Source organism: Rathayibacter sp. AY1C2 (assembly GCF_002931195.1).
In the GTDB taxonomy this organism is placed as follows: domain Bacteria; phylum Actinomycetota; class Actinomycetes; order Actinomycetales; family Microbacteriaceae; genus Rathayibacter.
The window spans coordinates 54,552-168,022 of record NZ_PSWG01000003.1 but is presented as its reverse complement, the minus strand read 5'-3'; the positions used below and the strand labels follow the sequence as shown (position 1 = coordinate 168,022).

The following is a 113,471-nucleotide window of genomic DNA, read 5'->3' as shown; positions in this document are numbered from 1 at the left end:
TCTTGGCGCGGTACACGCGGCCGGTGTTCGTGAAGAACAGCAGCCAGTGGTGCGTGGTGGTGACGAAGAAGTGCTCGACGATGTCGTCGGCCTTCAGCTGCGCGCCGCGCACGCCGCGGCCGCCGCGGTGCTGGGCCCGGTAGGAGTCGCTCCGGGTGCGCTTGAGGTAACCGCCTCGGGTGACGGTGACGACCATCTCCTCCTCGGGGATCAGGTCCTCGACGCTCATGTCGCCGTCGAATCCGAAGAGGATCTCGGTGCGGCGGTCGTCGCCGAAGCGGTCGACGATCTCGTCGAGCTCGTCCGAGATGATCGTGCGCTGGCGCTCCGGGCTCGCGAGGATCGACTTGTAGTCCTCGATCTCGGCCTGGATCCGGTCGTGCTCGTCGATGATCTTCTGGCGCTCGAGGGCCGCGAGGCGGCGCAGCTGCATGTCGAGGATGGCGCGGGACTGCACCTCGTCGATGTCGAGCAGCTCCATCAGACCGTCGCGCGCCTCCTCCACGGTGGGGGAGCGGCGGATGAGGGCGATGACCTCGTCGAGCGCGTCGAGCGCCTTGAGGTAGCCGCGCAGGATGTGGATCCGCGCCTCCGCCTCGTCGAGGAGGTACTGGGTGCGGCGCACGATGACCTCGACCTGGTGGTCGACCCACGCGCGGATGAAGCCGTCGAGCGAGAGCGTGCGCGGGATGCCGTCGACGATCGCGAGCATGTTCGCGCCGAAGTTCTCCTGCAGCGGGGTGTGCTTGTAGAGGTTGTTCAGCACCACCTTCGCCACGGCGTCGCGCTTGAGGACGACGACGAGGCGCTGGCCGGTGCGACCGGAGGTCTCGTCGCGGATGTCGGCGATGCCCGAGACGCGCCCGTCCTTGACCAGCTCGGCGATCTTGATCGCCAGGTTGTCCGGGTTCACCTGGTACGGCAGCTCGGTGACGACGAGGCAGGTGCGGCCCTGGATCTCCTCGATGGAGACGACGGCGCGCATCGTGATCGAGCCGCGGCCGGTGCGGTACGCGTCCTGGATGCCGCGGACGCCGAGGATCTGCGCACCGGTGGGGAAGTCGGGTCCCTTGATCCGCTGCAGCAGCGCCTCGAGGAGATCCTCGCGCGTGGCGTCCGGGTTCTCGAGCGCCCACTTGGCGCCGGCGGCGACCTCGCGCAGGTTGTGCGGCGGGATGTTGGTCGCCATGCCGACCGCGATGCCGACGGAGCCGTTGACGAGCAGGTTCGGGAACCGGGCCGGCAGGATCGCCGGCTCGCGCGTGCGGCCGTCGTAGTTGTCCTGGAAGTCGACGGTGTTCTTGTCGATGTCGCGGACCATCTCGAGCGCGAGCGGCGCCATCTTGGTCTCGGTGTACCGGGGGGCGGCGGCGCCGTCGTTGCCGGGGGAGCCGAAGTTTCCCTGACCGAGCGCGAGCGGGTAGCGGAGGCTCCACGGCTGCACCAGGCGGACCAGCGCGTCGTAGATCGCGGAGTCGCCGTGCGGGTGGAACTGGCCCATCACGTCGCCGACGACGCGCGAGCACTTCGAGAACGCCTTGTCGGGGCGGTAGCCGCCGTCGTACATGGCGTAGATCACGCGCCGGTGCACGGGCTTCAGGCCGTCGCGCACCTCCGGCAGGGCGCGCCCGACGATGACGCTCATCGCGTAGTCGAGGTAGGAGCGCTGCATCTCGAGCTGCAGGTCGACCGGCTCGATCTTGTCGTGACCGTGGATCACCACACCGGTCTCGGTGACGATGTCGTCGCTCTCGTCCGGGCCGGTGGGGGTGGTGGGTTCTTCTGCCATGGTCTCTGGTCTCTCAGGTGGGTCCGTGCCCCGGAGGAGCGGGGGCGGCGGTCGCGCTGGGTGTCAGGTGTGTCGTCGGTGTGCGGGCCGGTGAGGGCCTCTGTCGCGTTCTGGTCGAGGATGCGGCCCATCGAGGGCCGCCGTCACGTGTTCGAGATGGTCGCGAGGGAGGTCCACTGGACCGCCCGGCCGCCGCCTCTCGAAGGACGTCCGTTTCCTCGACAGCTAGATGTCGAGGAAGCGCACGTCCTTCGCATTCTTCTGGATGAAGGAGCGGCGGGACTCGACGTCCTCGCCCATGAGGGTGGAGAAGATCTCGTCGGCCGCGGCCGCGTCGTCGAGCGTGACCTGGAGGAGGGTCCGCGTGGCGGGGTCCATCGTGGTCTCCCACAGCTCCTTGTAGTCCATCTCGCCGAGGCCCTTGTAGCGCTGGATGCCGTTCTCCTTGGGCATGCGCTTGTTGGTCGCCGAGCCGTGCGCGATCAGGGCGTCGCGCTCGCGGTCGCTGTAGACGTACTCGTGCGGGGAGTTCGACCACTTGAGGCGGTACAGCGGCGGCTGCGCGAGGTAGACGTAGCCGAGGTCGATCAGCGGGCGCATGTAGCGGAAGAGGAGCGTCAGCAGCAGCGTCGTGATGTGCTGGCCGTCGACGTCGGCGTCGGCCATCAGGATGATCTTGTGGTACCGCGCCTTGTCGGGGTTGAAGTCCTCGCCGATGCCGGCGCCGAACGCCGTGATCATCGCCTGGACCTCGTTGTTGCCGAGAGCGCGGTCGAGCCGCGCCTTCTCGACGTTGAGGATCTTGCCGCGGAGGGGGAGGATCGCCTGCGTCTCCGGGTTGCGGCCCTGCACCGCGGATCCGCCCGCCGAGTCGCCCTCGACGATGAAGATCTCGGAGATCGACGGGTCCTTGGACTGGCAGTCCTTGAGCTTGCCCGGCATGCCGCCGCCCTCGAGCAGGCCCTTGCGGCGGGCGGTCTCGCGCGCCTTCCGCGCCGCCATGCGGGCCGAGGCCGCCTGGATCGCCTTGCGGATGATGTCCTTGGCCTGGCTCGGGTTGCGGTCGAACCAGTCGGCCAGCTGCTCGCCGGCCACGCGCTGCACGAACGCCTTCGCCTCGGTGTTGCCGAGCTTCGTCTTGGTCTGGCCCTCGAACTGCGGCTCGCCGAGCTTGATCGACACGACGGCGGTGAGGCCCTCGCGGATGTCGTCGCCCGAGAGGTTCTCGTCCTTCTCCTTGAGCAGGTTGTTCGCGCGCGCGTAGCGGTTGACCAGAGTGGTCAGCGCGGCGCGGAAGCCCTCCTCGTGGGTGCCGCCCTCGTGGGTGTTGATGGTGTTCGCGTAGGTGTGGACGCTCTCGGTGTAGGCCGTGGTCCACTGCATCGCGACCTCGAGCGAGATGCGACGCTCGGTGTCCTCGGACTCGAAGTCGATGATCTCGGAGTGCACGAGGTCCGACTTCTTCAGCGAGTTGATGTACTCGACGTAGTCGACGAGGCCCTTCTCGTAGTGGAAGACGTCGGTCCGGTCGCCCTCGGTCTCGTTCTCGCCCTCCCCCTCGAACTCGACCTCGTTCTGGTCGGTCAGCGCGATGCGCAGGCCCTTGTTGAGGAACGCCATCTGCTGGAAGCGCGCGCGCAGGGTCTCGTAGTCGAACTCGACCGTCTCGAAGATGCCGGCGTTGGGCCAGAAGGTGATCGTCGTGCCGGTCTCGTCGCTGGCCTCGCCCTTCTCGAGCGGGGCGTCCGGCACTCCGTCGGTGAAGCTCATCCGGTACACGGCGCCCTGGCGCTTGACCTCGACGTCGAGGCGCGTCGAGAGCGCGTTGACCACGGAGGAGCCGACGCCGTGCAGGCCACCGGAGACCGCGTAGCCGCCTCCGCCGAACTTGCCGCCGGCGTGGAGCACGGTGAGGACCAGCTCGACCGTGGAGATGCCCTCGGTCGGGTGCATGTCGACCGGGATGCCGCGGCCGTTGTCGGAGACGGTGACGCCTCCGTCGGCGCGCATCAGGATCTCGATGTTGTCGCAGTAGCCCGCGAGCGCCTCGTCGACGGCGTTGTCGACGATCTCGTAGACCAGGTGGTGCAGACCGCGCGGACCCGTGGATCCGATGTACATGCCGGGGCGCTTGCGGACCGCCTCGAGGCCCTCGAGGACCTGGATCTGGTTCGCGCCGTAGTCGCCGGACGACTTGGTCGACATGCTCTCGTGCGGAGCGGAGGGGGCTGCTGAGCCGTTCGCGTCCAGGTCGTTCGCTGCGGGTGACGTGGAGTCGTTCGGCTCGTGAGTCATAGCTGTGGAGTTCTCCTCTGACGGTCCGTCGCGACGCGCACGGTGATCTGGAGATCGCCCGCGCGGCGGCGTCACTGCGGTTCGGCGGCCCTCCATTCTACCGCGTGCCGGGTCGATCCGAAGCGCTGGACGGCGATCTGAGGCGCGAAAGATCGGCGGTCGACCGAAAATGCGTCCTCAGCCGTAGGTGTCGCGCGGACCACGCCCTGGAATCGACCTGGGACCCTTTTTCCAGTTCGGGACGTCCGGGCCCTGGAAACGGATCGACGCGATGCCCGCGTCGGGGAAGTTCACGGCGATGTGGTTCATGATCTCGATCCGCATCAGCCGGAGCTGCGTCGACCACGCCGTGGACTCGCACGCGACCGTCAGCACGCCGTCGACGACGCCCACCGGAGTCGAGTGCTTCGCGGTCTCCTCGCCGGCGATCGCCGTCCACGACGACATCAGGTCGCCCTGCGCCAGCGGCGCCGTCCAGCCGAGCTTCACGGTGAGGGAGTCGAGGACGTCGCCGAGGTCGTGCGGGTCGCGGCCCTTGCCGAACGGGATCGCGTCGCCCTTGGGCTCGGCGCGCTCGACGGTCTTCCGGATGCGGCGCGGGCCGTCGGCGCCGAACACCTCCTTGAGGTGCCGGTAGACGCGGGCGGCTCCGGGGACGCGGGATCCGTGGACGCCGGCGCTGGGGACGCGGGCTCCGAGGAGGAGGCCGCGGCGGAGGAGACGGCACCAGGAGAAGGGGAATCGGCCGAGACCGGATCGGGAGAAGAGGAGCGGGAGGACTCGGAACCGGGAGGAGGGGAGTCGGAGGACACCGGATCGGACGAGGCGGAGTCGGGTGCGGTCGGCTCCGGCACGGCGATCGGCGCGGCGGCGGCGCCCGTGCCGACGATCCGGCCGGCCTCGATCCGCACGGTGTGCGCGGCCAGCGCCTCCGGGACGTCGTCGAAGACGGCCGCGGTGATCAGGACCTGCTCGTAGTCGGCGACCACCGAGGCGAGCCGCTCGCGCCGGCGCGCGTCCAGCTCAGCGAAGACGTCGTCGAGCATCAGCACCGGATCGCCCATGGGGGAGTCGCGCCGGAGCAGCTCCGCGGCGCCCAGCTTCAGCGCCAGCGCGAACGACCAGCTCTCGCCGTGGCTGGCGTAGCCCTTGGCCGGCAGCGCGTTCAGCTCGAACTGCACGTCGTCGCGGTGCGGGCCGACGAGGGAGACGCCCCGGTCGAGCTCGCGGCGGCGCACCCCGGCCAGGGCGGACGCGAACGCCTCCGCCAGTCCCTCGCCCGCCGCCGGTGACGCGGCGCCCGGCTGCTCCACGGGCTCGCCGTCGTCGTCGACCGCGCCCTCGATGCTCAGGCGGGAGCGGAGCACCGGACGCTGGTCGGCACCGGCGACCGCCTCGTACGCGGCGCGCACCGGTCCGCTCAGCTCCTCCACCAGGGTGAGGCGCGACTGCATGATCTCGGTCCCGAGCGCGATCAGGCGCTCGTCCCAGATGTCGAGGGTCCCGAGCTTCGAGGGGTCGCGGACGCCGCTCGCCCGTGCGGACTTGAGCAGCGAGTTGCGCTGGCGCAGCACCCGCTCGTAGTCGGCCTGGACGGCGCTCATCCGCGGGGAGCGGAGGATCACCAGCTGGTCGAGGAAGCGGCGGCGGGCCGACGGGTCGCCGCGGATGAGGAGGAGGTCCTCCGGCGCGAAGAGGACGCTGGAGAAGAAGCGGGGGAGCTCGCGCGGCTTGATCCCGCCGCGGTTGATCTGCGCGCGGTTGGGGGAGGAGCGGTTGATCTGCACCTCGGCCAGCAGGTCGCGCTCGCCGTTGCGGAGGCGGGCGCGCACCACGGCGCTGTCCCGGCCGGCGCGGATGAGCGCCTGGTCGCTCGACACGCGGTGCGAGCCCAGGGTGGAGAGGTAGCCGAGCGATTCGACGAGGTTCGTCTTGCCCTGGCCGTTGCGGCCGACGAAGAGGTTCGGTCCGGGCACGAGCTCGACATCGACCGACTCGTAGTTCCGGAAGTCGCTGAGCGCCAGCTGCGTCACCTGCACGTCGCGCTCCTCTCCTCCACCCGTCGTCGCGGGCCTTCACTGCACCCCTGCGGGCTCCTCGCCCGTCTCGCTCGGCCGGTCCACCCGCCCCGGCGCCTGCGGTCCGCTCTCCCCCTGCCGGCCAGGCCTGCGCCCCCGGTCTCGACACACCCCTGCGGGCTACTCGACCGGCACGGCGGCGGAACCGTCCGGGACGCGGATCCCGATACGCCCCTCCGGGGCCACTACTCGCTCACCATGATCGGCGGCGCCCCGTCCCCGCCCGTGAAGGCGGCCGCAGGCTCGCCGCCCGACGCCGGTAGCAAGGTGGAGGCGGCCGGAGGCCCGCCGCCTCCGTGAGAGCATCCCTGCCTCACGGGGGCGGCGGGCCGCAGTCCACCGTCCGTCACCGGCCCTGCGGAACGCGCCCCCCTCCGGAAGCCGACCGCCGTGAGGACTGCCGGAGGCAGTCCTCACCAGCCGACTCAGTCGACGGCCTTGACGGAGTGCCCGCCGAACTGGTTGCGGAGCGCTGCGACGGCCTTCATCGCGGGGGAGTCCTCCTGGCGGGAGACGAAGCGGGCGAAGATCGAGGCGCTGATCGTGGGCACCGGGACGGCGTTGTTGATGGCCTCCTCGATGGTCCAGCGGCCCTCGCCCGAGTCCTGCACGTAGCCCTCGATGTTCTTGAAGTCCGGGTCCTGCTCGAGGGCGCGGACGAGGAGCTCGAGCAGCCAGGAGCGCACGACCGTGCCGCGCTGCCAGGCCTTGAAGGTGCCGGTGACGTCCTTGATGATGTCGCTGCGGGTCTCGAGCAGCTCGTAGCCCTCGGCGAACGCCTGCATCAGGGCGTACTCGATGCCGTTGTGGACCATCTTCGCGTAGTGGCCGGCGCCGACCTCGCCGACGTGGACGAAGCCCTCCTCGCGGGGGCCCTCGGGGCGCAGCGCGTCGAAGACGGGCATGGCGTACTCGACGAGCTCCTTCGGGCCGCCGACCATCAGGCCGTAGCCGTTCTGGAGTCCCCAGACGCCGCCGGAGACGCCCGCGTCGATGTAGTGGATGCCCTTGGGCTTCAGCAGCGCGTCGTGCTTGAAGTCCTCGGTGAAGCGGGAGTTGCCGCCGTCGATGACGAGGTCGCCCTCGCTGAGCTTCTCCGACAGGTCCTTGACGACCGCGTCGGTGATCTCGCCGGCCGGCACCATCACCCAGACGATGCGGGGCGAGGGGAGTGCGGCGATCATCTCGTCGAGAGAGGCCGCGTCCGAGACGTCGGGATTGCGGTCGTAGCCGGTGACCTCGAGCCCCTTGGAGCGGAGGCGGGAGCGCATGTTGTCGCCCATCTTGCCGAGGCCGACGAGTCCGATGTGCATGGTGAACCTTCCTGGATTCGTTGTCCGGCGGGCGGGCGCTCGTCGGGAGCGGGGCGGTCGCGGCTCTGCGATCCGGGGAGTGGTCAGCGCAGCAGCAGGTTGGGCTGGAGCAGGTAGCGGTAGCTGTCGCTGCCGGGCTGCTCCCGCGAGGTCTGCGCGGTGATCAGGACGGGGCCGGGCTTGTTGGGGTTCTCGGTCTTCGTGAACGCGATGCGCACGAACTCCGAGTGGACGGCGGCGAGGCCGTCGAGCAGGAACTGCGGCTTGAGCGAGACGACCACGTCGTCGCCGGTCACGATCGCGTCGATGCTCTCGGACGCCTGCGCCTGCTCGGAGCCGATGGCCTCGAGGGTGAGGCCGTCGCTGCTGAAGCTGAAGCGGAGGGCCGCCTCGCGCTCGAGCACGAGCGAGACGCGGCGGGTGGCCTCGATGAGGTCGCTGGTCGACATGACCGCGTAGTTCTCGACGGAGGCGGGGAAGAGGCGCTTCACGGGCGGGAAGTTGCCCTTGATCAGCAGCGAGGTGACGGTCTTGCGGTCCGCGGTGAAGGCGATCAGCTCGCGCTCGTCGCGGTTGGTGATCGCGACGGAGACGGTGCCGGAGTGGCCGAAGGTCTTGCCGACCTCCTGCAGCGTGCGTGCGGGCACGAGGGCGGTGAGCGGCTGGGTGGGCGCGGGGTTGTCCCCGTTGTCCCAGTCGATCTCGCGGACGGCGACGCGGTAGCGGTCCGTCGCGACGAGGCCGATCGTGTTCTCGGTGATCTCGAGCTGCACGCCGGTGATGACGGGGGTCACGTCGTCGCGGGAGGCGGCGACCGCCACCTGCGAGACGGCGGCTGCGAAGGCGTCGGCCGGGACGAGGCCGGTGGAGGCGTCGATCTCGGGGATGCTCGGGTACTCCTCCACGGGCATCTGCAGGAGCGTGAAGTGCGCCGAGCCGGCCGAGACCGAGACGCGCGACTCCTCCGTGGCGATGCGCACGGGAGCGTTGGGGAGGCGGTTCGCGATGTCGGCGAGCAGACGGCCCGAGACGAGCACGGTCCCCGTCTCCTCCACGTCGGCCGCGATCTGCGTCTGCGCGGACACCTCGTAGTCGAAGGAGGACAGCGTCAGACCCTCGGCGGTCGCCTCGATGAGGACTCCGGAGAGGATCGGCAGGGTCGTGCGCTGCGGAAGCAGCTTGACCGCGAAGGACACCGCCTCGCTGAAGACATCGCGGTTGGCTTGGAACCTCACGAGTACACCCCTGACGAGTCGCGGACGAAGACCGTCGCCCATCGTACCCGCCGGGCTCGACGAGCTCGGAAGGGGGTGGACCGCCGAGCACTCCCGAGCCGCTGTGGAGAGGTTGCCGGTCGAGGCTTCATTAAAGAGAGAACTGCGTTAACAGTGTTAACACGTGTGGAAACTGTGGAAAACGCTTCGGACCCCTACTCCTGGGTGGGATCGGAGGGACCCGCCCCTGTGGAGGGAGTGTGAGCGGGCACGTGGACGCGCTGTGGAGGGATCCGAGCCGACCGGTCGCCCTCCACAGGCGGGCTCTCCCGGCGCACAGTCCCGAGGCGGTTGTCCACAGTTATCCACAGGTTCCTCACACTGTGGAAATCGGCCCTCCGAGGCGCGCGAGGCGGCGTGTCCGAGGTGCGTGCGGCAGGTCCGAGGAGTCCGTCGACGACTTCTCCGGTCACGATGGAGACCGTCGAGGGCAGCTGCCGCCGTCCGAGCGGCCCGGAAGACAGTGCGCGCTCCTTCTCCCCCGCGCTGCTCTCCGGGCCGTCGCACGGCGGATCGACACCGTCCGATCGCGCGCCGGCCGCTCCGCCGCTCACCCGGACCCCCTGAGCACGTCCGGTTCGTGCTGGTCAAGTAGCCACAGTGCGGCGTATCGAGACCTTCGCCGGCGCCTTCGCCTGATCTCGACGCGCGCCGACACCGACGCCCTGCTACTCGCGCCGCGATCCCCGTCGCTCCCTCCCCTCACACGAGGAGAGGGGAGCGACTACCCGACCACCGCGCACGGACGCCGATGGACCCCGGGGCACGCCACCCGCGACAGGCGGTCCCGGGGACCGTACGACTGCCGGCTAGCGGTTCGTCTTGATGCGGGTGGTCAGCTCGGTGACCTGGTTGTAGATGCTGCGGCGCTCCTTCATGAGCTCCGAGATCTTCTTGTTCGCGTACATGACCGTGGTGTGGTCGCGGTTCCCGAACAGCTGGCCGATCTTGGGCAGCGAGAGGTTCGTCAGCTCGCGGCACAGGTACATGGCGATCTGGCGCGCGGTGGCGACGGCCTGCGAGCGCGACGAGCCGTAGAGGTCGTCGACCGTGAGCTTGAAGTAGTCCGCGGTGTGGTTGATGATGTCGACCGGCGAGATGACGTTGTCCTCGTCGAGCGTGATCAGGTCCTTCAGCACGGTCTGCACGAGCGACATGTCGACCGGCGTCCGGTTCAGGCTCGCGAACGCGGTGACGCGGATGAGCGTCCCCTCGAGCTCGCGGATGTTGCTCGACACCTTCGACGCCATGAACTCGAGGATGTCGTCGGGCACGAGCAGCTTCTCGCTGACCGCCTTCTTGCGGAGGATCGCGATGCGGGTCTCGAGGTCGGGAGCCTGCACATCGGTGATGAGGCCCCACTCGAAGCGCGAGCGCATCCGGTCCTCGAAGCCCGTCAGTGCCTTCGGCGGCAGATCGGACGTGATCACGACCTGCTTGTTGTGGTCGTGCAGCTGGTTGAAGGTGTGGAAGAACGCCTCCTGCGTCTCCGCCTTCCCCTGCAGGAACTGGATGTCGTCGATCAGGAGGATGTCGACGTTGCGGTAGCGGCCGTGGAAGGCGTTGCCCCGGTTGTTCGCGATCGAGTTGATGAAGTCGTTCGTGAACTCCTCGCTCGAGACGTACCGCACGCGGATCCCCGGGTAGAGGCTCATCGCGTAGTGGCCGATGGCGTGGAGGAGGTGCGTCTTGCCGAGCCCGGAGTCGCCGTAGACGAAGAGCGGGTTGTAGGCCTTGGCGGGAGCCTCGGCGACGGCGACGGCCGCGGCGTGCGCGAACCGGTTGGAGCCTCCGATGACGAAGTTGTCGAAGCTGTACTTCGGGTTCAGCCGGGTGTCGGTCGCCGGCACGGTCCGCAGCTCCTCGACCCCGCGGGTCGGCGCGACCGTCGCCGAGGAGGCGGTGATCGGCTCGAACGGGTTCATCGACTCCTGCGACGACGGGGAGCTGAGGGGCTCGTGCTCGATGTCGGGGTTCACCACGAAGGCGAACGTCGTGACGCCGAAGGAGTCGTCGAGCGTCCCGATCGCGCTGAGCAGGGGCACGCGCACGCGCTGCTCGAGCATCCCGCGGGTGAACTCGTTCGGGACCTCCAGGTAGAAGGTGCCCGCCATGATGCCCTTGGGCTCCACGAGCGAGACGAACCCGTAGAGGGGAGCGGTGATCCGCTCGTCCTGTGACAGTGCGCGGAGGATCACGTTCCACGCGTCGACCATCGACGTGTCGTCTGCCATCTGTCTCCGGTCCTGGGTGCTGTCGCTGTGAAGTCGCTGCGGGATCGCCGTCTCCGCCGGACCCGTCGCCGCCCGCTGCAGGGGCGTCGCGGACCGGGCGCGGAGCCGGGTCTCGAGTGCCGCTCTCTCCACAGGGTTGTCCACCGGCCTCGAGCGATGCCTGTGCGGGCGCGGGAGGACGCGGATCCCACCTGTGGATAACTGCGGCTCAACACCGTAACGAACGGAGCCGACGGGAGACAAATCCACCACAGCGACACCCGCGTGTCAATGCGCGGAACCCCGTGTCCCGTGTGCATGATCGAGGTTTCGCGCCGTCCACATTTGACCGGTGGCGGAACAGGCCGTAGTTTAAGTCAGTTGACGCCTGCCCGGTGTCGTCCGTGCGGCCCTCGCAGGCCGAGCGGATTCCGCAGCCGGGCACCCCTTCTTCCCGGAGGATCCGAGTCTCCGCCCGAGCGGGTGGTGCCGGTTCGCGCCGCGGAACACGTACGTGGAGATCTGATTATGAGCAAGCGAACCTTCCAGCCGAACAACCGTCGTCGCGCCAAGGTGCACGGCTTCCGTCTGCGCATGCGCACCCGTGCCGGCCGCGGCATCCTCAGCGCGCGCCGCGCCAAGGGGCGCACCGAGCTCTCCGCCTAGCAGCGAGCGGTACCGACCAGCGGTGCTGGCCAGAGCCAATCGCATCGTCCACGGAGGCGAGTACCGGACAGTCGTCCGTCGCGGTGTGCGGTCCACAGGACCGCACACCGTCACGTATGTCCGCCGGTCCTCTGCGGGCGATCCGGCGCGGTTCGGGTTCATCGTCGCCAAGACGGTCGGCACCGCGGTGACGCGCAACACCGTCCGCCGCCGGCTCAAGGCCGTGGCGTTCGAGCTCGTCCCCGAGATCGACCCCGGCACCCAGGTCGTCGTCCGCGCGCTGCCCGGCAGCGCCGACGCCCCCTGGTCGGAGCTGCGCTCCGAGGTGTGGTCCGCGATGGCGCGAGCCGCGCGGAAGAGCGGGGCGTCCTCGTGACCGCAGTGCTCCCCCGCCGTGGGGCGCCGCTCGCCCGGCTCGGGTGGGCGATCCTCCTGCTGCCGCGGAACATCGGCGTCCTGCTCCTGATCGTCTACCGGGCGGTCGTGTCCCCTCTCTACGGGGACGTCTGCCGTTACTACCCCTCGTGCTCCGCGTACGCGCTCCAGGCGGTCCAGCTCCACGGGCTCGTCCTCGGCTCCGTCCTCGCGGCCCGCCGTCTGCTCCGCTGCCACCCGTGGGCGGCCGGCGGCATCGACGACGTCCCGACCTCGATCCCCCTGCACCGACCGGCTTCCGGCCGGACCCGCTTCGCCGTGACGCGAGCCGGGTTCGTCGTGGGCCCTCGAAAGGACTGACCCCACTCCATGGACCTCCTCGGCACGATCCTCTGGCCCCTCAAGTGGGTGGTCGAGCTGCTCCTCGTCGCCTTCCACCAGCTGCTGACCTTCACCGGCATGGAGGCGGCCGCGGGAATCACCTGGGTCCTCTCGATCGTCGGCCTGGTCATCGTCATCCGCGCCGCGCTCATCCCGATCTTCGTCAAGCAGATCAAGAGCCAGCGCCGGATGCTCGAGGTCGCACCCCAGCTCAAGAAGATCCAGGACAAGTACAAGGGCAAGCGCGACCAGCTGTCCCGCGAGGCGATGTCCCGCGAGACCATGGAGCTCTACAAGAAGACGGGCACCAACCCGCTCGCCTCCTGCCTGCCCCTGCTGATCCAGATGCCGATCTTCTTCAGCCTGTTCTCGGTGCTGAACGCGGCGCAGCACAGCCAGAAGGGCGTGGGCCCGCTCGACGAGACGCTCGCCCGCCAGTTCGGCGAGGCGAACCTCTTCGGCGTCGCACCGCTGCACCAGTCGATCCAGGGCGCACTCGCCGAGGGCGGCCAGGAGCCGGTCATCATCATCGCGGTGATCATGGTCGTCCTGATGACCGCGTCGCAGTTCATCACGCAGCTGCAGATCGTGTCGAAGAACATGTCGCCCGAGGCGAAGGCCTCGCCGACGTTCAAGCAGCAGCGGATCCTGCTCTACATCCTCCCCCTCGTCTTCGCCTTCTCGGGCTTCGCGTTCCCCCTCGGCGTCATGTTCTACTGGCTGACCTCGAACATCTGGACGATGATCCAGCAGTTCATCGTCATCCGGAACATGCCGACCCCGGGCAGCGAGGCCGCCAAGGCCCGCGAGGAGCGCCTGCGCCGCAAGGGCAAGCTGGTCGAGGAGACCACGGCCGCCGGCGACGTCACCCTCGTCGAGAAGAAGGCCGTGCAGCGCACGCAGCCCGTGAGCAAGAACCGCTCCAAGAAGCAAGCCGGAAAGAAGTAGAGCCGCCATGACCGATCCGATGCAGACCATCACCGACGACGAGTCCGCACCCGTGGACGTGGACGCGTCCGCCGTCGACGAGGCGCCCGAGTCCACGCTCTCTCAGCTCGAGGACGAGGGCGACGTCGCCGCCGACTACATCGAGGAGTTCCTCGACATCTGCGATCTCGACGGCGACATCGACATCGAGGTCCGCAACGGCCGCGCCTACCTCTCGGTCACCGCCTCCGGCGACACGAACCTCCGGGTGCTCTCCCGTCCCGACGCCGTCCAGGCGCTGCAGGAGCTGACGCGACTGGCGGTCCAGACGAAGACCGGCGCGTTCTCCCGCCTCATCCTCGACATCGGCGGCTCCCGCGACGCCCGCGAGGCGGAGCTGGCCCAGCTGGTCGACCGCGCGATCGAGCGGATCGAGGACGGCGCGACGTCGGCCTCCCTCCCGCCCATGTCGTCGTACGAGCGCAAGCTGGTCCACGACATGGTGGGCGAGCGCGGCTTCGTGTCGGAGTCGCGCGGCGAGGCGCGCGAGCGCCACACCGTCATCACCCGCGGCTGAGCGGCGTGGAGTCGACCCTCGAGGCCGAGCCGTCAGCCGCTGCGGCGATCGCCGGCGACCGCCTGCCCCTCCTGCGGCGCTTCACCGAGGCTCTCGCCGATCAGGGTGAGGAGCGCGGCCTGATCGGGCCCCTGGAGCTCCCCCGGCTCTGGACGCGGCACATGCTCAACAGCGCCCTGGTGGCCCCTCTCCTGCGTCCGGGACTGGTGGGTGATGTCGGCAGTGGCGCGGGCCTTCCCGGGCTCGTCCTGGCCATCGTGCGGCCCGACGTCCGCTTCGTGCTCATCGAGCCGATGGAGCGTCGCGTCGTCTGGCTTCAGGAGCAGGTGGACGGACTCGGACTCGAGAATGTCTCAGTTCTTCGAGCCCGTGCTGAAGAGGCGGAGCTCGCGGAGCCGCTCGACCAGGTGACCGCTCGGGCGGTCAGCGCCCTCTCGAAGCTGATCCCGCTGACCGCGCCGCTGCTGCGGCCCGGAGGCGAGCTGGTCCTGCTGAAGGGCATCAACGCCGAGAAGGAGATCGAGGCGGCGGCCAAACAGATCCGTCGTTTCCGGCTCTCCCCGCCCGAGGTCGTCGTGCTCGGCGACGGCGTGCTCTCCGAGGTGACGAGGGTCGTCCGGGCTACAGTGGGTTGATCGCCACGACGCCGCAGTGAGCCCCCGACTCCTCGTCCGTCGACTCCTCGGTGCTGATGTCCGTCCCACTCGCTGAGCGAAGGTTTCACGTGAAACAAACCGATTCCGCCGGTCTGACCGGAGGCTTCGATTCCTCGACTCCCCTGGCCCGGGAGATCGCGGACATGACCCGTCGGCGCGCACTGCTGAACGCGCAGCCGCTGCCCAAGCCCGAGTCGACGCGCGTCATCACGATCTCGAACCAGAAGGGCGGCGTCGGCAAGACGACGACGACCGTCAACCTCGCCGCCGGGCTCGCCCGCGGTGAGGCGAAGGTGCTCGTCATCGACCTCGATCCGCAGGGCAACGCGTCGACGGCCCTGGGCATCGAGCACCGCGCCGAGACGGCCAGCGTGTACGACGTGATCGTCAACGACACTCCCCTCGCGGACGTCGTGCAGAAGAGCCCGGAGTTCGCCTCGCTCTACGGTGTGCCGGCGACCATCCACCTGGCCGGCGCCGAGATCGAGCTGGTCTCGCTCGTCGCACGCGAACAGCGTCTCCGCCGTGCGCTCGACCGCATGCTCGACACCATGGACGAGCCGTTCGACTACGTCTTCATCGACTGCCCTCCTTCGCTCGGGCTGCTGACGATCAACGCGTTCGTCGCCGCTCGCGAGGTGCTCATCCCGATCCAGTGCGAGTACTACGCCCTCGAGGGGCTCAGCCAGCTGCTCAAGAACATCGACCTTATCGAGCGGCACCTCAATCCGAACCTCGGTGTCTCGACGATCCTCCTGACGATGTACGACGGCCGCACGAACCTCTCCCAGCAGGTGGCAGCGGATGTCCGAGAGCACTTCCCGAAGGAGGTGCTGCGCGCGGTGATCCCGCGCAACGTGAGGATCTCGGAGGCGCCGAGCTACGGACAGAGCGTGATCAGCTACGACCCGCAGTCGTCCGGTTCGCTGGCGTATCTGGAGGCGGCCGCGGAGATCGCACGACGCGGAGCGCGGAAGACACCCGAGACGTCACACGAAGGAGAGGCACGCTGATGGCGACCAAGCGCACGGGACTCGGCCGGGGGATCGGCTCGCTCATCCCGACCAGCGACGAGTCGCGCTCCCGACCTGTCGACGTCTTCTTCCCTGATCAGGTCGGCGATTCGGCCCGTGCCGAGGAGCTCCTCGAGGTCCCCGGAGCGCGCTTGGCGCGACTCCCCCTCGCCGACATCACCCCCAACACGGCGCAGCCGCGGTCGGTGTTCGACGAGGACGACCTCGCGGAACTCGTCCACAGCATCCGCGAGTTCGGAGTGCTGCAGCCGATCGTCGTCCGGCCCGTGACGGCTCGCGGCGGAGCGAAGTACGAGCTCGTCATGGGTGAGCGCCGGTTCCGCGCCTCGAAGGCTGCGGGACTGACCACCATCCCCGCGGTCGTCAAGGACACGGCCGACGAGAACATGCTCCGCGACGCGCTGCTGGAGAACCTGCACCGCGCCGACCTCAACCCGCTCGAGGAGGCGTCCGCCTACCAGCAGCTCCTCAGCGACTTCGGGATCACCCAGGAGGCCCTGGCGACGCGGCTCGGACGTTCGCGGCCGCAGATCTCGAACACGCTCCGTCTCCTGCGGCTCCCGGCCGATGTGCAGGCCCGCGTCGCTGCCGGCGTCCTGACCGCAGGACACGCGCGTGCGGTTCTGTCCCTCGACGACGTCGAGATGATGCGCCGCCTGGCCGACAAGATCGTCAACGAGGACCTGTCCGTCCGTGCCGCCGAGGCTGCCGCCGCGCAGATGAAGGCGCCGCGGACGACCACGCGTCCCGTGGTGGAGGAGCAGGGCGGGCACTCCGGACACCTCTCGTCGATCGCGGATCACCTCGGCGACCGGTTGAACACGCGCGTCAAGGTCACCCTGGGCGCACGTAAGGGCCAGATGGTCATCGACTTCGCCACCATCCAGGACTTGAACCGCATCCTCGCCGAGATCGGGGAGCCGACTGAGGTGTCGCTCGCTCCGTAGAGGGTCGGCCTAGTGGCCGCCACTGATTCGCCGTGCGGCTGGCGTGCGCGGCCTCGCGCTGCGTTCTTGGCCGCAATCGCCGATGTGGCGGTATCCGCTCCCCTCGTCGGCACCGCGATCGCAGATCAGCACGCTTGGGGCGATCTTCGAGATGCCTTGTGAGCTGAGGATTCTCGGTTGTCGTCCTCTCTCGGATTGATAGGCCCTTCTGACCGGTACAGTCCGATGAAGTGGTTCCGGGTTCTGCGGGGCGCTGCTGACTCCGGTCCTGGTCGAGAATACGGCTGGTATTGCGGATCGGTGACGATCGCCGGGTATCTGGGGCATTGATCTCTGGATAGAGCAGCTCACGATGCGCCTATATGGCGGTTGAGTAGGCGTGGAGCGCCGGATCTAGGGTTGGCTGAGTTCAGACCTCGTTGACCTCCGGAGTTCATGTCGCTTTCGGTGACTCGCTGGCGGGCGCAGGACGGGTTCCTGGGCGGGTCGTACTCGGTGGCGCTCTCCGCTGCCCAGGGCGACGTCATGGTCGCCGATATTCGCGTGCGCAATGTTTCACGTGAAACATTCCTACGTTGGCCGCCGAGATGAGGATCACCTCGGCTGTCCGTGCATCGCAAGTAGCCGGTGAGGAGTGCTTCCTGAGCCTCCAGAAATTGGCCGGCCGGGGGGGCACGTTTAGACGAAATGCAGTATCGCTTCGTTTTCGCGGATCATGCAGATGTGATGAGTGGGTTCGCCGAGGTTTGACGGGGACCCCGTCGGCGGTCGCCCGCAGAGAGCACTGAAGGAGACGATGGAAGGGCCGTTTCACGTGAAACGGTCCGATCTAGGGCGGCCTATCCATTGAAGAGCTACGAGCTTGTCATGTAGGAGAGTAGGCCCTCGTCGGCTCGACTCGCTCCAACGGGCGCAGCATTTCGGTTCGAAGTTGCTCAACGGCTGCGGAAGCGTTTCACGTGAAACGCCCCTGCCGAGAACATTGGACGCCCATGCGGATCATCGTGAGACCGACTTCGACCGCAATGCTCGAAAGAGATTGCTCGCCTGACCAGCGGAATAGAGACACCACCCCCCAAGGCAAAGTTGAGGTCGGAGAACCAAGCTAAAGGGGTCCCTTCGGGCCGTGGGTCTCGGTACGTCCCGTTGTGGCTACTCGACCAGCATGGCGACGGGTGCCTGGTGTCGATCAGCGTCGATCGACCATGTTGTGTCTCCCCAGAGATGGCGCGGGTGGCGATCGTGGTGAGCCTCGATTCGACGCACTACTGCTCTTCACCGGTATGTCTGCGGATATAGCCAGACAGTGGGCGTGGATACATCGCTCCAGGCAACGCCCGCCAGGTACCCATTGGGGGTGGCCGGGTCTCGATACGCGGCAATGCGTCTACTCGACCAGCATGACGACGAGGACCAGGTGGCGATGGATGCCCGTGGGCCTGGTGAAAAGGTGGCGGCGGGGGCGGGATGTACCACGCTGATCTGCGGATAATCGGCCGGCGCGGCGACAGATGTCTAACGTTGGTGGGAGTCGATACGCGGCCTCGGGTTCTTCCCCGAGTTGGCACTACTGGTCTGCTGATGAAGACGTGGACCCGTTATTGAGCGGCTACTCGACCCGCATTTAGGGAGAAGGCGGCGATAGAGGGTCCTAATCGGCCGCGACGCAACTACTCGTCTGGCATGGATTCGAGCACTCGTTCAGAACTCAGCAGCCATGTGATCAGGAGCGTACGCGCAGCGGACCGTTTCACGTGAAACGGCATCGAGTCAGGAGGCGGCGAGCTTCGCGAGGGTGGAGTAGACGTCGCCGAGGTAGCGGCCGGATGCCTCAATGGCCTGGGGAACGAGTGAGGTCTCGGTCATTCCGGGAAGGACGTTCGCGTCGAAGAACCAGGGGAGTCCGGCGTCGTCGATGATGAAGTCGAGCCGCGACAGGTGGCGGAGTCCCAGCAGTTCGTGGATCGCAACGGCCACGCGGGACACCTCCTCCGTGATCTCCGGCGAGATCCGTGCCGGCGTGTAGAAGTGCGTCTCCCCCGCGTTGTAGCGCGCCTCGAAGGTGTACTGGCCCGCGACGGGTGCGATCTCGACAGGCGGCAGGGCGAGAGGACCGTCACCGAGGTCGAGAACACCGACGGAGACCTCGGTCCCCTGGATCTGCTGTTCGATGAGCACGACGTCGCCGTAGGTGTACGCCTCGACCATCGCTCGCGGGAGCTGCGACGACTCCGTCACGATGCTGACGCCCTGGGCTGAACCGCCCTGAGCGGGCTTCACCACGAGGGAGCCCGGCAGGTGTGCCTCGACCTGCTCCAGGATTCCGGCGGCTCCGAGCTCGCGGAAGGTCTCGCGGGGGAGGGTGACGGAGCGCGGAGTCGAGAAGCCGGCGCGAGCGACGAGCGTCTTCGCGGTCGGCTTGAACCAGGCCAGGCGCGCCGCGTCCGTCTGCGAGCCGACGTAGGCGAAGCCCGCCGCCTCGAGGAGCCCGAGGAGTGCACCGTCCTCGCCGCTCGCTCCGTGCACCGCGGGCCAGACGACGTCGGGACGCTTCTGCAGGAGCGTCGAGAGGAGGCCGGCGTCCGGTTCGTGCAGGGAGACGCGGTGGCCCATGGCGGACAGACGGTCCGCCACGCGACGGCCCGACCGCAGGGAGACGTCGCGCTCGTGGCTGATGCCACCGCTGATGACGACGATGTCGAGTGTACGGTCGAGCACAGAGAAATCGGTCATGACCAGGGCTTTCTTATTGAAGGAGCGGTGTCAGGAGACGTTCGGCGGCAGGACGGCGTCACGCTTGCTCGCGTCGGCGTTGCTCAGTCGGCCCGTGCCCGCGAAGGTCGACAGCAGATCGAGCTCTCCGTTGATGACCGTGGCGAGGCGGCGGATGCCGTCACCGATGCGCTCCGGCGTCGGGTAGCAGAACGAGAGGCGGATGTTCTGACGTCCGTCTCCGTTGCCGTAGAACGCGGTACCCGGCGTGTACGCGACGAGCTCCTTCACTGCGCGCGGCAGCATCGCCTTGGAGTCGAGCTCCTCGGGCAGCGTGACCCAGACGTAGAAGCCGCCGTTCGGGTTCGTCCAGCTGAGGCCGGGCAGATGGGTCTGCAGGCCCTTCAGCATCGCCTCTTTCCGCTCGCGGTAGACGCCCCGGAAGGTGTCGATCTGTCCGCGCCAGTCGGCTGTCTCGAGGTACTTCGAGATGACCAGCTGGCTGAAGGACGACGGACTGAGGACGGCCGCCTCGTTGGCGAGGATCAGCCGCTCGCGGATCGCATGCGGAGCGAGAGCCCAGCCCACTCGGAAGCCGGGAGCGAGCGTCTTCGAGAACGTGCCGAGGTAGATCACCCCGTCCTCCTCCAGCGAGCGCATCGCCTTCGGTGGGACGTCCTCGAAGTAGAGGAGGCCGTACGGGTTGTCCTCGAGCACGAGGATTCCCTCGGACTTGCAGATCTCGAGGATCTCGACGCGGCGCTCCCAGCTGAGGGTCACGCCCGCGGGGTTGTGGAAGGTGGGGATCGTGTACAGGAACTTGATCGTCTTGCCGGCGGCGCGCACGCGGGCGATGTGCTCGCGGAGGGCGGCGGGGATGAGCCCGTGCTCGTCCATCGGGACGTGCTCGACCTCGGCCTGGTACGACCGGAAGATGACCATCGCCGTGACGTAGCTGGGGCCCTCGGAGAGGACGACGTCCCCCGGGTCCAGGAACAGCTTCGAGACGAGCTCCAGGGCGTGCTGAGAGCCCGTGGTGACCACGATGTCGTCCGCGCTGGCGGAGATGCCCTCGAGGGCCATGACGTCGAGGATCTGCTCGCGCAGGACGGGGACGCCCTGGCCCGACCCGTACTGCAGCGCGACGGGTCCCTGCTCCCGCATCACGGTGTCGATGGCGCCGGTCACCAGGTCCTGGGGGAGCGCGGACACGAACGGCATGCCGCCGGCGAGCGAGACCACTTCGGGGCGTGACGCGACGGCGAACAGGGCTCGGACCTCGCTGGCGGCCAGACCGGCCGTGCGCTCCGCATAGGAGTTGTACCAGGGGTCGAGGTTGGTGCCGCGGTTGGTCACGATGGTTCCGCTTCGCTCGGTGGACAGGGTCTCTCCGGCCGGAGCCGGGTGGATCCACAGTACCGGCCGGTCCTGTGCTGCGGCGGGGCGGTCGGTCGCCACCGCAGGGATCGTGGCCTGCGCCCCGGCAGGGCTGTTTCACGTGAAACAGCCCCGGGAACGAGGAGAGCCCCCGTCACGACGTGACAGGGGCTCTCGGAGACCGCAGAGGGCGGTCAGGGGTGCGAACTCAGAGGAACGCGGCCAGGTCGGCCTCGAGGGCCGGCTTCGGCTTGGCGCCGATGACGGTCTTCACGACCTCGCCCTTCTGGTAGACCTTCATCGCCGGGATCGACGTGATCTGGTACTTCGCAGCGGTCTGCGGGTTCTCGTCGACGTTCAGCTTGACGATCTCGATCTTGTCGCCGTGCTCGGCCGAGATCTGGTCGAGGATCGGTGCGACCATGCGGCAGGGACCGCACCACTCGGCCCAGAAGTCGACCAGGACGGTCTTCTCGGAGTCGAGGACGTCGGACTGGAACGATGCGTCGGTGACGCTCTTCGCGGTGGACATGGTGTTCTCTCCTTCACGAGTCGGCGGGCTGCCGGCTCCGATGTGCGATGACCGGACGGTCAGCGGGTGATGAGCTCGGCCCGGGGTGAGCCTTCGGTGTGGGCGGTGCCATCGGCGAGCGAAGCGAGGTAGTGCTCCGCGTCGAGGGCGGCGACCGTTCCGGATGCCGCGGCGGTGACGGCCTGACGATAGGTCGGGTCGATCACGTCGCCGGCGGCGAAGACGCCGGGAACGGAGGTCTGGGAGGAGCGGCCGAGCACCGAGATGGTGCCCTCGGTCGTGAGGTCGAGCTTGCCGTGCACGACGTGCGTGCGCGGGTCGTTGCCGATCGCGATGAACAGGCCGTCGAGGTCGAGGTGGGACTCGGTGCCGTCGACCGTGTCGCGCAGCTTCACGCCGTCGACGTGGTTCTCACCGGTGATGCCGGTGACCTCGGCGTTCCAGATGAACTCGATCCTCTCGTTGTCGAAGGCGCGCTTCTGCATGACCTTCGAGGCGCGGAGAGAGTCCTTGCGGTGGATCACGTAGACCTTCGCGGCGTGCTTGGTGAGGAAGGTCGCCTCCTCCATGGCGGAGTCGCCCCCGCCGACGACGGCGATGGTCTTCCCCTTGAAGAAGAAGCCGTCGCAGGTGGCACACCACGAGACACCGTGTCCCGACAGGCGGTCCTCATCGTGGAGGCCCAGCTTGCGGTAGGCGGATCCGGTCGCGACGACGACGGTCTTCGCCTCGATGCTCTCGCCGGAGCCGAGGTGGACGGTCTTGACCTCGCCCTCGAGATCGAGGGAGGTGACGTCGTCGTAGAAGGTCTCGGCGCCGAACTTCTCGGCCTGCGCCTGCATCGAGGTCATCAGCTCGGGGCCGAGGACGCCGTCGGGGAAGCCGGGGAAGTTCTCGACGTCCGTCGTGTTCATCAGGTCGCCGCCGATCTCGACCGACGAGGCCACGACCACCGGGTGCAGCTCGGCGCGCGCCGCGTAGATGGCGGCGGTCCAGCCGGCGGGGCCGGATCCGATGATGACGATGTCGCGCACGGCAACTCCTCGGGTTCTGTACGAGCGGTGACGGGTGGGGCGGGAGCCGAGCACCCGGAGCCGGTCGCTCGAATCGTTCCGCGGCTCCGTGGGCTACAACACATCCTAGGCGGGCACTATTCCGCGGGCCCGGGAGTGCCGGTGGTGCCACGCGCCGCTCTATGCAGCAGCCCTGAAAATGCGATCTGACCAGGCTTTTACCGGAGCCGCATCAGCGGCCCAGTCGGCGGAGCACCGGAGCCAGGACGGCGCGCAGCTCCGGCACCCGGAGGAACCAGAGGACCGCGAAGTAGACGAGCGCCATCACGGTGCCGATCGCGGCCATCGAGAGCAGCGGCTCCACGTAGTTCGAGACGGCGAAACCGCCCGCGCGCGTGCCGCCGAGGGCGACCAGGACGCCGTAGCCGGCGGCGGCGGAGGGCAGCGCGGCGAGGACGAACTGCGCGAGCCTGACGAGGATCCGCCTGCCTCCGCGGCCGCCGAGCCGGCGGCGCAGGAGGAGGGCCGCCACGAGGGCCTGCACGCAGATGCCGAGCGAGGTCGCAGCGGCGATGCCGACGGCGGTGCGGTCGGCGGGGAGCCGGAGCACGATCAGGTACCCGGCGACCGCCACGACGACCTGCACCAGGGTGAACAGGAACGGCCGCGCTCCGTCGCTCAGGGCGTAGAACGCGCGCTGCATGATGGCGATCGAGGAGAACAGCGGCAGGGCGATCACGTAGGCCATGGCGATCGCTCCGATGGCCTGCGCGTCCGCGAACGAGTCGGTGAAGACGGAGCCGAACGGCACCGCGACCACGACGATCGCGGCGGCGGCGAAGACGAGCATCATCAGCACCAGGCGGAGCGAGGTGGAGACGTCCGAGCGGAACTCCTTCATCTCCCCCCGTGCGGTGTGGCCGCTCATCTTGGTGAAGTACGCCATGGCGATCGAGATCGCGATGACCGAGTGGGGCAGCATGAAGATCAGCCACGCCTTCTGCAGCGCCGCGGCCGAGGGCCCCTCGCCGGACGCGGTGGAGGAGACCTGGCTCTCGACGATGCCGGCGACGATGGTCAGCAGCACCGTGGCGAAGGACCACAGCGACATCCGCCCGGCCGTGCCGAGGCCGACGCCCCGGAAGCGGAAGTCGGGGCGGTAGCTGACGCCGACCCTCCGCCAGAAGAGCATCAGGAACAGCGACTGGACGACGATGCCCAGCGTCGCGCTCCCGCCGAGGAGGGTGACCATCGCCGGGGACCACGAGTCGACCGGACGGTTCCCCTCCGGATCGGCGCCGAACAGCACCATGAAGGCGACGAGCCCGGCGATCACCACGACATTGTTCAGCACGGGCGCCCAGGTGAAGGGGCCGAACGAGCCGCGGGCGTTGAGCACCTCGCCGAGGATCGTGAACAGGCCGTAGAAGAAGACCTGCGGCAGGCACCAGAACGCGAAGGCGACGGCCAGCTGGTACTGCTCCGGTCCGTAGCCGGGCGCGTAGAGGCGCACGAGCAGGGGAGCGAGGACCGTGGCGGCGATCGTGGTCACCAGGAGCAGGCCGAGCGCCAGGGTCAGCAGGCGGTTGATGTAGCCGCGGCCGCCGTCGGCGTCGAGGCCCGCCCGCACGATCTGCGGGACGAGGACGGCGTTCAGAGCGCCGCCCGCGATGATCGAGTAGATCGTGTTGGGGAGCAGGTTCGCCGTCGTGAAGGCGTCCGCGCCCGGCGCGACCGCGGCTCCGATCGTGTTCGCCATGACGATCGACATGATGAAGCCGAGGATCCGCGAGACCATCGTGCCGGAGGCGAGGACGGCGCTCGCGCGTCCGAGGGAGAAGCTAGCCACGCGGGTCCGATCGCTGGTCGTCGAGATCGGGCTGGACCTCGAGCACGGCGTTCGGGTCCTCCTCGTCCTCAGGGGTGTCGCCTCGACGGCGACGGCGGATGTTGCGGAGGATGCCGGCTCCGAAGACGACGACGAGCGCGATCCCGATGACCAGAGTGCCGACGGTCTCCCAGTCGGCGCGGACGCTGGTCGTCATGCCCGTGGGGGTGCCGATGGGGACGCCCTGCGCCGAGGTCAGCTGCAGGCCGAGGCTCGTCTCGCCGTTGCCGACCCGGGCCTTCACGGGGATGAGGACGCGGCCCTGCGAGCGGGCGTCGATCTCGGTGGTCTCGATCGCCTCCTCGTCGATGTCGAGGACGGCGTTCGAGGTCGAGGCCTGGATGCGGACGGCGATCGGCCAGGGGAGCTCGTTGCGGACGTACACGGGGATGCTCGAGTCGCGGGAGACCTGCAGGATGCTGCCGGTCGCGTCGATCGACACCAGCGAGAGCGTCCGGTCGGCCTCGGTCATGGCCGCGCCGACGGCGTCGCCCCAGCCGCTGCCGTCTCCGCGCCAGGTCACCGAGAGCAGCGCCAGCACGTCGTTGCGGCTCTTGCCCGAGAGCAGCTCCGGCTCCTGCAGCACGGAGGAGAACGCCTCGACCTCGGAGCCGGCGTCGAGCAGGTCGCGCACCCGGTCGAGCCGCGACTCCGACTCCGGCGAGTCGACGACGCTCGCGCCCTCGGTCGCGGGGACGGCGAGGGCGGTGGAGAGGGCGACTCCGCGGGCCCAGGGCAGCGACTCGATCGCGTCGAGGGTCTCGGAGAGGCGCGCGGCGCCGATCGCCGAGCCGCGGCCGAGGGTGAGGACGACGTCCGGCGCGGTCCCCTCCTCCTGCACCTCGGCGAGATCGGTGGCGATCTCGGACATGCGGGCGCGCCACTCGGTGTCGTCGGTGGCGGTGGCGGCCGCGTCGAACGCCTCGGTGAGGCGCGAGTCGGCCACGACCAGGTCCGAGTCGCCGACGGTGGCGCGCGAGGTCGTGGTCACCTCCTCCGGCAGCAGGAGACCCGAGGAGGGGACGACCGTGCGGTGCACTCCGCTGGCCGCGTAGACGTCGAGGTCCGACCCCCGGAGGGTGCCCTCGTCGGGCCACGCGACGCTGCCGAGGGAGGTGCTCCAGTCGGAGGCGAGCAGCGACTCGGTGCTCGGACGCGCCGGCAGGTCCTCGGCCGGCTGGTCGGAGTCGACGGCGACCGTGGGCGCCGGGCTGGCGGTGCCGGGGACCGCGGCGAAGCGGGTGTCGTCGATCGCGTACTCGAAGGAGGTGGGAGAGAGGAGTGCGGAGAGCCCGGCCTGCGCCTGGGCCGAGACGTCGGCGTCGGCGTACGGCAGGGCGAAGCGCTCGTTCGGCACGGACTGCAGCCGGTCGAGCCAGTCGAGGGCGGACTCCGGAGCGGCGCTGCCGAGAATGCGGATCGAGGCGAGGATGCGCGGGTCGACCCCGATCGTGACGCCCTTCCCCGCGACCGCGTCGAGCTGCCGGGTGAGGGTCCCCGTGCCGTCGGTGTAGTCGGCGAGGGCCTCGGCCGAGAGCAGGCCGTCGGCCGTGTCCGGGACGGTGAGCGGGACGAGGACGCTGACGCCGGTCTCGGGCTCCGGGGCCGCCGCGTCGTCGGTCAGCTCGACGGCCGTGCGGGCGGTCGAGACGACACCACCCGGACCGGTGACCGTGACGAGGACGGCGTGGGTGCCGAGCGCGGTCCGGTCGTTGGAGAAGGGGATCTGGTCGACCGGCACGGTGAGGCCGGCCTCGGCGGTGCTGGAGGGCAGCAGGCGCAGCTGGGCGGTCGCACGGACCGGGTCGGTGTCGTTGTCGGCCTCGGCGTCGAGCCAGTCGTGCAGCTCCGCGCGGGTGTCGAGGGTGGCGTAGGAGAGGGCGACCGTCACGCCGGCGCTGTCGATCGCCTCGGTGGTGCCGTTGCGCACGGCGATCGAGAGCTCGAGGTTTTGGCCGGGCCGCAGGACGCCGTCACTGCCGGCCCCGGCGGTCGTGGTGACGGTGCCGGGAGCGGGCGTCGAGGTCGCCGTCGCGGCGGTGACCGGGGCCGCGAGGGCGGGGGAGGCCACGCCGGTCAGGCCGAGCGCGAGGGCGGCAGCACCTGCCGAGCGGAGCAGGAGGAGGGCCGCCCGCGAGCGGCGGGAGCGGAGGGAGGGGTCGCGCCGATGCATCGGACTCACTCGGCCTCCATGCGGGTGATTCTACGGGCAGCCCTCCTCGGGGCAGGCGGTGCGTCCGCTGTGCAGGCGGTTCCCCCGCGTAACCCCCTGGCACGGTCACCCGCTGCCGGGACACCCCCCGCCACTAGGATCGTGCGAATGCACAGCGTCCAGACCGCTCTCGAGACCCTCCGCGCGCTCGCGGGGACGCCCACGGTGGCGCGGCTGGCGGAGGCGTTCGCAGCCCAGGGCCACGAGCTCGCGCTGGTCGGCGGCCCGGTCCGCGACGCCTTCCTCGGCCACGGCGTGCACGACCTCGACTTCACCACCTCCGCGCGCCCCGACGACATCGTGCGGATCGTCGCTCCGATCGCCGAGGCGCACTGGGACATCGGCCGGGCCTTCGGCACGATCGGCGCCCGCGTCGCCGGCGAGACGGTCGAGATCACGACCTACCGCAGCGACAGCTACGACGGGGTGAGCCGCAAGCCCGAGGTCGAGTTCGGCGACTCGCTCGAGGGCGACCTGGTGCGGCGCGACTTCACGGTCAACGCGATGGCGCTGCGGCTCCCGGAGGTCGTCCTCGTCGATCCCTCGGGAGGAGTGGAGGACCTGCTCGCCGGCCGGCTGCGCACCCCCTCCCCCGCCGACCTCTCCTTCGGCGACGATCCGCTCCGGATGCTCCGCGGCGCGCGCTTCACCTCGCAGCTCGGCTTCCGCACCACCGACGAGGTCGAGTGGGCGATGGCCGAGCTCGCCGGCCGGATCGACGACGTCTCGGCGGAGCGCGTGCAGGAGGAGCTGCGGAAGCTCCTCGCGACCGCCTCGCCCCGAGCCGGCCTGGAGCTGCTCGTCGACACCGGTCTGGCCGGTCGCTTCCTCCCGGAGCTGCCCGCGCTGCGCCTGGAGCAGGACGAGCACCACCACCACAAGGACGTCTACACCCACAGCCTCACCGTGCTGGAGCAGGCGATCGCGCTGGAGGAGTCGCGGCACCCCGGAGCCGCGCCCGACGTCGTGCTGCGGCTCGCCGCCCTCCTGCACGACATCGGCAAGCCGGCCACGCGGCGGCTCGAGCCGGCCGGAGCGGTGAGCTTCCACCACCACGACCTGGTCGGCTCCAAGCTCGCGATCAAGCGGATGCGCGCCCTGAAGTTCGACAACCAGACGACGAAGGACGTGGCCCGCCTCATCGAGCTGCACCTGCGCTTCTTCGGGTACACGGACGGCGCGTGGACCGACTCCGCGGTGCGCCGCTACGTGACCGACGCCGGGCCCCTGCTCGAGCGGCTGCACATCCTCACCCGGGCCGACGTGACCACGCGCAACCGTCGCAAAGCCGACCGGCTCGCGCACGCCTACGACGACCTCGAGGCGCGCATAGCCGAGCTCGCCGAGAAGGAGGAGCTCGCCTCCAAGCGCCCCGACCTCGACGGCACGCGGATCATGGAGATCCTCGGCCTCGCCCCGGGCCCCGAGGTCGGACAGGCGTACCGGTTCCTGCTGGAGCTGCGGCTCGAGGAGGGGCCGCTCGGCGAGGAGGTCGCGACGCAGCGGCTCCGCGAGTGGTGGGCGTCTCGCTGAGGCGCTGAGCCGGGCCGCGTGCCCGCCCCGCCCTGCACCCGGGGTGGTGCGCCTCGAGCGGATCCGTCCGGCGCGTCGCGGCGGTCCTGTTGTAGTCTGTACAGGTTGTCCACGACCAGACGCACTCGCGTCCGCGGGAGTGGGCAGATGCTACATACCCTCCTGTCACGGAAATACCGTGGCCGTTCAGTCCGAAGGAGGTGGGTTAGTGACGCATCAGTACGAGATCATGGTCATCCTGGACCCCGAGATCGATGAGCGCACCGTCGCTCCGAGTCTCGACAAGTTCCTCAACGTCATCCGCACCGATGGTGGATCCATCGACAAGGTCGACGTCTGGGGCCGCCGTCGTCTGGCGTACGAGATCAACAAGAAGTCCGAGGGCATCTACGCCGTCGTCGACTTCACGTCGACCTCCGCCGCAGCGAACGAGCTCGACCGTCAGCTGAAGCTGTCCGAGGCCGTCATGCGCACCAAGGTGCTGCGGGCCGAAGAGGGCATCGCCCAGGTCGCGGCCGCCGCGAAGCTCGCCGACGAGAAGGCCGCCCGCAAGGCTGCCAAGGCCTCGGCCGCTCCCAAGGCGTAGCGCTCATGGCCGGCGAGACGATCATCACCGTGGTGGGGAACCTCACCGCCGACCCCGAGCTGCGCTACACGCAGGGCGGGCTCGCGGTCGCGAACTTCACCATCGCCTCCACGCCGCGCACCTTCGACCGTCAGGCGAACGACTGGAAGGACGGCGAAGCGCTGTTCCTCCGCGCCTCCGTCTGGCGCGAGTTCGCCGAGAACGTCGCAGGGACGCTGACCAAGGGCAGCCGCGTCATCGCGACCGGCCGCCTGAAGCAGCGCTCCTACGAGACGAAGGAAGGCGAGAAGCGCACCAGCATCGAGCTCGAGATCGACGAGATCGGGCCCTCGCTGCGCTACGCGACCGCACAGGTCACGCGCGCCTCCGGTGGAGGCGGACGCGGCCAGGCCGGTGGCGGCCAGGGCAACGGCGGTCAGATCGGCGGCGGCCAGGGCGGCTTCGGCGGCGGCGGTCAGGGGGGCTCCGGCAACGCCGGCGGCAACCGTGGCGGTCAGGCCGAGGAGCCGTGGGCGCCGAGCGCTCCCGCCGGTGGCGACGTGTGGAGCACGCCGGGCAGCTACAACGACGAGACGCCGTTCTGAGCCTCGGCTCGGACGCTCTCCTCACCTGAATCACGCCTCCCCCGCACCGCGATCGCTCGCGGCGGGGCAGGGGCGAACCAGAATCTAAGGAAACCACTATGGCTGGAAAGAGCAGCGGCGACCGCCGCAAGCCGATCCGCGGCAAGGGCGCGAAGAACGCGGCCCCCGCGAAGTCGGTCCGCGTGGGTGTCATCGACTACAAGGACGTCGCGACCCTCCGCAAGTTCATCTCGGAGCGCGGGAAGATCCGCGCCCGTCGTATCACCGGCGTCTCCGTTCAGGAGCAGCGCCTCATCGCCCGTGCCGTCAAGAACGCCCGCGAGATGGCGCTCCTGCCCTACGCCGGCAGCGGAAGGTAGGTAACGGTATGTCCAAGGTCATCCTGACCCACGAGGTCGACGGACTCGGCTCGGCCGGCGACGTCGTCGACGTGAAGAACGGGTTCGCCCGCAACTACCTCATCCCGCAGGGCTTCGGCGTCGCGTGGACCCGCGGTGGCGAGAAGCAGGTCGAGCAGATCAAGTCGGCGCGAGCCGCTCGTGAGCACAAGACCATCGAAGAGGCCCAGCACACCAAGCAGGTCCTCGAGGCCAACCGCGTGAAGCTGACGGTCAAGGCCGGCAAGGACGGCCGCCTGTTCGGCTCGGTGAAGACCTCCGACATCGCGAACGCGGTGGCGGCGGCCGGATTCGGTGAGCTCGACAAGCGCAAGATCGTCATCTCGAACGCGATCAAGCACGTCGGCGAGCACGAGGCCGTGGTGCGTCTGCGCGACGACATCCAGGCCACTGTGAAGCTGCAGGTGGTCGCGGCCAAGTAAGGCCGCGAGAACGCCGCGGAGGGCGGTGCGACGGGACTTCCGAGTCCCCTCGCACCGCCCTTCGTCGTTCCCGTTCTCCACAGCTCCATCCACATACACCCTCCGGCGGGACCAACCTTCACTGTGGTCTTGAGACTCTTTTCCCCACACACCTGTGGAAAGCGGTGAATGCCTGGTCAGGGCCCAGAAAAAACTTGCCGACGACCGCTGTTCCCACAGGGTTGTGCACATGTTGCCCACAGTGGGCCCGGCGTTTCCCCTCGGTTCTGCACAGCTCTCTCCACAGGGCGGTTTGCGTGCCGCGGGCGGCGGTCCGTAGGGTGGCGCAGCGCCCCGCGAGGGGTGCGGGCAGGCGCCCGTGCGCCGCTGTCGGAGGTCGCTGGTAGACCGGATCCCGGCACCGGATCGACCGGACGCGCAGCACCCGACAGGAGGAGGCGAAGGCATGACGATCGCGCACCTGGCGGTACCCGGCTCGGACGGACGGGACGGTCGCGGAGACCGCGGCGAGTCGCGCGGGAACGAGCGGACCCCTCCGCACGACCTCCTCGCCGAGCAGTCGGCGCTGGGCGGCATGCTGCTCTCGAAGGACGCGGTCGCCGACGTCGTCGAGAGCGTCAAGGGCACCGACTTCTACATCCCCAAGCACGAGATCGTCTTCGACGCGATCCTCGCCCTCTACTCGCACGGCGAGCCGACCGACGTCATCGCGGTCACCGACGAGCTCACGAAGCAGGGCGAGCTGCAGCGGGCCGGCGGCGCCGACTACCTGCACACGCTCACCTCGATGGTCCCCACCGCGGCCAACGCCGGCTACTACGCCTCCATCGTCGCCGAGCGCGCTCTGCTGCGCCGCCTCGTCGAGGCGGGCACCCGCATCGCGCAGATGGGCTACCAGGGCGAGGGCGAGGTGCTCGACCTGGTCAACACGGCGCAGGCCGAGATCTACAACGTCACCGGCTCCGAGACGGCGGAGGACTACGTCCCGCTGACCGACGCGGTGACCGTCGCGATCGACGAGATCGAGGCGGCCGCTCACAAGGACGGCAGCTTCACCGGCGTCCCCACCGGCTTCGCCGACCTCGACGACCTGACCAACGGCTTCCACGCCGGGCAGATGATCATCGTCGCCGCGCGCCCCGCGCTCGGAAAGTCGACGCTGGCGCTCGACTTCGCCCGCGCCGCCGCGATCAAGCACAACATGGCCACGATCTTCTTCTCCCTCGAGATGGGGCGCAGCGAGATCGCGATGCGCCTTCTCTCGGCCGAGGCGTCCGTGCCGCTGCAGCACATGCGCAAGGGCACGGTCGACCAGCGCGACTGGACGACCATCGCCTCCACCCGCGGCCGGATCAACGACGCGCCGCTCTACATCGACGACTCGCCCAACATGACCCTCGTCGAGATCCGGGCGAAGTGCCGCCGGCTCAAGCAGCGGGTCGGGCTCAAGATGGTCGTCATCGACTACCTGCAGCTGATGACCTCCGGCAAGAAGGTCGAGAGCCGCCAGCAGGAGGTCTCGGAGTTCTCGCGTGCCCTCAAGCTCCTCGCGAAGGAGCTGCAGGTGCCGGTCATCGCGCTCTCGCAGCTGAACCGAGGCCCCGAGCAGCGCGCCGACAAGCTCCCCGCCATCTCGGACCTCCGCGAGTCCGGCTCGATCGAGCAGGACGCCGACATGGTGATCCTCCTGCACCGCGAGAGCGCCTACGAGAAGGACAACCCGCGCGCGGGCGAGGCCGACCTCATCGTCGCCAAGCACCGCAACGGCCCGACCCGCACGGTGACCGTGGGCTTCCACGGCCACTTCTCGCGTTTCGCCGACATCCCGGCGGTCTGACGTGTGCTACCGACAGGGGCGAATCCCGGTCATGATCTTCCCAATTTGACCTACTCAGTGCGAGGTGCATGTAAGGGCACCGAGGCAAGACCGAACTGCGGCTGGAACCGTATTGTTCAGCGTGCCGTGCAATAGCATCGATGACGGCAGACTGCTTCCGATCGCGTCCGAATACAATCGGCGTCGGATCGATCTCGGCCACTCCCCACACTTGCCGGTGAGCCAATTGCCGAAGCGCTCTCCTTGCATCGAAATTGTCGGCGCTCCTCAGCGGGAATGCTATCATCGGACACGCCGCCTCACCGGAACAGCAGGTGAACGCCAGCCGCGCCGTGCTCTGAACGGATCCGAACCGGTTGTCGAGAATCCGAGATGTCGCGTCACTCGATCAATAGGTCAAGGGCGCTCCTGGCAACATCGATGAACTTCGATCGATAGAGCTCCAGTGGGTCACCGGGTTGTTCGGATACGCCCAGGGCAACCACGGAATAGACGGCACCGTCGCTCCCCACGGCAACCAGCGTGACCGCCACGACGCCTGGCGAGCTTCCGATCTTCTCCGAGAGTGTCACCAACCCGCGTTCTACAAACGGCGAAGAAGACGCGATCTCGGGTGACCGGAGGATCTGCGACATGCGCGGATCGTCGCGTCCCAGCTCCACGACCGCCCGGTGCGCACTCGCCACGTCTTCAGCGTTCGCGAACCAATCGATGTCGCGTGGCCAGAACGGCGCGCGCTCGATCCATGCCGGGTCCACGGTCAGCGGCTGACTGCTCAACTTCTCAAGAATGCCATGGCGAGCCTCGCTGGATGCCTCGTTCCAGTCGTTCGCGAGCGACGTGTCGCCGCCGAGCGTCAACTGGAACATTTTCCTCGTCGTCGGGAACGGTTCGAGGAGGTCAGGTTGGTGATGCCCGAGATCGCGCACCGCGGCCGACAACCGCTGGGCTCCGACAGCGTCCATGAGAACATCGGCTGCTGTGTTGTCGCTGATCTGCATCATCAAACGTGAGAGCTCGAACACGCTAATTTCTGTTCCGTCCGGCTCGAGGTGCAGCCGACCGGTTGGGAGACTCTTCTTCCCATCGTCGATCATGAGCACGTCCTCCCAGGAGAGATCCCCTTCTTTGATCGCTTCCACTACAGCTGCCAGAACGTACAGCTTCATCACCGATCCAACCGGACGGAGAACGTCGTGCGCCCGCTCGTGAACCGACTCCGTGTGCGATCCGCGTGTCACCTGCATGAGCAGTGATGACGCAGGAACGAGCGCTTCGAGACGAGCCGCTGCTTCGGCAAAGGATGCAATCGATGGTGATGCAGTGGCAACCGCCGCGTTCACGACGAGCGAGCTGAGCTCTCCGTTCGCGTTCGCGGTGATCTGCAGATCGAGGAGAATGCCAAGCCGATTGCGGACGACAGCAAGAGCTCCCTCGGGTCGAAGTTCGAAGGACTTCACCGTGTATGGGCCCAGGGGCCGAAGGCTCGAATTCACCATGGTGACCAGATGCGCGGTGGACTCCGAGTCGAACGCACCCGCGTCCGATTTCGACTCGACAGCCTCAGTGGTCAAGTCCTCCTCTGCGTTCAGCCGTTCGACCGCCCACAGCATCAGATCTTGGGTCCGGAGTTCCTCAGCGGTCAGGTCTGTGCCCGCTGTCGGAACAGTTTCTCCCAGATTCAGGCTGCATCCGACCAGCACCGAGCACAGGAGGAGCGGAACGGCGAGCTTGCGCCAGTAGGCGTGATCCGTGCGGACTGCGCGCCGGACGCAACCACCCGTGCTCGGCGCCTCACGCCTTTGCCGCGGCCTGGCCGACCGGAGGAATCGCAGCATCACAACACCTCCGATCGCCGAACGGCATCGTCGTCTCCGAGGATCGATGGAGAGTCGTCCTCGTCACTCGCAGAACCGGGCGAAGCGGAGGACGGGACGAGCTTCATCGTCGCGATCCCGACGGTTGCGATCATGATGATCCCGAAACTCCACAGCCCGATGCTGAGGATGATCCCGACGTGCAATGCGACCGCCATAATGAACGCGATCCGTCGACCGAAGTCAATGGTCACAACGAGAATTCCGATGCAGATCTCTGCGACGATGACACCCCAGGTGATGACGGCTAAGAGGAGCGGGACTGACGTCGCCCAGTGCAGCACATCTGCGATGAGGCCGCTTGCGCCGAACATGTACCCGCGAGAGATGTAGTACTCGGCCGATCCGTTGGACCAGTCATCGACGTTGAACTTCTCAAATGCACTATTGAGATAGATCAAGGTCACCTGGAGTCGCAGGGCATAGATCCCAGCGAGTGCAACACCTCGACCGACTGGTCCGACGGGCCGGCGCTCCTTGGACCATGCCCATCTCCGATCATCCGCAGCCATGATGAAGATGATGATCACCGAGACGATCGCGGCCACAGAATCGCCGCCATCGGGCAATGAGATTCCGGTGGAGATGGAGATGGCGATCCAGGCATGAACGAACGCCATCACCCTCGGCAGGAACCCGACGAGCACGAGGCCCAGCAAAACAATCATGACGATGACCCGCACGATCGAGGGCACCTCTGGACCACCGATGCAGAAGGCGGAGATGATCCGCGCCCCAGCACAGTAAGGCGCCGGTTCGGCTCCTCCGACCGTTTGCATCAGTGCGCTGAACGGCGTGAAAACGAGGATGGAGATCTGGGCGGCCGCCAGAGCGCCGCGGCCGAGCGTGAAGGCACGCTGCCGAACCTCCAACGATTGCAAGGCGATCTGGAGCCGTAGCGCTGGCCCGGGTCGCTCGTGCATCAGCACACCGCGTCCACGGTCGTGAAGGTCTCGATGGAGTGCATGGGGAGATCGAATTCTCGGTATTCGAAGGGCGTGAACGTCTCTGTGGTCAGAATGATCGGGCCGCAAAGCGTACGGTGAGCGAGGTTCACGGTGATCTTCTGTGGCTGCAATGAACTGGCCTCGGCGAGGCAGTGTTCGCGGGTCTGGCCAGTTTCACACTCGTGCCACTGCCCGACGGCTTCGGAGAGCTGTGCGAGCTCGGGCCCCTGCGCCCGCTGCGCCCTGCTGAGGCCGAAGAGATTCTCCACCCGCCCTTGAGGTGCAAGCATCAACGACGCCATCGTCTCCGCGTCATATGCGGCGATCTCAGTCGCCTGTGGTGCGTTCGTGAAGAACCCCCACCCCTGTGGGGAGACCGTTGTGAATGCCAGCTGCAGGTTCTTGTGCACGTCCGACTCACTTGACAGGACATTGGGCGGGAGCACGAAGTACACGCTTGCCCCGATCCAAACAGCGAGCACGGCCAAGGCTGCCCCGAAGAACCAGACAGCCTTGTCCGCGATCACTCCCCTCTCCCTCGAGCGCGGAGGCAGCCTCACCTACTTGCCGAGAGCCGCAGCGAACTGGGCCGCGCGCTTCTCATGCGAGATCGGGCTCTGCTCAGTGCTCGTCCCCCAGAAATCGATGGTGTTCCAGACCCATCGCACGTTCCCCGCCCCGGCGACCGTCGCCACGGCCGCTCCGGCGACAGCAGCCACGACGACGACGAAGACGATCGATCGCGCCGAGACGAACTCCTCCTTGTCGGGCACGTTGAGCCCCATGACCTCCGCTACGCCGTAGGAGATCTCGGAGAAGTTCTCGAGTGCAACGTCGACGAGACGAGGATCACCGGACTGCAGCGGCACGGTAACGAGCTCGTTGAAGTTCGGTTCGACACCCATGAACAGGGCGTACATCTCGTCTCGTGCTTCGACGGTGACGCTATCCACTTCCGGCGCATACGGCGAGAGTGCCTTGTGGTCCTCGTAGACCGGACCCGAGCCGAGCACCAGGAAGCTGATGATGTCGTGGTCCGTGTACGACGTCGTCGTCGCCGCCTCGTGCTGTGCAACAAGGCTCGCGCCGGAGGGCGCCGCAACCGCAGGCAGGTTCCCCGCGAGTACCAACGCTGCCGCACACAGCACCGAGACAGCCGACTTCATCCTGATAGCCAATGTTCCCCCAAGAGTGATGGCCTCGAGCGCCAGGGACGGGCTCGTGGACCAGTGGAGCGGAGGCGAGTTGCCAGCGCCACATCGCGAGCTGCACTTCGCAGACTCGTCGAATCAAACCAAACATGTACGGTGCTTTGTTTCTGGGCGCGAAAATTGGCGCGACGACCGACGGCGCGAACGACGACATACAACCGTGCATGTATGTTTGGTTCATGGTCTTCGGAGTGCTCGTCCTCGTGTTCGCTGCTGCTGCCGTCGTCGCAGCCGTCGAATGCGCCGCCCGAGGGCGACTCGGCCCGAACAACCTGGTCGGGATCAGAGCAGCCTCGGTCATGGCTTCCGATGAAGCCTGGCAGCGGGGCCATCAGGCAGCCCGACCCTGCGTGTGGATCGGCGCATTCTTGGCAGTCACGGGGGGCTCGCTCAGCCTCGTGGTCGACCCCACGCACTCGAACGCGTTCGTGCTCGCAGGCCTGTCGGCGTTTCTGATCTTCGTGCTGCTCGGAAGCGCGATCGCCGTGCGCGCGGCACGCCAGGTCCCCCCGCCGGGCGTCGACGACGACCGGCGAGCAGCGCCCCTCCCCTAGCGTCCAGCACGATGCACTCCGGGAGAGCACCATCCCTGTCGATCCGGTGACACCTTGGCTGATCTACGGCACGGGCTCGGTTGCAGCGGAACTCGCGATGCAGGCAAGGCGCCGGGGCATGCCGTTCCTCCTCGCCGGGCGCGACGGCGCGAGTCTCGACATGCTGGCTGACCGGTACGGCGTCGCGAGGATGCAGCTCGACCTCCGGCAGCGTGCGAGCTCCCTGACGCAACACCTCGACGGCGTCAGCGGGATGATCAACGCAGCCGGACCATGGTCCTCCACCGCGAAGCCGCTCATGGAGGCCAGCGCGGAAGGTTGCGTCTCCTACGCTGACCTGTCGAATGAGGGCCGCACACACGAGTACGCGTGGAAACGGGATGCCCACTGGCGAGAATGCGGCATCGCCGTGGTACCCGGCGCGGGGTTCGGCACGTATCTGGCCGAAGTGCTCGCCGAGCATGCGCTCCGAACGATAGACCAGCCGCAGAAGGTCAGCCTGACGAGCCTCGCGAGTGGCAGGACTTCGAAGTCACCAGGCGTCACAGCTTCGTCGCAGGCAGTTCTCGCTTCAGGAAGCTGGCGCTTCCGGTCCGGGACGCTGGTCAGGCTGAGAGGTGGAAGAGCAGTTGAGACCTCTGAGACGAGCTCTCACCTGACACTGCACACCGGCGACCTGTTCGCTCTGCGGAGGACGACGGCGGCGACCGACATCCAGGTGTTCGCCGAGCTCGGGTTGCCTCGCGGCCAGCTCCTTCTGCTACTCCCGCTCCTGCGAGTGCTGGCTTCGCTGCACGGAGTTCGCCCTCTCAGGCTTCCATCACATCGGCGAACGCGGCCTCGGATGCTCACGTCGACCGCGAGCACCATCATCAAGCCTCGTCTCCGAGTCACCGTGGAAGGCAGCGCCGGCGATCGTGCATCGTTCGTTCTGACTGCTGGGTCTGGAACAGCCTTTGCGGCTGCGATCTACCTGGAAGTACCGGCAGCCCTCGCAGCCGAGGCACGGTCCGGGTGCATGACGCCGCTCGAGATCCTGGGATCGAATCCGGCGAGACACCTTCCAGGCGTGCACATATCACCAGACCGATCAGAAGATCCGAAGGGACGAGATGCACCACTTTGATGGGCGGCCATTAAAGGAGATACTCGGCAAGGAGTCCGGCCGATACTTCGGTTCGGGTCATCGACACATCAGGCATACCGTCAGCCAGGTGGCCGAACACGTCGACGGTGACAGGATCCGACTTTCGGCGGTTAAGCAGGCGATCTATCCGCCCCGCTGGTCGCTGGACGCGGCAGGAGATCCCCGCGAGGTGCATCTCAGTTCTATCGATGCGATCAGCCTGGCGCTGAAGACCATCAGCCTGTGTGAGAACACGAATCGCGGCGCTTGGTGGGAAGGGCCGTTCGATGTCACAGGGTTCTCAGTCGTCGCCGGACGTGTGGCGACGACTGATGTGGGCTCTGTCCCCATCGGCATCACGACCGATCACGGCGGACCGCTCGTCAGCACCAAGTCATTGCGGGCTTGTATCGGCGGACTGGACGTCGACTTGGAGTGCGCCCCGAGCCGAGCCCGACCGGGCGCAGCCGAGGCGGCACCCGGCCTCACCCATGCGGCAGCAGGCGACTCGAACCAGATGTCGTCCCACGTCGATCGCGTGGACCTCGTCGATGGACACCTCGAGACGTCCCATTCCGTCACATCATCCCAGGCAGGGTACTCAGCCGCCCCGCCCCGCCTTGACGCCGTCGATGAACTCGTCATGTTCGGTCAGTTGGCGCAAGTCCTCATCTACGCCGTCAATGACACCAGCCGCTCCGCTGTACCGAACCTCTGGCTCAGGCGCGCCTCCGTCTCTCGGACGCCCGCTCCGTCCGGCGGCCAGGCTCGATTCTCCGCTCGCACGTCCGTGCGCAGGAACGCCGAGGTCGTCATCGGCGGCCGAACCCTCCGCGACGTGAGGTTGGTCTCGACATCCGAGCACGGTGCGAGCGCCAGCGCGGCGTTCGGCTACTCAGCGTGAACCCTCCCGAACGGGGACCAGACGGCAGAGACGCTGAACCATGGGCCGATAGAGTGGCTTTGGGATCAGTCGGAGGTGCGCGTGGCACAACAGGAACGCGGGATCGCCACACGAGAGGCGATTATTCTCGGTGGGGCGAAGGTGTTTGCGCGCCTGCACTACTCGACCGCTCGCGTCGCCGATATCCTAGAAGCAGCATCCGTCACGCAGGGTGGTTTCTACTTTCATTTCCGCAGGGGCAAGATCGAGGTGGCGGAGGAGATCATCCGCCGCCAGGACCAGGGCTTCATCCTCCTCCGGGATTCGATTCTGGAGTCGGGCGACGACGGCCTCGCTTCACTGCTCACGCTGTCCCGGTCCCTCGCGAGAGCAGTGCAGCACGATCCAACGGCGCAAGCAGGCCTGCGTCTCGTCGCACAAGCCTCATCTGAATTTCCCGGCGTTGCGAAGTTGCCGGATCCAGTCTGGCTCGACGCGATAGCGTTGTTTCTCGAACAGGCACGAGCTGAAGGCAATCTTCGCGCCGAGGTCGATATCCCGACTGCCGCTCGAGCCGTCGTCTATATGTTCACCGGCGCGCAGACGAGCTCGTTCGTCTCGAACGGTTGGCGACACCTGGAGGCGAGCCTCGAGGCGACACATTGGTTCTCCATGCAAGCGCTCGCCACGCCGGAGTACCTGGCGACCACGAAGAACGCCCTCTAGTGCTTCGCCCGCAGGCATGCATGCGAAACAGCCGCACCGACATCGCCCTGACGCCTCGCTTGTTGCGGCTTTTCCGGCAGCCAGCCCGTTCGAGCAGGCCGCGCAGGGCGGCAGCTCCGACGCCGACCGCGACGCCGAGGAAGGCTTCGTGGAGACTGAACCCGAAGTCTGTGCCAACCCGACCTCGTATGGCCGCCGGGCACTTCCTGCGCGGCGAGGGGCCACCGAATGACCCCATCGAGGCCTCAGATCCGCGGAATCACGCGGGCATGTTCGGAGCGACACGTTGTGCTGGAAACTGCGGCGACACTTACGTGGGAAACCCGCTGATCCAGGGGGCCTGCGGCGACATTTCGCGGGCGCGTTCACAGACGTGAAGGGCGCCGCTGCCGTCCCCGAGCCCGTCGACGTCCCGCTGGGCGGCGGGTCGATCCGCCTGGGCCAGTTCCTCAAGTTCGCGGGGATCCTCTCGGGCGGCGAGGCCAAGGAGGCGGTCGCCGAGGGGATGGTGACCGTCAACGGCGAAGTCGATCTGCGCCGCGGGCGCCAGCTCGTCGTCGGCGACGTCATCGGGTTCGACCGGAACCGCTTCCGCGTCTGCGAGTGAGCGCGGCCGCGCCTCGACGGGTGCGATCGGCCGAGACGCCGCGGAACGGATGAGACGCCGCTCAGAGGCGGGCGCGTCGGCGTGTTGAGCGGTGGCTCGGCGCACACTGGCTCCTGGACATCCCGGGACGACAGGAGACGCGCGTGCAGCTCGGCATTCACTTCATGAACTTCACTCTGACCGGGGGGAGTGCGCAGATCGCGCCGATCCTCGGAGCGACCGCGCGGACGGCCGAGGACGTCGGCTGCGCCTGGTTCACGCTGATGGACCACTACTTCCAGATGGAGCACTTCGCGACGAGCGAGGATCCGATGCTCGAGGGCTACACCTCGCTCGGCTTCGTCGCCGGCCGGACGGAGCGGATGCGGCTGGGGCTCCTCGTCACCGGCGTGACGTACCGCCATCCGGGACTGCTCGCGAAGATCGTCACCACCCTCGACGTGCTCTCCGGCGGACGCGCGATGCTTGGCATCGGCGCCGCCTGGTACGAGCGCGAGCACCTCGGGCTCGGCGTGCCGTACCCGCCGCTGAAGGAGCGGTTCGAGCGGCTGGAGGAGACGCTGCGGATCTGCCGTCAGATGTGGAGCGACGACGACGGGCCGTTCGAGGGGACGCACTACCGGCTCGCCGAGACGCTGAACCACCCGGCGCCGATCCAGCAGCCCGGCCCGCCCATCCTCATCGGCGGCGGCGGCGAGAGGAAGACGCTGCGGCTGGTCGCGCAGTACGGCGACGCCTGCAACCTGTTCGGCACCGGCGCGGACGACGTGGCGCACAAGCTCGACGTGCTGAAGCGGCACTGCGACGACCTCGGGCGCGACTACGCGACGATCACGAAGACCATCACCGGGGGCGGCGATCCGATCGGCGACCCCGACGGCTTCGTCCGCGCGATGGAGGAGTACGCGGCGCTGGGGATCGACCACGTGCAGCTGGCGCCGGCCGGGCCGGATCCGGAGGGGTACGTCGCCCGGCTGGGCGAGGGCGTGATCGAGCGGGTGGCGGCTCTCGGCTGAGGGCTTCGGGACGCACAGCACTCCGACCGGTTCGGGTGCCGCGGGCGTCACCGCTGATCCGCTCCGCCGGCCGGGTCCGCCGTCACCGGCGCGAGGACTCCTGTGGCGGCCATGTCCCGGGTCGGGGGACGCCGTCGGCGGATCCTGCCCCCCGTCAGGGTCGCGGCGTAGACGCGGGCGAGGAGCGCGACCCACGGTTCGAGCCTCCCACCTCGGGTTATTGAGCTCACGCTGACGTGGGCAGATCGCTGGCCTCATGCCGCACGTGTCCTCTCGTACCTCGCTCCGCCGTCATCGGCAGAACCGCAGAAGAGGGGCGATCGGGACGGGTGTCGTCCTCGCCGTCGTCGGCGCCGCGCTCTTCGCCGGCGTCTCGGCGCAGGCGGCCACTGCTTCCGACCTCGGCACGGCGGAGGACTACTCGGTCCTGGCCGCGTCGACCGTGACGAACACGGGGTCGAGCGTCCTGGACCAGAGCGTCGGGGTCAGCCCGCTGACCGCCGTCACCGGGTTCCCGCCCGGACGGACGGACGGAGTGATCCACCGCGGAGACGCGGAGGCGGCTCAGGCCCAGGCCGACGTGGGCACCGCCTACGGACAGCTCGCCTCGCAGGCGACGACCGCGCAGGTCGACGCCGAGATCGGCGGCAGCACGCTGAAGCCCGGGGTGTACACCGCGGCCGGACCGGTCGGAGCGACGGGGACGCTCACGCTCGACGCCGAGGGCGTCAACGAGGCGGTCTTCGTGATCCGCGCCGCGTCGACGCTGACGACGGCGTCGTCGAGCACGGTGGCCCTGATCAACGGAGCGCAGGCCTGCAACGTCTACTGGCAGATCGGCAGCTCCGCGACGCTCGGCACCGACTCGGACTTCGTGGGCTCCGTGCTCGCCTCGGTCTCGATCACGGTGACGACGGGCGTCTCCGTCGAGGGCCGCGCACTGGCCCGCACGGGAGCGGTCACGCTCGATTCCAACGACTTCACCGAGCCGGGCTGCGAGCCCACCGACGGCGGATCGTCGCCGACGGCGACTCCGACCGTGACTCCGACGGTCACGCCGACCGTGACGCCGACGGTCACTCCGACGGTGACCCCGACCGTCACGCCGACCGTGACTCCCACCGTCACCCCGACGGTGACTCCCACCGTCGTGCCGACTGTGACGCCGACGGTGACTCCCACCGTCACTCCGACGGTGACTCCGACTGTCACGCCCACCGTCACTCCGACGGTGACTCCGACTGTCACGCCCACCGTCACTCCGACGGTGACTCCGACGATCGCGCCCACCGTGGCTCCGACGGTCACGCCGACGACCACGCCGACGGCGACCCCGACCGTGGCTCCGACGGCGACCCCCACCCCCACGCCGACCGCGACGCCCACGGCCTCGCCCACTCCGACCGCGACCACAGCGCCGCGACCGGCGCCCTCCCACGCCGCGGTCGTTCCCGTGTCCGGGTCGAACGGTCCCCGCGGTCCGGCTCTCGCCTCGACCGGAGTGGACGCCGCAGCGACGGCGACCGCCGGAGTGCTGGGCCTGCTCGCCCTGCTCGGCGGCGGTCTGATGCTCCTCACCCTCCGACGCCGCGGTGAGCGCACCGGGAGCTGATCCCGGCTGATCACCGGAAGCTGATCACCGCCAGGCCGTGCGCCGGACTCCCGAGGGGTCCGGCGCACGTCTGCGCCCTCGGTCGCGCTCCGCCCGTCCCTCCGGTGTCCTCGCCGATGCGCGCTGGCCCGCTCGTGCGTCGAGACGCCGCTCCGAGCGTCGGGACACCGCTGAGCAGGCGGTGTCTTCCGCGTTCTCGCGGAGGGTGGGGGCGTCAGCCGGAGGACTCCCGCGGCACGAGGCGGACGGGCATGGCCTGCACGCCCGCGGTCGGACGTCCGTGGATCGCGTTCGAGAGCTCCTCCGCGGCGGCACGGCCGAGCGTGTCGAGCATCATGTCGATGCTCGAGAGCGGCGGGCGGGCGGCCTCGACGAGGAGGTCCCAGTTGTCGAAGCCGACGACGGCCACGTCCTGCGGCACCCGCCGGCCGGTCTCGCGCAGGTGGTCGAGCGTGCCGCGGGCGATCTGGTCGCTCGCGCAGATGATCGCGTCGAGGTCCGGATGCGCGCGCAGCAGCGTCTCGGCGCACTGGCGCCCCCAGCTCTCGGACCACTGCCCGAAGAGGACGCCGCCGCCGACCAGCGGCAGCCCCGCCTCCGTCAGCGCCTGCTCGACGCCCCGGGCGCGGTCGTGTGCGGCGGTGTAGCTCGGCTCGCCGTTGACGAGGGCGATCCTCGTCCGTCCGCGCTCGATCAGGTGGCGGGCGGCGAGGACGCCGGCCTGCACGTTGTCGGGCGTGAAGGAGGAGTCGCGTGGATCCTCCGAGGGCGCATAGGCGTAGACGACCGGCACCGGAATGGTGCGCGTGATCGAGGGGCGCGGGTTCGTCGTCCGGCCGAGCACCACGATCCCGTCGACGCGCTTGGCGAGCAGGTTCTTGATGTGGTGCTGCTCGCGGATCGAGTCGCCGCGGGCGTCGCAGAGGAGCACCGACGTCGATCCTGCGCCGAACGCGTCCTCGGCGCCGAGCAGCACGGGGAGCACGAAGCGGTTGTCGAGATCGTTGGTGAGCATCCCGATGGTGCCCGTGCGCCGGGAGTTGAGGGCCTGCGCGAACGGGTTCGGGGTGAAGGAGAGGGCTTCGGCGGCGTCCAGCACGCGCTGGCGGGTCTCGGCGCGCACCTGGTCGCGGCCGTTGAGCGCCTTGGAGGCGGTGGCGATCGAGACGCCGGCGGCGGCCGCCACGTCGGTGAGCGTGATGGTGCCGGTGGGCTTGCGTGGTGGCACCGCGCCTCCGTTCCGGGCCCGGCGGGCCGCCGCGTCGATCCTCGCACGACTCCGGCGAAAAACCGAAAAGACCGAAAAGGACGCATCTCTTGACGCGCTGACCGCCCCTGCCTAGGTTTACCCGACAGAAAGTAGTTTCGGCCCGGCGTAGACGATCGGGACGACTGCCGAGGAATCCATCAACGACGAAGGGATCATCCGTGAAGACGAGGAAGCACGCTCGGGGCCTCGCCGCCGCCGTCCTGCTGGGGACGGCCGCCGCCGCACTGACCGGCTGCGCGAGCGGCTCCGGGGGAGACTCCGGCTCCGCCGCGGGAGGCAGCTACACGTTCTGGGACCCGTACCCCCAGTTCGACGAGTCGTCCGACTGGGCGAAGCTCATCGACTCCTGCGGGACCGAGGCCGGCGTCACCGTCGAGCGCACCGGCTACGACACCACCGACCTGACCAACAAGGCGCTGCTCGCCGGCCAGCAGGGCAACTCGCCCGACCTCCTGCTCGTCGACAACCCCGTGGTCTCGACGCTCGCGGAGTCGGGCATCCTGACCACGACCGCCGAGTCCGGGCTCTCCACCGAGGGTATCGACGCGAACATCCTCGCGGCCGGCCAGACCGGCAGCGACACCTTCGGCGTGCCGATCGGTGCCAACACGCTCGCGCTGTACTACAACAAGGCCGTGCTCGAGAAGGCCGGCGTGGACGCCGCCTCCATCACCGACTGGGCCGGGCTGACCGACGCGCTCGAGAAGGTCACCGCCTCCGGCGGCAAGGGCATCACGTTCTCCGGCATCGGCACGGAGGAGGGGACCTTCCAGTTCCTGCCGTGGTTCTGGGGCTCCGGCGCCGAGCTGACCGACCTCGACTCGCCCGCCGCGGTCGACGCCGTCTCGCTCTGGAGCGACTGGCTGGAGAAGGGCTACGCGCCCAACTCCGTGATCGGCAACACGCAGACCACGAGCTGGCAGGAGTTCGAGACCGGCGAGTACGCGTTCGGCGAGAACGGCACCTGGCAGCTGGCCAACGCGAAGGCCTCGGGCATCGACTACGGCGTCCTGACCATCCCGTCGAAGGACGGCGGAGCGGCCCCCGCACCGACCGGAGGCGAGTTCCTCACCCTCCCGGTGCAGTCGGACACGGCGCGCTACGAGACCTCGAAGAAGATCGCCGAGTGCCTGACCTCGACGGAGAGCCTGGTCACGACCGACAACACGCTCTCGTACATCGCGCCGACGGCCGAGGCGCAGCAGGAGCAGGTCGCAGGCAACGCCGACCTCGAGCCGTGGGTCACCGCCGTGCAGGCCGCGAAGGGCCGCACCTCGGACGACCTCGGCACGAAGTACCCGAAGATCTCGGAGCAGCTGTGGGGCGCGGTGCAGACCGTGCTCAGCGGCTCGCAGTCTCCCGAGGACGCCCTGAAGGCCGCCCAGTCGGCCGCCGAATCCGCCACGAAGTAGGACGACCGGGGGCTCCCGCTCCCCGAACGAGGTCCCCCCGGCCGGTGCTCCGCGCACCGGCCGGGGGGACGGGAGAGACCATGACCACTGCCACCGAGACCGCCCGCCTCCTGCGGCGCGGCACCGAGCCGCCGGCCCCGCCCGCCCCGGCCGCTGAGAGCCGTCGGCGCCGCCGGCGCCCCGAGGGCGGCCGCCTGGTCGCGTGGGCGTTCCTCGCCCCGCTCGTCGCCTACCTGCTCGTCTTCTACGCGTTCCCGCTCTACCGCAACCTCGAGCTGAGCCTGAAGGACTACACGGTCCGCTCGTTCGTGCAGGGGAACGCGCCCTTCGTCTGGTTCGACAACTACGTCCAGGTGTTCCAGGACGCGACCTTCGGCCCGGCGCTGCTGCACACGGCGGTCTTCACCGGGGTCTCGCTCCTCTTCCAGTTCACGCTGGGGCTGGCGCTCGCCGTGTTCTTCTACCGCCGCTTCCCGCTGGCGAGCACGCTCCGGGCGCTGTTCCTGGTGCCGTGGCTCCTGCCGCTGATCGTCTCGGCGTCGACCTGGTCGTGGATGCTCAACAGCGACTCCGGCATCGTGAACGCGTTCCTGGAGTCGTTCGGGATCGGCCAGATCAACTGGCTCACCTCGCCGACCACCTCGCTGATCGCGGTCCTGATCGCGAACATCTGGATCGGCGTCCCGTTCAACCTGGTGATCCTCTACTCCGGCCTGCAGAACATCTCGCAGGACCTCTACGAGGCGGCCTCGCTCGACGGCGCGACCGGCGCTCAGCAGTTCTGGCGGATCACGCTGCCGCTGCTGCGGCCGGTGTCGGCGATCACGATCCTGCTCGGCCTCGTCTACACGCTGAAGGTGTTCGACATCATCTGGATCATGACGAAGGGCGGCCCCGCCGACTCCTCGACCACGCTCGCCACCTGGACGTACCAGCTCGGCTTCGGCTCGATGCTGCCCGACTTCGGACCGGCCGCGGCCGTCGGCAACCTGCTGATCATCCTGGCCCTCGTCTTCGGCCTCGTGTACATCCGGGTCCAGCGGAAGCAGGCCGACTCGTGACCGCCCGCCGCCCCTGGTACCTGACGGTGGTCGGGATCGCCCTCACGGCGGTCATGCTGTTCCCCGTCTACTGGATGATCAACGTCTCCCTCACTCCGACCGGCTCGATGCGGAAGGATCCGCCGGACTGGTTCCCGTTCTCGCCCACGTTCACCGGCTACCAGGCGGTGCTGAGCGAGCAGCTGCCCTACCTGGGCACCAGCCTCGTCGTCGGCCTCGGCACGGTGCTGCTGACCGTGGCGATCGCCGCTCCCGCCGCCTACTCGCTGGCGAAGCTGCGGCCCCGCGGCGGGCAGGCCCTCTCGTTCGTGCTGCTGATCGCGCAGATGATCCCGGCGATCATCATGGCGATGGGCTTCTACGCCATCTACCTCAACCTGGGGCTGCTCAACTCGATCCCGGGCCTTATCGTGGCCGACTCCACCATCGCGGTGCCGTTCGGCGTGCTGATCTTCACGGCCTTCATGTCGGGGATCCCCGACGAGCTCACCCAGGCGGCCCGGATGGACGGAGCGAGCGCCTGGCGCACCTTCACCTCGGTGATCATGCCGATCAGCCGCAACTCCGTCGTCACCGTCTCGCTGTTCGCGTTCCTCTGGGCCTGGTCGGACTTCATCTTCGCCTCGACGCTCGACAGCGGCGGGAAGCTCCAGCCGATCACCCTCGGCATCTACAAGTACATCGGCAACAACAACCAGGAGTGGAACTCGATCATGGCGACCGCCGTGGTCGCCTCGCTCCCGGCCGCCGTCCTCCTCGTCGTCGCCCAGCGGTACGTCTCGGCGGGAGTCACCGCCGGCGCCGTCAAGGACTGACCCGTCCCTCCAAGGAGACACCGTGACCCTCACCGCCCCCACCGCCACCGCCCTCGGCGGCCCGGTCGCCCCCTCGCGGAGCGTGCTCCGGCCGCTCCGCCAGGACGAGATCCGCCTCACCGGCGGCTTCTGGAAGCACTACCAGGACCTCAACTCCTCCGCCGTCATCGAGCACTGCCGCTCGTGGATCGAGCGCGTCGGCTGGGCCGGCAACTTCGACCGCGCGGCCGACGGCTCGATCTCGTCCGCCGAGAGCGGCGACGCGCACGCGGGCATCGAGTTCGTGGACTCCGAGGTCTACAAGCTCCTCGAGGCCATGGCCTGGGAGCTCGGCCGGAGCGACGACGCCGGGCTGCAGGAGCGGTACGACGACCTCGTCTCGCGGGTCGCCTCCGCCCAGGACCCGGACGGCTACCTGCACACGAGCTTCGGCCGGCCCGGCCAGCGTGCGCGCTACTCCGACCTGGAGTGGGGCCACGAGCTGTACAGCTTCGGGCACCTGATCCAGGCCGCCGTGGCGCGGCTCCGCACCGGGCACGACGACCTCCTGCCGCAGGTCGCCCGACGGCTGGCCGACCACGTGCACCGCGAGTTCGGGCCCGAGGGGAGGGTCGCCGTGTGCGGCCACCCCGAGATCGAGCCGGCGCTCGCCGAGCTGGCGCGGGCGACGGGGGAGGAGCGCTACCTCGAGCTGGCCCGCCTCTTCGTGGAGCGGCGCGGGACGGGGACGCTGAAGCCGATCGCGTTCGGCGCCGAGTACTTCCAGGACGACGTGCCCGTGCGCGACGCGGAGGTGCTGCGCGGCCACGCGGTGCGGGCCCTCTACCTCGCCTCCGGGGCTCTCGATGTCGCGGTCGAGACCGGCGACGCCGAGCTGGAGGAGGCGGTCCGCCGCCAGTGGGAGGCGACCGTCGAGCGGCGCACCTACGTCACGGGCGGGATGGGCTCGCACCACCAGGACGAGGCGTTCGGCGCCGACTACGAGCTGCCGCCGGATCGCGCCTATGCCGAGACCTGCGCGGCGATCGGCTCCACGATGCTCAGCTGGCGGCTCCTGCTCGGCTCGAACGAGCACCGCTACGCGGACCTGATGGAGCGGACGCTGCTGAACGCGGTGCTCCCCGCCACCCGCGACGACGGCCGCGCCTTCTTCTACACGAACACGCTGCAGCAGCGCGTCGACGGAGTGGCGCCGGACGAGTCGCGCGAGACCGACCGCGCGCAGTCCAGCCTCCGCGCGCCCTGGTTCTGGGTCTCGTGCTGCCCGACCAACACCGCCCGCACCCTCGCGAGCGTCGAGCTCGGCTTCGCGACCGCCACCGACGACGGGGTGCAGCTCCACCAGTACGGCGCGTACGAGGTGCGCACCGGAGGCGTCGCGCTGCGCGTCGAGACGGAGTACCCGGCCGACGGCGAGATCGTCGTGCGGATCCTCGAGGACGCGGAGTTCGCGCTGACGCTGCGGGTGCCGCCGTTCGCGCGGGGCTCGGCGCTGCTCGACGGCGAGCCGGTCTCGACGCCGACCGTCACCGTCCGCCGGGCGTTCTCCGCCGGCGACACCGTGCGGCTCTCGCTGCCGATGACGGCCCGCTTCGTCGCCCCGCACCCCCGGATCGACGCGGTGCGCGGCCAGGTCGCCCTCGAGCGCGGGCCGTTCGTGCTGGCGATCGAGTCGCTCGACCTGCCCGAGGGCCTGGACACCGAGCACATCGCGGTCGACGCCTCGGTGCCGCCCGTCGTGACGGCGGAGGGAGCGCGCGTGTCCCTGGTGGCGCGGGAGGCGGCTCCCGGCTGGCCCTACGGCTCCGTGCCGGTGGAGGAGGGGCGCCGCTTCGAGGCGGAGTTCCGGCCGTACCACCGCTGGGCGAACCGGGGACCGTCGACGATGCGGATCTGGACGCCGACGGCCTGACGGGCACCGCTCGCGAGAACGCAGGAGTCGTCGCACTCGAGCGCGAGTGCGACGACTCCTGCGTAGTGGCTGCCGTCGCGGCGCCTCGCTCAGATCCAGCCGCGCTCGCGGGCCTCGATGACCGCGCGCTGGCGGGTGTCGACGTCGAGCTTGCGCAGGATCGACGAGACGTGGTTGCGGACGGTGCCCGAGGAGAGGTGCAGCGCCGCGCCGATCTCGCCGATCGTCTCGCCGCGGGAGCCGGCGCTGAGCACGTCGAGCTCGCGGTCGGTCAGCGGGCTGCGCGTGCTCGCCAGGGCGTCGGCGGCGATCTCCGGATCGACGTAGCGGCGTCCGCTCGCGACCTGGCGGATCACCTCGGCGACGTCCTCGACCCGGCGCGACTTCGGCAGGAAGCCGCTGACGCCCGCTCCGAGCGCTCGCCGCAGGACCCCCGGCCGCGCATGGCGGGTGACGACCACGACCCGCGTCGCCGAGACCCGGCGCAGCCGCTCCGCCGCCTCGATCCCGTCGAGCCCGGGCATCTCGACGTCGAAGAGGCACACGTCGGGCTGCAGGCGCAGCGCCTCCGCGACCGCCTGCTCGCCGTCGCGGCACTCGCCCACGATCTCGAGGTCCTCCTCGAGGCGGAGGAGCGCGGCCAGCGCCGTGCGGATCATGTCCTCGTCGTCGGCGATCAGCACCCGGATCACGAGTCGCTCCCCACCGGCAGGCGCGCGTCCAGCTCGAAGGAGCGGCGGACCGCCCCGGCGCGCAGCGTCCCCCCTGCCCGCTCGACCCGCTCCGCCATGCCGAGGACGCCCGAGCCGGTCCCGTCCGCCTCCTCCGCGTCCGGTGCCAGGTCGTTCACCGCCTCGAACCGCCACTCGTCCCGCTCCCGCGCGAGCCGCAGCCGCGCGCTGGAGCCGCCGCCGTGCTTGAGGATGTTCGTCGTCGTCTCGCGGACCACCGGCCCGAGCGTCTCGGCAGGCGCGTGAGCCGCCGCCGGGTCGACCTCGAGCTCGACGCGGAGCCCGGCCGAGCGGAGCAGGTCGGCGGCGTTGGCCAGCTCGTCGACGAGCGGAACGCTGCGGAAGCGCGTCGCCAGCTCGCGGGTGCCGGTGCGGGCGCCGTCGACCGAGCGCTGGGCGGCGCGCAGCTGCTCGAGAGCGGCCTCCGGATCGCTGCCGAGGAGGCGCTCGGCGAGCTCGAGCTGCAGCGCGATCACCTGGAGGTGGTGGCCCTGGAGGTCGTGCACGTCGCCGGCGAGCAGCAGGCGCTCCTGCGCGGCGGCGAGCCGGCCCTCGGCGGCGCGCGCCCGGTCGAGCTCGCGGACGATGTCCCACCACCACAGCGCGCTGACGACCGTCAGGGGCAGCAGCGTCGCGAACAGCAGGAGGGTCGAGAGCGCGGCCGATGCGTCCGGCGCCGCGCGCGTCTGCTCGAGCACCGCCGCGACCGCGAGGACGATCGTGCAGAGCACCATCACCCGGAGCCGCACCCCGCTCTGCCAGGGCAGCACGGCGACCAGGGTCGCGGCGAGCGAGAGCCCGAGCGCGAGGCTCCCGGCGGCCGTGCCGGTGAGCGCCGCGGCCGCCACTCCGAGGCAGAAGACCAGGGTCGGCGCGGCCCGGAGGCGTACCGGGCCCTCGCGGTCGGCGCGCCGGTACGCGAGCGCGGTCGGCGAGAACACCGCGACCCAGGCGGCCGCGCCCAGGAAGTAGGCGGCCTTCCGCCACTCCTCGGCCTCGGCGCTCAGCACCGCCACGGACCAGACGGCCAGGACGACCACCACGAAGGAGGCGGCTGACGCGAGGGTGTACCACCAGGTCACTGCGACGCCGCGGCCTGCGCGCACGGGCGGATCCGCCTCGGTCGTGTTCACCATGCGGCCCAGGCTACGACCATGACACTTGTCACCCCTCGGACCGTCGATCGTCCCGGACAGCGGTGACCCGGCGGCACTGCCGCGGCGCTCCCGGACACGGTCGGATGGAGGAGTCCCGAGAGCCGGGGCCCCGCATCGGAAGGCACGACCATGACGATCATCAGCGACGCGATCCTCGGATTCCAGGACCTGATCGGCCGCGTTCCGGAACTCGTACAGCCCCTCGTCGTCGCGGCGGCCGGGGCCGTCCCCTTCATCGAGGGCGAGGGGGCGGCGTCGATCGGCATCATCGGCGGCATCCACCCGGTGGTCGCCGGGCTCGCCGGGGCGATCGGCAACTTCGTCTGCGTGGCGCTGCTCGTGCTGCTGGGCACCGGCGTCCGCTCGGCGATCACGGGCCGCTCGGAGGCGAAGCGGACGACTCCGCGGCGCGAGAAGTTCCAGCGGGCCTTCACCCGCTACGGCGTCCCGGGCGTGAGCCTGCTGGGGCCGCTGCTGCTCCCGACGCACTTCACCGCGGTGATGCTGGCGGGCGCCGGAGTCGGCCGCGGGCGGATCCTGCTCTGGCAGGGCGTCGCGATCGCACTGTGGACGACGGTGCTGACGGTGATCGTCGGGCTCGCGGTCTCGAGCGCGACGCAGGCGGGCTGAGCGGGCCGGACTCGGTCCTGAGGCGTGCGACCCCGGTGGCGCAGAGGCGTCCGCGCCACCGGTCAGTGCCGGATGCGCCGTCCCGGTCCGCCGTCCGGGTCCGTCGGCCCGGCGGACTGCAGGTGGGAGTGCAGGCGGATGAGGGTGTCGCGCAGCCGGGTCTTGACGGTGCCGAGCGGGATCGACAGCTCCTCCGCGATCTCGGAGTGGCTGTACCCGCGGACGTAGGCGAGGTAGAGGACGTCGTGGTGGATGGCGGCGAGCTGCCGGATCGCGCCGGCCGCGGGCGCCAGGGCCAGCCGGACGTCCGAGCGCTCCCACTCGTGATCGCGCGGCCGGTCGAGGACCGTGTACTGCAGCTCCCGGCGCCGCGCCGACCGGTCCGCCCGGGCGCGGTCCACGGCACGGCGGTGCGCGACCTGGGCCAGGAAGGCGAGCACGTGACGGCCCGGGTCGAGCGAGCGCGCGGTGCGCCAGAGCTCGAGGTAGACCTCCTGCGCGACCTCCTCGGCTGCGGCGCGGTCGTCGAGCACGGCGTCCGCGACGGAGACGACCCTGCCCGCGGTGAGCGAGTAGAGCTGTCGGAAGGCGGTCCGGTCGCCCGCGCAGACCCTCAGCAGCAGGGCCGCCGACCCCGCAGGGCCGTCCCCGGGCTCACGCCGCTCGCCCGTCATCGTCGACACAGGGCTCAGCCTGGCACCGCGGACGCGCTCCTCCCGGGGTCGTGCCCCGAGAGGTGGCCCCCATTAGAGGCTCACTTCTGCTCGCGTCCGCTGATGTGCGCCGCCCGACCCCCACTCTGCCCAGGGCCGGCCGTTCGCAACCGAGGCCCGGAGCGTCCGACAGTGGCCATCAGGCCGGTGCCGGGCCGCTCGACCTCGGTTGCGGACGGGCTCAGGCGGCGACGCGCGCGTTCGACTGCGCGAGGAGCGCGACCGAGCGCAGGCGGGCCTCCGTCTGCAGCGACGCGTGGGCGACGATGACCTCGTCGGCGTCGGCGGAGCGCGCGAAGTCGGCGGCGTAGTCGGCCACCTGGTCGCCGGTGCCGACACCGGTGTAGGTGGTCATGCTCGCGACGTGGGCGCCGATCGGGGCGCTGAGCAGGGCGTCGAGCTCCTCGTCGTCGAAGGTCTGGCCGACGGGGATCTGCCCGCTCTGGCGCAGCAGCATCATCAGGCGGGCGCGCTTCATCTGCGCGAACTGCTCCTGCGCGTCCTCCTCGGTGTCGGCGGCGATGGCGTTCATCCCGGCGATCACGTAGGGGGCGTCGAGCTGCTCGGAGGGGCGGAAGCCACGGCGGTACTCCGCGACGGCCTGGTGCAGCGCGTCCGGAGCGAAGTGCGAGGCGAACGCGTACGGCAGGCCCAGCGCGGCGGCCAGCTGCGCGCCGAAGAGCGAGGAGCCGAGGATGTAGAGGGGGACGCGGGTGCCGGCACCGGGCGTCGCGCTCACTCCGGGGATGCGGGACTCGCCGGCGAGGAACGCCTGCAGCTCCAGCACGTCCTGCGGGAAGCGCTCGGAGGAGTCGGGGTCGCGGCGGAGCGCGCGGAAGGTCGCCTGGTCGCTGCCGGGGGCGCGGCCGAGCCCGAGGTCGATCCGGCCCGGGTGCAGCGTCTCGAGGGTGCCGAACTGCTCGGCGATGGTGAGCGGGGAGTGGTTCGGCAGCATGACGCCGCCGGAGCCGAGGCGGATCGTGGAGGTCTGCGAGGCGACGTGCGCGATGAGCACCGAGGTCGCGCTGGAGGCGATGCTCGCCATGTTGTGGTGCTCGGCGTACCAGACGCGGCGGTAGCCGTTCCGCTCGGCCTCCTGGGCCAGGGCGACGGAGGCGGCGAAGCTGTCGCGAGCGGTCTCACCGGGGGCGATGGGGGCGAGGTCGAGGATGGAGAGGGGAACGCTCATGGTGAGGGCAACGCCCGCGACCGCTCCGGTGTTCCCGTCGCGAGCGCCGTCCTCACGCCTCGGGGATGTCGCGGCCGTACGCCTCCAGCGTCACGGCCTCGGGCTCCGGTCCGCCGCGCACGCCGGCCTCGAGGGCGTCGATCCGGGCGAGCTCCGAGCCGGAGAGCGCGAAGTCGAACACGTCGATGTTCTCGGCGATGCGCTCGGGGCGGGTCGACTTCGGGATGACCTGGCGGCCCTCCTGCAGGTGCCAGCGCAGCATCACCTGCGCGGCCGTCTTCCCGTACTTGGCGCCGAGCTCGAGGAGCACCGGGTCGTCGAAGCTGCGGCGCGGGGAGTCGCGGTAGGCGGTGATGCCGCCGATCGGCGACCAGGCCTGGGTGAGGATGTCGTTCTCGCAGCCGAAGCGCTCGACCCGCCGCTGCTGGAAGTACGGGTGCACCTCGAGCTGGTTCACCGCGGGGACGACGTCGGTCTCGGCGAGCAGGCGGGTGAGGTGCTCGACCATGAAGTTGCTCACGCCGATCGCCCGCACCCTCCCGTCGGCGAGCAGCCGCTCGAGCGCCCGGTAGGCGTCGAGGGTGCGGTCGAAGGCCTCGGGCAGGGCCTGGTGCAGGATCAGCAGGTCGATCCGCTCGACGCCGAGCTTGCCCGCGCTCTTGTCGAAGGCGTGCAGCGTCTCGTCGTAGCCGTAGTCGCTGATCCACACCTTCGTCTCGAGGAAGACGTCGTCGCGGCCGGCGATCGCCTCGCCCACCTCGCGCTCGTTGCCGTAGGCCGCCGCCGTGTCGATGTGCCGGTACCCCGCGTCGAGCGCGGCGGCGACGGCGGCGCGGGTCTCGTCGGGCGGAGTCTGGAAGACGCCGAGTCCGAGGGCGGGGATCTCGACACCGTTGTGGAGAGTGAACGTGTTCATGAGCCCACGCTACGTCCGCAGACGCCGAGTCGCCCGAGAAGCCGCGCGCGACTCCTCAGGCGACCCCGTCGCTCCGGCCCTGCTCAGCCGTCGATCGGCAGCAGGATCCCCTTCACCGTCTCGTCCGTGGCGAGGAACTCCTGCACGGCCGGGTCCTGGAAGGCCTGGACGAGCTTCCTCACGTTCTCGGTGTCGCGGTACTTCGAGCCGATGGTGAGCTGCCCGGCGAAGTCGTCGGGGGCCTGCGGGGCGAAGATCTGCTGCTCGATCGGGATGCCGGCGGCGAGGTAGTACTCGGTGTAGCCGACGGCCGCGTCGAGGTCCGGCAGCGCGCGCGACTGGGCGGCGAAGTCGAGCAGGGTGAACTGCAGGTTCTTCGGGTTCTCGGCGATGTCGTCCTGGGTCGCGGTGCCCGGCTCCGTGCCCGGCTTCAGCGTGATCAGGCCGGCGTTCTGCAGCAGCCAGAGGCCCTGCGCCTCGTTGGCGGGGTCGGAGTAGAGCGAGACCGTGCCGCCGTCGGGGATCTGGGAGACGTCGGAGTACTTGTCGCTCCAGAGCCCGAAGCCCCAGCGGAAGACGGGGGTGGCCGCCTCCTCCTCGAAGTCGGGGTTGGCCTCGAGCACCTGTCCCAGCCAGAGCTTGTGCTGGTAGACCGTGGCCGCGACCTCGCCCTCGCTCACCGCGCGGTTGATGGTGTTGCTGTCCGAGAGCCCCTTGAAGGCGACGGTGATGCCGTAGCGCGGCGCCACCTCCTTCGCGACGAAGTCGACCAGGGCCTGCTCGGAGGCATTGCCCTCGGCGGTCGCGACGTAGAGCGTCGCTCCCTCCTGCTCGTTGGCCGAGACGGCGGGGGAGAGGAGCGGGACGGCGATCGCGGAGGCGACGCCGACCACGACGACGGCCGCTCCGGCGATCCAGGGCCAGCGGCGCTTCTTCTTGAGATCGAATCCGAGGTCGTCGGGAGTGGACATGGCGGTGCCTTTCGAAGAGGGGGTGCGCGGGCGCGCGGGAGGGGCGCCCGAGGGCGCAGGAGGAGGAGTGGTGGTTCTAGACGGCGGCCGCGACCCGGGGCGCTCGCCGCGAGCGGGAGGCGCCGGGCGTGGTCGCGCGGACGAGGGCGTCGCCGGTGAGCTGCACGGTCGCGACGGTGGCGACCAGGATCACGATGGTGGCGAGCATGACGGTGGTGTCGAAGCGCTGGTAGCCGTAGGTCACCGCGACGTAGCCGATGCCGCCGGCGCCGATCGTGCCGGCGATCGCCGAGTACTCGATCATCGCGATCGTGTTGATCGTCAGGCCGCCGATGATCTGCGGCACCGCCTCGCTCAGCTGGGCGGTCCGCACCACCTGCAGCCGCGACGCTCCGGAGGCGCGGGCGACGCGGGTGAGCGAGAGCGGCACGCTGCGCAGCGCGTTCTCGACGATCCGGGTGAAGAAGGCGATCCCCGCGATCGACATCGGCACGACGGCGGCCGCGATCCCGATGTTGGTGCCGGTGATCAGGCGCGTGAACGGCATGATCGACGCCATCAGGATGAGGAACGGCAGCGAGCGGCCGACGCTGATGACGGCGCTGAGCACCTGGTGGGCGGCCCGGTTCTCGGCCAGGCCGCCCGGAGCGAGGTTGTGCACGAGAGCGCCCAGCGGCACGCCGACCAGCACCACGATCGCCATGACGATGCCGACCATGATCAGCGTCTCGCCGAGCGCCGGCAGCACCAGCGCGGGGATCTGCTCGAGCGGGACCTTGTTGTCGAGGTGGAGGATCACGCCGCCACCTCCTCGGCGAGGACGCGCACGCCGGCGGGCCGGACCGACAGGCCGAGCTCGGCCGCCGCACGGGTGAGCCGCGCCTCGTCGACCGGGCCGAGCCCGATCGTCGCGTGGCCGACCGCCTGCCCGTCCACCGTCTCGATCGCCGCGCCGAGCAGCGAGACGGGGCCGACCGCCTCCGCGAGCCGGGTGACCCAGTCGGTCGGCACTCCGGAGCGGGAGTAGCCCACCACCCATTCGCCGAGGCCCGGGCCGGGCGCGACGGCGGGGCGCACCGGGTTGAGGGCGAGGCCGAGCGGGGACGCGGGGTCGCGCAGCAGGTCGACGAGACGGCCCGACTCCACGATGCGGCCGTGGTCGAGGCGGGCGACGGAGTCGGCCACCTGGCGCACCGTCTCCATCTCGTGGGTGATGAAGAGGATCGAGAGGCCCAGGTCGTCGCGCAGCTCCTTCAGGAGCGTGGTGATCGCGGTGGTCGAGGCGGGGTCGAGGCCCGAGGTGGCCTCGTCCGAGAGCAGCACCGAGGGGCGGAGGGCGAGCGCGCGGGCGATGCCGACGCGCTGGCGCTGACCACCGGAGAGCTGGTGCGGGTAGTAGCGGGCGCGGTCCGAGAGGCCGACGCGCTCGAGCAGCTCCGCGACGCGGTGCTTCGTCTCGGCGGCGGTGACGCCGAGGTACTCCAACGGCAGGGCCACGTTCTGCTCGGCCGTGCGGCGGCTGAAGAGTCCGTCGGACTGGAAGACCGTGCCGATGCGACGGCGGGCGACGCGCAGCCGCTCCTCCGAGAGCTGCGAGAGCGCCTCCCCGTTGACGACGACCGTGCCCGAGGTGGGCCGCTCCAGGAGGTTCACGCAGGCGGCGAGCGTGCTCTTGCCCGCGCCGCTCGGGCCGACGACGGCGAAGATCTCGCCGGTCGCGACCGAGAAGTCGAGGCGGTCGAGCACGGTCGCCGGACCGTACGACTTGCTGAGCTGCTCGAGCCGGATCATCGCGTTCCTTCGGACGGGTCGGGCGGCCGCGGCCTCTCCGCGTCGTCCCGGACACGATGATGGAGCACCGCGGGCCCGCCCGTCCCGGCCCGCGTCGCCCGGCGTAACCCTTCGTCGCCGGGCGTAACAGTGCGCGGGGCGGAGGGGGTCGCTCACGCCGGTCCCGCCGCTGCCGGGCGCGGCAGGGCGCTCCCGCTCAGCTCGCGGCGGCCGCCGCGCGGGGGCTCTCGGCGCTCGCCTCGCGGTCGAAGCGCTCGCGGCTGAAGACCTGGTCGGCGGTCGTCAGGGCGAGGCCGATCACGCCGGCCAGCTCGCCCAGGTCCGACGTGTGGATGGTCAGGTGCCGCGTGGCGAGCGGGTGGGTGCGCAGGTAGACGCGCTCGCGCAGGCCCGACATCAGCACCTCGCCGCAGTCGCCGAGCTGGCCCGAGATCACGATGGTCCGCGGGTTGAGGATGTTGACGAGGTCGGCGACCGCCTCGCCGAGGACGCGGCCGGCCTGGCGCACCGCCTGGGTGGCGCGCATGTCGCCGCGGAGCACGCGGGCCGTGACGTCGGCGACGTGCTTGATCGAGGGGTCGTCGGCCGAGAGGTCGCGGACGAGGGCCCAGCCGCTCGCGTACGCCTCCACGCAGCCGGCGTTGCCGCAGCGGCAGGGCAGCGGATCCGCGTCGACCGTGCCCGTGACCGCGCGGGTGTGGCCGATGTCGCCGGCCGCGCCGACGGCTCCGCGGATCGTCGCTCCGTTGAAGACGAGGCCCGAGCCGATGCCGGTGCCGAGCTTCAGGCTGATCAGGTTGTCGGAGCCGTGGTGGCGCGACTCGGCGAGGGCGCGGGCGTTCGCGTCGTTCTCGATGACGACCTGCACGCCCTCGTACGGCTCGGCGAAGTAGCCGGCGATGTCGAAGTCGTCCCAGCCGGTCATGATCGGCGGATTGCGCACGCGCCCGGCGGCGAACTCGACCGGCCCCGGGACTCCGACGCCGATGCCGGCGACCGCGTCGCCCTGCTGCAGCCGCTCGAACGCGGCGAGCACCAGCGAGAGCACGGCGTCCGGTCCCTCCCAGACGTCGACGACGCCGCTCTCGTGCCGGAGGGGGGTGCCGCGCAGGTCGCAGGCGGCGGCGACGAATCCGCTCGCCCCGATGTCGGCGGTGAGGAAGACCGTGCCGACCAGGTTCATCGCGAACATGCTCGAGGGGCGCCCGCCGGTCGACTCGCCGCCGGTGGTGGGGGCGATCAGGCCGAGCTCCACGAGGGTCGCGAGGCGCTGGTTGACGGTGGAGCGGGAGAGCCCCGTCTGCTCCATCACCGCGTTGCGCGAGACCTCGCCCTGCTCGCGGAACAGCGCGAGGACGTCGGCCACGTGCGAACCGGCCTCGCCGGTGGAGTACCCCGTCATCGCTCCCCCTCTTGTCACGGTCAGCGTACATGCCTGCCGACGGGAAACCTGAAGTTCCCCAACTTTCGTATTGCGGTAACGCGAAAGCCCCGGTAGTTTTCACACACCGGCACGCAGTGGTGCCACTGATCCTCAAGGATGACGATGAACCGCACAGCACGCCGCCTCCTCCCGGTTCTCGCACCGGTCGGCGCCCTCGCACTCCTCCTCACCGGCTGCGCCTCGGGTGGCGACACGGCCGCCGGCGGCTCCGGATCGACCAAGGTCGCCGCGGTCATCAAGGGCCTCGACAACCCCTTCTTCCAGGCGATGGAGAACGGCATCGAGGACACCGCGAAGGACGACTCCGTGGACGTCTCGGTGCAGGCCGCCGCCGACATCGGCGACACCACCGGCCAGGCCGACAAGCTCACCACGGTCGCCGGCCAGGACTTCGGCTGCCTGATCGTCAACCCGATCAGCGGCACGAACCTGGTGCAGGCCCTCGCCTCCGCCACCGGCAAGACGATCGTCAACATCGACAGCCCGCTCGACCCCGACGCGGTCGAGGCCGCGAACCTCGACGTCACCGCCTACATCGGCACCGACAACGAGGCCGCGGGCGGCAAGGCCGGCGACTTCCTCCTGCAGCAGCTGCCCGCCGGCTCCGAGGTCGCCGTCATCGGCGGAGTCTCGGGAGACGTCACCAGCGCCGCCCGCGTCGACGGCTTCACCGCCGCGATCGGCTCCGACCTCACCGTCGTCCAGGAGGCCGCGGCCGACTGGAAGCGCGAGGTCGCGCTGACCAAGGCGACCGACATCCTCGCCGCGAACCCCGACGTGAAGGCGTTCTTCGCCGCGAACGACGACATGGGCCTCGGCATCGTCAAGGCCGTCGAGAACGCGGGCCTCACCGGCTCCGTCCAGGTGGTCAGCGTCGACGGCAACGAGGACGCGCTGCAGTCGGTGAAGGACGGCGGCCTCACCGCCACCGTCGCCCAGTACCCCTACGCGATCGGCCAGCTCGGCGTGCAGGCGTGCGAGGCCGTCGGCGCCGGCGAGGAGATCCCCGCCGAGATCGAGTCGCCCACCGCACTCGTGACCTCCGAGACCGCGGAGCAGGCCCTCGGCGCCTTCCCCCAGCCGTTCGAGGAGTTCGACAACCCGCTCGCCGCGCTCGTCCCCAGCAAGTAGGACCTCCCGCCCATGGCAACCCAGGAAGCGACCATGACCTCAGTCACCGCCCGACCCCCGGCCAGCGCCTCCCCGCTGCTGGCGAACCTCCGTCAGCTCAGCTTCTGGGCCGAGAACGCCGCACCGATCGGGCTCGTCGCCCTGGTGATCGTGTTCTCGATCGCGACGCCGACGTTCCTCAGCCTCGGCAACATCAAGGCGATGCTCGTCGCCGCCGCGATCCTGGTCATCCTCTCGATCGGCCAGTCCTTCGTCATCACCACCGGCGGCATCGACCTCTCGATCTCGGCGACGATGACCGTCGGAGCGGTCGGCTTCGGCATCGGCTGGAGCGCCGGCTGGGGCTTCTGGCTCTCGGCGCTCGCGGCCCTGCTCTTCGCGGGGCTGATCGGAGTGATCAACGGCTTCCTGATCGCGAAGGGCAAGGTCACCGACTTCATCGCGACACTGGGCACGCTCTCGGTGGCGACCGGCCTCGCGCTGATCGTCTCCGACGGCAAGCCGATCACGGTCGGCAGCCCCGAGCTGCTCCGCCTCACCACCGGCTCGATCGGGATCATCGGCTACCCGATCATCCTGGCCGCGGTCATCGGAGTCGTCGCCTGGGTCGTCATGTTCCGCACCCGCTTCGGCCTGCACGTGCAGGCGGTCGGCGGCAACGAGGAGAGCGCGGTCGCCAACGGCATCAAGGCCGGACGCGTGCGCATCGCGGTGTACATCATCGCCGCCGTCCTCGCCGGAGTCGGCTCGCTCCTCCTCGTCGCCCGCGTCGGCGCCGCGGAGCCGGCCATCAACACGCAGTACCTGCTCAACTCCATCGCGGCCGTCGTGCTCGGCGGAGTGAGCCTCACCGGCGGCAAGGCCAAGATCGTCGGCCCGATCATCGGAGCGTTCCTCCTGACCGCGCTGACCAACGGCCTGACCCTGCTCGGCGTCTCGCAGTTCTACCAGCCCCTCGCCGTCGGCCTGGTGGTCGTGCTCGCCGCCCTCATCACCCGCTACCAGAAGAAGTGAGCCCAGCCATGACCAGCGACATCCTGCTCGAAGCGCGGGACATCAAGAAGTCCTTCGGCGGCGTCCACGCTCTCAAGGGAGCGTCGATGTCGATGCGCCGCGGCGAGATCACCGCCCTGATCGGCGACAACGGCGCGGGCAAGTCCACCCTCGTCCGCTGCCTCTCCGGGGTGCACCCCGCCGACTCCGGCACCATCACCCTCGACGGCGACGTGGTGCACTTCACCACTCCGCTCGGCGCGCGGGACGGCGGCATCGAGACGGTGCACCAGACCCTCGCCCTGGTCGAGGACCTGACCGTGTGGCAGAACTTCTTCCTCGGCCGCGAGCTCACCAAGGGCGTGCCCGGGGTGCGGTTCCTGGACCGGACGCAGATGAAGAAGACGGCCCAGGAGCTGCTCGGCGACCTCGCCGTGAACGTCCCGCCGGTCACCAGCAAGGTCCGCCGCCTCTCGGGCGGCCAGCGCCAGGCGGTCGCGATCGCCCGGGCCGCGGGCTGGGGCAGCAAGATCGTGATCATGGACGAGCCGACCGCGGCGCTCGGCGTCCAGGAGACGGCGCGCGTCGAGAAGATCATCCTCAAGCTGCGCGACGCCGGAGTGGCCGTGCTGCTGATCAGCCACAACTTCGACCAGGTGATGCGCCTGAGCGACCAGGTGTGGGTGATGCGCGCGGGCCTCGCCGTCGCCGGCCGCCGCACCGCCGAGACCAGCGGCGACGAGCTCGTCTCGCTGATCACGGGCGCGAAGGCCGCCTGATGCACCCCGAGTTCCTGCACCGCGGGAGCACGGAGCGCTCGTCGCCGATCGGGGTCCACGCGGGCCTGCTCGTCGGCGACTGGACGCCGGAGTCGGGACGCCGCGCGATCGGCGCCGCCGCCTCGATCGGCTTCGACCTGATCGAGATCCCGGCGCCCGACGACCCCGACGCCTCCGCGTGGACCGCCGACCTGCTCGACGAGCACAGGATCGACGCGGTCGTCTCGCTCGCGCTGGACGCCGACTCCGACATCACCGACCAGGCCACGGCCGGCCGCGGCGAGGAGCGGCTGCTGGCGGCCGTGCGGTTCGCCGAGGCGATCGGCGCGCGGTACGTCGGCGGAGTCACCTACTCGGCCATGCGCAAGTACGAGCACGCGGCCGACGCGGCTGCCCGCTCGCGCTCGCTCGACGTGCTGCGGAGGGTCGCCGCGGCCGCCGCTCCCGCCGGCGTCGTCGTCGGAGCGGAGTACGTGAACCGCTACGAGAGCAACCTGCTGAACACGGCCGCCCAGACCGCCGCGTTCCTCCGCGAGCTCGACGCGCCGAACGTGCTCCTGCACCTCGACACCTTCCACGCCCACCTCGAGGAGGTCGACCTCGCGAGCGCCGTCCGCGACGCCGGCGACCTGCTCGGCTACGTCCACGCCTCCGAGAACCACCGCGGAGAGCCGGGCACCGGGAGCACCGACTGGACCGGGCTCGCGGCGGCGCTCGCCGACTCCGGCTACCGCGGTCCGCTGACCCTCGAGAGCTTCTCGCCCGCCGTCCAGCCCCCGGCCTCGGCCGAGGGCATGGGCCTCTGGCGCGAGCTCTGGCACGACCCCGTCGCCCTCGCGACCTCCGGCCACGCGTTCCTCGCGGACCTGCTCGACACCGACCCCGCGGCCCGACGCCGCCCCTGAACCTCTCGAACCAAGGAGCACCACCATGACCACGAACCCTCTCGGAGTGCACGCCCTCGTCTTCGCCGGCGGCACCACCCCCGACGAAGTGACCGCGACGATCGAGCAGACCAAGGCGGCCGGATTCGACCTGCTGGAGCTCTCGCTGCACGACGTGCAGAACCTCGACACCGCCTCCGCCCGCGCCGCACTCGAGGCGAACGACCTCGGCATCGTCTGCTCGCGCGGCCTCGCCTTCTCGGCCGACGTCTCCAGCGACGACCCGGAGGTGGTGGCCCGCGGCGCGAAGCTGCTCGCCGACTCCCTCGAGACCACCCACGCGCTCGGCGGCACCCACTTCACCGGCGCCCTCTACAGCGCGCTCGGGAAGTACAGCGCGCCCCTCTCGGCCGCGGGCCGCGCGAACGTCGTCTCGGTGCTGACCGACCTCGCCGCGGAGGCCGCGACGAAGGGCATGACCCTCGGCCTCGAGATCTGCAACCGCTACGAGACCAACGTCATCAACACCGCCGCGGACGCCCTGCGCCTCGCCGACGACATCGGCGCCGACAACGTCCTGATCCACCTGGACACGTACCACATGAACATCGAGGAGGACGACTTCTTCCGCCCGGTGCTGCTGGTCGGGGATCGTCTCGGGTATGTCCACATCGGCGAGAACCACCGCGGCTACCTCGGCAGCGGCCACCTCGACTTCACGACGTTCTTCCACGCCCTCGCCGCGATCGACTACCGCGGACCCATCACCTTCGAGTCCTTCTCGTCGGCCGTCGTCTCGCCGACCCTCTCGAACGACCTGGCCGTGTGGCGGAACCTCTGGAACGACGGCCCCGCGCTCGCCCGCCACGCCCACGGCTTCCTGGTGAACGCGCTGGAGAGCAGCCGTGGCGAGGCCTGAGACCGAGGTCGCGCCCGACGCGGTGCGGCCCGGCCTCGACGAGCTGGCCGGGCGCGCGCTCGCGCTGACCTCGCCGGGCCGCCGCGCGATCGTCGCGATCGCCGGCAGCCCCGGGGCCGGCAAGACCACGCTCGCCCGGGCGGTGGTCGCCCGCGCGAACGAGCTCGCAGGGGAGGGGACCGCCGCCTTCGTGCCGATGGACGGCTTCCACCTCGCCAACGCCACGCTCGACGAGCTCGGCCGCCACGACCGCAAGGGCGCCCTCGACACGTTCGACGGCTGGGGCTTCCTCGCCCTGGTGCGGAGGCTGCGCGCCGAGACCGACCACGTCGTCTACGCGCCCACCTTCGAGCGCACCGTCGACGAGGGAGTGGCCGGCGCGCTGGCCGTGCACCCCTCCGCTTCGCTCGTCGTGCTGGAGGGCAACTACCTCCTCGTCGATGAGGGCCCGTGGGCGCTGCTGAGCGCCGAGTTCGACGAGGCCTGGTTCTGCGCGACTCCCGAGACCGAGCGCTTCGAGCGCCTGGTCGACCGCCACGTCTCCTTCGGCCGCGCCCCCGAGGCGGCCTCCGCCTGGGCCTCGGAGGTCGACGGGCGGAACGCGCTGCTGATCGAGGCCACTCGCGACCGCGCCGACCTGATCGTGTCGGGGACGGCGGCGGGGGTGGTCTGACGCCGGACGGGCCGAGGGGCTGTCCGCTTCGGGGCGCGACGTGGGCTCTCGGGCGTGTCCGGCCGGTCGGCCGGTCGGACGACGGAGGACCCGTCGCCCGGCGGATGCGGTCTCGACGGGTCGGGTGTCAGGCTCGAGGGATGGACGACTCGACACGGAACTCCTCGGAACAGCCCGCTCCCACCACCCCGCCGGCCGCTGCGCCCCCCGGAGCCGGGCAGCCGCCCCTCCCCGTCGCTCTCCTCCTCCTGCTGCGGCGGAGCGACGGGCGGCCCGCGGCTTCGTCGGGCGCTCTCGACACCGTCCTGGCCGCCTCCGTCCTCGCGGAGCTCTCCCTCCAGCGGCGCGTCGAGGTGGACGCCGGAGCCGTCGCCCTCGGGCCGGAGCGGTCGGCGCTCGGGGACGCCGTGCTCGACGGGGCACTCGGGTGGATCGCAGCGGAGCGAGCATCGCGCAGCGTCTCCTGGTGGATCGCCCGCCTCACTCGGAGGGAGCTGCATGCCGCCCTCCTCGAGCGGGTCGCCGCCGTGGAGCCGGCGGAGGACGAGCGGCTGCGGATCCGGGTCGCCGAGGTCCTCGCGGCTCGGACGGCGCCCCTTCCGTCGGACGCGGCGCTCATCGGCCTGCTCGACGCGGCCGGAGCGCTCTCGCCGAGGCCCGGCATCCCGGACCGGCAGGCGATCCGGTCGCTCGCGGCGCAGCACTGGGCAGGGCCGGCGGCCGCCGCCGTCCTCGCGGGAACCGCCGCGAGCGTCACGGGAGCCGCGGTGATCGCCGCGACGACGACGGTCACGATCACCGGCATGTGATCCGACGCGTGCGACTCGCTGAAGCCGCGCGCCCCTATTCCGCCGGGTAGTCGGGCGCGACGAAGACGCAGAACGGGTGGCCGGCCGGATCGGCGAGGACGTGGAGCGCCTCCTCCGGGTCCTCGCTCCTGTCCTCGATCAGCTCGGCGCCGAGGGTGAGCGCCCGGGTCTTCTGCCGGTCGAGCTCGTCGGCGTCCGCGACCATGAAGTCGAGGTGCAGCTGCTGCGGGACGGGCCCCTCCGGCCAGGTCGCGCGCGGCAGGGCGGCCACCCGCTGGAACGTGAGCTTCGCGCCGTCGGCGGTGACGATCGCGACCCACTCCGCCCCGTCGTCCGAGCCGTCCGCGGGCGGCTCGTCGCCGGGGCGGTACTCGCCGCCGAGCAGGGCGAGGTAGAAGGCGGAGAGGGCGCGGGCGTCCTCCGTGTCGAGGACGACCTGGCGCAGGCGCATGCGGGCAGGGTACCGCCGGACGAGCACCGGAGGGGGGGATCACGTGCTGTGCGGAACGGCTGCGGCGGGCCGGGCGTCCGCGGGTCGCGCGCCGACGTCGGCTGAGAAGGGGCTCCCCGCCCCGACACGGCGGGCCGCCTCTCAGCGGAGGTCGTGCAGCTCTCTCGCTCCCGACCGCGCCGCCCTGCCACTCCGCGCCCGCTTCCTCAACCCCTCCCGGCTCCCGGCCTCGCGCCAGGGCCCGGCGCGTACTGTGGCCGCTGACTCACGACGGCTACGAGGGAGACACCATGACGGAGCAGATCGGAATCCCCGAGGCCGCGGCACTGGGGAGCGAGCGGCGGAGCATCGCGATCCTCGGAGCGGGCGGCGACCTCACCGAGCGGCTGCTGCTGCCGGGCCTGGGCCGGGTGGCCGAGCTCGCGCGCGACCTCGAGCTCACGCTGATCGGCGCGGCGCGCACGCCCCAGACCGACGAGGAGTGGCAGGGCCTCGTCCGCCGCAGCCTCGAGGCGGCCGGAGTCGCCGCGCACACGGTCGAGGCCCTCGCGTCGCGCGCGCGCTTCGTCGCCACCGACGCCTCCGACCCGGAGCAGCTGAAGGCCCTCCTCGACGCCTGCCCGTCGACTCCGGTGCTCTACGTCGCCCTGCCGCCGGCGATGGGGCACAAGGTCGCCGCCTCGCTCGCCGAGCTCGACCTGCCCGAGGAGCTGGTCGTCGCCATCGAGAAGCCGTTCGGCGAGGACCTCGACGACGCGATCGCCCTCAACGCGGCGTTCGCGAAGGTCCTCCCCGAGAGCCGCCTCTGGCGCATCGACCACTTCCTCGGCAACGCGACCGTGCTGGGGATGCTGGGCCTGCGCTTCGGCAACAGCCTGCTCGAGGCGAGCTGGAGCGCCGAGTGGATCGAGAAGGTCGAGATCGTCTACGACGAGACGCTCGGCATCGAGGGCCGCGCGGCCTTCTACGAGAAGACCGGCGCGCTGCGCGACATGCTGCAGAGCCACCTCCTGATGGTGCTCGCGCTGACCACGATGGAGCGCCCCGACGAGGTCGCGCCCGACGAGGTCCACGCGCGCATGGCCGAGGTGCTCGGCGCCGTGCGGCTCTGGCGCGACGACCCCTCCTCCGCCCGCCGCGCCCGCTACACCGAGGGCCGCGTCGACGGCCGCTTCTTCCCCTCCTACGTCGACGAGCCCGACGTCGACCCCGAGATCGGCACCGAGACCCTCGCGCAGCTGCTGCTCCAGGTCGACACCCCGCGCTGGGCGGGCGTCCCCTTCGTCCTCCGCTCCGGCAAGGCGATCGGCGACCCGCGCCGAGAGGTGGCGATCCACTTCCGCGCCGCCACGCCCCCGCGCGGCCTGCAGGCGGCCGAGGGCGACGCCGGGACGGTCCTCCGGATCGGCCTCAAGGGCGGCGACGTCAGCCTCGACCTGGTCGTGAACAGCGCCGACGAGCTGACCGATCTCGAGCGCACCACCCTGACGGCGCAGCCCGGCGCGGCCACGCTCGACCCCTACGCGCAGGTCCTCGCCGGGATCCTGCAGGGCGACACCCTGCTCTCGGTCCCGGGCGACGTGGCCGAGCAGTGCTGGCGCATCATCACTCCGGTGCTCTCCGCCTGGGCCGCGGGCGACGCTCCGCTGGACGAGTACGAGGCGGGGAGCGCGGGGCCCGAGGGCTGGTGAGCGCGCGGTGCGGCGGGCGGGCTGAGGCGTCGGCGCGTGGCGTGATGCGGGGTCGGGTCCGCCGACGCCGGTCGCGTCGCCTCCGGCCCGGCTCCGCTGCTGGCCGTCCCGCTGGTCGACCCGTCCCGCTGGTCGACCGGCCGGTCGGTTGACCCTCCCGCCCGTTGACCCTCCCGCCTGTTGACCCTCCCGCCGGGGGAGACGGGATGCTGGAGGCATGTTGGGCATCGGGGAGTACGCAGGCATCACGGGTCTGAGCGTGAAGGCGCTCCGGCACTACGACGAGAAGGGCGTGCTGGTCCCGGCGGAGGTCGACGAGCGGTCGTCGTACCGCCGGTACGCCGACGCCCAGGTCCGGGCCGGAGTCGTGATCAGCGCCCTCCGGAGCGCGGGGGTCCCGCTGCCCGAGGTCGCGGCGGCGACTCGAGCCGGCACCGCGGCGGAGGCGCTGCAGGCGCATCGGGAGCGCGTGCTCGCGGAGCGGGAGCAGGAGGACCGGGCGTTCGAGGCCGCCGAGGTGACGCTGCGGGCGCTCGCCGTGCCGGTCGAGGTCGCCGAGCGGACGATGCCGGCGCAGCCGTACGTCGGCCAGGTCCTCACGATCGCCCTGGACGAGGCCAACGGGCCGGGCGACGACGAGGCGAACGAGATCTTCGGCGCACTCGCTACCCGAGTGCACGCGGCAGGGATCGGGCCGACGGGACGTTTCTGGACGGCGCTCCGGGCGGGCGAGCGGGGTTCGGCGGAGCTCGTCTGCTGCTGGCCGACGTCGGCGGAGGCGGAGGGCGACCTCGCCGATCTCGCCGCGATCCTCCCCACGCGCACCGAGCTGGTCGCCACCTGGCGGCCTCGCGACGGGGAGGAACTGCCCGAGGGGACCCTGCATCCGGCGATCGTCGCGCTCTTCGACGCCGCCGGAGACCGCGGCCTCCGGCTCGACGCGGTCGAGGTGAGGCAGACGGTACTGGGGGAGGGGCCGGAGGACGTGGCGGTCGAGGTGTCGCTGACCGTCGCGGGGTGAGGGAGGCCGGGGCGTGCCTCAGGTGGGCCGAGTGTCAGCGCTCGAGGACCGGCTCGGCAGGACCGGCTCCTCAGCACCGAGCGGAGGAGGGAGTGGCGCCGTCCGGCTGATCCCGCGCCACTCCGTCGCATGGTGCCACCCGTCTCCGTAGGCTCCGATGCATGACGAGCGGAGTCGAGGCCGGAGTCCATCGCGGTGACGAGCGGACGGTCCTCCACCGTCGGTGGTTCGCGGTCGTGGCCTCCCTGGTCTTCGCCTTCGGCTGGCTGCTGATCCCCGGCGTCGGCTGGCTGATCGGCGCCGTCGCCGTTCTCTGCAGCTCGGCGTGGACGCGGTCGGAGAAGGGATCGGCGCTGGCGATCCCGCTGGTCGCGGCCGCTCTGGTCGGCAGCGGGGTCGGGCTCTTCTACGGTCTGCTCGGCGCGCCGAGCTCCAGCCTGACGACGTGGACGGTGGTGGGGGCCGGGATGCTGGCGGGAGGCGCGGCGACTGCGCTTCTGGGGGTCCGGCTGTGCGCTCGGGCACTCCGCCGGCCGGAGGAGTCCGCTGGAGGCTCGCTCTCACCAGCTGCCCCGGCCTCGGGCGCGCACGACGTCAGCTGAGAGGAGGGGCGTGGGCTCCTGAGGGAGGACGCCCTGTCTCAGCGGAGGTTGTGCGGCCGCTCGCCGGCCCCGCTCGCGTCGCAGCGGAGCCGCACCAGCTCCGAGCCCGGCAGAACCGTCGCGTCGAGGAGGCGCAGCCCGTGCTGCGGCGCCCCGGAGTAGAGCGGCGTCCCGCCGCCCGCGAGGCCGGCGCCGACGAGGACGATCAGCTCATCCACCAGACCCTGCTCGAGGAGCGGATTCCAGGTCGTGCCGCTGCCGAACATCAGCAGGTCGCCCCCGTCACCCTGCTTGAGCCGTCTGATCTCGGCCGGACCCTGCTCCCGTGGCACGATCCGCGTCGTGGCTGCCCACGGCGCCTCCGGGTCGGGAGCCAGGGAGTCGCTGAGCACCAGCGCGTCGAGCGACGTGACCAGCCGCGCCGTCTCGTGCTCCCGCTCGCCCGCCGTCCCGTCCGCGGCGACGGCGCTCCAGCTGTCCCAGTTGTCGCGGAACCAGCGGCCGCCGTAGACGAGCGTGCCCGCGCGGCGCAGCAGCTCGAGGTTGTGGTCGTTGAACGCGTCCTCGAACGGCAGCGCCGAGAGGTCGTGCCCGGGCCCCTCGAAGCGGCCGTCGAGCGACGTGAGGACGGAGACGACGAGCCTGCTCATGCGGGGGATGCTACTCAGGCGGGGGTGCCGGGTGGAGGGTCGCGGCCGCCCTCCTCACATCGCCGCCCCCAGCGCGTCCCGCAGCGTCGCCCGCGCCCGCGCGTGCCGGCTCCGCACGGTCGCGGCGCGGAGGGACAGGATCTCGGCCGCCTCGGCGAGGGAGAAGCCGTCCCAGTAGACGAGGGTGATGATCTCCTGGTCGACGGGCTTCAGCTGCGCGATCGCGGCGCGGACGTCCTCCGCCGCGTCGTCGGCGGGTGCGGGCGGAGTGATGCGGAGCTCCTCCGCCAGCCGCTCGACCAGCGCGCTCCTCCGGGTCGCGGTGCGGCGCTGGCCCGAGAGCACCCGCCGGGCGACGCCGAACGCCCACATCCGCGCGCGCGTCTCGTCCTCGGGGATCGACCGCTCCTTCCGCCAGAGGATCAGGAGGGTGTCGCTGAGGAGGTCCGCGGCGTCCTCGGGGCTCGCCGTCCGCCGCGCGAAGTAGCGGAGCAGGTCCGGCGCCTCCCGCTCGACCAGGGCCGTGATCTCGGCCTCCCGGTCGCGCGCGGGGGAGCGGACGACGCTGCGCGCCATGGACGGCGCCGCCTCGCCGGCGCTCATCACAGCTCTCCCGTGCAGTCGGTGCTGCCGCCCAGGCCGCCGTCGCCCTCGACGATCACGCCCTCGGGGATCGTGTCGAGGATGTGGTCGTCCGCGGCGGTGATCCAGGCGCGCCAGCGGATCGTCTCGTCCGAGAGTGCGGGGCCGTCGCTGTTCATGTCCGAGGCCAGCCAGATGGGGTCGGTCGTGTAGGCGACCGCGTCGTCGTGGATCCGCTGGCCGACGCCGCTCCAGTCCTGCGCGCGGAGGTAGTCGGTCGCGGAGGTGGTGACCTCGCGGTAGTCGATCTCTCCGTTGAAGTAGTCGATCGAGCACGACACCGCTGCGCCGGAGTCGGTGGTGTAGCTGATCGGGATCGTGAAGTCGGGGACCGAGCGGACGTCGGTGCCGGCGCTGGTCGCCAGCACGAGACCCGGGACGAGGAGGACGGGAGCCGCCAGCCACCACGCCCTCGACCGCGCGGGACGGCGGGGCGCGCGTTCGCGGGTCTCGGCGATCACGCTGTGCAGGGCGGTGCGGACGCCGGGCGCCCGGTCGTCGGTCGCGGGGTCGCTGCGGGAGAGCAGGTCGTCGAGTGTGCGTCGCGTCATCGGGTCCATCCTTCGTCGGTCGGGCGTGTACCGAGTACGTGGCCGGGTGGGGCCCGAGCGTTGCACGGGACCTGACGGGAGGAGTGAGCCGAGCCGGTCGCGCGCGCTCACTTCTTAGAACTCCTTCGCGAGGACCCGTCAAAAGGCGCCATATTCGGCTTCACCCGGTCCTTTTCTCATCGGTTATGGCCCCGACAAGGGGGGCTCACTTCTCTATGGCGAGAGGGAGGCCGACCTATACGTTCATCTTCGGAAGCCCGCGGGGAATGCGTGCTCCCCTCCGGAGTCTGGGGCCTCCGCACTCGCTGCGACATCCGTGTCGTTCGTCGTGTCGACGTTTCGCTCATCTCCACGATCGACAACACGATTGAGAAGCAGAACCATGGCTTTCACGACCCGGCGGCGCCGTCCCTCACGGCACCGAGCGCCGTCGCGCCTCGGAATGCGGGCCGTCGTCTTCGCGACGATCGGCGCTCTCCTCGTCGGCTCGTGGGGGCTCGGCGACGTCTCCGCCTCGTCTCCCGCTCAGGCCGCGAACCAGGCGGATCCGGTCGCCGGCGACGCCCCAGCTCCTCTCCCGACGCCCGTCGCACCGACACCGCCGGCAGCCCCCGAGGCCGATCCGGCACCCGCCCCCTCCGCATCTGCCACCTCGGCACCCACTCCGTCAGCGTCCGCCCCGTCGGCACCCGCCGAGGCCGCGGAGTCGCCGAGTGCGACGGCGGAGGAGCCCGCTCAGGACGAGCCCGATCCCGCAGCACCCCGCGGCGCCGCAGAGACGGAGCAGCCCGTCGAGACGGCGCCCGCCGGATCGGCGCCCGCTCCCACGGCGGCCTCGGACGACGATCAGGAGTCGGACCGCGGACCACCCGCGACGGCGCGAGCAGCGGGAGGCTTCTCCACACTCGCCGCCGGCGTCGCCGAGGCCCCGCGACAGGTGTGGACGGAGACCTTCGAGCAGGGTCTGACGACCGCACCGAGCGCGCTCACCGCCTACGCGAACGGCCGCTACACGGCAGCCACCGGCTGGTCGACCGCCACGAACTGCACCGGCGTCCTGGTCAACTACACGGCGCCCTACCCCAACTCCGCCTTCTGCCCGACCCGGCCCCTCCTCACCGTCGGCACGGGATCGTCGGCCGCACGCGAGACCCGCCGCATGGCGGACGTCCTCGGCCAGGTGGCGGCCGGAGTGCCGGGGTCCACCTCCAGTACCGCGCCGGCCAACGGCTCGAACACCGGCACGCAGGCGAACCACGCCCTGGTCGAGTACCCGTACGCCGCCATCACCGGCGGCGCGACCGTCGCCCAGAGCGCCGCGGGGATCGGCGTCTCCGCGCCCGCCGCCCGCTACTACGCCGTCGGCATGAACGCCGCCGGCGGGCAGTGCGGGACGAACAACGCGTCCCTCTCCCTCAACCTGGTCTCGGGCGGGTCCACCGTCCTCACCGGATTCGCGGCACCGGTCGTGCCCTGCGCCGCGACCGGCGGCGTGTTCTACACGTCCCCGACCCTCCCGCTGGTCGGCGGCCTCGGCGCGCTCGTCGATCCCGCGCTCCCCGCCTCCGCCCGCGCCGCCGCCTACACCGGCACGGGCACCGCACTCCTCACTCCGGCGCAGATCGCCGCGGCCCAGGTGCAGCTCGTGAACACGGTCACCGGCACGGGAAGCGCCTTCGCCGTCGACGACCTCCGCGTGCTCGACGTCACCCCCGCGCTCGACGCGGCCTTCACGCAGGCGGTGCCGACCGCGACGGTGCCGACCACGCTGACCTACACGGTCACCAACACCAGCGACCTCCTCGCGAAGGCGGACTGGCGCTTCTCGACCGCTCTCCCGGCCGGCCTCGTCGTGGCCCCGACGCCTGCCGTCGGCGGGTCCTGCACCGACGTCACCGGAACGGCGTTCGCCGTGACCGCGGCCGCCGGGTCCTCCACCGTCTCGACGGTCGGCGGCGACCTCGCCGCGGGCGCGACCTCCTGCACGATCTCGGTGGACGTGGTGGCCGCCGCCGCCGGGACGTACAGCACCGGGACCACGACTCCCACCGGCCTCATCGCCTCCGCCCCCACCTCGGTGACGATCCAGGCCGCGACGACCCTCACCGTCCGGAAGAACCTGCCGGTGCGCAGCGCCACGGGCGACCAGTTCACGCTCTCGGTGCGCAGCGGCACGACCGTCCTCGCGTCGGCGACCACCACGGGCACCGCCACCGGGATCCAGGCCGCGCAGATCAGCCGCCTCACCGTGCAGTCCGGAGCGACGTACACGATCGCCGAGGCGCAGACCGCGGGCGCGGGCCTGGGGTACTCCAACAGCTACGAGTGCTCGCGCGGCGGCACGGTCATCGCCTCCGGAGCATCCGCCGCCGGGTCGATCACGATCCCCAGCGAGGCGGGAGCGGAGGTGCTCTGCACCTTCACGAACACCGTGCAGACGCCGCGCCTGTTCTGCGACACCGGCCGCTTCTACTCCCTCACGGCGGCCGGCGCCCTGCAGCAGGCCGACATCGTCACGGGATCCCTGACCTCGATCGGCAGCTGGTCGGGGACCGCCGAGGCCAACGCGCTCGGCGTCGGCGCGAACGGTGCCTTCGCCTACGCGCTGGACCGCTCGTCCGACGCGACGGACGTCGACGCCGTCCTCAAGTGGACGCCGGAGGCGGGCTTCCAGAGGATCGCGAACAGCGCGTACACGACCGTGGCCGGCGGAGCGCAGGTGACCGGCAGCATCGTCGCCGGCGCGGTCGACCTCCGGACGGGCCGGTACCTGTTCGGCAGCTTCGCGAGCGGCCAGTTCTACATCTGGAGCTTCACCGAGGCCAACCCCGTCGCCACCCGGTTCGCCCTCGTCGGCTCCTTCCCCACCTCCGGAACCCCCAACGGCAACGGCGACATGGCGTTCGACGCTCGCGGCAACCTCTACGTCGTCGGCGCGGGCTCGGTCAACAACGCCAGCAGCGCCGCGATCTTCACCGTGCCGGCCGACGCCCTGGCCGCGGCGACCGGCGGCACCCTCCCGGTGAACACGTCGATCGCGAAGGCCGTGACGGGGACCGACGCCGCCTTCGCCAACATCAACGGCATCGCCTTCTCGCCGCGCGGAACCGTCTACCTCGCCAACGGCGACGTCGCCGCCGCGAACGGCGTTCCCGCCATCCCCGGCAGCGCCTACGAGTTCGACGCCACCACGTGGACCCGTGTCAGCGGCACGCCGCGCGTGAGCGTCAACGCCGTCGACCTCTCCGGCTGCTCCTCGCCGGCCACGATCACCGTGCAGAAGAGCGTGGTCGGGCGCCTGGCCGCGGCGGACCAGTTCCAGCTCACGGCCGCCGCCGGCTCTCCGGCGTCGCCGTTCGCCACGGCCACCACCACCGGCGCCACCACCGGCCGCCAGACCGCGCAGATCGGCCCCTTCCCCACTCCGATCAACAGCACGGTGACGGTCTCGGAGGCGATGGCCGCGGGCTCCGCCTCCCCGATCACCGCCTACACGAGCATCTACGAGTGCTACGCGGACGGCGTGCGGGTGAGCACGGGCTCGAACCCGACCGGGACGGTCACCCTCCCGAACCGGCTCGGCGTCAACGTCACCTGCACCTTCTTCAACTCCCCGCGCCCCGCCTCCACCGTGCGGATCACCAAGACGATCCGGGACGCCTCCGGCACGACCCGCCCCGGCGTGGACTGGACCGTGGGCACGACGGCGACGGCCACCGCGGGCACCGTCGCCCTGCTGCCGGAGCAGTCGCCCCGCCAGCAGACGGACGCCGCGGGCCAGGCCGCCTGGACCGTCCTGTTCGGCACGGAGGCGTCGCGGGCGACGCTCACCGTCTCGGAGGTGCAGCAGACAGGCTTCGCGTTCGTCAGCGGCGCCTGCACGGTCAACGGCACCGCGCGGGCGACCACGTTCTCGCAGTCGGGGACCGTCATCAGCGCGAGCCTCACCGGCATCGCCTCCGCGGCGGTGGTCGAGTGCTCGATCGTGAACCGGCCCACGGCCTCGCTCACGCTCGTGAAGACGGTGAGCTCCGGCAGTGCGCTGCCCAGCGACTTCACGCTCAGCGCCACCGGCCCGACCGGCGCCCTGCCCGGCCCGACCGGCCGCGCGGGCTCGGCGGGCGTGTCGGCTATCCCCGTCACCCCGGGTGTGGCCTACCGGCTCGCCGAGACCGGGGGCCCCGCCACCTCCGTGCAGACCGGACCCTGGCAGTGCCGCACCGACACCGGCGCCGCCCTCACCGTGAGCGCGGCCGGAGACGTGACCCCGACCAACGGAGCCGCCGTCACCTGCACCGTGGACAACGCCAGCGCGACCATCACGCTGGTCAAGCAGGTCCTGCGCCCCCAGACCGGCTTCCGGGCACCCGACTGGCGCGTCACCGCGACGCCCGCCGCACTGGCCGGGGCGACGCTCCCGACCGAGACCCGGGCCGGCGCGGAGTACGTGGCCACGGGCAACCCCGCGAGCACCTTCGAGGTGCGACCGGGCCACGGCTACACGCTGTCGGAGGCGGCGACGGACCCGACCCGTCGCCTCGCCTACCAGGAGCTGCGTCTCGAGCGCCTGACCGGGACGACGTGGTCCCCGGTGGCCTCGCGGACCATCACGGCCCCCACGGCCGGGCAGACAGCGGTCTACCGCTTCGTCAACGCCCCCGTGGACCCCACACGCCTGCCACTGACCGGTGGCGCCAGCACCGACGCGTTTCTCCTGGGCGGGGGGTCGGTGCTCACTCTCGCACTCGGCCTCCTCCTCTGGGAGCGGCGCCGAAGGCTGCGAGGCCCTTCCCGGTGACGCCCCGACCGAGAGCCCCGGCGCTCTCCCGCAGACCCTATCCCGCACACCCTCGACTCCACGACACCAGCACTCACGACCTCAGTAGGAGAGATCACATGTCCCGCACACTCACCAGGCGGCTCGCCGCCGCAGCCGGCGTCCTCGCGCTGAGCGCTGCGGCGGTGTTCACCGCCATCGCGCCGGCGTCAGCGGTCACGCTGCCCGGCAACATCGACACGAGCATCGACCGCACCCTCACCGTGCACAAGCTCGCGCTGAGCTCCAACAACGGCCAGGCGATCGGCACCGGCCAGGAGATCTCGGTCCCCGGTGACCCGCTGCCCGGAGCCGTGTTCACCGCCGCGCGCGTCCAGGGCGTCGACCTCACCACGCCCGACGGCTGGAACCAGGTCGCGAACCTGACCCCGGGCACCGCGGCGACCCGCGTCACCGCCGCCGACACCTTCACCGCCACCAGCGGCACGGACGGCGAGGCCGTGTTCAACAACGGCGCGAGCATGCCGATCGGCCTCTACCTCGTGACCGAGACCCAGCTCCCCGCCGGAGCGACCAACGGCGCGGCGCCGTTCCTTGTCACCCTGCCGTTCCCGACGGGTCCGACCGGTGCGCCGGCGAACCAGTGGATCTACGACGTCCACGTCTACCCCAAGAACGCGGTCACGGAGCTCACCAAGACGCGCGTCCCCGCGGCGGCGAACTCGGTCGAGGCGCGCAACCCCGACCTCATCCGCTGGGCCATCGCCTCGGACGTCCCGGTGCTCGCCGCCGGTGACACGCTGGAGGCGTTCTCCCTCACCGACACGCTGCCCGCCGAGCTGACCTACCTGCCGACCGGCCCGGCCGGCGTCGCGCCCACCGGCATCACGGTGACCAGCGCCGCGGGCACCGCGCCCGCACCTGCGTTCATCGCGAACACCGACTACACGCTCGGCTACGACGCCGCGACCCGGAACGTCACGCTGAACTTCCTGCAGCCCGGCCTCACGAAGCTCCAGGGTCTGCAGGGCGGCGACGTCACGCTCACGGTGCTCACCCGCGCCAACGCCATCCCGGCCAGCGGCATCATCATCAACTCGGCGACGAGCGTCGTGAACGGGGCCACGGAGACGGTCACCGGCAGCACCCCGATCGGTCAGCTGACCGTGTTCGCCTACCAGAACAACGGCGCCAACCGCGTGCCGCTCGCGGGTGCGGTCTACCAGGTGTTCCTCACCGAGAACGACGCCAACCTCGGCCAGAACCCGGTGTTCATCAACGGCAACCAGAACTGGACCACCGGAGCGAACGGCATCGTCGAGATCCCGATCATCACGCCGGGCAACTACTACGTCCGCGAGCTCACCCCGCCCGCCGGATTCCGTCTGCCCACCCCGGCCCAGGTGCTGACCCAGGTCGTCGCCGGACCGAGCTCGGCCACCGCGCCGGTCCAGAACTACGTCGAGTTCCTCCACAACCAGGTGCCGGCGTTCGCCCTGCCCCTCACCGGTGGCGGCGCGCAGTGGTTCACCCTCGGTGGAGGCGCGCTCCTCGCCCTCGCGCTCGGCTCGGGCCTGATCGCCTCGCGCCGCCGCACCACGCTGGCTGCTCAGACCGCCGAGTAACGTCAGACCATGACGAAGTCGAATGCGGGGCACCCGTCGGGTGCCCCGCATTCCTCTGTCTCCAGCCCTTTTCCTCCGCGGAGGCGGATCCACCGCCGGCCGCGCTGGCGGCTGCCGATCGCCCCGCTGGTCATCGCGCTCATCAGCCTCTCGGGGGTGGCGCTGCTGCTGTACCCCGTCGCCGCCAGCTGGCTGAGCGCCGTCGAGCAGGCGCGCGAGATCGACTCGCTCACGCAGGACATCACCGACCTCGGCGCCGAGACCCTCCGGCAGAACCTCGTCGAGGCCCGCGCCTACAACCAGAGCCTCAGCGGTGGCGGCGCGGCCGTCGCCGCGAACGAGCGCCTCCCCCTCGCCGACGACGAGCAGGTCGCCGACCGCGAGCGCTACTCCTCCCTCCTGCGCGGCGACGCCGAGGGACTGATGGCCCGGATCCGGATCCCCGCGATCGACGTGGACCTGCCGATCTTCCACGGCACGAGCGACGCCGTCCTCGAGCGGGGCGTCGGCCACCTCGAGGGCACCGCCCTGCCGGTCGGCGGCCCCTCCACCCACTCGGTGCTCACCGGCCACCGCGGCCTCGCCTCGGCCGAGCTCTTCACCCACCTCGATCGCGTCGACGTCGGCGACACCTTCACCATCGAGGTCTACGGCGAGGTGGTCACCTACCGCGTGCGCGAGACGCTCGTCGTCGAGCCGGAGGACACGCAGAGCCTCCTCGTGCAGCCCGGCCAGGACCTCCTGACCCTCGTCACCTGCACGCCGCTCGGGATCAACACCCACCGCATCCTCGTCACCGGCGAACGCGTGATCCCGACGCCGCAGTCGGATGTGGACGCGGCGGGGGAGTCGCCCGACGTCGCCGGGTTCCCGTGGTGGGCGATCGGAGCCGGAGGCGCTGTGGTGGCAGCCGGGGTGTACGTGTGGTGGGCGGGGCGGCCGGCGCGCGGCGCGTGGGTGCCGGTAGTGGCCGCCGACGAGGAGCGCGACAGAGTTCCTGCGGATCTGTGAGGCGAGGGGGCGCGGATCTCCGCCGTCCTGCTCCGGTCGCCTCGGCCCCGTCCCGTCACCGGGATCGCGGCTGTGCCGGCCTGGTCAGGCGGGCCGCCACTCCTCGAGGAACTCGGCGACCGTCTTCGTCTCGAGGTCGAGCTCGACCTGCCCGAGGAGATAGTGGGGATCGGTGAGATCGGCCTTCACGCGGATGATCTCCGCGCCGGTGTCGAGGCGGAGGACGACGAGATCGTAGGGAGCGAGGAATCCGCTGCCCAGCGCCATGTCAATCGTGAGGCGGAGCCGCCCGAAGCGCCGCAGCTGCAGCTCGGCACGGAGGTGCTCGGCGGCGACCTCGGGGGTGTTGGAGGTGGGGTCGGGCATGGGGGAGACGGTACCGAAGCGGGGGGCCAGACTCCTGGTCACCCACGGCATGGCGGAGTCGCGTCGTAAGGCGCCGTGATGCGGTCAGTCTCGCAGGCCGACCGTCACCGCTCGGCTCTCCGGCGCCTCGATCAGGTTCTTCGCCACCGCAGCGGAGAGGTAGGACGTCGCGACGTGCCGGCGCAGAGTGACGACCGAGGCGAGGGCTCGCACCGCTAGGACGATCGGAGGGAAGCTCGGCCCTGAGGTCAACGAGTCTCCGCCGGCGACGCCGACCTCGGTCATCGGGATCAGCAGAGTCATCGGATCGAGTCGCCCGCCGCCCTGGCCCTTCAGGGGGCCGGACGCTTGATGGAGTTCCGAGACACGCGCCTCGTAGGTGAGGAGCGCGTCCTCGAGCTGCCTGCTGTCGTCCGCCTCGGCGACGGCGAGCCGCACGTCTCGGAGGCCGACGAGGTACCGGGCGAGCGTTTCTGCTTGCTCTGACGGAAGGCCACGATGTCGTCGAAGGTCGCCTCCGGGTGTGGCTCGGGGATGTCGTAGAGCGTGAGGGCGAGAGCACGCTGGTCGGTGGTGTCGTCGATCGCGAACAGCGCCTGCCGGGCCGTCGCGGTCGTGGCCACGCCGTACTGCCAGCCCTTCGCCTGGCAGAGGCGCCGGCCGCAGATCGCGAGGAGCGCGGGGACCAGGTTCTGTCTGGTCGCTCGGAACTGCGAGCTGCTTTCCGTGGCCGGCAGGAGATAGTCGTGCTTGACGAGCCAGCTCTCCAGTTCGTAAGGCAGTTTTCCCGCGAGCAGCCTGTCGGACTTCGCCCAGTCGTCCGTCTTGTAGGTGTAGTAATCCGCGGCGTCCATGCATTCGAGAACGGCGAGGTCTCGATCGAGGTCATCGAGATCGTCGAGGTGAGCGGGGACCCACCATCCCCTGTCTTCCATCTCGATCAGAGTCTCTGTGGGCTCGAATCCATGGGGAGCGATCGTCGAGAACCGCTCGCTCAACAGCAGCGCCTTCTTCATCTCGGTTTCGGGCGGAGCGATCAGCGGGGACAGCAGAAGCGTGTCGCCGAGAGTCCGGTCCATGGGTTCTCCGATCCTTTGCTGGGGCCGACACGAGACCGCTACGCATCCGACGACGGCCGGGAGTGCTCGCACCCGGTTCCGCCCCCGGGTCGCGAGAGTCGATGAACCGCGCCCTCTGACTCCGGGCCGTAGTAGCCCTGAGAGTAGGGGCGATCCGTCGATCGGGAAAGGGCCGATGCCGCCCAGGAGGGTCGCCACTTTAGGAGGAGGGAGACGGAACCCAGCTCGCCAGCGGTGAGTCTTGGACAGCAATCAGAGATCGTCACCTCAGGGAGGTTCTACCCACTCCGCTCGACCCGGTGTGGTCACCTCGACTCGTGCAGAGAAGGTGACCGCACTGGCCCTCGGGTCGCTACCGGACCACCGCACCTGTGGCAGCCGAGGTGCGGACGACGGTGGTGTAGCCCGTCTTCTTGCCGGTGACGGTCACGGTGATCTTCTTGCCGACGGTCGCGCTGGTCAGCTTGTAGGTGGCGGCGGTCGCGCCGCTGATGGCGGTCCCGTTGGCCTTCCACTGGTAGGTCAGCGCGACCGGGGCAGGGCCCCACGCCCCGACATTCGCGGTGAGGGTGGCGGCGACCTTCGCGGTGCCGGTGATGGTCGGAATCGGCGCGGTGAGAGTGCCGAGAACGACCGTTGCTGTGGCGGCCGAGGTGCGGGTCGCACTGGTGTAGCCGGCGCTCGTGCCCACGACCGTCACAGTGATGGTCTTGCCCACGGTGGCGCTCGACGGGCTGTAGGTTCTGCTCGTCGCGCCGGACAGCGCGGTGCCGTTCGCCTTCCACTGGTAGGCGAGGGCCACTGATGACGGACCCCAGGTGCCGGGGTTCGCCGTCAGAGTGGAACCGACTTTGGCGGTCCCGGTGACGGTCGGTGTCGAGGTGGTTAAGGTGCTTGAGCTGACGGCTGCGGTCGCCGCCGAGGTGCGAGCCGTGGTCGTGTATCCGGTCTTGGTCCCGGTCACGGTCACAGTGATCGTCTTTCCGACGGTGCCGCTCGTGGGCGTGTAGGTGCTCGCCGTCGCTCCGGAGAGCGCGGTGCCGTTCGCCTTCCATTGGTAGGCGAGGGCCACGGGAGCGGGACCCCACGTGCCGGTGGTCGCCGTGAGGACCGACCCCACCTTCGCGCTGCCGGTGATCGCCGGGGTGCTGGAGGTGAGGCTGTAGGTCGGCGAGATGCGGACGGAAGCGCTCGATGCCGCTCCGGTCCCGATCGCGGAGATCGCCTTCACGGTGAAGGTGTAGGTCGAGCCGATGGCCAGGTTGGTGAACTCCTGCGACCGGGAGGAGGAGGGCACCACGGTCGTCCAGGAGCCGTTGCCGGCAGCGTCCGTGCCATCACGCGAGACGCGGTAGCCCGTGATCGCCGAGCCGCCGTCGGAGAGGGGAGGCGACCAGCTGAAGGTGGCCGATCGGGCTGAGTCGTTCTTCACGGCCGTGGCGTCGGTCGGCGCCCCCGGTGTCGTAACGCCAGTGACCAGGACGGTGGTGGAAGCAGTCGTGCCGCTGGCAGACGCGGTGATCGCTGGAACACTCAGAGTGTGTCGAACCGGCAGCGAGGTTCGATGCCGATGTCCTTGGCGACTCCGCAGGTGGCTCCACCAATGGTTCCAGCGACATGCGTACCGTGACCAGTGCAGTTCGACTGTGCGTCGTCATCCCCGTCGACGAAGTCCCATCCGCCGTGCACACGCCCGCCGAACTCGATGTGGCTGGCCCGCACCCTTGACGCTGCCCCAGACGTTCCACTGAGGCTCCAACATCACTCCGCAGAAGGGCGAGGCGAAGCCTTCATATTCGTAGACGGGTTGAGAACTACCCCGGCATGGGGCATTCTGCGATATCGAGGTACACGACTTCCGACGCATCCACCGGAGCTCCCGAGCTCGCTCACCGCCGCTGGTGGTGTCTGCGTGGCGCTGCGCTTGGAGCCTCCCGGCTCGGCACGGTCAGCTTAGGTAACGGATGAGGAGAGTGATGGAGTTCACGGAGCGGTTGATCGCGTTGGCGACGAAGGTGCGTCAGCAGAGGGAGATCATCCAGACGGAGGAGGCGACGAAGAACGCGTTCGTGATGCCGTTCATCTCGACGATCCTCGGCTACGACGTGTTTAACCCGCTCGAGGTGGTCCCGGAGTTCATCGCGGACGTGGGGGTGAAGAAGGGCGAGAAGATCGACTACGCGATCGTGCACAACGGTGAGGTGCAGATCTTGATCGAGTGCAAGAAGTCCAGCGAGCCGATCAAGATCGAGCACGCGTCGCAGCTGTACCGGTACTTCGCCGTCACCAACGCGCGCATCGCGATCCTCACCAACGGTGAGCAGTACCAGTTCTTCACCGACCTGGACGCCCCGAATCGGATGGACGCGAAGCCGTTCCTCGTGCTGGATCTGAACGACATCGACGAGACCCTGATCCCGGAGCTGACGAAGCTCACCAAGGACGTGTTCGATCTCGACTCGATCATCAGCGCGGCGGGGGAGCTGAAATACATCGGTCAGATCAAGCGTGCCCTGGCCGGCCAGTTCAGCCAGCCCAGCGACGACTGGGTCAAGTTCTTCACCACCCGGGTTTACGAGGGCGCGTACACGCAAAAGGTGCGGGACCAGTTCACGGCGCTCGTCACGAAGGCGTCCAAGCAGTTCCTCAACGAGCAGGTCAATGAACGCCTCAAAACCGCACTCGGCGCGCCGAACTTCCCCCGCACCGAGGTGATTGCGGCAGAGCAGTCGATCACCAGCCAGGAGGTCGTCGAGGAGGAGCTCGAGGAGCAGAGCGACATCGAGACCACCCTCGAGGAACTCGAGGGGTTCCAGATCATCAAGGCCATCGCGTGCAGTGAGGTGAAGACGCACCGCATCGCGCAACGTGATGCGAAGTCCTACTTCGCGGTGATCCTCGACGACAACAACCGCAAGCCCGTCGCTCGTCTGCACTTCAACCGCAAGCAGAAATACCTGGGCACCTTCGACGATGCGAAAGTCGAGACCCGTCACCCGATTACCACCCTCGACGAGATCTACGACCACGCCCAGACCATCCGAGACACCGTCCGCGGCTACGCCTGACCGATCACCAGCCATGCAGTGTGGTGACGAGTGGTGGCAGTGTTTACGACGAAGGGGTGTCGTTGTTAGGGGCGCTTGGTCAAGATCTGAGTGACGTCCTCCAGGTCGCGCACCCGGGCTGCAGTGGGCTGGCTGCGTAGGTCGATCAACTCGAAAATGCGGGTGAGGTCATCACCGAGATGCCGGTTGACGATCGGCTCATGATGAGCAATGCGGTTGCGCAACTGCCGGATGGCGTCTAGAACGGTATACACACGTTCGCGCACGCTTGCCGCCGCTGAGGAGTCGGCGTGCGGGAGAGCTGCCGTGATGTGGGGACTCCACAGGCGGGTGTCGTGCCGGGCCGTGAACAGGTTCGGTCAGAACGCGAACTTCAGCTCTGCGATGACCTTCCCGATGTTCCGCAGTCTCGGGCGCGTCTGAACGAGCTCCTCTCGAGCGCGCGGAAGTTGCGTTGCGGGGCGGCAAGACTTCCTGTGAAGGACGTGTCCCAGTGCCAGTCAGGACCGTAGACGGGCTCGAGGCCGTCGGCAACCGTGTTCCGGGTCGTCACCTCGGCGAAGTGCGCCGGCAGCATAGACGCTACGGAAATGCGGGCGTTCCAACCGTACAGCTGCACGGCCCGCACGGTGTCGCCATCCGTGGTTGCCAATCAGGTCGCTGAACGAGCGGTGCTAAGCGCCGCGCGCACAGCCGGTTCATCGGATTGACTGGCCACAGGCATCGTGCCGAAGCTCCACTGCTAGTACGAGCCGTGGGACTCGCGGGCTTCCGAGCCTCCCCTCGCGGACAGACGATGTTGAGGGTCTCATCCTGCGGGGTGAGATCCTCTTCTTCGTCCAGGGACTACTCTTTTTCGTTCGTCTGGGGCGCGATCATCGCGCGATGCATCTTAAGCGCCGATCGAGATCGAGCCGACCACGCGTGATCGTGGCGGCATCATTCGTTCAACGAACTGATAGCCCATTCGACTAGTGCAAGAGCGCGTCCTCGCGTCAAGTTGTCGCTGACCACATCGTGGTAGCGAAGTTGTCGCAGGCTGTAAGCCGCGACAACGGCAGCCAGCTCACGCGGCGATCGTTGCCGATCAGCCAACCATTCGGCCACTGTCTCAAAATAGCCGAGAGCGTCACAATCTACCCAAAATTCAGCGGTTAAGAACAAACGACACTGATCGACCGAGGGCCACGTTGCTTTTGACCGAACTGAATCGCGATGAAAAATCGGACCGAGAAGTAATGATATCCCGTCTACAAGTTCGCTTCCTGTTGTTTGACTATCGAAATCGATGATCACAGGATGGCCGTCTTGGACAAGTACGTTTCCCGGATGAAGATCGCCATGTTGCGCGGAGCGCGTTGTAAGAGCAATTTTAGAACCTAGAGGCAGGGTCAAGCCGAAGGAGGCCGCTCGATTCCGAGCGCCATCCCACGCTAGATAGGCTTCCCCGACTTCCTGCACGGGAATGTTCACTGGCTGACCGCCGACCATTTCGCTTAACCCGCGGGTCACTACGCCCACTACTGCACTTGCAGACTCCGGGTCACTTGCCAGCAAATCGAGTAACGAGATGGGATCGCCGCCCGCAAGCTGTTGGGCGGTTGCAATTCGCCCTCCGCAGAAGCCTTGCACTATTACCATGGTGCCAGCGGTCAGATGCGCGGGGCACAGCGCTTGGAAGCCTCCCGCCGCTGGCAATTTTGATTGTTCTTTTGCGACGACTCGTGCAGACGGACCTTCAGGTCCTTCAATATTACATAGCCATACTTTCGCCTCCGTAAGACCTCCCTTGAGCGGCGTCACGCCAACAGATAATCCAGCAAATTCAACAGCAACCCTCCGCACTAAGCGCTTCTCAAATTCATTAAGCGAGGTTTCAGTCAAAATCTGAATATCATCGAGCGTGGATACGATTTGGTATACCTTTCGGGCGTATTCATCGAACTCGATCGACTGCGCCTTGCCGAAAAGACGAACTCGATCCAGCTGAATGGACCCATTGGCCATAGCAATATTTCCGCGATCGGCATACACAAATTGGGAATGCTCGAATCCAGTATGTCCGCTAAACACAATTGATACTAAATCAGGATGCTGCAAAAGCATTGAGTCTAGTAACTCGTCACCGACCGAGTCGCTCGGTTCGTCCCCGACGACCTTTGGTAAACGCCTGTCAAGAACGAGTAGATCGACTAGGGTACCGGACGTGGCGTCGCCGGCGAGCGCTGACACTGCGTCTTCGTAGTGAAAGACCTGAAAGCCTATCTCCTCGAGCGCAGAGCGAGTGGCGTCGGCCGTCGCAAGCTCGTCTTCAACCAAAATTGCCTTCAGTCTAACCATGGTAGCGAGCACCTCGAATGGCAAACATCGCAGTCCCGCCCGATGCATTGAGTGTCACGGAATATTCGAGACGCTTAGCTGCGAGGTGCATAGCAGTCACTCCAAGTCCCTTGTGTTTCGGCTTCGAGGACAAACCGGAACGCGCAACCACTTCGGAGTCGAACGTTTGTCCCGCAAAGTTGTTGCGTATCGCGACGGAGAAGTCTCGATCGGTAACGCTGCTAGATACCCAAACTGAACCGTTTGGAACTTGATCAGCGGCTTCGCGCGCGTTGAGGAGCGCGTTACCCAGGATTATCGAAAGCAGTCCAGGGTCGGTGTCTATTTGGTCCGAATCGGACGACAGCTCGAAGTCATCCTGCCGGAATGCCTCTGGTGTTGATTGGCGGATTACGGCATTAAGAGACACGCGCTCCCATTTTGGAAATCGATGAGCTGACGTAAGTGTCTCAAGGCCTCGCAACCTCAGGCGCAAAAGTTCAATATACCTGAACGTTTCGCTTTCCGCATAGTTGATACCAAGATCTCGAGCCGCACTTCGCCGAAGAAAACCTATCGACGGCTCAGTTTCGTGTCGAATAAGCCCTGCGAGCGAATCCAGTATAGCCAGTAGCTCAGGCTGTGGGTCGTTTATCTGACTCCCCTGCCGCGATATCTCCGCATTAGGACTAATGTGCTCGCACGCGTCTACTAGCATCCGACGCACCAGAGGAACGCTTTCGGAGTTTATAGCCTGCATTAGTGTGTGTCGATGATTTTCTGTAGCAAACTCCAGGAACCACTGTGCTGCCCGGGTTCGATCGTAAGGTGCCGAGCTTAGAAGGAGTTCAGTTGCACGCTGCTCAGAAAGATTCTTCATGCTCACCATAGAAACTTGCCCGCTTCTGGAAGGCGTCGCGCCCGCCCTCCATCAACCGAGTGATTGTGCTTACGATCGCAGCTGTGTCAAAGCTGCCTTCGGTTTCAATAAATCCCCTCACGCCATCGCTTTCCATAGATAGAACTTGATCAGCTGATCCCAAGACAGGAATGTTTGCGTTATGTGTCGCCACAATTGTTTGAGCTCCTGATGCACGCCGACGAGTCAGCGCGCTGACAACGTTGCCGACTAGGTAAGCATTGTCGAGGTGGTCTTCGGGCTGGTCCAAGATCAGAATGCGTGATAGTTCTGTTAACACGATCGGTAGGGTTACTGCGCACTTTTGTCCTGTCGATAGCTCGTCTACGCTTTTGTCAACGGTGCCATCATGAAGCCTGAAGTCAACCTTATCTTCTAGGGTCGCAGATGCGATCTCATTTATGAGATCTGCGTTGCCGAGATGCGCGATCACGCGGACGGCTCTGTCCTCGGGCATTCCGGTGGCCAGAGCGAGCGATTTGCTATCCGAAGACTCTACATAGTTGAGAAGCTGACGCGGCAAAAGCGCACGCGACATGACATCAGCAATCGCTCGATATTGTAAACCTGAGCCCTGGAGTGTGCCGAGTAGAATATCTCGAAAGCTCGTGTTGTCCGCGAGATGCTCGACCTGAACGATGACGCGGCTTCTCAAGTCGGATGACACTTGGCTTGCAATTTGCTGACGAGCTTGAAACAAACCTTCCTGCCAGTCGCTAAATTCGTCGAAAATCTCGTCGCGCGCCGATTCCGAAATCTGAACCTGGCGAGTTAGAACCTCGCGTTGAGCGGCTAGACGCCTAAGTTCTGCGAGTTCAGAATCGATATTGCGGATTCGTGCTGTCACCTGACCGAGACCGGTCTCGGCGGCTTCTAGTCCGCTTCGAAGCGGCTCGGCTTGTAGTTGCAGCGCTACTTGGCGTTCTTCTAAAGTGTTTTCGAAAATCGAAAGGTCGTCTAACAGCCCAGACATACTTTCCTGAATCTGTGCAAGATGTGGGCGCATGTCTGCCAGTCGAGGTTCGATAATTGCAGATAGTGCTACTCCACCTTCGACTTCCGAAAGAGTCATAAGCGCTTCTTGAAGTGTTATCGAGGTTTGAATGACTCGAGTTGATACCCCAGATGTCGCTTTAGCGGATTCTAATTGTGTTGACAGGCGAATGACTTCGTTTTCGATGACCCGCAGTGTGTCTCGCTGATTTGTAAGTTGCTGATCAACTTGTGCGAGAAATTCTGCTTCGCGGAGTATCGCCGCCTCACGTTCTTCCTGCAGAATCGGTAGTCGCGCCTGACTTGCCGCGAGGCCGTCGGCTTCGGTGCGCGCCCTTGCAATCTCTCGGGTAAGAGAGACGGCATTGAGCATCGACGGTGCGTCGGCATCAACCGAAGCGCGGAGATCGATGAGGTGTAATCTGCTAGCAGAATTAGACGCAATCTGCTCTAGTTCGTTCTGCCCCAACGCAAGTGCGGCAGTTGACGTCTGTGGGGATCTTCCTTTACCTCGTGCGTCGACTACTATGTGCCGAGATTCTAAGCCGTTCTGCATTTCTAGGATGACTTCGCCTGCGCCGAGTAGATTAGTGATCAGTGCTTGATGCCGTTTGGCCGCAGCCGCATCTGCGTGTTCAATGCCGAGTGCGTGCCTGATGAGTTCGAGGAGGGTCGTTTTCCCAGCGCCTCGTGGCCCGATGACAACGTTCAGTCCTTCGCGGAGTTCCACGTCGAGGCCTGCCAGGAACCCGCCGTTGACTCGTACCCTAGATATCCACATAGCACCATCTTGGCCCTTTTGCGCGGGTTGCGCGTTCCAAGATCAGAGATCGCTGGGGACCAGGGCAGCGGACGCATGGTCGTCCGAATCCTAGCCTCCGAGGCGACGCGGGCGCTGGAGGACGTGGGCAGCCGTCGGGACGGAGCAGGTCGGCCGACTCCTGTGGTGTCATTCGTGCGTGGGGACCCTCTGAGAGGCGGGCGGGCGTGTTGCCCCGGGCTTTGAACATCGGCACGCCTAGGTCGTGCCGTGATCTACCTGCTCACTCCCATATTCATCGAGGGGTGCTCAGGTTTGAAGTCCTGCCTCCACAGCTGTGTCTGGCGCGACCGGAGCAACGGTTGTGCTGACAATCTTGGGGTTTCTGGGGCACGCCGTCGCCTCGCAGGCAGAGCTCCGACGCTCGCCCGATTCCGGGCGCGAGTTCGTCTCGGGAAGGTGTCTCGGTGCAAAATGTCTCGCTCTGCGTCCGTGCAGGCGTTCCGAGGTGGAGCGGTGCCACAACGGGTTGGTCCTGACGCACGAATGGCCGTTCGTTGCGGTCAGCTCTAGCCCACCGCGCTGGGCTCTACAGGCTGCGCGAACGGCACGTCTCCGGCGACCTCACGGCGGGGAAACAGTTTTCGATGCATCGATTCGGGATGATGATGCTCCTCGAGTGCCCGAGGGCGGAGGCGCCGCCGTCGGCTGGCGCACCGTCCGACCTCGTGCGATCCCGGCTCGTTGTGCTCACTACTGGTGACCCGGAGAGGAAGCGCGGCTCCGTGCGATTGGGTCGCGAGGTGGATCGCGAGCGTCAATCTGCCTTTGCCCGAATGTGAGCGCCCATCACTGCGCGTCCCCTCACCCCACTACTTCCGCCGGTTCAGCACCTTCGTACCCACCCCCGCGATCGCCGCTCCCACGATCGGCGCCACCAGGAACACCCACACCTGCCCCAGCGCATCCGGCCCCGCGAACACCGCGGCAGCGATCGACCGCGCCGGGTTCACCGACGTGTTGCTCACCGGGATGCTGATCAGGTGCACGAGTGTCAGCGTGAAGCCGATGGCGAGCGGCGCGACGGCCTTGTACTCGCTCTTGGCGGTGACGGAGAGGATGACGGCGACGAAGACGGCGGTCAGGACGATCTCGGTCAGCAGGACCGCGCCGAGGCCGAAGCCGCCGGGGGAGGCGGCGCCGTAACCGTTGGAGGCGAAGCCGGAGTCGCGGGCGGCGGCGAGGTAGCCGGTGGGGCCGTCGGCGGCGACGAGGAAGACCATTGCGGCTCCGACGAGACCGCCGAGGATCTGGCTGACGATGTAGCCGGGGATGTGCTTCCACTCGGTGCGGCCCGCGATGGCGAGGCCGATGCTGACGGCGGGGTTGAAGTGGCCGCCGGAGATGTGACCGACGGCGTAGATGCCGGCCATCACGGTGAGGCCGAAGGCGAGGGCGACGCCGAGGAAGCCGACTCCGAGCGCGTTGCCGGAGTCGGGGAAGGCGGAGGCGAACACCGCGGTGCCGACGCCGCCGGCGACCAGGAGGAAGGTGCCGAACGCCTCCGACGCGTAGCGCGCTCCGGCCGAGTACTGCTCGGCGTGCTCGGTGCGCTGCTCGCTCGTGGTGCGGCTGGCGGTGTGGGGGCGGGCCATGATCGTTCTCTCTCTCGGGGTCGGGGGAGTGCCTGCGGGGTCACCGGGCACCGGGACACTCCAGCACCCGGCAGGCGGGCCGGAGCCGGGACGAGGAGGGCTCTCAGACTCCGTCGCTCGACGGTTCCGTGAGCGGCCTGGAGCCACTCGCTCGGCGGCCATCCCGGGCGCCCATGCACAGGCGTCCGACACCGTAGCGACCGGCCGACGCCTGCACGTCCCAGCACCGGGGACAGGCGGGAAACAGGCTCCAGGTGGCACGAGCAACGCCTCACCCACCTCCCTCTTCTCCTCCGCCCGCCTCCCTGCTACGGTGCTCTGAACCGGTTTACAAAACCGGTTCAGACGCGGCGACGAGCGAAGGAGCTCCCATGGCGGGCAGACCGACGATCCTCGACGTCGCGCGCGAGGCCGGCGTGAGCAAGGCGCTCGTCTCGTTCGCGCTCAACGACCGGCCGGGCGTCTCGCCCGACTCCCGCGAGCGGATCCTCCGCGTCGCCGCCGAGCTCGGCTACCGGCCCAGCCTCACCGCCCGCTCCCTCTCCACCAGCGTCTCGTTCGCGGTGGGCCTCGTCGTGGCGCGCGACCCGGCGGTCATCGCGGCCGACCCGTTCTTCCCCTCCTTCATCTCTGGGGTCGAGCGGGTGCTCGCCGAGCGCGGCCGGGTGCTGGTGCTCAGCGTCGTCGACCCGGGCGCCTCCGAGGAGGCCGTCTACCGCACGCTCGCGGCCGACCGCCGCGTCGACGGCGTGTTCCTCACCGACCTCCGGCAGGACGACTCCCGACCGGCGCTGCTCGCCGAGCTCCAGATCCCGGCCGTCACGCTCGGGCGACTCGAGGGCTCCTTCTCGCCCGCCGTCGTGATGGACGACTCGGCCGGCATCGCCGACGCCGTCCGGCACCTGGCGGAGCTCGGCCACCGCCGCATCGCCCATGTCGCGGGGCCGGACCACCTCCTCCACTCCTCCCGCCGCCGCGAGGCCTTCACAGAAGCCTGCACGGTGGTGGGACTCGAACCCACCACCCCCATCGCCACCGACTTCAGCGCCGAGCAGGGCGCAGCGGCCACGGAGCGGCTCCTCGACGGCCCGACCCCGCCCACCGCGATCGTCTTCGGCAACGACCCGATGGCCATCGCCGGCCTCGGCGTTGCGCACGCCCGCGGCCTCCGGCTCCCCGACGACCTCTCGATCACGGGCTTCGACGACTCCGAGATCGCCGCCCACGTCTACCCGTCGCTGACCTCGGCCCGCACGCGCCCCGCGCGCTGGGGCGAGGAGGCCGCCCGCACGCTGCTCGACCTCATCGAGTCCGGCAGCGCCCCCGACGTCGACCTCGAGCCCGCCGGGCTCGTGGTGCGCCACTCGACCGCTCCTCCGCGGCCGTCGACCCACTGAAGACGCGTGCGCACCGTCGCGCACGCCGGACAAGGAGAACACCATGGCCCCCTCGACGACGAGACGCTGGCTGACCGGGATCGCCACCGCCTCCCTCGCGACCCTCGCCCTCACTGCCTGCAGCGGTGGCGGCGGAGCGTCGACCGACCTCACCGCCACCGGACCGATCACCATCTGGTACTCGAACAACGAGCAGGAGGTGCAGTGGGGCAAGGCGATGGTCGACGCGTGGAACGCGGACCACCCGGACGAGGAGATCACCGGGCAGGAGATCCCCGCGGGCAAGAGCAGCGAGGAGGTCATCGGAGCCGCGATCACGGCCGGCAACGCGCCGTGCCTCGTCTTCAACACGGCCCCGAGCGCGGTCGGCCAGTTCGAGCGCCAGGGCGGGCTCGTCGACCTCTCGAGCTTCGACGGCGGCGCCGACTACATCGAGACCCGCAGCGGCGACCTCGCCGAGCAGTACCAGAACGCCGACGGCGAGTACTTCCAGATGCCGTGGAAGAGCAACCCGGTCGTCATCTTCTACAACAAGGACCTCTTCGCGAAGGCGGGCCTCGACCCCGAGAACCCGTCGCTGTCGACCTACGACGACTTCCTCGCCACCTCGAAGACGCTGGTCGAGTCGGGAGCCGCGCCCGCCGCGATCCAGCCCGCGCCCACCAGCGAGTTCTTCCAGACCCAGTTCGACTTCATGCCGCTCTACGCCGCGGCCACCGGAGGGACGAGCCTCGTCGAGGACGGCAAGGCCACCTTCGCCGACGACGACGGCTACGAGGTCGCCGACTTCTGGAAGAGCCTCTACGACCAGGGCCTCGCCGGCCGCGAGCAGTACCAGGGCGACGCGTTCGCCGACGGGCAGGCCGCGATGTCGATCGTCGGCCCCTGGGCGGTCTCGGTCTACGACGACCTGAACTGGGGCTCCGTCTCGGTGCCCACCCCCGACCGCACGCCCGCCGAGGACACCTGGACCTTCAGCGACGCGAAGAACGTCGGCCTCTACTCCGCCTGCGCCAACAAGGGCACGGCCTGGGAGGTGCTGAAGTTCGCGACCAGCGAGGAGCAGGACCGCTCGCTGCTCGAGACCACCGGCCAGATGCCGCTGCGCACCGACCTGCAGACCACCTACGCCGACTACTTCGAGGCGAACCCCGCCTACCAGCGCTTCGGCGACCAGGCGAGCCGCACCATCGAGGTGCCGTCGGGGCCGAACACCGTGCAGATGCTGCAGGCGATCCGCGACGCGTGGGGCAAGACGGTCATCTTCGGCGAGGGCGACGTGAAGACGGCGCTCGACGGAGCGGCCGAGACCGTCACCGGGCTCGCCGGCCAGCAGTGACCCGGCCGTGACCACCCTCACCCGCCGGCCCGCGCCGGCCGGGGCACCGGGGAAGCGGAGCCTCCTGCACCGCGTCCTCGGGCCCCAGCCCCTCGGGCTGCTGTTCGGCAGCCCCTACCTCCTCTTCGTGCTCGCGGTCTTCGCGTTCCCGGTCGTCTACTCGGTCTGGATCGCGTTCCACGACTTCTTCTTCGCGGCTCCCGGCGTGCAGGTGGAGCGGCCGTTCGTCGGCCTCGACAACTTCGTCACGGCCTTCTCGAGCCCGCAGGTCATCCGCTCCTTCGGCAACATCGGGATCTTCCTGGTGATCAACGTGCCGCTGACGGTGGTGCTCTCGCTCCTGCTCGCCGCGGCGCTCGACAAGGTCGTGCACCTGCGGACGTTCCTCCGCGTCAGCTTCTACGTGCCCTACGTCACGGCGAGCGTCGCGGTCGTCGGCGTCTGGCTGTTCCTCTTCAACGGGAACGGGCTGGTCAACAGCCTCCTCGGGCCGCTCGCGCCGAATCCGTCGTGGCTGATCAACGAGCAGCTCGCGATGCCGATCATCGCGCTCTACGTCACCTGGAAGCAGCTCGGGTTCTACATCCTGCTGTACCTGGCGGCGCTGCAGAACGTGCCGAAGGAGCTCTACGAGTCGGCCTCGACCGACGGCGCCGGACGCATCCGCCAGTTCTGGTCGGTGACCGTGCCGAGTGTGCGGCCCGCGACCCTCCTGGTGCTGCTGGTGTCGACCGTCACGGGAGCGAACCTCTTCACCGAGCCCTACCTCCTCACCGGCGGAGGCGGCCCCAACGGCGCGTCCGCCTCGCCCGTGCTGCTGATGTACCAGCTCGGGATCCAGCAGGGGCAGCCCGACGTGGCCTCGGCCATCGGCGTGGTCCTGGTGCTGCTGGTGCTGGTCATCGCCTATCTGCAGAACCGCTTCGCGGGGGAGAGGAACTCATGAGCACCCTGTCCAGTGCCGGAGGCGCCGCCTCGGCCGTGCCCGCCGCCGTCGCCCCCGAGAAGTCGCCGCGGAGGCGCCCCATGGGCTCCAGCCGCGGAGCCGTGATCCTGCGCGGAGTCGTGCTCGCGATCGGCGCGATCGTCTTCCTCTTCCCCTTCTACTACATGATCGTCGGCTCCCTGCAGACGGATCCGGACCCGACGCTGGCGGGAGCGATCCCGGAGCCGGGCAACCTCACGCTCGACAACTACGTCAACGTGAACGAGCGGATCAGCCTCCTCACCGGCCTGGTCAACTCCGGGATCTTCACCGGCGGCGTGCTGCTGTGCACGGTGTTCTTCGGCGTCCTCGCCGGATACGCGCTCGCGATGCTGCAGTGGCGGGGGCGCAACGCGGTGTTCGCGCTCGCCCTGCTGGTGCAGGTCATCCCGTTCCAGCTGCTGCAGATCCCGCTCTACGTGCTGATCGCGCGCGACTACGGCCTCGCGGACAGCCACCTCGGGATGATCCTGCCGTTCGCCATCAACTCGACGGCGGTGATCATCTTCCGGCAGTACTTCCTGCAGCTCCCCAAGGAGCTGTTCGAGGCGGCCCGGATCGACGGCGCCGGCGAGCTGAAGCTGCTGTGGACCATCGCGCTCCCGCTGGTGCGGCCCGCGCTGGTGACCGCCGTGCTGCTGACCTTCATCGGCCCCTGGAACGAGTTCCTCTGGCCGTTCCTCATCACCAAGGACGCGTCGCTGCAGCCGCTCGCCGTGTCCCTGGCCAACTACATCTCGAACGTGGCGTCGTCGACCGACAACCCGTTCGGGGCGATCCTCGCGGGAGCCGTCGTGCTCGCCGCCCCCGTCGTGGTGCTGTTCATCGTGTTCCAGCGCTACTTCGTCTCGACCGATCTCGGATCCGGAGTGAAAGGCTGACCATGTCTCCCACCCTCACCACTGTCCCCTACCGTCTCGAGCGCGTCGGCGTCGTGATGGAGCCCGCCCCGGGCGACGCCCTCGAAGCCGAGGGGGTGCTCAACCCCGGCAGCGGCCGCGGACCCGACGGCGAGCTCTACCTCCTGCCCCGGATGGTCGCCGCCGGCAACGTCTCGCGCGTGGGCCTGGCCCGCGTGATCGTCGAGGGCGGCGTGCCCGTCGGAGTCGAGCGCGAGGGCGTCGTGCTCGCGCCCGACCGCGGCTTCGAGCGCGGCGCGCACAACGCCGGCGTCGAGGATCCGCGGATCACCTTCATCGAGGCGCTCGGCCTGCACGTGATGACGTACGTCGCCTACGGGCCGCTCGGGCCCCGGACGGCGCTCGCCGTGTCCGAGGACCTCCGCGACTGGCGGCGCCTGGGCCCGGTGACCTTCGCCTACGACGACGCGCTCGACATCGACCTGGGCCTGTTCCACAACAAGGACTGCGTGTTCTTCCCCGAGATCGTCGCCGCACCGGACGGCACCCGCTCGTTCGCGGTGCTGCACCGGCCGATGTGGGACCTCGGCGAGACGCGGCCGGGCGAGGGCGTGCGCCTCCCGGCCGGGATCGAGGACCCGCGGCAGAGCATCTGGATCAGCTACGTGCCGGTGGACGAGGTCGACCGCGATCTGGCGAGCCTCACGCGCTGGACGCGGCACCGGTTCCTCGCGGGGCCGGAGTTCGCGTTCGAGGAGCTGAAGGTCGGCGGCGGCCCCGCGCCGCTGCGCGTGCCCGAGGGGTGGCTGCTCATCCACCACGGGGTGACCGGAGTGATCGACAGCGCCTTCGCGCAGCAGCAGCACGTGAACTACTCGGCCGGAGCGATCCTCCTCGACGGCGACGACCCCTCGCGGGTGATCGCGCGCACCGCCGAGCCGCTGCTCGAGGCCGAGACGGAGGAGGAGCGCAGCGGGATCGTCCCGAACGTCGTCTTCCCGACGGCGATCGAGGAGATCGACGGACAGCACTACGTCTTCTACGGCATGGCCGACTCGAAGATCGGCGCGGCTCGCCTCGTCCGCACGGACGGCTGACGTCGCTGATCGAGTCCGCCCGCGCCTCCCGCTGATCGAGCAGCCCGCATCGTGGGCCTATCGAGATCCGCCCCCGCACCCCACCCAAGGAGAGTTCGATGACGAACACGCTCACCAGATCGGCGGCCGTCCTGGCCGCCGCCGCCCTCACCGTCGGGGGCCTCGCCCTCGGCGCGACCCCCGCGCAGGCGGCCGAGCCGCTGACGAACACGGCGCACCTCGACTTCCTCCTCGACACCGCCACTCCGGTGCCCGAGCCCGGTCACACCACCTACCGGCTCGACGAGGAGCCGACCCTGGTGATGCCGTGGACCTACGCCGACGCCCGCGACGGCGGCGCCTTCGAGCGCGTGGGCGGCGGCCGCCTCGATCCGGCGACCGGCGACTACGAGCAGGGTGCTTTCAACACCGACGACATCTCGCGCGCCGCCGTCGTCTACCTCCGCCACTGGCAGCAGACCGGCTCGACCGAGAGCCGCGAGAAGGCTTTCGAGACGCTCCGCGCTCTCGCCTACTTCCAGACCACCAAGGGCGACGACGCCGGGAACGTGGTGCTCTGGATGCAGACCGACGGGGAGCTGAACGCGAGCGCCGAGCCGGTCGAGCTGCCGGATCCGAGCGACTCCGAGGACAGCTACTGGCTCGCCCGCACCCTCTGGGCGCTCGGCGAGGGCTACGCGGCGTTCCGCGACACGGATCCGGAGTTCGCCGCCTTCCTGCAGGAGCGGCTGCGCCTCGGCGTCGCGGCGGTCGACCGCGAGGTGCTCACGCGCTACGGGGAGTACGCGCAGGCCGACGGCGTGAAGGTGCCGGCCTGGCTGATCGTCGACGGGGCCGACGCCACCTCGGAGGCGCTGCTCGGCCTGTCCGCCTACCTCGAGGCCGCTCCCGACGACTCCGCGGTGCGCACGAGCACGGCCGAGCTCGCCGAGGGCGTCGCCGCCTACGCCCGCACCACGACGACGGAGGCGGACACCACCGCCTGGCCGTACGGCGCGATCCTCCCGTGGACGAAGTCGCGCACGCTCTGGCACTCCTGGTCGTCGCAGATGGCCGGCGGACTCGCCGCCTCGTCCGCGGCGCTCGACGACTCCTCGCTCCTCGAGCCCGCGATCGTCGACGGAGCCCGCTTCGCTCCGGAGCTGCTCACCGCCGGCGGCCCCGACAACGGCTGGAACCCCACTCCGACCGACCGCGTGCAGATCGCGTACGGAGCCGACTCCCGCCTGCAGAACTCGCTCGCCCTGGCCGACGCCACCGGCTCCAGCGCCTTCACCGACCTCGCGGCCGTGCAGGGCGCCTGGTTCTTCGGCCTGAACCGCAGCCTCGGCCCGGTCTACGACCCGGCCACCGGAGTCGTCTTCGACGGCGTCCAGGCCGACGGGTCCGTCAACCGCAACAGCGGCGCCGAGAGCACCATCCACGGCCTGCTGGCGATGCTGGCGCTCGACGCGCACCCGGAGGTCGCCGACCGCGCCCGCTCCGTCGCCACCGAGCGCTCGCGCGACGGCCTGACGCTCGTGGAGGCGGAGAGCGCGCGCGGTGGCACCGTCGTCACGCCCGAGTCGTCCTGGACGGGGGAGGCCGGTTGGAGCGGCTCGTTCCTCTCGCTGACCGACCCGCGCCGCGCGGTCTCGATCCCGATCGGCCCGTCCACGCAGGACCGCGTGGTGGAGGCCGTCATCGACCAGCCGCAGCGCGGCACGGAGCGCACGCCGCTGAGCGTCTGGACGTCCGGCAAGCGCCCGCTCGACCTGCTCCGCTCGACCGTCGGGTCGCAGGGGGTGACGGAGGCGTCGGGCGCGCTGCTCCCGGAGAAGCTCCGCCGCACCGTGCCGGCCGGCTCGTCGAGCGTCGAGGTCCGCCCGCTGAGCGGTCAGACGCGCCTCGATGCGCTGCTGGTGCGCCCGCTGGTGACGCGCCTCGTGGTCGGAGGAGAGGGCGGCCGCACCGAGCTGATCCGCAACTCCACCGACGGCGTGCGCACCACGGCGATCGGCGTCTCGGGCGGCTCCGGCACGCTGCGCGTCTACTCGCAGGACGGCGCGCTCGTGAGCGAGACGTCGCCCTCCGGAGCCGTCTCCGTGCAGCTGCCCGCGCAGGGCTTCGCGGTGCTGGTGGGCTGAGGGCGGCCCTGCTGGTCGAGTAGCCGCTACTCGATCGGCAGGGGGCGGTGAGTCGGAAGTCGCGGTACTCGCGGTCGAGTACCGCGACTTCTGCGTTCTCGCGGGGGCGAGGGCGGCGGGGAGGCGCGCGGCTGGGCGCGGACCATCAATTCGATGAGAGCGCTCTCTCGAAAACGCTTGACCTCTCCGCGGGGGCGTGCGTAAGCTCGCCGCACACCTCGTGAGAGCGCTCTCACATACGCGGAACAGCACGCGTGAGAGCGCTCGCAGGGGTGCCCCACCACCATCACGAAGGAGTGACCGTGCCCTATTCACGACGCACCAGGATCGCCGCGGCGATCGCCGGCGCCTCGGCCCTCGCCCTGATCGTCACCGGATGCTCGTCGGGATCCGACGCCTCCGAGGGCGGCGAGATCGAGCTGACCGTCACCACGTTCAACGCCATGGGCTTCGACGAGCTCTACGGCGAGTACGAGGACGCCAACCCGGGGATCACCATCGTCCCGAACAACATCGACACCGGCGGCAACGCGCGGACCGACGCGTTCACCAAGCTCGCCGCCGGCTCCGGACTCGCCGACGTCGTCGCCATCGAGGAGGGCTGGCTCGGCTCCGTCATGGAGGTCTCGGACCAGTTCGTCGACCTGCGCGACCACGGCATCGAGGACCGCAAGGCCGACTGGGTCGACTGGAAGTACGAGCAGGCGACCGACCCCGAGGGACGCGTCATCGGCTACGGCACCGACATCGGACCCGAGGGCCTCTGCTACAACACCGCAGCCTTTGAGGCCGCCGGCATGCCCACCGACCGCGCCGCCGTCGCCGAGATGCTCGGCGGACCGGACGCGACCTGGGACGACTACTTCGCCGCCGGTCAGAAGTACCACGACGCCACCGGCAAGGCCTGGTTCGACCACTCCGGATTCGTCTGGAACGCCATGGTGAACCAGCTGCCCGAGGGGTACTACACCTCCGACGGCGAGCTGAACGTCGAGGGCAACCCGGAGCTCGAGGAGCGCTGGGGCCAGCTGACCGACGCCACCGCCTCCGGCCTCTCGGCCGCGCAGAAGGCGTGGGACTGGAACAAGGGCAAGTCGTTCACCGACCAGACCTTCGCCACCTTCGTCTGCCCGGGCTGGATGTTCGGCACGCTGAAGAGCAACGTCGAGGCCGGCGGCGGGAACGCCGAGGCCACCGGCTGGGACTTCGCCGACGTCTTCCCCGGCGGCCCCGCCAACTGGGGCGGCTCGTTCCTCTCCGTCCCGACCCAGTCGAAGCACCCCGCCGAGGCCGCCGCGCTGGCGTCGTGGCTCAGCGAGCCGGAGCAGCAGCTGAAGGCGTTCGAGGCGGCCGGACCGTTCCCGAGCACCCTCGACGCGCAGAAGGAGCTCGCCTCCGCGGCCGCTCCCGACCCCGGCATGAACGACTCCCCGACCGGCGCGATCCTCGCGCAGCGCGCCGAGGGCGTCGTCGCCCAGTACAAGGGCCCGGACGACTCGCTGATCCAGGAGAACGTCTTCGGACCGGTCCTGCAGAAGGTCGACCGCGGCGAGATCGACGGCAAGGAGGGCTGGAACGAGGCGCTCCAGCTCCTCGACGAGCTCGTCGACTGATCCGGTCGGGCCGACGCCCGGGGGCTGACCCCTCCGGGACGAGGCCCCACCATCACGGGAGGTCCGGCCGCCACCGGACCTCCCGGTCCCCGTGCGGCCGGGCCGCCCGCATCCCGGGCCACCTCGCCGCCGGGAGAAACGCTGCCGCCCGCCGGCCGAGGCCTCTCCGGCCCCGCTGCCCGCGACTCCTCCCGGCCGGCCCCGCCGCACGAGAGACTCCGGCCCCGCCGCATCCCCTCCGACTCCGACTCGACCTCGAAGAGAGCGCCATGACGAGCACACTCACCCCGCCGACCACGGCGACGCCCCCCGCGGGGAAGCGGCGCCCGGCGCCCCGACTCCCGCTGACCTTCCGCCAGCGCGCGAGCCGCTTCGACGTGAAGGCCTCGCCCTACCTCTACATCTCGCCGTTCTTCCTGCTCTTCGCGCTCACCGGAGCGTTCCCGCTGGTCTACACGCTCGTCGTGTCGCTCTACGACTGGCAGCTGCTGCAGGGCCAGGGCGACTTCGTCGGGTTCGCGAACTTCGCGGCCGTGCTCGGCGACCGCTTCTTCTGGAACTCGATCGTCAACACGCTGAGCATCTTCCTGCTCTCCACGATCCCGCAGCTCGCCGTCGCGCTGCTGCTCGCAGCCGCCCTCGACCAGGCGCTGCGAGCCAGCACCTTCTGGCGGATGAGCGTCCTGCTGCCGTACATCGTCTCGCCGGTCGCGGTCGCGCTGATCTTCTCGAGCGTCTTCAGCGACCAGGAGGGCCTGATCAACAATCTGATCGGCCTGGTGGGCATCAGCCCGATCGAGTGGACCAACGACCGCCTCGCCAGCCACGTCGCGATCGCGACGATGGTCAACTGGCGCTGGACCGGCTACAACGCCCTCATCCTCCTCGCCGCCATGCAGGCCGTGCCGCGCGAGCTGCACGAGTCGGCCGCGATCGACGGGGCGAACGCGTTCCGCCGCTTCCGCTCGATCACGATCCCCAGCATCCGGCCGACCCTGATCTTCGTGATCATCACCGCCACCATCGGCGGCCTGCAGATCTTCGCGGAGCCGCGCCTGTTCGACGTGTCGAACGCGGGCGGCATCGGCGGCTCGGACCGGCAGTTCCAGACCACCGTCCTCTACCTCTGGGAGATGGCGTTCTTCCGCCAGAACTTCGGCGAGGCGGCCGCGATCGCGTGGCTGCTGTTCCTCCTGATCGTGCTGATCGGCCTGCTGAACTTCGCGATCTCGCGGCGGATCGCCTCCGTCGAGAACCGGATCTCGCAGCGCTCGAAGCGGCGCTCCGCCCGCCCCGCGCACGCCGACGAGATCGCCGCCGCGGACCCCCTGCTCACCACCACCGGCCTCGGCCAGAACGAGAGCGAGCGATGACCGCCCCCGCCACCTCCGCCGCCTTCCCGGTGCGCCGCGTCCGCGCCTCCCGCGCCGGCCGCGTCGACCGGCCCGGCTTCCTCACGTACGGGCTGCTGAGCGCCTTCATCCTCGGCTCGACCTATCCGCTGTGGTGGTCGTTCGTCGTGGCGAGCGGCTCGAACGCGACCCGCAGCGAGACCCTGCCGCTCGTCCCGGGCGGCAACTTCCTCGCCAACGCCTCGCAGGTGTTGACGGCGATCCCGTTCTGGACGGCGCTGCTGAACAGCGTCATCGTCTCGGGGATCATCACGCTCTCGGTCGTGTCGTTCTCGACGCTCGCCGGCTACGCCTTCGCGAAGCTGCGGTTCCGCGGGCGCGACGGCCTGATGATCGGAGTGGTCGCGACCATGGCGATCCCGACGCAGCTCGGCATCATCCCGCTGTTCATCCTGATGCGACAGCTCGGCTGGACCGGCTCGCTCGGCGCCGTGATCGTGCCGACGCTGGTCACCGCGTTCGGCGTGTTCTTCATGCGGCAGTACCTGGTCGACGTGATCCCGGACGAGCTGATCGAGGCGGCGCGCGTGGACGGAGCGAACCAGTTCCGGACGTTCCTCACCGTCGCCGTCCCGGCGGCGCGACCGGCGATGGCGATCCTCGGGCTCTTCACGTTCATGATGGCGTGGACCGACTTCCTCTGGCCGCTGATCGTCCTCAGCCCCACGAACCCGACCCTGCAGACCGCGCTCGCGCAGCTGCAGTCGGGCTACTACGTCGACTACTCGATCGTGCTGGCCGGCGCCGTGCTCTCGGTGATCCCGCTGCTGGTGCTGTTCCTGCTCGCCGGACGCCAGCTCATCGCGGGCATCATGAGCGGAGCGGTGAAGGGCTGACGCCCGAAGACTCCCGCGGGACCGGGTCGGGGGACATCGGACCGCGGGACGGGGGCCTCGGGCCCGGGGCCGTGGCGCCCCGGGTCCGGGGGTCGGGGGCTGCGGGGAGGGATCGGGCCGTGGACTGAGCGGCCGGCGGGTTCGTGGCTCGGCCGGTCGTCGTGCTCGGAGCATCCCGACCACTGCCGCGCAGGATCCCGCCGATCACGCCCCGTTCGGGCCTCCTGGCCCGACCTCCCGCCGCCTAGGCTGGCGCGGAGGAGGCGACATGGAGCCGAAGGACCGGCGCGACGAGGACCCCTCGAGCGGGCCGTCGGAGCCGCGTCCGGGGGACGGGCCGACGCCGTCGGAGCAGGCGCTGCGCGCCATCCGCGACGTCGCGAACGGGGCGGACCCGACGAACGAGGCGTTCCGGCTGTCGAACGACTTCACCGACCGGCAGGCCGAACGGCTCCGGAGCCTCCTCGCGCGCTTCCGCCGCGGGCGCTGACGGGCGCGAGGCTCCCTGCCTCCGCCAGTGCGCGACCGATCGCCGTGCGCCGGTCGCGCCGGTGATCGCCGAGGCGGCGCCCCGACCGCCCGGCGCCACCCCGAACGGCCGCTATCCGCGCCCTCGCAGGCCGCGGACTCACTCCGGTGGCCCGCTCCGCCGCCCCGCATCACCCCCGAATGGCCGCGATCCGCGCCCCTTCGCGCCGAGGACGCCCCGCACGAGCCCGCTCCTCCGGCGCTCGGCTAGCCTCGGAGGCACCCGCGAGGAAGGCCCGCATGACCCACGACACCGCCTCGGCCGCCCCGACCCTCGAAGCCGTCGCCGCGCTGGCCGGAGTCTCCCGCGCGACGGTCAGCCGGGTCGTCAACGACTCCCCGCGCGTGAAGGACGGCGCCCGGACAGCCGTGCTCGCCGCGATCGAGCAGCTCGGCTACGTGCCCAACCGCGCCGCGCGCTCCCTCGCCAGCCGCCGCACGCAGACCGTCGCGCTCGTGGTGCCGGAGTCGGCGGCGAAGGTGTTCGCGGATCCGTTCCTCGCCTCGGTCGTGCAGGGGGCCGCGATGGCCTTCGCCGGCACCGAGTACACGCTCACCATCGTGATCGCGTCGGAGGCGGCGCCCGAGAAGACGCGGCGCTACCTGCTCGGCGGCAACGTCGACGGCGCGCTCGTCGTCTCGCACCACAGCGGCGACCACTCCTACGCGCAGCTCGGCGCCTCCCTCCCCGTGGTCTTCGGCGGGCGGCCGCTGACGGAGGAGGGCGGCAGCTACTTCGTCGACGTCGACAACACCGGAGCGGCGCGCACGGTCACCGAGCACCTCCTGGGCCTCGGCCGCACGGCCCCCGCGATGATCGCGAGCCGCCAGGACATGCCCGCAGCGATCGACCGCCTGTCCGGCTGGCGCTCGGCCGTCACCGCCGCGGGCCTCGACGACTCGCTCGTCGAGTACGGCGACTACTCGCCCGAGGACGGCGCGACCGCGATGCGCCGCCTGCTCGACTCCGGGCGGCCTATCGACGCGGTCTTCGCCTCCAACGACCAGATGGCGTCGGGCTCCCTGACGGCGCTGCGCGAGCGCGGCCTCACGGTGCCGGGCGACATCGCGCTCGCGGGATTCGACGGCGACTACTTCGCCGAGGCGAGCGAGCCGCGCCTCACCACGGTGCGCCAGCCCTCCACGGGCCTCGGCGAGGCGATGGCGGACGTGCTGGTGCGACTCCTGGCCGGCGAGGAGGTGCAGCGCGTGACGCTGCTGCCGACCGAGCTGCTGGTGCGCGGCTCCACGGTCGCGGGCGCGTGACCCCGCGCTGAGTGCGCTGACCCGTTCGCTGAGTCGCCCGGATCGGCTCCCCGCTGCGGTGTGTCGCGAGCCGATCCGGGCGACTCAGCGCGGGACGGGCTCGTCGGGGATCTCGAGCAGGTGGAAGGGCCCCCGGGGGAGCGGGCCTGTGCTCCACAGCGCGACGACGGCCCAGCCGAGGTCGGCGTGTGCGACGGCGCCCTCGGGCAGGGTCCGGGTGAAGAGCGCGTAGTCGATCCCGTCGAGGGGGAGGGCGCTCAGGTCCCACGCGGGCCGGTCGGCGGCCAGCTGCTGGGCCCGCGCCTCCGCTGCCACCATCGCCGCTCGCGTCCGGTCCCCGGGCAGGCCGGCGGGGATCACCGAGAGGAGGAGCGAGCCGATCGCGAGCGCGGCCGTCGCGACCGGGTCGGTGACCACTCCGTGCACCGAGCCGCGCGGCCCGAGGCGGACACCGGTCAGCCGCAGCGTGCGGACCGAGTACGAGCCGCCGTCCCGCTCGGCGCGGACCGAGAGGTCGTCGACGGGCCCGTCGTCCGTCCGCCCGCTCCCGTCGACGGACCACGGATCGGAGACGGGGACCAGCGCGCGCACGCCCTCATCCGACTCCCTGCTGCGCCGCCGGTCAAGAGGCGCAGCTGGAATGCGGCCCCGGCAGGCCGGCCGGTCGGTGGGGACGCGTCAGGCGCGGAGCGCTCGCAGGACCCGGTCGACGTGCCGCTCGACCCACGTGCCGGTGAAGGGGCCGCTCCGCAGGAGCCATCGGTGGAGGATCGGGCCGAGCAGGAGCTCCGCCGCGCCGGAGGGGTCGGCCGCTCCTCCACTCGCGAGACGCGCGGCGATCGCGCTCAGCTGGGGCTCGAGCAGCAGGGTGCGGTACTGCGCGGCGAGCTCGGTGTCGGTCTGGATCGCAGCGGTCACCGCGCGCAGGAGCGGCTCGGCCACTGGGTCGCTCAGCTCGGCGGCAGTGCCGGTGACCAGGAGGAGCAGGTCGGCGCGCAGATCTCCGGAGTCCGGGACGGCGACGGCCCCGTCAGGAGTCAGGCTCCGCGCGAGGAGCGCGTCGAAGAGGATCGCACCGGTGGAGGGCCAGCTGCGGTAGAGGGTCTGCTTCCCGACTCCGGCGCGGGCGGCGACGCCCTCCATCGTCAGGCGCGGAAGCCCCTCGGTCCCGACGAGGTCGAGCACGGCGGCGTGCACGCGCTGCCGTGTCCTGCTGGTGGCCATTCTCCGATCCTACTGCGAAACGAGACGGAGCGTCTTGTTCGGAGTAGCGTGCAGGCATGACCACTCGACAGACCTGGCTGATCACCGGAGCCTCCCGCGGGCTGGGGCGTGCGCTCGTCCTCGCGGCGCTCGCCGAGGGCCACTGCGTCCTGGCCGCAGTCCGGGGCGCGCACTCCCTGCCCGAGCACGAGCGGCTGCAGGTCCACCGGCTCGACGTCGCGGACTCCTCCGCAGCCGCCGGCGCCGTCGACGCTGCCACGGCGATCGAGGGGCGTCTCGACGTCCTCGTCGACAACGCGGGCTATGGGCTCATCGGCACGGCGGAGGAGGTGGGCGAGGACGAGGTGAGGGAGCTGCTGGACGTCGACCTGCTCGGTCCGCTCTGGCTCTGCCGGGCCGCGCTGCCTGTGATGCGGCGGCAGGGGTCCGGGCACATCGTGCAGATCTCGACCGTCGGCGCGGTGGGGACGATGCCGACGCTAGGGGTCTACAACGCGGCGAAGTGGGGCCTCGAGGGCTGGACGGAGGCGATGGCCGCAGAGGTCGCCCCCTTCGGCGTCCGCGTGACGCTCGTGCAGCCCGGGGAGATCGCCACCGACTGGGCCGGCGGCAGCATGCGGTTCGCGGCCCCGATGCCGGAGTACGACGACCTGCGGCGGGAGCTCTTCGGAGCGGCCGAGGTCCCCTGGCCGACCGACGGTCCGCAGGGAGGCACGCCTCCGGCCGAGGTGGCGGCGGAGATCCTGGCGCACGTCGCTGATCGGAGCGACGCCCGGTTCCGTCTGCTCGTGGGCGACGACGCTCCCGGTCAGGTGCGCGCCGCGCTCGAGAAGCGCCTCGCGGACTACGCCCTCGACCCGCGCTGGGCTGCGTCCGCGCTCTGAGGGACCGCCGCTGAGGTGCCCGGATCGGCTGGCAGTTCCGGCGTGTCGCGAGCACATCCGGGCACCTCAGTGCGGAGGCGCGGAGGCCCGCAGGCGCGGCTCAGAACTCCTCGTAGTTGTAGGGCTCCGGGTCCTCGTCGATCACGGGGCGCGCGATCGTGGCGCGGTTGCTCTTGATGCGGGAGCGGATGTCCTCGACGGCGGCCTCGACGGCGCCGGTGGTCGACTCCTCGTCCTTGATTGAGACCTCGACGGGGACGGCGACGAGCTCGCTGCTCGCGTCGAGCGTCATCTTCGCCTCGATGAGCTCGCCGTCCTCGGTGAACGCCGGGACCGTGACCGCTTCGGAGTGCTCCTGGCGGTCGATCGCGGTCACCAGGTCGAGGAGGGCCTCGGTCACGGCGTCGGTCGTCACGAAGCTCTTGGAGGCGTAGGTCAGCTGCTGCATGCCTCCACTCTCCCGAACGGGAGCGCCCCTCGCGCGGGGTTGCGCCTCGTCGGCCCAGCCCGTAGCGGAGGGGCAGCACGACCGGCGCGGGCGCGAGGAGTCAACCCTCTAGGCCGCGATCCGGGCGTCCGCTTCCCTGGTGGCGGGGCCTCGGGAGGAGGCGCGGGGGTCTCGGGATCCCGGGGCCCCGGCACTCGATCGGGAGGGGACCGGATGCGGCGTCGGGGACTCCGCGGCGACAGGGCGTTCCAGGGCGCCTTCCTGATCGGAGTCGGCCTCATGGCGGCCGTCGACGAGATCGTCTTCCACCAGATCCTCGCCTGGCACCACTTCTACGACCGGTCCACCCCGGCGATCGGCCTGCTCTCGGACGGGCTGCTGCACGCGGCCGAGCTCCTCGCGCTCGTCGGCGGCGGCTTCCTGCTCGCCGACGCCCGGCGCCGATCCGCTCTGCGTCCGCGCACGGCGTGGGCCGCGGGGCTCACGGGGGCGGGACTGTTCCAGCTGTGGGACGGAGTCGTCGACCACAAGCTGCTCCGCGTGCACCAGGTGCGCTACGACGTCGACCTGCTGCTCTACGACTCCGCCTGGATCGCCTCGGGAGCGGTGCTGCTCGCGGCGGGGCTCCTCCTCCTGCCTCGGCGACGGCGCGCGACGGCGTGACCCCGCACGCCGACCACTCCCTGCTCGACCCGGGCCTGCTGCTCCTGGTCCCGCTGGCCGCGGCGGCGGCGCTCGGAGGGGGCGCCGCGGCACTCGGGCGGCGGCGCGGACGGCCGTGGCCGCTCCACCGCACCGCCCTGCTCCTCGGCGGGCTCGCGACCGCGGCGCTCTGCTTCGCGGGTCCGCTCGCGGAGTGGTCGCACGCGGATCCGCGCGGGGCGATGCTGACGCATCTGGTCCTCGGGATGCTCGCGCCGCTCCTCCTGGTGCTCTCGGCCCCCGTCACCCTGGCCCTGCGCGCGCTCGACGTCACGGCTGCCCGGCGGCTCTCGCGGCTGCTCCGGAGCCGCCCGGCCCGTCTCCTCGCCCACCCCGTGACGGCGCTCCTGCTCTCGACGGGTTCCCTCTGGCTCGTGCACGCGACCGGGCTGCTCGCCGCCGCGCACGCGGATCCGCTGCTGCACCTCGCACTCGGCGTGCACTTCCTGCTCAGCGGCTGCCTGCTGACGGCGGCTCTCGCCGGAGTCGATCCGAACCCGCACCGCGCCCCGTTCGGCCTGCGCCTGGGCGTGCTCGGAGCGGGCATCGCCGCACGCGCTGCTCGCGACCGTGCTCTACGCGGAGGCGCCGGACGAGACGGGACGCCAGGCGGCGCTCCTGCTGTTCTACGGAGGCGACCTGCTCGAGACGGCGCTCGCCGTGGTCGTCTGCGCCCGGCGCTACGCGGCGACGGCGCCCCGGCAACCCCCTCCGCCGAGTGCGCCCTGCTCCCTACGCTCGGACGCATGCTCCTCATCTTCGGGACCCGAGCCGTCGAGGACCTCCTCCGGACGCTCGTCTTCGTCTGCCGCGTCTGCGGGCAGCGCGACGAGCAGCGGATCCTCCGCCGCCGGACGCGCCTCTCGCTCTTCTTCGTCCCCGTCCTGACCGTCTCGACCCGCTACCTGCTCGAGTGCTCGCACTGCGGCACCGTGTCCCCGATCAGCAAGGAGGAGGCGCAGGGCTCCGTCCGCTGGGCCGGCAACTCCGACCAGTGACCGCCCCGAGCGGGAGGCTCCCGCGGTGCGCTCAGCGCACCGGAGCCGGCACCGCCGCGGGACGCGCGGCGACCGCGGCCGCGCGCCGCGTCGCCCAGTTGTTGAGCAGCAGCGCCGTCACGACGATGGCCGCGCCGAGCAGGGCGACGGGCCCCGGCCGGTAGCCGCCCGCCATGCTGATCGCGAAGGTCGTGACCGGGACGAGGTTCTGGAAGAGCGTGCCGTTGAGGGCGCCGAGCAGCTTGATGCCGGCGTTCCACAGCAGCACGGCGACGACGCCGGCCAGGAGGATCAGGTAGGCCAGCTGCGGCCATGCCGCGAGCACCTCGGCCCCGGTCGGCGGGTGCGCGGAGCCGGTGGCCGTCGCCACGGCGACCGCGACGGCGATCGAGGGGCAGCCGAGCGCGGTGGTGAGCGTCGAGTACCGCAGCGCCGACCAGCCGGGGAAGGCCGCGGCTCCGCGCGTGTAGACGACCCAGCAGATCGCTCCGAGAAGGGCGAGCAGCTCGCCGAACCCCAGCTCGCCGTCGAGGAGGAGGGCGACGTCGCCGCGGGTGACGACGAGCGCGACTCCGGCGAGCGCGAGCAGGATGCAGCCGACGGTGGCGGCCGGCGGCAGGCGACGCGCGCCGATGCTCGCGAGCACTGCGCCGATCGCGGGCATCATCCCCATCATCAGGCTGACGTTCGGGGCCGAGGTGAACCGCAGAGCCGTGAAGGCGAGCAGGCCGAAGCCGGCGAATCCGGAGGCGCCGAGCAGCGCCAGCCGCCACCCGCGGCCGTCGAGCCGGAAGGCGCGGAGCCCCTCCGCCCGGGCGAGCAGCGCGGCCAAAACGACCGCGGCGGCGGTGTAGCGGATGAGGGTCATGAAGAAGGAGTCGACCGTCGCCGCGATGCTGTCCGCGACCGGGAGCATGCCGCCCCAGAGGATCGGCGGGATCAGGCAGAAGAGCAGACCTCGCGACCGCATGGCGCCCCTGACCCGTCGGGTGCGGCCGCCCCGGGCGGGGGCCGTCGCTCGATGGTGGACCCCGGCGGCTCGGCGCACAAGAGCGCCGCCGACCCCCGAACGGCCCGCCGCGGGGCCGAGCGGACAGGGGTGCGCCGGGTGTGGAGGAGGCTCAGCGAGCCGACTGACCTGCTACGACGAAGACGACGGAGCCGCAAGGACCTTGCATGGCCCCTTTAGGGTGACAAAATTCACTTGCTTCCATCATCTCCGTGCCCCTAGGTTGATCGCAGCACCCCCCGATGCTGTCCTCTGTCAGGCCCTGCTCCGATCCCCCCGTCGGACGCCGTTCCTCACTCGGGTCGCGCCCACCCCGGCGACGACCTCCGTTCCGCGCGGGCGCACATCGGCCCCCGGCCGCGGAGAGGAACAGTCATGACGACACAGCCCGGCCACGGCGCGGACGAGCCGACGGCTCCCCGTCGCCGGGCGACCTGGGAGGCGCACGACGAGACGGCCTCGCGCCCGCTCTCGGGACGCCGTGCCGCCCGCTCCGGGCGCGAACGGGTCTCCGCACCGCGCCGCCTCGCGTCCGCGACGCCTGCCGGAGCGGTGACGGTTCCCGCCGCCCCGACCGCGGTGCTGGAGCGTTCGGCCGCCCCGTCCGCGGTGGTCGAGCGACCGGTCGTGCCAGCCGCTGTCCTGGAGCGTCGGGCTGCGCCGACCGCGCTTCCGGCCGCGACGGCCGCTGTCCTGGAGTATCCGGCCGCCGCGACCGCCGTCCCGGAGCGTCCGTCCGCCCCGACCGCGCTCCTGGAGCGCTCGGCCGCCCCGACCGCGCTGCTCGAGCGTCCGCCGGCCCCCACTGCGGTCCTCGAGCGCACCGGGCTCCCCGCCGTCGACGCCGACCGGCTCCCTCCGGCATCCACTCCGATCCGCGGCACGCGCCCCCGCAGCGGCCGCCGCGCCTCGTCGCGCATCGGCGACCTGGTCGCCGCCCTCCCCGCCCACAACGAGGAGGCCGGGATCGCCGCGGCGATCGAGGGCCTGCGCCGGCAGACCTGGCCGCCGGACCGGATCGTCGTCATCGCCGACAACTGCACCGACGCCACGGTCGAGATCGCTCTCGCGCACGGCGCCGAGGTGTTCGTCACCGTCGGGAACAGCCATAAGAAGGCGGGCGGCCTCAACCAGTTCCTCGCCGAGGTCCTCCCGGGGCTGCAGGACGACGACCTGGTGCTCGTGCAGGACGCCGACTCCGCGCTCGACCCCGGGTTCCTCGAGATCGCCCGCGGCAGGCTGCACGGCGGCATCGGCGCGGTCGGAGGAGTGTTCCGCGGCGGCGAGGGCGGCGGCTTCGTCGGCCACCTCCAGCGCAACGAGTACGCGCGCTACGCCCGCGACGTGCGCCGGCTGAACGGGAAGTGCCTCGTCGTCACGGGCACCGCGGCCGTGCTCCAGGTCGCCGTGATGCGCCGCATCAGCGCGGCCCGCCTGGCCGGCTCCCTCCCCTCCGGAGACGGAATCGGCGGCATCTACGACACCACCGTCCTCACCGAGGACAACGAGCTCACGTTCGCGATCCGCCACCTCGGCTACGACGTGCTGAGCCCCGCCGGCTGCACCCTCGTCACCGAGGTCATGCCGACCTGGGGAGACCTCTGGCGTCAGCGCCTGCGCTGGAAGCGCGGAGCGGTCGAGAACTGCGTGCAGTACGGCTTCACGCGGGTCACGGCTCCCTACTGGGGGCGCCAGCTGCTCACGATGCTCGGCTGCATCATCACGTACGTCTACCTGGCCACGATCGTCTACGCGGTCGGCTGGGGCGAGCTGAGCCTCCAGCCGTTCTGGCTGGCCGTCACCGCGATCTTCGTCGTCGAGCGGATCGTGACGGTCCGCGACCGCGGCTGGCGGTACATGCTCGCCGCCGCGTCGATGTACGAGCTCGTCGTCGACCTGTTCCTGCAGGTCGTCCACACCAAGGCCTACCTGGATGCGCTGACACGCCGTCGGCGCGACTGGTGAAACAGAGAGAGAGACATGTACAACCACATCGGAACAGCCGCCGGAGCCGGAGTCGGTGCCGGAACGCTCGCCATGACCGGGTTCGACTCGGTCTGGCTGGCACTCGCGGCCTTCGCCCTCATCGCTGCGGGGACCGCCGTCCTGCGCATCGCTCCTCGCCGCAAGCGCGAGGTCTGAGACACGGTGGCGGGCGGGGGACAGCCCGCGCCCGTCACCGTCCCACGACCGCCGTCGCCGCGGAGGTCCGGCTCGCGGTGGAGTAGCCGGTCTTCGTCCCGGTGACGGTCAGCGTGATCCGCTTCCCCGCCTGAGCCTTCGTGAGCGTGAACCGCGGCGACGTCGCTCCCGCGATGGCCGCGCCGTCCGCCTTCCACCGGTAGGTGAGGTTGACGGGAGTCGGCGTCCACGGACCCGGGGCTGCCGTGAGCACCGCTCCGACCCGGGCCGTGCCCGTGACGGTCGGCGTCGCGGCGCCGAGGGTGCCGGCGGCGACCGGTGCGGTCGGCTGCGAGGTCGTCGGGCCGGAGCCGTCGGCGGCGCTCACCGTCACGGTCACCCGCTTGCCGACCGCGGAGGAGGGGACCACGAGATCCGGACCCGTCACTCCCGCGATGTCGACGCCTCCCGCCGCCCAGCGATGCACGAGCGGTCCCGTCCGGCCGGCGGAGGAGGACAGGGTCGCGCCCACCGCGGCGGTCCCGACGACGACCGGAGCCGGCGCCGCGTCGGACCGGTAGACCGCGACGTGGTCGACGAGCATCGTCCCGCCGGAGCTCTTCGGAGCGGCTGCACTGTCGCACCCGCACACGCCGTTCGGCAGCCCGCCCCCGATGGCGAGGTTCAGGATCAGCAGCACGTCGTTCGGGACCGCGGCCTGCCACGCGGCCGTCCCCACCTCCGACTCCCGCACCACGTGCCGGGTGACGCCGTCGACGAGGAACTCCACGCGCTCGTCGCCGGGCACGGTCCGGTCGAGCAGGGCGGAGTAGCGGTGGAACCCGGTCACGCAGGACGCGCAGTCCAGCATCCCGCTCGTCCGGCCGGCGGGCTCGTCGCAGGGGCCGCCGTCCGGTACTCCGCAGTGCAGCGTCTGGATCACCTGGGCGGTGCCGTTGACGGCCTCGAGCATGTCGAACTCGCCGGTCGCGGGCCAGTCGATGACGGCGTTCGCGTCCCGCCCGAGAGCCCAGAAGGCGGGCCAGTAGCCGGTGGCCTGCGCGACGTCCGGCAGCTGGATCGAGGCGGTCATCAGCAGTCGGCCGCCCGCCGGCGCCGAGAACGACTTGTCGGCGGTGACGATCCGCCCGGAGGTCCAGGCTCCGGCGGAGTCGCGGAGGGCGCGGATTCCCAGAGCGCCGCCGCCCGTGAGGAAGACGTTGGCCGTCGACGCGGTCGTCCGGTCGACCGCCCCGGTGCCCCAGGTGCCGACCTCGTGCTCCCACTGGCTCCCGACCGGCGCGCCCGCCGGCCCGGTGAAGTCGTCGCGCAGGAGCGTGGTCCAGCCCGGGGCGTCGGCGGGTGCCGCCGTGACGGCCTGGCCGGCGGACGAGGCGGTCGGAGTCGTGGACGCCGGTGCGAGGGCGGCGACCGCCTGCGGGGGTGTCGCCGCCAGCACTCCGAGGCACAGGGCCGCGAGGGCGAGGGCGAGTCGCGGCCGGTCGAGGAGTCGTGAAGGCATGGCGAGTCCTCTGCGTCGAAGGGGCGCGCAGCTGCACGCGCCTCGACGCTAGTGAGGAGTGCTCGCTCTCCCCCCACCCTCCAGGCGGGGTGATCTCCGGCATGAAAGCTCACGACCGGGCTCGGCCGGGCCGGGTCCAGGGTGCTGGCAGAGGGGCGGCCGCCGTCGCCTCCGATCGCCCGTTCGAAGGAGAACACCATGCACCGTCGTCTCACGGCCACGCTCGCCGCGATCGCCCTCGCCCTCGGAGGGGCCGTCGCCGTCGCTACCCCCGCCTCCGCCGGGCAGCTCGTCTACCAGAACGGCGGCCCGGGCAACTGCTACGAGGTCCGCTCGCAGCGCGACTCCCTGGGTCGCGCGCAGGTCACGGTGTGGTGGCACTGCGACCAGGCGAGCAACGTCAAGGTCATCTGGAAGAACGGCCCGGACAGCGGCTGCAACAGGATGAGCGTCATCAACCGCAAGTTCAGCGACAGCTCGGGAGTCGCGTCCCGCTTCGACCGCCTCGTCTCCTGCTGACCCGGACGGGCTGCCCCTGATCCCTTCCGCGAGACGCCACCTCGGTACGCGGCACGCCGCGCGAGGTACTCGGGTGGCCTCTCGCGGGAGGGGGCGGCGGCGGCCCCGCTCAGCGCTCGGCGCGCCCCGAGTCCTCGATGAGGCGCACCTTCACGTTCACGGCGAGCGGCCCCGAGACCGACGGGTCGGTGGCGAGCAGCGCGTGCATCCGCTCGCCCACCAGGCGGAGCGTCTCGGGGGCCGGCAGTGCGGCGGACGCGGCGATGTGCGCGCTCACCGTGGTGAACCCCTCCGACCGGTCGATGTCGACCAGCACGTCGGGCTGCCGCAGGTCCAGCTTCACGGCGAGCGCGTCGGCCGCGGCCTCGACGATCGGCTGGGCGGGGTAGACCCCCGCGACGCCCTCGATGTCGCGGATCTCGGCGGTCAGCCGCTGCGAGAGCTCGGTGTCGTCGGTCATTCCCGCTCCTCCCGGTGGGGGTACACGTCGTCGACGGTCACGTCGATCGCGCCGACGGTCAGCTCGGTGTGGCGCTCGAGGGCGTAGCGGATGCGCTCGCGCAGGCGGTCGGCGGCCACGGCGACCGGCAGGCCGAACTCGAGGGCGCAGGTCACGTCGATTCGAACCACGGCGCCGGGAGCCGAGACGTCGCCGTCGAGGGTGCAGCGGCCCATGATGACGCCGCCCATCGTGTCGCCGGCGCGGCGGATCATCCCGCGCACGGCCGCCTCGGTGAGCGCCAGGCGGAGGGTCGGGTCGGGGTGGCGGACGGGGATGTCGCGGCCGGAGCGCACCTCGGAGCGGATCGCGTCGAGCAGGCCGGCGATCCAGACCTCGTCGCGGTCGGGCTCGCGGTCGGCCTCCTGCCGCAGCGCCCGCGCCGAGAGCTCGGTGAGGCGGGTGAGGTTCGCGAGAGCGAGCCGGCACGCGGCGGAGTTCTCGATCGAGGGGTCGCGCGGCTCGCGGCCGCGGTCGAGGTACTCGCCCAGCTCCTCGAGCGTGTGGCCGTCGAGGTCGTCCTCGGGCACGGCGGCGTCGTCGGTCATCGCCATGCCTCCAATTCGTGGAGCAGGAATCGACGGGCCCGGGCGAGGAGGCCGCGGACCGTCGAGACGGGGAGTTCGAGAGCGTCGGCGATCTCCTGGTAGCTGTAGCCGGCGGTCTCGCGGAGTAGCCAACAGCGTCGCTGATCAGCAGGCAATCGGTCCAGCGCTTCCCAGACCGCGTCCAGCTGGAGTCGCGCCTCCACGATGCGCTCGGGGGAGTGCTCGGGCGGCGCGGGCGGGTCCCAGTCGTCGATGTCGTCGTGGCGGCGGCGGACGCGGATCCGGTCGATCGCCTTGTGGGTGACGATGCGCCTCAGCCAGTTGCGGATGTGCGCCGGGCTGTCGAGATCGGCAAGGCGCCGCCAGCCGGTGAGGAACGCCTCCTGCACCACGTCCTCGGACTCCGCCTCGGAGCCGAGGAGCTTCGCGGCGTAGACGCGCATGAGGGCGCCGTGGCGGCGGGCGAGCTGCTCGAACGCCTGCACGTCGCCGTCGACGGCGCGCGCGGCGAGGGTCGCGTCGGACGCGTTCAGGAGGGGGTCGTCGTCGATGAGCGCCTCCTCCGCGGTCCCGCGCGCGGTGTCCCGCGCGCCGATGCCCTCAGTGTGGGGCGCCGTCCGGCATGACTACCAGCCTTGACAACGGGCCGCCGAATCCGCTGGCCGGATTGCGAGTGCCGCCGATGGGGGACGCCTCGAGACGGGATTCGTGACATTCCGGCTCCTCGACACGTCTTGATTCCGTACCCCTCGTGCGTCCCCCCGAGCGCACGGACCCCGAACCCGGAAGAAGTCCCCCATGCACTGCTCCCTCCGCCGCCGCCCCGGGCGGACGTCATGAGCGAGTCGACCTTCACCCTCGGCAGCCCCTTCGCGGGCGACGAGCGGGCCGACCGGCGCTACGAAGCCTCCGGCGACGATCCGTCCGCCGCGTCCGCCGTCTACTCCGAGGCGTACGGCGGAGGCGAGTTCCGCGTCGCT

105 protein-coding genes and 1 pseudogene (2 of these 106 cut by a window edge) are annotated in these 113,471 nt (G+C 70.1%); 58 read left to right on the top strand and 48 right to left on the bottom strand.

Going from position 1 to position 113,471, the window contains the following annotated elements; all coding sequences use genetic code 11:
- The 7 genes and pseudogenes from gyrA to dnaA form a co-directional block, all read right to left on the bottom strand.
- Nucleotides 1-1,789, bottom strand: partial view of a DNA gyrase subunit A gene (gene gyrA / locus C5C55_RS04025; protein WP_104232993.1) — the 5' portion only. It extends 812 nt beyond the left edge of the window; 1,789 of the gene's 2,601 nt are visible here — the first part of the coding sequence; its start codon is at nt 1,787-1,789; the stop codon falls past the left edge of the window.
- Between the two features lie 225 nt (nt 1,790-2,014).
- Nucleotides 2,015-3,994 carry a DNA topoisomerase (ATP-hydrolyzing) subunit B gene (gene gyrB / locus C5C55_RS04020; RefSeq protein ID WP_208543372.1) on the bottom strand — a complete coding sequence of 660 codons (1,980 nt, stop codon included), beginning with the start codon at nt 3,992-3,994 and terminating at the stop codon, nt 2,015-2,017.
- 267 nt (nt 3,995-4,261) lie between these two features.
- Nucleotides 4,262-4,573 carry a DUF721 domain-containing protein gene (locus C5C55_RS04015; protein WP_258059326.1) on the bottom strand — a complete coding sequence of 104 codons (312 nt, stop codon included), beginning with the start codon at nt 4,571-4,573 and terminating at the stop codon, nt 4,262-4,264.
- A gap of 389 nt (nt 4,574-4,962) precedes the next feature.
- Nucleotides 4,963-6,123 (bottom strand): annotated as a pseudogene (gene recF / locus C5C55_RS04010) (DNA replication/repair protein RecF); the annotation flags it as partial.
- Nucleotides 6,124-6,587: 464 nt separating this feature from the next.
- Nucleotides 6,588-7,475, bottom strand: coding sequence for a phosphogluconate dehydrogenase (NAD(+)-dependent, decarboxylating) (gene gnd, locus C5C55_RS04005; protein ID WP_104222677.1), 888 nt, complete (start codon nt 7,473-7,475; stop codon nt 6,588-6,590).
- Nucleotides 7,476-7,558: 83 nt separating this feature from the next.
- A complete protein-coding gene (dnaN, locus tag C5C55_RS04000; RefSeq protein ID WP_104232992.1) occupies nt 7,559-8,710 on the bottom strand; it encodes a DNA polymerase III subunit beta in 1,152 nt (383 codons plus the stop codon).
- An 848-nt stretch (nt 8,711-9,558) separates the two neighbouring features.
- Nucleotides 9,559-10,965 (bottom strand): chromosomal replication initiator protein DnaA, encoded by a 1,407-nt coding sequence (gene dnaA / locus C5C55_RS03995; protein WP_374954230.1) that lies wholly within the window; start codon nt 10,963-10,965, stop codon nt 9,559-9,561.
- A 525-nt stretch (nt 10,966-11,490) separates the two neighbouring features.
- Here dnaA and rpmH point away from each other — a divergent pair.
- The 8 genes from rpmH (at nt 11,491) to C5C55_RS03955 (ending at nt 16,525) form a co-directional block, all read left to right on the top strand.
- On the top strand, nt 11,491-11,628 hold the full coding sequence (gene rpmH / locus C5C55_RS03990) for a 50S ribosomal protein L34 (protein ID WP_055784512.1): 138 nt from the start codon (nt 11,491-11,493) through the stop codon (nt 11,626-11,628).
- 22 nt (nt 11,629-11,650) lie between these two features.
- Nucleotides 11,651-12,004 carry a ribonuclease P protein component gene (gene rnpA, locus C5C55_RS03985; RefSeq protein ID WP_104222680.1) on the top strand — a complete coding sequence of 118 codons (354 nt, stop codon included), beginning with the start codon at nt 11,651-11,653 and terminating at the stop codon, nt 12,002-12,004.
- A 5-nt stretch (nt 12,005-12,009) separates the two neighbouring features.
- Nucleotides 12,010-12,363 carry a membrane protein insertion efficiency factor YidD gene (gene yidD, locus C5C55_RS03980; protein WP_258072495.1) on the top strand — a complete coding sequence of 118 codons (354 nt, stop codon included), beginning with the start codon at nt 12,010-12,012 and terminating at the stop codon, nt 12,361-12,363.
- A 9-nt stretch (nt 12,364-12,372) separates the two neighbouring features.
- Nucleotides 12,373-13,332 carry a membrane protein insertase YidC gene (gene yidC, locus C5C55_RS03975; protein ID WP_104222681.1) on the top strand — a complete coding sequence of 320 codons (960 nt, stop codon included), beginning with the start codon at nt 12,373-12,375 and terminating at the stop codon, nt 13,330-13,332.
- A 7-nt stretch (nt 13,333-13,339) separates the two neighbouring features.
- Complete coding sequence (locus C5C55_RS03970; RefSeq protein ID WP_258072486.1) at nt 13,340-13,888, top strand: R3H domain-containing nucleic acid-binding protein; 549 nt, start codon at nt 13,340-13,342, stop codon at nt 13,886-13,888.
- A gap of 5 nt (nt 13,889-13,893) precedes the next feature.
- Nucleotides 13,894-14,523: a 16S rRNA (guanine(527)-N(7))-methyltransferase RsmG gene (rsmG, locus tag C5C55_RS03965; RefSeq protein ID WP_104232990.1), complete on the top strand. Its 630-nt coding sequence runs from the start codon at nt 13,894-13,896 to the stop codon at nt 14,521-14,523.
- A gap of 164 nt (nt 14,524-14,687) precedes the next feature.
- Nucleotides 14,688-15,557, top strand: coding sequence for a ParA family protein (locus C5C55_RS03960; RefSeq protein WP_104222683.1), 870 nt, complete (start codon nt 14,688-14,690; stop codon nt 15,555-15,557).
- A complete protein-coding gene (locus C5C55_RS03955) occupies nt 15,557-16,525 on the top strand; it encodes a ParB/RepB/Spo0J family partition protein (RefSeq protein ID WP_104222684.1) in 969 nt (322 codons plus the stop codon). Before C5C55_RS03960 ends, C5C55_RS03955 begins: the two co-directional genes overlap by 1 nt.
- 1,770 nt (nt 16,526-18,295) lie before the next feature.
- On the opposite strand, the gene C5C55_RS03950 is transcribed toward C5C55_RS03955, so the two are convergent.
- The 6 genes from C5C55_RS03950 to C5C55_RS03925 all read right to left on the bottom strand — a co-directional run bounded on the left by C5C55_RS03950 (nt 18,296) and on the right by C5C55_RS03925 (nt 26,220).
- Nucleotides 18,296-19,258 carry an ATP-grasp domain-containing protein gene (locus C5C55_RS03950; protein ID WP_104232989.1) on the bottom strand — a complete coding sequence of 321 codons (963 nt, stop codon included), beginning with the start codon at nt 19,256-19,258 and terminating at the stop codon, nt 18,296-18,298.
- 30 nt (nt 19,259-19,288) lie between these two features.
- On the bottom strand, nt 19,289-20,620 hold the full coding sequence (locus tag C5C55_RS03945) for a PLP-dependent aminotransferase family protein (RefSeq protein ID WP_374953301.1): 1,332 nt from the start codon (nt 20,618-20,620) through the stop codon (nt 19,289-19,291).
- A 202-nt stretch (nt 20,621-20,822) separates the two neighbouring features.
- On the bottom strand, nt 20,823-21,146 hold the full coding sequence (gene trxA / locus C5C55_RS03940; protein ID WP_104222687.1) for a thioredoxin: 324 nt from the start codon (nt 21,144-21,146) through the stop codon (nt 20,823-20,825).
- Nucleotides 21,147-21,205: 59 nt separating this feature from the next.
- Nucleotides 21,206-22,180 carry a thioredoxin-disulfide reductase gene (gene trxB, locus C5C55_RS03935; protein ID WP_104232988.1) on the bottom strand — a complete coding sequence of 325 codons (975 nt, stop codon included), beginning with the start codon at nt 22,178-22,180 and terminating at the stop codon, nt 21,206-21,208.
- Between the two features lie 211 nt (nt 22,181-22,391).
- Nucleotides 22,392-24,008, bottom strand: coding sequence for a murein biosynthesis integral membrane protein MurJ (gene murJ, locus C5C55_RS03930; RefSeq protein WP_258072485.1), 1,617 nt, complete (start codon nt 24,006-24,008; stop codon nt 22,392-22,394).
- A complete protein-coding gene (locus tag C5C55_RS03925; RefSeq protein WP_104232987.1) occupies nt 24,001-26,220 on the bottom strand; it encodes a DUF6049 family protein in 2,220 nt (739 codons plus the stop codon). Before C5C55_RS03925 ends, murJ begins: the two co-directional genes overlap by 8 nt.
- Before the next feature lie 147 nt (nt 26,221-26,367).
- Between C5C55_RS03925 and C5C55_RS03920 the strand changes: the two genes are divergently transcribed.
- From C5C55_RS03920 to dnaB, 6 genes are all read left to right on the top strand, one after another.
- Nucleotides 26,368-27,792, top strand: coding sequence for a CCA tRNA nucleotidyltransferase (locus tag C5C55_RS03920; protein WP_104225796.1), 1,425 nt, complete (start codon nt 26,368-26,370; stop codon nt 27,790-27,792).
- Nucleotides 27,793-28,000: 208 nt separating this feature from the next.
- Nucleotides 28,001-28,378, top strand: coding sequence for a 30S ribosomal protein S6 (gene rpsF, locus C5C55_RS03915; protein ID WP_068207796.1), 378 nt, complete (start codon nt 28,001-28,003; stop codon nt 28,376-28,378).
- Between the two features lie 5 nt (nt 28,379-28,383).
- Nucleotides 28,384-28,962 (top strand): single-stranded DNA-binding protein, encoded by a 579-nt coding sequence (locus tag C5C55_RS03910; protein ID WP_104222691.1) that lies wholly within the window; start codon nt 28,384-28,386, stop codon nt 28,960-28,962.
- 98 nt (nt 28,963-29,060) lie between these two features.
- Complete coding sequence (rpsR, locus tag C5C55_RS03905; protein ID WP_055784551.1) at nt 29,061-29,321, top strand: 30S ribosomal protein S18; 261 nt, start codon at nt 29,061-29,063, stop codon at nt 29,319-29,321.
- An 8-nt stretch (nt 29,322-29,329) separates the two neighbouring features.
- Nucleotides 29,330-29,782: a 50S ribosomal protein L9 gene (gene rplI, locus C5C55_RS03900; protein ID WP_104222692.1), complete on the top strand. Its 453-nt coding sequence runs from the start codon at nt 29,330-29,332 to the stop codon at nt 29,780-29,782.
- A 445-nt stretch (nt 29,783-30,227) separates the two neighbouring features.
- A complete protein-coding gene (gene dnaB / locus C5C55_RS03895) occupies nt 30,228-31,619 on the top strand; it encodes a replicative DNA helicase (RefSeq protein ID WP_104225797.1) in 1,392 nt (463 codons plus the stop codon).
- 380 nt (nt 31,620-31,999) lie between these two features.
- Here dnaB and C5C55_RS03890 read toward each other — a convergent pair whose 3' ends face one another.
- The 4 genes from C5C55_RS03890 to C5C55_RS03875 are packed head-to-tail and all read right to left on the bottom strand — an operon-like array spanning nt 32,000 to nt 35,609.
- Nucleotides 32,000-33,457, bottom strand: a complete 1,458-nt coding sequence (locus C5C55_RS03890; protein WP_181067767.1) for a serine hydrolase — start codon at nt 33,455-33,457, stop codon at nt 32,000-32,002.
- Nucleotides 33,457-34,419: a sporulation-delaying protein SdpB family protein gene (locus C5C55_RS03885; RefSeq protein ID WP_258072494.1), complete on the bottom strand. Its 963-nt coding sequence runs from the start codon at nt 34,417-34,419 to the stop codon at nt 33,457-33,459. Before C5C55_RS03885 ends, C5C55_RS03890 begins: the two co-directional genes overlap by 1 nt.
- Nucleotides 34,419-34,970 (bottom strand): SdpA family antimicrobial peptide system protein, encoded by a 552-nt coding sequence (locus tag C5C55_RS03880; RefSeq protein ID WP_181065488.1) that lies wholly within the window; start codon nt 34,968-34,970, stop codon nt 34,419-34,421. The genes C5C55_RS03885 and C5C55_RS03880 overlap by 1 nt, the downstream gene beginning before the upstream one ends.
- Nucleotides 34,971-35,003: 33 nt before the next feature.
- Nucleotides 35,004-35,609, bottom strand: coding sequence for a hypothetical protein (locus C5C55_RS03875; protein WP_104295087.1), 606 nt, complete (start codon nt 35,607-35,609; stop codon nt 35,004-35,006).
- Between the two features lie 134 nt (nt 35,610-35,743).
- Here C5C55_RS03875 and C5C55_RS03870 point away from each other — a divergent pair, with 134 nt between their 5' ends.
- From C5C55_RS03870 to C5C55_RS03845, 7 genes are all read left to right on the top strand, one after another.
- A complete protein-coding gene (locus tag C5C55_RS03870; RefSeq protein ID WP_104232982.1) occupies nt 35,744-36,208 on the top strand; it encodes an SdpI family protein in 465 nt (154 codons plus the stop codon).
- A 46-nt stretch (nt 36,209-36,254) separates the two neighbouring features.
- The gene (locus tag C5C55_RS16255) at nt 36,255-37,334 is read left to right on the top strand and encodes a saccharopine dehydrogenase NADP-binding domain-containing protein (RefSeq protein WP_146080883.1); all 1,080 of its coding nucleotides are present in this window, start codon (nt 36,255-36,257) and stop codon (nt 37,332-37,334) included.
- Nucleotides 37,321-38,238, top strand: coding sequence for an AvrD family protein (locus tag C5C55_RS03865; RefSeq protein ID WP_146080882.1), 918 nt, complete (start codon nt 37,321-37,323; stop codon nt 38,236-38,238). The genes C5C55_RS16255 and C5C55_RS03865 overlap by 14 nt, the downstream gene beginning before the upstream one ends.
- Nucleotides 38,239-38,319: 81 nt before the next feature.
- The gene (locus C5C55_RS03860) at nt 38,320-38,943 is read left to right on the top strand and encodes a TetR family transcriptional regulator (RefSeq protein WP_104232980.1); all 624 of its coding nucleotides are present in this window, start codon (nt 38,320-38,322) and stop codon (nt 38,941-38,943) included.
- 373 nt (nt 38,944-39,316) lie between these two features.
- Complete coding sequence (locus C5C55_RS03855; protein ID WP_104232979.1) at nt 39,317-39,550, top strand: RNA-binding S4 domain-containing protein; 234 nt, start codon at nt 39,317-39,319, stop codon at nt 39,548-39,550.
- Nucleotides 39,551-39,693: 143 nt separating this feature from the next.
- Complete coding sequence (locus tag C5C55_RS03850; protein WP_374953254.1) at nt 39,694-40,566, top strand: LLM class F420-dependent oxidoreductase; 873 nt, start codon at nt 39,694-39,696, stop codon at nt 40,564-40,566.
- Between the two features lie 265 nt (nt 40,567-40,831).
- Entirely contained in the window at nt 40,832-42,178 is a 1,347-nt protein-coding gene (locus C5C55_RS03845) for an ice-binding family protein (protein ID WP_181067766.1), read from the top strand.
- Nucleotides 42,179-42,392: 214 nt separating this feature from the next.
- Here the strand turns inward: C5C55_RS03845 and C5C55_RS03840 are convergent, their stop codons facing one another.
- Nucleotides 42,393-43,406, bottom strand: a complete 1,014-nt coding sequence (locus C5C55_RS03840; protein WP_104225800.1) for a LacI family DNA-binding transcriptional regulator — start codon at nt 43,404-43,406, stop codon at nt 42,393-42,395.
- 200 nt (nt 43,407-43,606) lie between these two features.
- On the opposite strand from C5C55_RS03840, the gene C5C55_RS03835 reads away from it, so the two are divergent.
- The 4 genes from C5C55_RS03835 (at nt 43,607) to C5C55_RS03820 (ending at nt 48,648) form a co-directional block, all read left to right on the top strand.
- Complete coding sequence (locus C5C55_RS03835; RefSeq protein WP_104225801.1) at nt 43,607-44,860, top strand: extracellular solute-binding protein; 1,254 nt, start codon at nt 43,607-43,609, stop codon at nt 44,858-44,860.
- A gap of 80 nt (nt 44,861-44,940) precedes the next feature.
- A complete protein-coding gene (locus tag C5C55_RS03830) occupies nt 44,941-45,921 on the top strand; it encodes a carbohydrate ABC transporter permease (RefSeq protein WP_104232977.1) in 981 nt (326 codons plus the stop codon).
- Complete coding sequence (locus C5C55_RS03825; protein WP_104222699.1) at nt 45,918-46,736, top strand: carbohydrate ABC transporter permease; 819 nt, start codon at nt 45,918-45,920, stop codon at nt 46,734-46,736. The genes C5C55_RS03830 and C5C55_RS03825 overlap by 4 nt, the downstream gene beginning before the upstream one ends.
- Before the next feature lie 22 nt (nt 46,737-46,758).
- Nucleotides 46,759-48,648, top strand: a complete 1,890-nt coding sequence (locus tag C5C55_RS03820) for a glycoside hydrolase family 127 protein (RefSeq protein ID WP_104232976.1) — start codon at nt 46,759-46,761, stop codon at nt 48,646-48,648.
- An 89-nt stretch (nt 48,649-48,737) separates the two neighbouring features.
- Here C5C55_RS03820 and C5C55_RS03815 read toward each other — a convergent pair whose 3' ends face one another.
- On the bottom strand, nt 48,738-49,340 hold the full coding sequence (locus C5C55_RS03815) for a response regulator transcription factor (protein WP_104222701.1): 603 nt from the start codon (nt 49,338-49,340) through the stop codon (nt 48,738-48,740).
- Nucleotides 49,337-50,515, bottom strand: coding sequence for a sensor histidine kinase (locus tag C5C55_RS03810; protein WP_104232975.1), 1,179 nt, complete (start codon nt 50,513-50,515; stop codon nt 49,337-49,339). Before C5C55_RS03810 ends, C5C55_RS03815 begins: the two co-directional genes overlap by 4 nt.
- Before the next feature lie 150 nt (nt 50,516-50,665).
- Between C5C55_RS03810 and C5C55_RS03805 the strand changes: the two genes are divergently transcribed.
- Nucleotides 50,666-51,166 (top strand): small multidrug efflux protein, encoded by a 501-nt coding sequence (locus C5C55_RS03805; protein WP_104232974.1) that lies wholly within the window; start codon nt 50,666-50,668, stop codon nt 51,164-51,166.
- 62 nt (nt 51,167-51,228) lie between these two features.
- Here the strand turns inward: C5C55_RS03805 and C5C55_RS03800 are convergent, their stop codons facing one another.
- The 7 genes from C5C55_RS03800 to C5C55_RS03770 form a co-directional block, all read right to left on the bottom strand.
- A complete protein-coding gene (locus C5C55_RS03800; protein ID WP_258072493.1) occupies nt 51,229-51,840 on the bottom strand; it encodes a sigma-70 family RNA polymerase sigma factor in 612 nt (203 codons plus the stop codon).
- Nucleotides 51,841-52,060: 220 nt separating this feature from the next.
- Complete coding sequence (locus tag C5C55_RS03795; RefSeq protein WP_104232972.1) at nt 52,061-53,068, bottom strand: LLM class flavin-dependent oxidoreductase; 1,008 nt, start codon at nt 53,066-53,068, stop codon at nt 52,061-52,063.
- A 52-nt stretch (nt 53,069-53,120) separates the two neighbouring features.
- On the bottom strand, nt 53,121-53,984 hold the full coding sequence (locus C5C55_RS03790) for an aldo/keto reductase (protein WP_104222706.1): 864 nt from the start codon (nt 53,982-53,984) through the stop codon (nt 53,121-53,123).
- 83 nt (nt 53,985-54,067) lie between these two features.
- Nucleotides 54,068-54,955: a MetQ/NlpA family ABC transporter substrate-binding protein gene (locus C5C55_RS03785; protein WP_104232971.1), complete on the bottom strand. Its 888-nt coding sequence runs from the start codon at nt 54,953-54,955 to the stop codon at nt 54,068-54,070.
- A 76-nt stretch (nt 54,956-55,031) separates the two neighbouring features.
- A complete protein-coding gene (locus C5C55_RS03780; protein ID WP_104222708.1) occupies nt 55,032-55,754 on the bottom strand; it encodes a methionine ABC transporter permease in 723 nt (240 codons plus the stop codon).
- Nucleotides 55,751-56,746, bottom strand: coding sequence for a methionine ABC transporter ATP-binding protein (locus tag C5C55_RS03775; RefSeq protein ID WP_104232970.1), 996 nt, complete (start codon nt 56,744-56,746; stop codon nt 55,751-55,753). Before C5C55_RS03775 ends, C5C55_RS03780 begins: the two co-directional genes overlap by 4 nt.
- Before the next feature lie 196 nt (nt 56,747-56,942).
- Nucleotides 56,943-58,148, bottom strand: coding sequence for an ROK family transcriptional regulator (locus C5C55_RS03770; RefSeq protein WP_104232969.1), 1,206 nt, complete (start codon nt 58,146-58,148; stop codon nt 56,943-56,945).
- Between the two features lie 144 nt (nt 58,149-58,292).
- Here C5C55_RS03770 and C5C55_RS03765 point away from each other — a divergent pair, with 144 nt between their 5' ends.
- The 7 genes from C5C55_RS03765 to C5C55_RS03735 all read left to right on the top strand — a co-directional run bounded on the left by C5C55_RS03765 (nt 58,293) and on the right by C5C55_RS03735 (nt 64,378).
- On the top strand, nt 58,293-59,321 hold the full coding sequence (locus C5C55_RS03765) for a substrate-binding domain-containing protein (RefSeq protein WP_104232968.1): 1,029 nt from the start codon (nt 58,293-58,295) through the stop codon (nt 59,319-59,321).
- A 33-nt stretch (nt 59,322-59,354) separates the two neighbouring features.
- Nucleotides 59,355-60,335 (top strand): ABC transporter permease, encoded by a 981-nt coding sequence (locus C5C55_RS03760; protein ID WP_104222714.1) that lies wholly within the window; start codon nt 59,355-59,357, stop codon nt 60,333-60,335.
- 8 nt (nt 60,336-60,343) lie between these two features.
- On the top strand, nt 60,344-61,093 hold the full coding sequence (locus C5C55_RS03755; protein ID WP_104222715.1) for an ATP-binding cassette domain-containing protein: 750 nt from the start codon (nt 60,344-60,346) through the stop codon (nt 61,091-61,093).
- Nucleotides 61,093-61,998 carry a sugar phosphate isomerase/epimerase gene (locus C5C55_RS03750; RefSeq protein ID WP_104232967.1) on the top strand — a complete coding sequence of 302 codons (906 nt, stop codon included), beginning with the start codon at nt 61,093-61,095 and terminating at the stop codon, nt 61,996-61,998. The genes C5C55_RS03755 and C5C55_RS03750 overlap by 1 nt, the downstream gene beginning before the upstream one ends.
- Before the next feature lie 25 nt (nt 61,999-62,023).
- Nucleotides 62,024-62,896 carry a sugar phosphate isomerase/epimerase gene (locus C5C55_RS03745; protein ID WP_104222717.1) on the top strand — a complete coding sequence of 291 codons (873 nt, stop codon included), beginning with the start codon at nt 62,024-62,026 and terminating at the stop codon, nt 62,894-62,896.
- Nucleotides 62,883-63,569 carry a nucleoside/nucleotide kinase family protein gene (locus tag C5C55_RS03740; RefSeq protein WP_208543586.1) on the top strand — a complete coding sequence of 229 codons (687 nt, stop codon included), beginning with the start codon at nt 62,883-62,885 and terminating at the stop codon, nt 63,567-63,569. Before C5C55_RS03745 ends, C5C55_RS03740 begins: the two co-directional genes overlap by 14 nt.
- A gap of 140 nt (nt 63,570-63,709) precedes the next feature.
- On the top strand, nt 63,710-64,378 hold the full coding sequence (locus tag C5C55_RS03735) for a GPP34 family phosphoprotein (RefSeq protein ID WP_181067765.1): 669 nt from the start codon (nt 63,710-63,712) through the stop codon (nt 64,376-64,378).
- A gap of 34 nt (nt 64,379-64,412) precedes the next feature.
- Here the strand turns inward: C5C55_RS03735 and C5C55_RS03730 are convergent, their stop codons facing one another.
- A complete protein-coding gene (locus C5C55_RS03730; protein ID WP_104233025.1) occupies nt 64,413-64,829 on the bottom strand; it encodes a VOC family protein in 417 nt (138 codons plus the stop codon).
- 290 nt (nt 64,830-65,119) lie between these two features.
- On the opposite strand from C5C55_RS03730, the gene C5C55_RS03725 reads away from it, so the two are divergent.
- The 3 genes from C5C55_RS03725 to C5C55_RS03715 all read left to right on the top strand — a co-directional run bounded on the left by C5C55_RS03725 (nt 65,120) and on the right by C5C55_RS03715 (nt 68,143).
- Nucleotides 65,120-66,520, top strand: coding sequence for a glucose-6-phosphate dehydrogenase (locus tag C5C55_RS03725; protein ID WP_104232965.1), 1,401 nt, complete (start codon nt 65,120-65,122; stop codon nt 66,518-66,520).
- A gap of 217 nt (nt 66,521-66,737) precedes the next feature.
- The gene (locus tag C5C55_RS03720) at nt 66,738-67,541 is read left to right on the top strand and encodes a MerR family transcriptional regulator (protein ID WP_104232964.1); all 804 of its coding nucleotides are present in this window, start codon (nt 66,738-66,740) and stop codon (nt 67,539-67,541) included.
- A gap of 161 nt (nt 67,542-67,702) precedes the next feature.
- On the top strand, nt 67,703-68,143 hold the full coding sequence (locus tag C5C55_RS03715; protein WP_104232963.1) for a hypothetical protein: 441 nt from the start codon (nt 67,703-67,705) through the stop codon (nt 68,141-68,143).
- Nucleotides 68,144-68,181: 38 nt separating this feature from the next.
- On the opposite strand, the gene C5C55_RS03710 is transcribed toward C5C55_RS03715, so the two are convergent.
- From C5C55_RS03710 to C5C55_RS03700, 3 genes are read right to left on the bottom strand one after another with little or no spacing between them, the layout of a single operon-like run.
- Nucleotides 68,182-68,793: a dihydrofolate reductase family protein gene (locus tag C5C55_RS03710; RefSeq protein WP_104232962.1), complete on the bottom strand. Its 612-nt coding sequence runs from the start codon at nt 68,791-68,793 to the stop codon at nt 68,182-68,184.
- A 54-nt stretch (nt 68,794-68,847) separates the two neighbouring features.
- The gene (locus tag C5C55_RS03705; RefSeq protein ID WP_104233024.1) at nt 68,848-69,369 is read right to left on the bottom strand and encodes an RNA polymerase sigma factor; all 522 of its coding nucleotides are present in this window, start codon (nt 69,367-69,369) and stop codon (nt 68,848-68,850) included.
- Between the two features lie 26 nt (nt 69,370-69,395).
- The gene (locus tag C5C55_RS03700) at nt 69,396-69,986 is read right to left on the bottom strand and encodes a hypothetical protein (protein WP_104232961.1); all 591 of its coding nucleotides are present in this window, start codon (nt 69,984-69,986) and stop codon (nt 69,396-69,398) included.
- A gap of 382 nt (nt 69,987-70,368) precedes the next feature.
- Here C5C55_RS03700 and C5C55_RS16465 point away from each other — a divergent pair, with 382 nt between their 5' ends.
- From C5C55_RS16465 to C5C55_RS03685, 3 genes are all read left to right on the top strand, one after another.
- Nucleotides 70,369-74,784 (top strand): LPXTG cell wall anchor domain-containing protein, encoded by a 4,416-nt coding sequence (locus C5C55_RS16465; protein WP_181067764.1) that lies wholly within the window; start codon nt 70,369-70,371, stop codon nt 74,782-74,784.
- A 98-nt stretch (nt 74,785-74,882) separates the two neighbouring features.
- Nucleotides 74,883-76,388: a SpaH/EbpB family LPXTG-anchored major pilin gene (locus C5C55_RS03690; RefSeq protein WP_104232959.1), complete on the top strand. Its 1,506-nt coding sequence runs from the start codon at nt 74,883-74,885 to the stop codon at nt 76,386-76,388.
- Between the two features lie 9 nt (nt 76,389-76,397).
- The gene (locus C5C55_RS03685) at nt 76,398-77,399 is read left to right on the top strand and encodes a class C sortase (protein WP_219812984.1); all 1,002 of its coding nucleotides are present in this window, start codon (nt 76,398-76,400) and stop codon (nt 77,397-77,399) included.
- Nucleotides 77,400-77,483: 84 nt separating this feature from the next.
- Here C5C55_RS03685 and C5C55_RS03680 read toward each other — a convergent pair whose 3' ends face one another.
- The 4 genes from C5C55_RS03680 to C5C55_RS03665 all read right to left on the bottom strand — a co-directional run bounded on the left by C5C55_RS03680 (nt 77,484) and on the right by C5C55_RS03665 (nt 80,324).
- Nucleotides 77,484-77,765, bottom strand: coding sequence for a hypothetical protein (locus C5C55_RS03680; RefSeq protein ID WP_104232958.1), 282 nt, complete (start codon nt 77,763-77,765; stop codon nt 77,484-77,486).
- An 84-nt stretch (nt 77,766-77,849) separates the two neighbouring features.
- Complete coding sequence (locus C5C55_RS03675; protein ID WP_104232957.1) at nt 77,850-78,068, bottom strand: hypothetical protein; 219 nt, start codon at nt 78,066-78,068, stop codon at nt 77,850-77,852.
- 29 nt (nt 78,069-78,097) lie between these two features.
- Nucleotides 78,098-78,844 (bottom strand): hypothetical protein, encoded by a 747-nt coding sequence (locus tag C5C55_RS03670; protein WP_104232956.1) that lies wholly within the window; start codon nt 78,842-78,844, stop codon nt 78,098-78,100.
- A 352-nt stretch (nt 78,845-79,196) separates the two neighbouring features.
- Nucleotides 79,197-80,324, bottom strand: a complete 1,128-nt coding sequence (locus C5C55_RS03665; RefSeq protein ID WP_258072492.1) for a fibronectin type III domain-containing protein — start codon at nt 80,322-80,324, stop codon at nt 79,197-79,199.
- A gap of 496 nt (nt 80,325-80,820) precedes the next feature.
- On the opposite strand from C5C55_RS03665, the gene C5C55_RS03655 reads away from it, so the two are divergent.
- Nucleotides 80,821-81,912, top strand: a complete 1,092-nt coding sequence (locus C5C55_RS03655; RefSeq protein WP_104232954.1) for a type I restriction endonuclease — start codon at nt 80,821-80,823, stop codon at nt 81,910-81,912.
- 65 nt (nt 81,913-81,977) lie between these two features.
- On the opposite strand, the gene C5C55_RS16460 is transcribed toward C5C55_RS03655, so the two are convergent.
- The 5 genes from C5C55_RS16460 to aqpZ form a co-directional block, all read right to left on the bottom strand.
- Nucleotides 81,978-82,178: a hypothetical protein gene (locus C5C55_RS16460; RefSeq protein WP_181067762.1), complete on the bottom strand. Its 201-nt coding sequence runs from the start codon at nt 82,176-82,178 to the stop codon at nt 81,978-81,980.
- A gap of 673 nt (nt 82,179-82,851) precedes the next feature.
- A complete protein-coding gene (locus C5C55_RS03645; RefSeq protein ID WP_181067761.1) occupies nt 82,852-84,252 on the bottom strand; it encodes a response regulator in 1,401 nt (466 codons plus the stop codon).
- A complete protein-coding gene (locus C5C55_RS17005; RefSeq protein ID WP_374954229.1) occupies nt 84,245-84,949 on the bottom strand; it encodes a GHKL domain-containing protein in 705 nt (234 codons plus the stop codon). The genes C5C55_RS03645 and C5C55_RS17005 overlap by 8 nt, the downstream gene beginning before the upstream one ends.
- A gap of 145 nt (nt 84,950-85,094) precedes the next feature.
- Nucleotides 85,095-86,873: an AAA family ATPase gene (locus C5C55_RS03635; protein WP_181067759.1), complete on the bottom strand. Its 1,779-nt coding sequence runs from the start codon at nt 86,871-86,873 to the stop codon at nt 85,095-85,097.
- A 902-nt stretch (nt 86,874-87,775) separates the two neighbouring features.
- Entirely contained in the window at nt 87,776-88,558 is a 783-nt protein-coding gene (gene aqpZ, locus C5C55_RS03630; protein ID WP_104232949.1) for an aquaporin Z, read from the bottom strand.
- Between the two features lie 371 nt (nt 88,559-88,929).
- Here aqpZ and C5C55_RS03625 point away from each other — a divergent pair, with 371 nt between their 5' ends.
- The 11 genes from C5C55_RS03625 (at nt 88,930) to C5C55_RS03575 (ending at nt 102,017) form a co-directional block, all read left to right on the top strand.
- Entirely contained in the window at nt 88,930-89,955 is a 1,026-nt protein-coding gene (locus tag C5C55_RS03625; RefSeq protein WP_104232948.1) for a LacI family DNA-binding transcriptional regulator, read from the top strand.
- 43 nt (nt 89,956-89,998) lie between these two features.
- Nucleotides 89,999-91,294 (top strand): extracellular solute-binding protein, encoded by a 1,296-nt coding sequence (locus C5C55_RS03620; protein ID WP_104232947.1) that lies wholly within the window; start codon nt 89,999-90,001, stop codon nt 91,292-91,294.
- Between the two features lie 7 nt (nt 91,295-91,301).
- Entirely contained in the window at nt 91,302-92,240 is a 939-nt protein-coding gene (locus C5C55_RS03615; protein WP_104223956.1) for a carbohydrate ABC transporter permease, read from the top strand.
- A gap of 80 nt (nt 92,241-92,320) precedes the next feature.
- A complete protein-coding gene (locus C5C55_RS03610) occupies nt 92,321-93,160 on the top strand; it encodes a carbohydrate ABC transporter permease (protein WP_104233022.1) in 840 nt (279 codons plus the stop codon).
- 2 nt (nt 93,161-93,162) lie between these two features.
- The gene (locus tag C5C55_RS03605) at nt 93,163-94,236 is read left to right on the top strand and encodes a glycosidase (RefSeq protein WP_104232946.1); all 1,074 of its coding nucleotides are present in this window, start codon (nt 93,163-93,165) and stop codon (nt 94,234-94,236) included.
- Nucleotides 94,237-94,334: 98 nt separating this feature from the next.
- The gene (locus C5C55_RS03600) at nt 94,335-96,362 is read left to right on the top strand and encodes a hypothetical protein (RefSeq protein WP_104232945.1); all 2,028 of its coding nucleotides are present in this window, start codon (nt 94,335-94,337) and stop codon (nt 96,360-96,362) included.
- 302 nt (nt 96,363-96,664) lie between these two features.
- Complete coding sequence (locus tag C5C55_RS03595) at nt 96,665-97,975, top strand: ABC transporter substrate-binding protein (RefSeq protein WP_104232944.1); 1,311 nt, start codon at nt 96,665-96,667, stop codon at nt 97,973-97,975.
- A gap of 269 nt (nt 97,976-98,244) precedes the next feature.
- On the top strand, nt 98,245-99,348 hold the full coding sequence (locus C5C55_RS03590) for a carbohydrate ABC transporter permease (RefSeq protein ID WP_104232943.1): 1,104 nt from the start codon (nt 98,245-98,247) through the stop codon (nt 99,346-99,348).
- Nucleotides 99,345-100,223 carry a carbohydrate ABC transporter permease gene (locus C5C55_RS03585; RefSeq protein ID WP_104223961.1) on the top strand — a complete coding sequence of 293 codons (879 nt, stop codon included), beginning with the start codon at nt 99,345-99,347 and terminating at the stop codon, nt 100,221-100,223. The genes C5C55_RS03590 and C5C55_RS03585 overlap by 4 nt, the downstream gene beginning before the upstream one ends.
- Nucleotides 100,224-100,491: 268 nt before the next feature.
- Nucleotides 100,492-100,713, top strand: coding sequence for a hypothetical protein (locus C5C55_RS03580; RefSeq protein ID WP_104232942.1), 222 nt, complete (start codon nt 100,492-100,494; stop codon nt 100,711-100,713).
- A 278-nt stretch (nt 100,714-100,991) separates the two neighbouring features.
- Entirely contained in the window at nt 100,992-102,017 is a 1,026-nt protein-coding gene (locus tag C5C55_RS03575; protein WP_104232941.1) for a LacI family DNA-binding transcriptional regulator, read from the top strand.
- A gap of 84 nt (nt 102,018-102,101) precedes the next feature.
- Here the strand turns inward: C5C55_RS03575 and C5C55_RS03570 are convergent, their stop codons facing one another.
- Nucleotides 102,102-102,608 (bottom strand): hypothetical protein, encoded by a 507-nt coding sequence (locus C5C55_RS03570; protein ID WP_104232940.1) that lies wholly within the window; start codon nt 102,606-102,608, stop codon nt 102,102-102,104.
- Between the two features lie 87 nt (nt 102,609-102,695).
- Nucleotides 102,696-103,241 (bottom strand): TetR/AcrR family transcriptional regulator, encoded by a 546-nt coding sequence (locus tag C5C55_RS03565; RefSeq protein ID WP_104232939.1) that lies wholly within the window; start codon nt 103,239-103,241, stop codon nt 102,696-102,698.
- Between the two features lie 56 nt (nt 103,242-103,297).
- Here C5C55_RS03565 and C5C55_RS03560 point away from each other — a divergent pair, with 56 nt between their 5' ends.
- Nucleotides 103,298-104,125, top strand: coding sequence for an SDR family NAD(P)-dependent oxidoreductase (locus tag C5C55_RS03560; RefSeq protein ID WP_258059797.1), 828 nt, complete (start codon nt 103,298-103,300; stop codon nt 104,123-104,125).
- 100 nt (nt 104,126-104,225) lie between these two features.
- Here C5C55_RS03560 and C5C55_RS03555 read toward each other — a convergent pair whose 3' ends face one another.
- Nucleotides 104,226-104,573, bottom strand: coding sequence for a hypothetical protein (locus tag C5C55_RS03555; protein WP_104223965.1), 348 nt, complete (start codon nt 104,571-104,573; stop codon nt 104,226-104,228).
- A gap of 213 nt (nt 104,574-104,786) precedes the next feature.
- On the opposite strand from C5C55_RS03555, the gene C5C55_RS03550 reads away from it, so the two are divergent.
- Complete coding sequence (locus tag C5C55_RS03550; RefSeq protein ID WP_104232938.1) at nt 104,787-105,236, top strand: DUF2243 domain-containing protein; 450 nt, start codon at nt 104,787-104,789, stop codon at nt 105,234-105,236.
- Nucleotides 105,233-106,273 (top strand): cytochrome c oxidase assembly protein, encoded by a 1,041-nt coding sequence (locus C5C55_RS03545; protein ID WP_219812983.1) that lies wholly within the window; start codon nt 105,233-105,235, stop codon nt 106,271-106,273. The genes C5C55_RS03550 and C5C55_RS03545 overlap by 4 nt, the downstream gene beginning before the upstream one ends.
- A gap of 31 nt (nt 106,274-106,304) precedes the next feature.
- Here the strand turns inward: C5C55_RS03545 and C5C55_RS03535 are convergent, their stop codons facing one another.
- Nucleotides 106,305-107,243, bottom strand: a complete 939-nt coding sequence (locus C5C55_RS03535) for a DMT family transporter (protein ID WP_104232937.1) — start codon at nt 107,241-107,243, stop codon at nt 106,305-106,307.
- A gap of 414 nt (nt 107,244-107,657) precedes the next feature.
- On the opposite strand from C5C55_RS03535, the gene C5C55_RS03530 reads away from it, so the two are divergent.
- Together C5C55_RS03530 and C5C55_RS16450 are read left to right on the top strand one after the other, a co-directional pair.
- On the top strand, nt 107,658-109,247 hold the full coding sequence (locus C5C55_RS03530; protein WP_104232936.1) for a glycosyltransferase family 2 protein: 1,590 nt from the start codon (nt 107,658-107,660) through the stop codon (nt 109,245-109,247).
- Nucleotides 109,248-109,262: 15 nt separating this feature from the next.
- On the top strand, nt 109,263-109,424 hold the full coding sequence (locus C5C55_RS16450; protein ID WP_167305255.1) for a hypothetical protein: 162 nt from the start codon (nt 109,263-109,265) through the stop codon (nt 109,422-109,424).
- A 34-nt stretch (nt 109,425-109,458) separates the two neighbouring features.
- Here the strand turns inward: C5C55_RS16450 and C5C55_RS03525 are convergent, their stop codons facing one another.
- A complete protein-coding gene (locus C5C55_RS03525; RefSeq protein WP_104232935.1) occupies nt 109,459-110,925 on the bottom strand; it encodes a family 16 glycosylhydrolase in 1,467 nt (488 codons plus the stop codon).
- A 198-nt stretch (nt 110,926-111,123) separates the two neighbouring features.
- Here C5C55_RS03525 and C5C55_RS03520 point away from each other — a divergent pair, with 198 nt between their 5' ends.
- On the top strand, nt 111,124-111,444 hold the full coding sequence (locus C5C55_RS03520) for a hypothetical protein (RefSeq protein ID WP_104232934.1): 321 nt from the start codon (nt 111,124-111,126) through the stop codon (nt 111,442-111,444).
- A gap of 109 nt (nt 111,445-111,553) precedes the next feature.
- Here the strand turns inward: C5C55_RS03520 and C5C55_RS03515 are convergent, their stop codons facing one another.
- The 3 genes from C5C55_RS03515 to C5C55_RS03505 are packed head-to-tail and all read right to left on the bottom strand — an operon-like array spanning nt 111,554 to nt 112,976.
- On the bottom strand, nt 111,554-111,904 hold the full coding sequence (locus C5C55_RS03515) for a hypothetical protein (protein WP_104232933.1): 351 nt from the start codon (nt 111,902-111,904) through the stop codon (nt 111,554-111,556).
- Complete coding sequence (locus C5C55_RS03510) at nt 111,901-112,497, bottom strand: Asp23/Gls24 family envelope stress response protein (RefSeq protein ID WP_104223973.1); 597 nt, start codon at nt 112,495-112,497, stop codon at nt 111,901-111,903. Before C5C55_RS03510 ends, C5C55_RS03515 begins: the two co-directional genes overlap by 4 nt.
- Nucleotides 112,488-112,976 (bottom strand): RNA polymerase sigma factor, encoded by a 489-nt coding sequence (locus C5C55_RS03505; RefSeq protein WP_258072484.1) that lies wholly within the window; start codon nt 112,974-112,976, stop codon nt 112,488-112,490. Before C5C55_RS03505 ends, C5C55_RS03510 begins: the two co-directional genes overlap by 10 nt.
- A 351-nt stretch (nt 112,977-113,327) precedes the next feature.
- Between C5C55_RS03505 and C5C55_RS03500 the strand changes: the two genes are divergently transcribed.
- On the top strand, nt 113,328-113,471 hold the 5' end (the start) of the coding sequence (locus C5C55_RS03500) for an AraC family transcriptional regulator (protein WP_104232931.1). Its footprint extends 846 nt past the window's final position; the window shows 144 of its 990 coding nt (coding positions 1-144); it begins with the start codon at nt 113,328-113,330; its stop codon lies beyond the right edge, outside the window.

What these genes read in the sequence shown, in the direction of transcription:
- gyrB (WP_208543372.1), bottom strand. Translation starts at nt 3,994, where the DNA reads ATGTCGACCAAGTCGTCCGGCGACTACGGCGCGAACCAGATCCAGGTC.
- gnd (WP_104222677.1), bottom strand. Translation starts at nt 7,475, where the DNA reads ATGCACATCGGACTCGTCGGCCTCGGCAAGATGGGCGACAACATGCGC.
- dnaA (WP_374954230.1), bottom strand. Translation starts at nt 10,965, where the DNA reads ATGGTCGACGCGTGGAACGTGATCCTCCGCGCACTGTCACAGGACGAG.
- rpmH (WP_055784512.1), top strand. Translation starts at nt 11,491, where the DNA reads ATGAGCAAGCGAACCTTCCAGCCGAACAACCGTCGTCGCGCCAAGGTG.
- yidC (WP_104222681.1), top strand. Translation starts at nt 12,373, where the DNA reads ATGGACCTCCTCGGCACGATCCTCTGGCCCCTCAAGTGGGTGGTCGAG.
- C5C55_RS03970 (WP_258072486.1), top strand. Translation starts at nt 13,340, where the DNA reads ATGACCGATCCGATGCAGACCATCACCGACGACGAGTCCGCACCCGTG.
- C5C55_RS03960 (WP_104222683.1), top strand. Translation starts at nt 14,688, where the DNA reads ATGACCCGTCGGCGCGCACTGCTGAACGCGCAGCCGCTGCCCAAGCCC.
- C5C55_RS03955 (WP_104222684.1), top strand. Translation starts at nt 15,557, where the DNA reads ATGGCGACCAAGCGCACGGGACTCGGCCGGGGGATCGGCTCGCTCATC.
- C5C55_RS03950 (WP_104232989.1), bottom strand. Translation starts at nt 19,258, where the DNA reads ATGACCGATTTCTCTGTGCTCGACCGTACACTCGACATCGTCGTCATC.
- trxA (WP_104222687.1), bottom strand. Translation starts at nt 21,146, where the DNA reads ATGTCCACCGCGAAGAGCGTCACCGACGCATCGTTCCAGTCCGACGTC.
- C5C55_RS03925 (WP_104232987.1), bottom strand. Translation starts at nt 26,220, where the DNA reads ATGCATCGGCGCGACCCCTCCCTCCGCTCCCGCCGCTCGCGGGCGGCC.
- C5C55_RS03920 (WP_104225796.1), top strand. Translation starts at nt 26,368, where the DNA reads ATGCACAGCGTCCAGACCGCTCTCGAGACCCTCCGCGCGCTCGCGGGG.
- C5C55_RS03910 (WP_104222691.1), top strand. Translation starts at nt 28,384, where the DNA reads ATGGCCGGCGAGACGATCATCACCGTGGTGGGGAACCTCACCGCCGAC.
- rpsR (WP_055784551.1), top strand. Translation starts at nt 29,061, where the DNA reads ATGGCTGGAAAGAGCAGCGGCGACCGCCGCAAGCCGATCCGCGGCAAG.
- rplI (WP_104222692.1), top strand. Translation starts at nt 29,330, where the DNA reads ATGTCCAAGGTCATCCTGACCCACGAGGTCGACGGACTCGGCTCGGCC.
- dnaB (WP_104225797.1), top strand. Translation starts at nt 30,228, where the DNA reads ATGACGATCGCGCACCTGGCGGTACCCGGCTCGGACGGACGGGACGGT.
- C5C55_RS03890 (WP_181067767.1), bottom strand. Translation starts at nt 33,457, where the DNA reads ATGCTGCGATTCCTCCGGTCGGCCAGGCCGCGGCAAAGGCGTGAGGCG.
- C5C55_RS03885 (WP_258072494.1), bottom strand. Translation starts at nt 34,419, where the DNA reads ATGCACGAGCGACCCGGGCCAGCGCTACGGCTCCAGATCGCCTTGCAA.
- C5C55_RS03875 (WP_104295087.1), bottom strand. Translation starts at nt 35,609, where the DNA reads ATGAAGTCGGCTGTCTCGGTGCTGTGTGCGGCAGCGTTGGTACTCGCG.
- C5C55_RS03870 (WP_104232982.1), top strand. Translation starts at nt 35,744, where the DNA reads ATGTACGGTGCTTTGTTTCTGGGCGCGAAAATTGGCGCGACGACCGAC.
- C5C55_RS03865 (WP_146080882.1), top strand. Translation starts at nt 37,321, where the DNA reads ATGCACCACTTTGATGGGCGGCCATTAAAGGAGATACTCGGCAAGGAG.
- C5C55_RS03830 (WP_104232977.1), top strand. Translation starts at nt 44,941, where the DNA reads ATGACCACTGCCACCGAGACCGCCCGCCTCCTGCGGCGCGGCACCGAG.
- C5C55_RS03810 (WP_104232975.1), bottom strand. Translation starts at nt 50,515, where the DNA reads ATGGTGAACACGACCGAGGCGGATCCGCCCGTGCGCGCAGGCCGCGGC.
- C5C55_RS03805 (WP_104232974.1), top strand. Translation starts at nt 50,666, where the DNA reads ATGACGATCATCAGCGACGCGATCCTCGGATTCCAGGACCTGATCGGC.
- C5C55_RS03800 (WP_258072493.1), bottom strand. Translation starts at nt 51,840, where the DNA reads ATGACGGGCGAGCGGCGTGAGCCCGGGGACGGCCCTGCGGGGTCGGCG.
- C5C55_RS03795 (WP_104232972.1), bottom strand. Translation starts at nt 53,068, where the DNA reads ATGAGCGTTCCCCTCTCCATCCTCGACCTCGCCCCCATCGCCCCCGGT.
- C5C55_RS03790 (WP_104222706.1), bottom strand. Translation starts at nt 53,984, where the DNA reads ATGAACACGTTCACTCTCCACAACGGTGTCGAGATCCCCGCCCTCGGA.
- C5C55_RS03785 (WP_104232971.1), bottom strand. Translation starts at nt 54,955, where the DNA reads ATGTCCACTCCCGACGACCTCGGATTCGATCTCAAGAAGAAGCGCCGC.
- C5C55_RS03775 (WP_104232970.1), bottom strand. Translation starts at nt 56,746, where the DNA reads ATGATCCGGCTCGAGCAGCTCAGCAAGTCGTACGGTCCGGCGACCGTG.
- C5C55_RS03770 (WP_104232969.1), bottom strand. Translation starts at nt 58,148, where the DNA reads ATGACGGGGTACTCCACCGGCGAGGCCGGTTCGCACGTGGCCGACGTC.
- C5C55_RS03765 (WP_104232968.1), top strand. Translation starts at nt 58,293, where the DNA reads ATGAACCGCACAGCACGCCGCCTCCTCCCGGTTCTCGCACCGGTCGGC.
- C5C55_RS03760 (WP_104222714.1), top strand. Translation starts at nt 59,355, where the DNA reads ATGACCTCAGTCACCGCCCGACCCCCGGCCAGCGCCTCCCCGCTGCTG.
- C5C55_RS03755 (WP_104222715.1), top strand. Translation starts at nt 60,344, where the DNA reads ATGACCAGCGACATCCTGCTCGAAGCGCGGGACATCAAGAAGTCCTTC.
- C5C55_RS03750 (WP_104232967.1), top strand. Translation starts at nt 61,093, where the DNA reads ATGCACCCCGAGTTCCTGCACCGCGGGAGCACGGAGCGCTCGTCGCCG.
- C5C55_RS03745 (WP_104222717.1), top strand. Translation starts at nt 62,024, where the DNA reads ATGACCACGAACCCTCTCGGAGTGCACGCCCTCGTCTTCGCCGGCGGC.
- C5C55_RS03735 (WP_181067765.1), top strand. Translation starts at nt 63,710, where the DNA reads ATGGACGACTCGACACGGAACTCCTCGGAACAGCCCGCTCCCACCACC.
- C5C55_RS03730 (WP_104233025.1), bottom strand. Translation starts at nt 64,829, where the DNA reads ATGCGCCTGCGCCAGGTCGTCCTCGACACGGAGGACGCCCGCGCCCTC.
- C5C55_RS03725 (WP_104232965.1), top strand. Translation starts at nt 65,120, where the DNA reads ATGACGGAGCAGATCGGAATCCCCGAGGCCGCGGCACTGGGGAGCGAG.
- C5C55_RS03720 (WP_104232964.1), top strand. Translation starts at nt 66,738, where the DNA reads ATGTTGGGCATCGGGGAGTACGCAGGCATCACGGGTCTGAGCGTGAAG.
- C5C55_RS03715 (WP_104232963.1), top strand. Translation starts at nt 67,703, where the DNA reads ATGACGAGCGGAGTCGAGGCCGGAGTCCATCGCGGTGACGAGCGGACG.
- C5C55_RS03710 (WP_104232962.1), bottom strand. Translation starts at nt 68,793, where the DNA reads ATGAGCAGGCTCGTCGTCTCCGTCCTCACGTCGCTCGACGGCCGCTTC.
- C5C55_RS03705 (WP_104233024.1), bottom strand. Translation starts at nt 69,369, where the DNA reads ATGGCGCGCAGCGTCGTCCGCTCCCCCGCGCGCGACCGGGAGGCCGAG.
- C5C55_RS03700 (WP_104232961.1), bottom strand. Translation starts at nt 69,986, where the DNA reads ATGACGCGACGCACACTCGACGACCTGCTCTCCCGCAGCGACCCCGCG.
- C5C55_RS16465 (WP_181067764.1), top strand. Translation starts at nt 70,369, where the DNA reads ATGGCTTTCACGACCCGGCGGCGCCGTCCCTCACGGCACCGAGCGCCG.
- C5C55_RS03690 (WP_104232959.1), top strand. Translation starts at nt 74,883, where the DNA reads ATGTCCCGCACACTCACCAGGCGGCTCGCCGCCGCAGCCGGCGTCCTC.
- C5C55_RS03685 (WP_219812984.1), top strand. Translation starts at nt 76,398, where the DNA reads ATGACGAAGTCGAATGCGGGGCACCCGTCGGGTGCCCCGCATTCCTCT.
- C5C55_RS03680 (WP_104232958.1), bottom strand. Translation starts at nt 77,765, where the DNA reads ATGCCCGACCCCACCTCCAACACCCCCGAGGTCGCCGCCGAGCACCTC.
- C5C55_RS03675 (WP_104232957.1), bottom strand. Translation starts at nt 78,068, where the DNA reads ATGACTCTGCTGATCCCGATGACCGAGGTCGGCGTCGCCGGCGGAGAC.
- C5C55_RS03670 (WP_104232956.1), bottom strand. Translation starts at nt 78,844, where the DNA reads ATGGACCGGACTCTCGGCGACACGCTTCTGCTGTCCCCGCTGATCGCT.
- C5C55_RS03655 (WP_104232954.1), top strand. Translation starts at nt 80,821, where the DNA reads ATGGAGTTCACGGAGCGGTTGATCGCGTTGGCGACGAAGGTGCGTCAG.
- C5C55_RS03645 (WP_181067761.1), bottom strand. Translation starts at nt 84,252, where the DNA reads ATGGTTAGACTGAAGGCAATTTTGGTTGAAGACGAGCTTGCGACGGCC.
- C5C55_RS17005 (WP_374954229.1), bottom strand. Translation starts at nt 84,949, where the DNA reads ATGCTAGTAGACGCGTGCGAGCACATTAGTCCTAATGCGGAGATATCG.
- aqpZ (WP_104232949.1), bottom strand. Translation starts at nt 88,558, where the DNA reads ATGGCCCGCCCCCACACCGCCAGCCGCACCACGAGCGAGCAGCGCACC.
- C5C55_RS03625 (WP_104232948.1), top strand. Translation starts at nt 88,930, where the DNA reads ATGGCGGGCAGACCGACGATCCTCGACGTCGCGCGCGAGGCCGGCGTG.
- C5C55_RS03620 (WP_104232947.1), top strand. Translation starts at nt 89,999, where the DNA reads ATGGCCCCCTCGACGACGAGACGCTGGCTGACCGGGATCGCCACCGCC.
- C5C55_RS03610 (WP_104233022.1), top strand. Translation starts at nt 92,321, where the DNA reads ATGGGCTCCAGCCGCGGAGCCGTGATCCTGCGCGGAGTCGTGCTCGCG.
- C5C55_RS03605 (WP_104232946.1), top strand. Translation starts at nt 93,163, where the DNA reads ATGTCTCCCACCCTCACCACTGTCCCCTACCGTCTCGAGCGCGTCGGC.
- C5C55_RS03600 (WP_104232945.1), top strand. Translation starts at nt 94,335, where the DNA reads ATGACGAACACGCTCACCAGATCGGCGGCCGTCCTGGCCGCCGCCGCC.
- C5C55_RS03590 (WP_104232943.1), top strand. Translation starts at nt 98,245, where the DNA reads ATGACGAGCACACTCACCCCGCCGACCACGGCGACGCCCCCCGCGGGG.
- C5C55_RS03585 (WP_104223961.1), top strand. Translation starts at nt 99,345, where the DNA reads ATGACCGCCCCCGCCACCTCCGCCGCCTTCCCGGTGCGCCGCGTCCGC.
- C5C55_RS03580 (WP_104232942.1), top strand. Translation starts at nt 100,492, where the DNA reads ATGGAGCCGAAGGACCGGCGCGACGAGGACCCCTCGAGCGGGCCGTCG.
- C5C55_RS03575 (WP_104232941.1), top strand. Translation starts at nt 100,992, where the DNA reads ATGACCCACGACACCGCCTCGGCCGCCCCGACCCTCGAAGCCGTCGCC.
- C5C55_RS03565 (WP_104232939.1), bottom strand. Translation starts at nt 103,241, where the DNA reads ATGGCCACCAGCAGGACACGGCAGCGCGTGCACGCCGCCGTGCTCGAC.
- C5C55_RS03560 (WP_258059797.1), top strand. Translation starts at nt 103,298, where the DNA reads ATGACCACTCGACAGACCTGGCTGATCACCGGAGCCTCCCGCGGGCTG.
- C5C55_RS03555 (WP_104223965.1), bottom strand. Translation starts at nt 104,573, where the DNA reads ATGCAGCAGCTGACCTACGCCTCCAAGAGCTTCGTGACGACCGACGCC.
- C5C55_RS03550 (WP_104232938.1), top strand. Translation starts at nt 104,787, where the DNA reads ATGCGGCGTCGGGGACTCCGCGGCGACAGGGCGTTCCAGGGCGCCTTC.
- C5C55_RS03535 (WP_104232937.1), bottom strand. Translation starts at nt 107,243, where the DNA reads ATGCGGTCGCGAGGTCTGCTCTTCTGCCTGATCCCGCCGATCCTCTGG.
- C5C55_RS03530 (WP_104232936.1), top strand. Translation starts at nt 107,658, where the DNA reads ATGACGACACAGCCCGGCCACGGCGCGGACGAGCCGACGGCTCCCCGT.
- C5C55_RS16450 (WP_167305255.1), top strand. Translation starts at nt 109,263, where the DNA reads ATGTACAACCACATCGGAACAGCCGCCGGAGCCGGAGTCGGTGCCGGA.
- C5C55_RS03525 (WP_104232935.1), bottom strand. Translation starts at nt 110,925, where the DNA reads ATGCCTTCACGACTCCTCGACCGGCCGCGACTCGCCCTCGCCCTCGCG.
- C5C55_RS03520 (WP_104232934.1), top strand. Translation starts at nt 111,124, where the DNA reads ATGCACCGTCGTCTCACGGCCACGCTCGCCGCGATCGCCCTCGCCCTC.
- C5C55_RS03515 (WP_104232933.1), bottom strand. Translation starts at nt 111,904, where the DNA reads ATGACCGACGACACCGAGCTCTCGCAGCGGCTGACCGCCGAGATCCGC.
- C5C55_RS03510 (WP_104223973.1), bottom strand. Translation starts at nt 112,497, where the DNA reads ATGGCGATGACCGACGACGCCGCCGTGCCCGAGGACGACCTCGACGGC.